The sequence below is a fragment of the Micrococcus cohnii genome, from assembly GCF_014205175.1.
Classification (GTDB): Bacteria; Actinomycetota; Actinomycetes; order Actinomycetales; family Micrococcaceae; genus Micrococcus; species Micrococcus cohnii.
In genome coordinates, this window is sequence record NZ_JACHNA010000001.1 from 287,656 (window position 1) to 400,859 (window position 113,204).

Genomic DNA, 113,204 nt, shown 5'->3' on the forward strand with positions numbered 1-113,204 from the left:
GCGGGTTGCTGATGGCCCTGCTGGCCTCCACCCTGATGGCCCGGCCGCCCACGGCCCGGCGCACCTGGGGGTTCCTGCGCGCCGAGGTGTTGGCCGCCCTGGCCCAGGCCGCCATCCTGCTGGCCGTGGGTCTCTACGCCTTCATCGAGGGCCTGCAGCGACTGTTCGCCCCGCCCGAGGTAGCCTCCGGCCCTCTGCTGCTGTTCGGGATCCTCGGCTTGGCCGGTAACCTCGCCTCGCTGGCCGTCCTCGGCTCCGGCCGCGGGGCCAACCTGAACATGCGCGCCGCGTTCCTGGAGGTCCTCAACGATGCGCTGGGCTCGGTGGCCGTGATCGCCAGCGCCCTGGTCATCGCCACCACCGGCTGGGCGCAGGCCGACGCCGTGGCCGGGATGCTCATCGCCGTGTTGATTGTGCCCCGCACCCTGAAGATCCTGGCCGAGGCCGCGCACATCCTGCTCGAATCCACCCCCCGGGACCTGGACCTCGCCGAGGTTCGGGACCACCTTGAAGCGGTGCCGCACGTGGTGTCCGTGCACGACCTGCACGCCTCCCAGATCGCCACCGGGGTCCCCGTGCTCAGCGCCCACGTCGTCGTCGAGGACCACTGCTTCCACGACGGGCACGCCCCCCAGATCCTGGACCAGCTCCAACACTGCGTCGCCGAGCACTTCGACGTGGCGATCGACCACTCCACCTTCCAACTCGAACCCGCCGCCCACGCCCACCACGAACACCCCACCCACCACTGACCCAGTGGGGCTGGTTGAGCAATAGACGCGTCCGCAGGAGGAACCCCCCCACCGGACACACCCGCAGCCGACATGGATGAACAGTGGCACGCCACTAGGGACATCCCGCATGACCCGTCCGGTGGTCCGTCCCGCGACGGCACGTCATACGACACGCCCCCGGGTGGGTCACCATCGGCGGCACACAGCTCCGCAGCCCGCGGTGGTCATCGGCGTTGGGCCAGCACCTTCTGTCCGGCTTCGCGCAGTTCCCCCGTGGGTGAGACGTGGCGGTAGAGGGTCTGGCGGGTGATGCCCAGTTCCTTACACAGGGCACCGACGTTGGTGTCCTTGTTCCCCATCGAGGCCATCGCCAGGCGGATCTTGGCCGGGGTCATCTTGTAGGGCCGGCCGCCCTTGCGGCCTCGGGCCCGGGCCGAGGCCAGGCCGGCCTTGGTGTGTTCAGAGATCAGCTCGCGTTCGAACTCGGCCAGGGCGGCGAAGATCCCGAACACCAGCTTGCCGGAGGCGGTCGTGGTGTCAATCGCCGCCCCCTGGCCGGTGAGCACCTTCAGGCCCACGCCCCGCTCGGTGAGCTCGTGCACGATGTTGACCAGGTGGCGCAGGTCCCGGCCAAGTCGGTCCAGCTTCCACACCAGCAGGGTATCCCCGGCCCGCAGCGCTTTCAGGCACGCGGCCAGATGGGGACGGTCATCGCTCTTGCCGGAGGCCTTGTCCTCGTACAGAGCCTCCGGTTCCACGCCGGCTTCGAGCAGGGCGTCGCGTTGCAGGTCGGTGGCCTGGGAGACGTCAGCCTTAGACACCCGCATGTACCCCACGAGCACCGCCCACCACCCCTGTCATTTATTCGATCGTTTATGTGACACGAGGCCCGCAGAGCGAAGTGTTGAGAAATATTGTCACGTAACCGGTCATTTATTCTACGTCTCGCAGACGGTCACGGCGCAGCTATGGTGACAGGTAGTCCGAAGGGATGCCGAGCTCGGTGAAATTGCTCCGGACGCCTTGGATCACTTCGTCGTTGTCGCGGCGGTACATCGTGCAGAAGTTGAAGAGTTGGCGGGCGGTCTCGGGGGTGGTCCGGGCTTCCTCGACGACGGCCTGAAAGTTCTTTTTGATCTCCTACCAACGGATGGCGGTGGGGTCCGTGGTTTGTTCGGTGCTGCCGGGGTCGCGGGAAATGTCCGGTTGGGGCAGGAACACCTCGGCTTCGCGTCCGGGGCAGGTCATGGAGTTGAGTCCCTGATAGTGGTGTAACCCTCCCCGGCCGCCAACACCGTCCCCAGCATGGACGCGGTCACCGTGGGAGCCTTCGAGTGAACCTTCCACAGCACTCTCGAAAGGGACATCACCACGATGACCGCTCCTCACATTGTCGACCCTGAACGCCTGCTACGCGAAGCGATCGGCGAAGCCTCGCCGGACTTGTTGCGCCACCTGCTGCAGACCGTGATCAACGCCCTGCTCAGCGCTGACGCAGACGCGGTCTGCGGCGCCGAGTACGGCACCGCTTCTGATACCCGCACCGCACAGCGCAACGGGTACCGCCACCGGCCCCTCGACACCCGCGCCGGCACGATCGACGTGGCCATCCCGAAACTGCGCGCCGGCACGTACTTCCCAGAGTGGCTGCTCGAGCGACGCAAGCGGGCCGAGTCCGCGTTGATCACGGTCGTCGCCGACTGCTACCTCGCTGGGGTCTCCACCCGACGCATGGACAAGCTCGTGCGCCAGCTGGGCATCGACTCGCTCTCGAAGTCCCAGGTCAGCCGGATGGCCGCCGAGCTGGACGAGCACATCGACGCGTTCCGGCACCGCCCGCTGGGGGATGCCGGCCCGTTCGTGTTCCTCGCCGCGGACGCCCTGACCATGAAGGTTCGCGAGGGTGGTCGGGTGATCAACGCGGTGGCCATGGTCGCCACCGGCGTCAACGCTGACGGGCGACGTGAGGTACTCGGGCTGCGGGTGGCCACCACGGAGTCAGGCGCGGCGTGGAACGAGTTCTTCGCTGATCTGGTCGCCCGCGGCCTTCACGGGGTGAGACTGGTGACTTCGGACTCCCACCGTGGCCTGGTCGAAGCCATCGCGGCGAACCTGCCCGGGGCCGTGTGGCAGCGGTGCCGCACGCACTATGCCGCGAACCTGATGGCGGTGACCCCGAAGGCCATGTGGCCGGCGGTGAAGGCCATGCTCCACAGCGTCTACGACCAGCCTGACGGGCCCGCGGTGCACGCCCAGTTCGACCGGCTCTTGGACTACGTGGCCGAGCGGTTGCCCGCCGTGGCTGGGCACCTCGATGCTGCTCGGGAGGACATCCTCGCGTTCATCTCGTTCCCGAAGGACGTGTGGTCCCAGATCTGGTCGAACAACCCTGCCGAGCGCCTGAATCGGGAGATCCGGCGCCGCACGGACGCGGTGGGCATCTTCCCGAACCGGGATGCCGTGGTGCGGCTCGTGGGGGCCGTGTTGGCTGAGCAGACGGATGAGTGGGCCGAGGGCCGCCGGTACCTCGGTCTCGAGCTGCTGGCCCGCTGCCGCGAGCCCCTCACGCAAGAACCGGGCACCGTGATGGGCACGGAGGTGATGCCGGCCCTGGCCTGATTCTCATGCCTCGAAGACGGTTACACCACTTCCAGGGACTTGACCTCAGATCAGCGGTGCGGCGCTCACGGACAGGTTGGTGCCCACACCCGTGGCGTTGAGGTAGACGACGGTGGTGCCGTAGCCGGAGACCGTGATGGACCGGTAGAGGGAGATGGCCGTGACGGCGGTCGAGCTGGCGCCCGTGGACCCGGCGACGCTGTAGGGGGACTGCCCCGTGGTGCCGCAGGCCTCAGTGCGGTCCAGGCCGAGCCGGCAGGTACCGTCGGTGCGTCCTACGGATCCGTTGGCCGGGACGGCGAGGCCGTTGGTCGCGTTGTAGGTCTTCCCGTTGTTCAAGGCGATCCGGGAGGTGCCGCCGTTGCTGGTGGAGGAGACGGATCCGGTGCGCACCCCGCAGGCCGCGGCCTCGTCGCTGAGGCGGAAGTCGAAATCGAGGGCCACCTGCTTGTTGGACAGCCTGCCGAGCGTCTCGTTGGTGATGCGCAGGTAGGTCAGGGTGAACGCCGAGGCTGGGAGGGGCTTGCCTGCGGTGTACCCCGCGCAGGAGGAGGCGGCCATGGCGGGCGCGGCCGTCGATGCGGCCACGGCCGGCACGGCCCAGGCGAGGCCGGTGGCTACTGAACGGCGGGAGATTTCCATGAGGGGTACTCCAGTTAGGGCACACAAAAGAATTCAGGTGCACACGATTAGGTTCGTGAAAGCAGGAGTGTTCGGCTACGGCCGTCGGTGCATCTGAGACTGCCGGGGTGCCGGGGTGTGGTCAGACCACCTGTCTCCTCAGAGTTCAGGTATGTTAAATCTCATGCATGCATCGCCATTGGAGCCTCGGATGACCGCCGGTGTGGATCGGCCGGCGGATGGCAAGGTCGCCGTGGAGAGGGTGGATCGCCCCGGTCGTCGGGGAATGCGGCTGCTGGGGCCGGCCTTCGTGGCGGCGGTGGCCTATGTGGACCCCGGCAATGTGGCTGCGAACCTGACGGCGGGGGCCCAGTACGGGTACCTGCTGGTCTGGGTGCTGGTCGCAGCGAACCTGATGGCCATGCTCGTGCAGTACCTCTCGGCGAAGCTCGGGCTCGTCACCGGCCGCTCGCTTCCGGAGCTGCTGGGGCACCGGTTGCCGCGCGGGCGGCGTTTGGCGTACTGGGTGCAGGCGGAGATCGTGGCCGCCGCCACGGATCTGGCCGAGGTGATCGGAGGGGCCATTGCCCTGCACATCCTCTTCGGTATCCCCCTGCTGGCCGGCGGGGTGATCGTCGGGGTGGTCTCGATGATCCTGTTGGGTGTGCAGTCCCGGCGCGGGCAGCAGCCCTTCGAGTTCGTCGTCGTGGGCCTGCTGGCCGTGATCACCCTCGGGTTCGTCTCGGGACTGTTCTACGGGCCCATCTCCTGGGGTGAGGCCGTGGCGGGCATGGTCCCCCGGTTCGAGGGAACCCAGACGGTGCTCCTGGCGGCCGGCATGTTGGGGGCCACGGTGATGCCCCACGCGATCTATGTGCACTCAGCTCTGGCGCGTGACCGCCATCAGGGGGCCCACGCTCATCCGGGCACCCTTGGCAGGCTGCTGCGGGCCACCCGGTGGGATGTGGGGCTGTCGCTTCTGGTGGCAGGGTCGGTGAACATCGCGATGCTGCTGCTGGCGGCGGCCAATCTCTCCGGGGTCTCCGGGACGGACAGCATCGAAGGCGCCCACGCGGCGATCACGACCGCACTGGGGCCGGCGGTGGGCGTGCTCTTCGGCGTCGGCCTGTTGGCCTCCGGGCTGGCCTCCACCGCGGTGGGCTCCTATGCGGGGTCGGAGATCATGGGCGGGCTGCTGCGCTGGCGCATCCCTCAGATGCTGCGGCGGGTGCTCACGCTGATCCCCGCGCTGCTGGTCATCGCCTCCGGGGTGGACCCCACCTGGGCGCTCGTCCTCTCCCAGGTGCTGCTCAGTATCGGCATCCCCTTTGCCATGATCCCCCTGGTCCGACTGACCGGTGCCCGGGCCGTGATGGGCCGACACGCGAACTCCACGCCCCTGCAGACGGTGGCATGGGTGGTCGTGGCTCTGATCGTGGCCCTGAACGCCGTGCTGCTGTGGCTGACGTTGACCGGGCAGGGGTGAAGGAGGTCCCGCTATCGTGCAGGCCATGAGCCTCGACGAGATCACTCCGGTGGCCCAGGACTACCTCAAGGCGATCTGGTCCGCCACGGAGTGGGGAGACGCGCCGCTGAGCACGAAGAGCCTGGCCGCACGCATGGGCACCACCGCGCCCAACGTCACCGAGACGGTCAAGCGCCTGGCAGCCCAGGGCCTGGTCGAGTACCAGCCCTACAAGCCCGTGACCCTCACCGGGAAGGGATGCGAGCACGCGATCGCGATGGTCCGCCGGCACCGGCTGCTGGAAAGCTTCCTCGCCGCGAGCCTAGGCTACTCCTGGGACGAGGTCCACGCGGAAGCCGAACGACTCGAGCACGCCGCCTCCGACGAGCTGATCGAGCGGATCGATCAGATGCTGGGCCACCCCACGCACGATCCCCACGGCGACCCCATCCCCACTCCCGTAGGGCAGCGGGAGCGGCCGGCCCACGCGGTCCGCCTGGATGCAGCCGAGCCGGGGTTCTACCGGGTCCTACGCATCTCCGACGCCGACCCGCAGCGTCTGATCCGCTTCCAGCAGGCCGGAATCGTTCCCGACAGTGTCGTCGAGGTGGCCGAGGCCGGCCACTTCCGACTGCGCGTGGTCGCAGTCGGGCCCGTGGAACTCATCGAGACGGATGCGGCTGCCATCTGGCTGGTGCCGAGCTCGACTCGAGGATGAATCGTCCCCACCTTCATTGCGCAGCGGTGCCGCCCCGTCGAGAAGCAGGCTGTCCAAGGGGGTATACCCCTTTACACACCCCCCGGTCCTACGACAGGATCACGTCAGAGTGGGTTCATTTCGGACCCGTTAGACATACCTGACGGAGGGTCTTAAACGTGGTTGGACAGACTGTGGGGTATGCGCGGGTGAGCTCAGCCGAGCAGAACCTTGACCGTCAGCTCGAGGCAGTGGGGGAGTGCGACCGCATCTTCCAAGACAAGATCTCCGGCAGCTCCCGCGCCAAGCGCACCGGGCTGGCCGAGCTGATGGCCTACGTGCGGGAGGGGGACCTGGTGAAGGTCGCCTCGATGGACCGGCTGGGCCGGGACACCCGGGACCTGTACGCGATCGTGGACGAACTCACCGACAATGGGTGCGCGGTGCAGTTCGTGTCGGAGCGGATCACGGTGGACAAGTCGGGCACCTCCCCGGTGGACGGGCTGATGTTGGGCATTCTGGCGGCGTTCGCGGAGTTCGAGCGGCGGCGGATCAAGGAGCGTCAGGCCGAGGGCATCGCGTTGGCCAAGGCCCGCGGCAAGTACGTGCAGGCCCCGAAGCTCTCGGACACCGACGTGGAGCAGGCGCGCGTGATGATCGAGATGGGAATCCCGAAGGCCGAAGTGGCGCGCACCTTCGGGGTGAGCCGGCAGACGCTGTACACCTCGCTGGCTCGGGGCGCGAAGTTGGTGGATTAAGCACATCCGGGGAGGGTGTTGCGATTTTTTCGTTTCGCAGCGCATACTGCGTGCATGACCACCACACTCAACGACAAGCACACGGTGATGCCCCCCACGGACCTGGAGGGAATGCTCGACCTGAGCAGGTTCCTGGGGGGCTTGACGCAGCCGGCCGCCCTGCTGGGACCTGACGGGCAGACCGTTCCTCTTCCGCTGGAGGCGTTCAACGTCCTGCGCGACGTGGTCGAGGCCATGCGGGTGGGCAAGGCCATCACCGTGGCCCCGGTCGATCAGATGCTCACCACTCAGGAGGCGGCGAACTTCCTGGGCATCAGCCGTCCCACGCTCGTGAAGCTGCTCGAGAATGGGCAGCTCCCCTACGAGCTGCCCTCCGAGGGACGCCACCGGCGGCTGCGCCTGCAGGACGTGGTGGAGTACCAGGAACGGAAGCGCCAGGACCGTCGTGCTGCCCTGCAGGAGCTCACGGGCTCGGCCTCGGAGGCGGGGTTGTACGCCGAGGACGCGGATCGCTACCGGGAGGCCCTCCGGCAGGTGCGCCGCGACCTGGGGCAGGAGGCCGAGTAGTGGCCCGCTTCAGCGCCGTGCTTGACGCCTGCGTGCTGGTGCCTATCGCGCAGGCGGACACTCTGCTTTACATGGCAGAAGCTGGCCTCTACCGGCCCTTGTGGAGTAAGCGGATCCTCGAGGAGACCATCCGTGCGTTGGAGGCGATCCACCCGGACATGAAGGAGTCCGGAGCGGCCCGTCACCGCACCGCCGTGATGAACCAGGCCTTCGACGATGCCTGCGTGGAAGGGTGGGAGGAGCTTCTGGGCGCGATCAGCCTGCCTGACGAGAACGACCGGCACGTGGTGGCCGCGGCGATCCAGGGGCGGGCGGATCTGATCGTGACGGCCAACCTCAAGGACTTCCCGACGGAGGTGCTGGGGCGGTTCAACCTGGAGGCCCAGCATCCGGACGAGTTCTTCGTGAACCAGCTCGACCTGGACCCCGCTGAGGTGATGCGTTCCCTGCAGGTGCAGGCAGCAGCCACCCGCAACCCGGCTCTCACCGTGGCAGACATCCTCGCGAGCTTGGAGCGGTGCGACGCCTGGAGGTTTGCCGAGGCGGCCCGAGCTCAGACCTGGCGGCTGGAGAGATCGCAGGTGGAAGGCGGAGGGGACGACAAGGCCCGAGGAGACTGATGGAGTCAGTCTCCTCGGGCCTTGCCCGGGGCGGGTAGCTTAGGCCAGCAGGTCCACCTGCGGAGGAACACCCTTGGCGGTGACGAAGCGGCGATGCTCTGCGAGCAGGTCACGGCCAGATTCGTACGCTTCGAGCGTCTTGCGCAGCGCCTCCCGCTTGTCCCGTGAGGCCAGCCCTCGGGGGACGAGCAGGTCCTTAGGCGTCTGGAGGGGCTTGCCCTCAGGGGTGTACTGGGTGTGCAGGTCCTGGATGTAGCCCAGCATGGTCACTTCGAAGAAGCGCCCGTAGCGCATCAGCGGGTGACGGGTCACCCAGCCGGAGGGCACCAGCAGCAGGGGTGCGTCATTGGCCACTGGCAGGGTCACGGACTTCATCTCCCACTGCCGGGTGTGGTCGTTCCACATCCGGCAGGAGACGGTGGCCGTCTTGTGTCCATTCGCGGTGAACTCCGGGTACAGCGCGAGCATCTCCTGCGTGAAGTCCACCAGCGCCTGGAAGATGATGCGGGTGGTGATGTCGGAGGTGATGTCGTCGCCGACGTCCTTGATGTAGAAGCCCAGCTCCTCCAGGTGACGCAGCACTCCCACGTGCAGCAGGGGCCGCAGATCGGTGGACATCGCATCCCAGATCCGCCGGCGGATCACCTCTGCCCCGCCATGCCCATTGATGCCCCTTGCTGAAAGTCCGAGGCGGGTCTGCCGTGGCTCGGGGAACGCCGGCAGCGCCGCCCCTCGCGCCTGGACTGCCGGGTCCGAGGAGAGGGCGGTGAGCACCAACTCCTCCAAGAACGTATCCAGGCAGTTGATCGCCTTGGCCGCGTGGGGCGTAGAAGTCCCCAGCAGTCGGATGGCGTAGGGGTCGAGGAACTGAGGGGTGTCCGTGTGAACGTCCAGGTCAGCGAAGGGCGTAGGGCTGGTGGGGATGATGTTGTAGTAGGTACAGATCGAAGCCATCGGCTTCCTCCTTCGGGTTGGAGGGCCTACCGGATGGAGCGGTTGCTCCATTTCTCGGCTACGATGCTGACCGTGATAGTCCATCACCATCAGCGCCGTTAGGCCCTGAAATCGACCCCAACCCATGCCAGTGGGTTGGGGTCGAAGCTTTTTATGCACCCGCATCCTCCTTGGAGGCGCGGGAGCGATTGCCATGAACCTCGATCGACGGTCCGGCCAGGTTGATGCAGAGCATCCCGTCCTCTTCGAACGGTTCGTACCGTCGGCTGACTGTCGTGTCGATGTTATAGGCGTCCATGAAAGCAGTGGCCGACAGCAGGGTCTGCCCCGTCTTGGAAGGCTCGCGCAGTGCGTACGAACGCGGCGAGGGGTCCGCGGGGCGCAAAGCCATGACCCTGCGAGACTTGTCGAACAGCAGCTCCACGACGAGAGCGCCGTCGATCAGCTTGTGCGCTGGACCGTTGATCGACAAGATTCCTCGCTTCTGGATTGTCACGCTGGGCGTCCCCTTCATGGGCGCGCTGCGCTTGTCGAAGACCTCGAATGCCATCTCTAATCCTCTCCAGGGTTCGTGGAATGCTGGCTGCTTAGAAGAAGTGAACCATGGTGCTCGCCGCGGCGTCAAGGCTTCCAAGATTCGTCGAGAGCCATGTGGCGCGCGCCGAGCGCTGGGGATCGATAAACGGACTGTATGGAGGAAATTGTCTAACGCACGATGCCTCCCCCGCCATCTCATCCTGCTTGCAGTCGTCCGTGGGGGAGGTCTGGGGTGTCGGCTGCGCCTGACAGATGGGCGCCGGGGTTCGTGCCCGCCGAGTGACGGAAGCTGTGCGTGCCCGCCTCTGTCATCAACGCGCGTACGGGGTGGGCCCGGCATGATGGGGTGGTCACCGTTGGAAGGCTCTTCACATGCAGACCAAGCCCTTGTCCTGGGATCAGATCCGGGCGAACGCTGCCGCGTTCGTGCACGAGTGGGCGGGGGAGTCCTACGAGCGGGGTGAGTCTCAGTCCTTCTGGACGGAGCTGTTCGCGGTCTACGGAATCCGCCGACGCAAGGTGGCCCAGTACGAGAGCCGGGCGAAGAAGGCCGACGGCGGGGCCGGGTTCATCGACGTGTTCTGGCCCGGCATGCTCATCGCGGAGCAGAAGTCACTCGGCAAGGACCTGGTCGCCGCCGAGGACCAGGCGCTGACGTACCTGGCGAACGTGTCCGAGGCTGAGCAGCCCCGCTACGTGATCACCTGCGACTTCGAGACGTTCCGTCTGCGTGACCTGGAGGCCGCCCCCGGGGATGCGGATGCCGTGGTGGAGTTCGCTCTGGAGCAGCTGCCGGTGGAGGCTGAGTGGTTCGGGTTCATCGCCGGCTACCAGAAGCGCATCTTCGGTTCGGCCGAGCAGGCCGCGGCCTCGGTGAAGGCCGCGCAGCTGATGGCCGACCTCTACGTGGAGCTGGAGGGCTCTGGCTACGACGAGCACGAGGCGTCCGTGTTCTTGGTGCGGACCCTGTTCGCGCTGTTCGCGGATGACTCGGGGTTGTGGGAGCGGGACCTGTTCCTGGAGTTCATCCAGACCCGCACCGCCGAGGACGGCTCGGATCTGGGTGCACAGCTGACCGCGCTTTTCCAGGTGCTCAACCGGCCCGTGAACAAGCGCATGGCCGGCACGGATGAGCTGATGCTGCGCTTCCCGTACGTGAACGGGTCCGTGTTCGGGGAGGCGGTGTCGATCCCGTACTTCACGTCCTCGATGCGTCAGAAGCTGATCGCGGCGTGCCACTTTAACTGGGGCGGGATCTCTCCGGCGATCTTCGGGTCCTTGTTCCAGGCGGTGAAGTCCAAGGAGGCCCGCCGGGAGCTGGGGGAGCACTACACGACCGAAGAGAACATCCTCAAGCTCATCGGACCGTTGTTCCTGGACGAGCTGCGCGCCGAGTTCGTGGCGAACATCCACTCCCGGCGCGGGCTGCGCAAGCTGCACGAGCGACTGGGGCAGATGCGGTTCCTGGACCCGGCGTGCGGGTGCGGGAAGTTCCTGATCGTGGCCTACCGGGAGCTGCGGGCTCTGGAGCTTCAGATCCTGGTGCGTCTGCAGGAGCTGTCGGGCAAGCAGGCGCAGACCTCGCTGGTGATGGACGAGGACGAGAGAGTGCGGGTGCGGATGTCGCACTTCAACGGGATCGAGTTGGAGGAGTGGCCGGCGACCATCGCCCGCACCGCGATGTTCCTGGTGGACCACCAGGCGAACCAGGACATGTCGCTGAAGATCGGGGTGTCCCCGGAGCAGCTGCCCTTGACCGAGTCGGCGCACATCATGGTCGGCAACGCCTTGGAGTTGGACTGGAACGAAGTCCTTGCCGCGTCTGATGACGTGCGGGTGATGGGAAACCCGCCGTTCATCGGCGCGCGACGGATGACGTCTGTGCAGAAGGAAGAGATCAACGCCCTGTGGCCGCGGGGGAAGGCGGGCCTGCTGGACTATTGCGGCTCTTCAGAGTTGAGTGTGGGCGCGCCGGAGATGCGGGGTAGCTGGGGATAGACGTCGAGGTCCTCGATGATGAGCGGATATCTACCCCCGCTGATCTCAAGGACCTCGACGATGCCCAACCATAGTTGCGCATGCTCTGACGCGCTCGATCGCTGCGACCGATGCGACGTTCTCCTGGACTTCTCGGGCCTTCATCTGGTGGCAGTCTCGAAGGCCCGGGCCGGGCTGGCGCTCGAGGTGGAGTCCTGCGATCCAGTGGCCGGATGCCCCGGCTGCGGGGTCATCGCCACCGGTCACGGCCGGGTGGTGGTCGAGGTGATCGATGCTCCGTGGGCGGGTCGGCCGGTGCGGATTCGGTGGTGCAAGCGTCGTTGGATCTGTCTCGAGGGCGTCTGTGCGGTGACGACCTTCGTCGAGCAGAATCCGCAGGTCTGCGCTCCACGGGGCCTGCTGAGCACGCGCGCGATCCGCTGGGCGATCGGCCAGCTCCGGCGCGAGGGGGCGACGATCCAGGGCCTGGCCCGCCAGCTCGGCACGACGTGGAACACGCTCTGGTCCCAGGTTCGGCCAGTCCTGATCGAGGCCGCGAACGACCCTTCCCGCTTCGAGGACGTGCAGGTCCTGGGCGTGGACGAACATGTCTGGCACCACCGGGACCCGCGCCGGCGCGGACCGAAGGAGCTCACCGGGATGGTCGATCTGACTCGCGGGCTCCACCCCACTGCCAGGCTCCTTGACCTCGTCCCCGGCCGATCCGGCAAGGCCTACCGAGACTGGCTCGACGAGCGCGGCGATGAGTTCCGCAAGCGGGTCGAGATCGCAACGCTGGACCCGTTCCAGGGATACAAGAACGCGATCGATGACCAGCTCGAGGACGCCACCTGCGTGCTGGATGCGTTCCACATCGTCAAGCTCGCCGGGGCTGCAGTCGATGACGTCCGCCGCCGGATCCAGCAGGAGACCCTCGGCCACCGAGGCCGCAAGGGCGACCCTCTCTACGGGATCCGTCATGTTCTCCGCGCTGGACGGGAACGCCTCACGCCGCGCCAGAAGACTCGTCTGGCCAGCGCATTCGCGGCCCATCCCGATCATGTTGCGGTCGAGGTCGCCTACCAGCGCGCCCAGGACGTCCGAGACGTGTTCCACCAGCCCACTCCTGCCCAGGGTCGCCGCCTCGCCGAGCAGCTCATCGAGAAGCTGCCGTCCTGCCCGATCCCGGAGATCGCCAGGCTCGGTAAGACACTGCGACGCTGGAAGAACGCGTTCTTGGCCTACTTCGATACCGGCGGCGCGAGCAACGGCGGTACCGAGGCCATCAACGGGATCATCGAGCTGGGCCGCCGCATCGCCCGCGGGTTCCGCAACGTCGAGCACTACCGCCTCCGGATGCTCCTCATCACCGGAGGCCTCGACGCCTCACCCCCCACTCAACTCTGAAGAGCCCCTTGTCACCTCTGGGGGACGGCAAGTGCGCAATCGACGCCATTCTTGAGGTCGGCGAAAGCTAGCTGTTGTGGGTCATGAGGTTCTTGGCACGAGGGCCGGGCTGAGATGAGACGAGTGGGCCTCTCCCGCAGGATGGAAGTTCCTACACCACCCATCCGCGCAAAGAGACCCACTCATGACTCACGCTAATGCACCCCTGACTCCCACCGGCCGTCTCAGGATGGTCCAACGCCACCTGAACGACGGCATCCCCCAAGCGCACGTGGCAGCCGAGTTCCGCGTCAGCCGCCCCACGGTGGCCACCTGGGTGGCCCGCTACCGCGCCGAGGGCGAGGCAGGACTGCAGGACCGCTCGAGCCGGCCCCACCACTGCCCCGCCCAGCTCGACACCGCGATCCTGGTCGAAATCGAGGCCCTGCGCCGGGACCAGAAGTGGTCCGCCCGACGCATCCATCACCACCTCGTCTCCGAAGGCCACCAGCTGTGCCTGCGCACCGTGGGGAGGTGGATGCACCGGCTGGGCATCTCCCGGTTGCGAGACCTCGCGCCCACGGGTGAGGGCCTGCGCCAACGACCACGGAAGATCACCGCCCGCGGCCCGGGGCACATGGTGCACATGGACGTGAAGAAGATCGGGCGCATCCCCGAAGGGGGAGGCTGGCGTGCTCACGGCCGGGACTCCGAGAACGCGCGAGCGGCCAAACGCGGGCCTGGCCGACGGGTCGGGTACACGTACCTGCACTCGGCGATCGACGGGTACACCCGCCTGGCGTACACCGAGGCGTTGGAGGACGAGAAGGCGGTGACCACGATCGGGTTCTTCTGCCGGGCGAGGGCGTTCTTCGCCGCCCACGGCATCACCGTGGACCGGGTGGTCACGGACAACGGGAACAACTACCGGGCCGTGGACTTCACCCGGAAGGTGGTCTCGCTCGGGGGCCGGCACCACCGGATCCGCCCCTACACCCCGCGTCACAACGGGAAGGTCGAGCGGTACAACCGGCTGATGGTGGACGAGGTCCTCTACGCCCGCCCGTACTCCTCAGAGACGGCCCGGCGTGAGGCCCTGCAGGTGTGGGTGAACCACTACAACTACCATCGGCCTCATACCTCCTGCGGGAACATCCCGCCGGCCTCACTGGCCCCGGCGCGAGTCAACAACGTCAGGCCCTCCTACACCTAGACCGGCTGGGGTGGACCACCGTGGACACCCTGCGGACCCTGACGGACTTGGATGAGCGGGGAATCGGGGTCGAAGCGCTGGACCTTGACCTGGACACCACCACGGCGGCGGGCCGACTGGTGGTGCGGGTCATGGCCTCGCTGGCGGAGTGGGAGCGGGACTTGCTGATTGAGCGCACTCGTGAGGGACTGGAGGCTGCGCGCCGACAGGGCCGGGTCGGTGGGCGGCCGCGCGCGCTGGACGAGAAGGACCAGGCGGCGATCAAGGCATCACTGGAGGCCGGGCTGTCCGTGGCGGACGTGGCGCGGATGCATGGGGCGAGTACGCGGACGATCTCTCGGGTGAAGTCCGGCACCTACTGAACGGCGGCGGTGAATGTGTGTCGTCACGCGGGATGAGTGCGCGTGAGCGAAGTCATGGTGTCCGGCCCCGGAGGAGGGGCGTAGCCGAACACCAGGAGGCACACCGTGCAGCAGATTCAGCGAGGTAAGACCATCCAGGGGAACCTGGTCGAGGATCCGAAGCAGATTCAGACGCAGAACGGGCCGATGGTCGTGATGACCGTCGCGGAGCAGAATCAGCGGTTCGACCGTGAGTCCAGGCAGTACGTGGACATGGACCCCACCTACTACGACGTGGGCATCTCCCGCGAGAAGCTGGGGCAGAACGTGATGGCCTCTGTGGGCAAGGGAGACAGGGTGTCGGTGACCGGCAACTACGCGGTCGAGCCCTACGTGTCCAGGGCGGGGGAGCCGGGGCTGAACCACCGCATCTGGGCGGAGGACGTGGGCGCGTCGATGCAGTTCAACGAGGTCCAGGTGGCCCCGCGCCCGGAGCGAGGCGCGGACCGTGAGGCCGCGGCCTGGGGTGTGGAGGGGCAGGAGGCGAACGCCTCGGGGCTGTCCCCGCAGGAGCAGGCCGGTGTGGACGCGCTTCAGCAGGACCCGCAGGGTCCGGAGCTGGCCGGTCCGTCCCGGTGAATCTGAGCATCTGACCGTTTCATTCACGGCGCCGTTCGGGAGGCTTGACTTCCCGGCGGCGCTGTGGAGTTATGTAAACCACGCCGAGGAGGCGTCATGGCAGCCAAGAGGAACACCGGACCCATCTCAGGACAGCTTGATCTGTTCGAGTTCGTGGATGGGACTGCCGTCGTCAACGAAGGAGCGCGACCCGATGGTGAACAGGAACGACGTGGATCAGCTGACGTTGCGGGAGCTGGGCCGCGAGATGACCGAGGCACAGCTGCGCGGGACCTCCGTGCAGGTGGAGGCGGAACGGCAGTGGGAGGCCGATCCGACGGTGTGGCAGGAGCTACAGGAGCAGACGCCGTACGGGGACCCGTCCCCGGATCGGATGGGTCCGTACGCGGCCTCGGAGTATCTGGCGGAGTTCCCGACGGTGGCCGAGGCGATGCTGGCGACGCGGCCGTTTCAGGGAGCGACGGAGCTGTTCGGGCGGTACCTGCGGGCGATCGTGCTGACACGGCAGGCGCAGATGCACCCGAGTCGGGTGGTTCCGGTGGACAGCCAGGACTTCCGGGAGATGCCGGCGCGAGCGCAGGTGGAGCAGGGAGTGAAGCTGGAGGCGTTGGCGCAGGAGGTGTTCGACTGGATGCGTCAGCAGGGCATGGACCCGATGCCGGGGCACGAGGTGATGCCGCCTCTGATGACCGAAGCCGTGAAGGACGGGATGCTGGCCCAGGAGCGCTGACCGGCGAGCAGGCCCAGGCCGAGGAGCCTGGGCCTGCAGTCGTGCCCGGCAACTCGTGGAGGGGCGGGACGAACCGGCCATCGGGGAAGAAGGAGCGGTTCGCCGCGAACCTGGCCGCACTGGAGGTCCTTCAGGAGCTGGAAGAGCAGCGGCGGGCTGCCACCGAGGATGAGCAGCGCGTCCTGTCCGGATGGTCGGCCTGGGGTGCGTTGCCGGAGCTGTTCGATGAGACCGCGACCCGCACGATCAGCTCGTCGGACCGCCAGCGTGTGCGTGAGCTGCTGGGGCCGACCGGGTGGGCACAGGCGCGCACGACGACCCTAAACGCCCACTACACCGATCCTGCGGTGGCCCAGGCCATGTGGGACGCCCTGGAGTCCGCTGGCTTCGAGGGCGGCCCGGTGCTTGAACCTGGATGCGGGTCCGGCGAGTTCATCGGGCTGGCACCGGAGTCTGCCCAGATGGTCGGTGTCGAGCTGGACCCGACCACCGCGCGGATCGCCGCTCACCTGCACCCGGATCAGCAGATTCACTCGGCAGGATTCGAGAAGACGGCTTTCCAGGACGATGCCTTCCACGCCACGGTCGGCAACGTGCCCTTCGGTAACTTCCGCGTCCAGGACGCCACCCACAACGGGATGGGCCACTCGATCCACAATCACTTCATTCTCAAGTCCCTCCGCCTGACCGCCCCGGGCGGGTACGTGGCCGTGATGACCTCGGCGCACACGATGGATTCCAAGCGCACCACGGCCCGGCGGGAGATGGCCCGCTACGGCGACCTGGTGGGCGGGGTGCGTCTGCCTGCCGGTGCGATGGCGGCATCAGCCGGCACCGAGGTAGGCACGGACGTGCTGGTGTTCCGGCGGCGGATGCCCGGTGAGAAGCCCGACGCCGACGCGATCAGCGCGTGGGTCGAGCCGGGCCAGACCACGGTGACCGACCGGGACGGCAACCAGCACGAGCTGACCTACTCGCGGTGGTTCGGTGAGCACGAGGCGGCGGTGCTCGGGACCGTGGAGTACGACTCCGGGCCGTTCGGCCCGGTCTACACCGTCACCGGAGACAGCGGGGTAGAGCTGGGCGAGCAGGTGCGAGAGCGTCTGGTGGCCCAGTTGGCGGAGTCGGCCGAGCGGGGTCTGGGCTACGGGCCAGTCCCGGCGAAGGGTGCGGAGCTGGACCTGGAGCCGGGTCTGCGTTTCGCGCCCGAGCCGGAAGCGGCCATCGGTCATGTGCGTTTCAACGCGTCAGAACAGCGTTTCGAGCGGTATGTGGCGGGCATGCAGTGGGTCAAGACGGCACGGGTCGCCAAGAAGGACATTGCTGAGGTACGAGCCCTGCTGGACCTGCGTGACTCCGCCGCTGAGGTGGTGGCCAGTCAGTTGAGTCCCTGATAGTGGTGTAACCCTCCCCGGCCGCCAACACCGTCCCCAGCATGGACGCGGTCACCGTGGGAGCCTTCGAGTGAACCTTCCACAGCACTCTCGAAAGGGACATCACCACGATGACCGCTCCTCACATTGTCGACCCTGAACGCCTGCTACGCGAAGCGATCGGCGAAGCCTCGCCGGACTTGTTGCGCCACCTGCTGCAGACCGTGATCAACGCCCTGCTCAGCGCTGACGCAGACGCGGTCTGCGGCGCCGAGTACGGCACCGCTTCTGATACCCGCACCGCACAGCGCAACGGGTACCGCCACCGGCCCCTCGACACCCGCGCCGGCACGATCGACGTGGCCATCCCGAAACTGCGCGCCGGCACGTACTTCCCAGAGTGGCTGCTCGAGCGACGCAAGCGGGCCGAGTCCGCGTTGATCACGGTCGTCGCCGACTGCTACCTCGCTGGGGTCTCCACCCGACGCATGGACAAGCTCGTGCGCCAGCTGGGCATCGACTCGCTCTCGAAGTCCCAGGTCAGCCGGATGGCCGCCGAGCTGGACGAGCACATCGACGCGTTCCGGCACCGCCCGCTGGGGGATGCCGGCCCGTTCGTGTTCCTCGCCGCGGACGCCCTGACCATGAAGGTTCGCGAGGGTGGTCGGGTGATCAACGCGGTGGCCATGGTCGCCACCGGCGTCAACGCTGACGGGCGACGTGAGGTACTCGGGCTGCGGGTGGCCACCACGGAGTCAGGCGCGGCGTGGAACGAGTTCTTCGCTGATCTGGTCGCCCGCGGCCTTCACGGGGTGAGACTGGTGACTTCGGACTCCCACCGTGGCCTGGTCGAAGCCATCGCGGCGAACCTGCCCGGGGCCGTGTGGCAGCGGTGCCGCACGCACTATGCCGCGAACCTGATGGCGGTGACCCCGAAGGCCATGTGGCCGGCGGTGAAGGCCATGCTCCACAGCGTCTACGACCAGCCTGACGGGCCCGCGGTGCACGCCCAGTTCGACCGGCTCTTGGACTACGTGGCCGAGCGGTTGCCCGCCGTGGCTGGGCACCTCGATGCTGCTCGGGAGGACATCCTCGCGTTCATCTCGTTCCCGAAGGACGTGTGGTCCCAGATCTGGTCGAACAACCCTGCCGAGCGCCTGAATCGGGAGATCCGGCGCCGCACGGACGCGGTGGGCATCTTCCCGAACCGGGATGCCGTGGTGCGGCTCGTGGGGGCCGTGTTGGCTGAGCAGACGGATGAGTGGGCCGAGGGCCGCCGGTACCTCGGTCTCGAGCTGCTGGCCCGCTGCCGCGAGCCCCTCACGCAAGAACCGGGCACCGTGATGGGCACGGAGGTGATGCCGGCCCTGGCCTGATTCTCATGCCTCGAAGACGGTTACACCACTTCCAGGGACTTGACCGCGCCCTTTTGGGTCCACTCCTCCCTCCTCGTCGAGCCATGTCGCAGCGCGGCGGAGGATCGCGATCTCCTGCTCGAGCTGCCGGACGCGACCGCGAGCCGCGCGGAGTTCGGCAGACTCGCGACTGCTGAGTCCAGACCGGCGGCCGTGGTCGATGTCGTCCTGTCGGAGCCAGGTGTGGAGGGTGACCTCGTGGATACCGAGGGCCTGCGCGGTCTGCTTGACCTGTCGGCCTTCGCGGACCAGAGCGATGGCCCGGGCACGGAACTCTGGAGGGTACGGGCGGGGCATGGGATGAGCCTTCCATGAAGACCATCGGCTAGCGACGTCAACTGGAAACCGACCCATAGGTCAGGTCATCTGATCTGGCTTGCCCGCAGGGCGGCCTGGAAGGATGTGCACCATGCCCGCTCCCTACCCCCAGGAGTTCCGCGAAGACGTCGTGCGCGTGGCCCGGTCCCGTGAGGACGGCATCACCATCGCGCAGATCGCGAAGGACTTCGGCGTCCACGAAATGACGCTCCATAAGTGGATTCGCCAAGCCGACATCGACGACGGCAACCGCCCCGGCAAGAGCCGGGAGGAATCGGCCGAGCTGCGTGAGGCGCGTAAACAGATCCGGCTGCTCCAGCAGGAGAACGAGGTCCTCCGCCGCGCCGCCGCCTACCTCTCCCAGGCGAACCTGCCGGGAAAAGGTTCTACCCGCTCGTGAGCGAGCTCGCCGCCGACGGCATCCCCGTCGCGGTGTCCCTGCGGGTCCTCAAGCTCTCCCGTCAGCCCTACTACCGCTGGCGGAAACAGCAGGTCACCCAGGCCGAGCTGATCGAGGCATACCGCGCCAACGCGCTGCTGGACGCCCACGTCGACGACCCCGAGTACGGGTACCGGTTCCTGGTCGGCGAAGCCGCAGAGGCCGGCGAGGTGATGTGTAAGCGCACGGCATGGAGGATCTGCCGGGACAACCAGTGGTGGTCCGTGTTCGGGAAGAAGCGCGGCAAGAACGGGAATTGTCCCGGGCCACCAGTCCACGATGATCTCGTGAAGCGGGACTTCTCCGCCGATGAGGTCAACGAATTATGGCTGACCGACATCACGGAGCATTGGACCGACGAGGGCAAGCTCTACCTCTGCGCCATCAAGGACGTGTTCTCAGGCCGGATCGTCGGCTACTCGATCAGCGACCGAATGAAGGCGCGACTGGCGGTGAACGCCCTGGACAACGCCACTTCCCGCCGCGGTGACGTCGCTGGCTGCATCGTGCATTCGGACCGAGGATCGCAGGGTGGATTCAACTGGTGGACGCAACACCTCAGGTCGAGGAGGGTGTTGATGGGACGATCAGTTGAATCCACCCAATACGTCAGCCTGGCGTACTCAGACGCGCTCATCACAGCCGGGGTGAGCGCCTCGGTGGGAACCGTGGGCGACTCCTACGACAACGCCCTGGCCGAGACCGTGAACGGCCTCTACAAGGCCGAGCTCATCCACTCCAAACGGCTCTGGGAGTCGACCGAGGCTGTGGAACTGGCCACGATGGGGTGGGTGCACTGGTGGAATACCGCCCGCCTCCACGAGGCCCTCGGCTACCGCACCCCCGCCGAGGTCGAAGCTGCGTACACTCCCTCCCGAGACGTAGCGCCCGTTGCGTCCTGACCTCGGAACGAAACCCAGGGCGCTTCAGTCTGCCGTGGTGCTAATTGGCCATACTACCCCGTAGGGGTAGTGCCTACCTGCGTGACGCGGAAGCCCCCCCCCCCGGAACGAGCCCGGGAGGGGGCACTGCGTTCAGTCGTGCTTGCTGATTTCCGGTTCATGTTCGGCAATGTGCTCGGTCTCGATCTGGAAGGTCGAGTGATGGATGGGGACCTCGAAGTGCCCTGCGACGCAATCTTTGATCTCGCGGAGCGTCTGCGCGGCATGACCGTCGGTGAAACACTCGTCCTCGACGACGACGTGGGCGGTCAGGATCGGCAGGCCGGTCGCCACAGTGGAGGCGTGCAGGTCATGGACATCTTTGACATGGTCAAGTTCGAGGATGTGCGAACGCACCTTGTCGAGGTCGAGGCCCTTGGGAGTGAACTCCATAAGGACGCCAGTGGTCTCGCGCATGAGCTTGAACGCGCGAGGCACGATCAATGCGGCGATAAGCAGTCCGGCGATGGCATCGGCCTGCATGAACCCGGTCGTGGCGATGACGATCGCCGCGATGATCACTCCGAGCGACCCGAGGGCATCATTGAGAACTTCGAGGAACGCGGCACGCATGTTGAAGTTCGAGCCGCGGCTGGAGGCGAGGATGGTGATGGCGATGATGTTCGCGACCAGGCCGATGATGCCGAATATCAGCAGTTCGCTTGCGGGCACCTCCGGCGGCTCGAACAGTCGCCGGATGCCTTCGATGGCGGCGTAGGTGCCCACCGCCAGCAGCAGTGCCGACTGTCCGAGGGCTGCGATCACTTCGATACGCCGGAACCCCCAGGTGCGCTTGGAGTTGGCGGGCTTGAGCATCAGCGTCGCGGCGATCAGTGCGACCAGCAGCCCGGAGGCATCGGTAATGGCATGGGCGGTGTCGGTCAGCAGTGCGAGGCTGCCGGTGATGATCGAGCCGATGGCCTGGGCGACGACGATCGTCGCGGTGATCGAGAATGCGATCCAGAGTTTCTTGCGGAAATCTCCGGGGTGACCGGTCTCGCTGGCGGCGGGGCCGTGATTGTGTCCTGCGCCCATGTCTACTTCTGGTCCGTATCTGTCGCGTGGTGGGTATGTGGGAGTCGCAGGTGCGTGCAGAGCAGGGCCTGCGTGCCGGTGGCATCGAGGAGGCGTTCGGCAGCGGCGATGAGGGTACGCAGGAGCTCGGACTGTGCCAGCGAGTACCAGGTGGAGCGCCCTTCCGGGCGCATCGTCGCCAGGCCGCACTCGACGAGGAAGCCGACATGCTTGCTCACCGTGGACTGGGCCAGGCCCATGTGCTCGACCATGTCCCGGACCCGGTGCTCCCCGGAGGCGAGGTGCTGCACGATCGCTAACCTCGTCGGCTCCGCAAATGCCTGGAACAGGTGGGCGTACGCTACTGTCGCCACTTCGTCGAGGGCTGCCCCCTCCTCTTGAATCATCGTCATAGGGCCATCATATCGCTCTAGAGCGATATTTTCGAGTGTGATCTGTCGCTCCGACACGGAATGAAGCTCAGGGGTCCCGTCGCACCCGAGGATGGGCTACCTGGGGGATGGTCGGTCGCATAGCTGCAGTGGGAAGCTACGCCAGCTGACCATCGGCCCCGGTGGAGAGCAGGCGGGGTGGGGAGCCGATGTCGATGAGTCGGGTGAAGTAGTCCTGTGCGCAGGTGGCGAAGACCCCTACCTGCGGGTGGCTCCTCCTCTGCCCTGGCCAGGTCAGCGCCACGGTCACCGGTGTGGCATCGTCGATAGGCAGATAGACCACCTCCGGCGCGCGGTGATTGTGCGTTGTCGCCTCTGCAGTGATGTCGATGGCGTCGCCGACAGCGATGCGGGTTAACCACTCGTCCGTGTTCGCCACCGAGATCGTGCGCGGCATGTGAGCAGTCGTACTCCACAGCTCCCCGGTGGCCGTCGGAGCGGTCGCGCAGACCGCCACCGGCCCGTCAGCGAGATCGGCTAGGGTCACTGAAGCGCCCTGGGTTTCGTTCCGAGGTCAGGACGCAACGGGCGCTACGTCTCGGGAGGGAGTGTACGCAGCTTCGACCTCGGCGGGGGTGCGGTAGCCGAGGGCCTCGTGGAGGCGGGCGGTATTCCACCAGTGCACCCACCCCATCGTGGCCAGTTCCACAGCCTCGGTCGACTCCCAGAGCCGTTTGGAGTGGATGAGCTCGGCCTTGTAGAGGCCGTTCACGGTCTCGGCCAGGGCGTTGTCGTAGGAGTCGCCCACGGTTCCCACCGAGGCGCTCACCCCGGCTGTGATGAGCGCGTCTGAGTACGCCAGGCTGACGTATTGGGTGGATTCAACTGATCGTCCCATCAACACCCTCCTCGACCTGAGGTGTTGCGTCCACCAGTTGAATCCACCCAGTTCCGGTCGTGGAAGTTCGTGCACGCGCTGAACCGTCACCACCTCATCGGCTCAATGGGAAAGGTCGGCGCCGCCGGCGACAATGCGGCGATGGAGTCCTTCTTCGCGCTGCTCCAGAAGAACGTCCTGGACCGGAAGCGGTGGCGGACCCGCGACGAGCTCCGGATCGCGATCGTCACCTGGATCGAACGCAAGTATCACCGCCGCCGTCGACAGGCACGTCTGGGTCGATTGACCCCCATCGAATACGAGACCATCATGAACCCGGCCGTGAGCCTCGCGGCCTAACACCCCAACTGTCACCTAACGGTGCGGCAGTCCCGTCTGCGTACGTGTAGGGCAGCTTAGAATGAGCTCATGATTCTCTTCAAGTCACGTCGAGCGGGAGCCATCGCAGTTCTCGCATCGCTCGCTCTGCTGTCAACCGGCTGTGCCAATGAGATGCCTGAACCTATCAGCGCTGGTGACCTCACGACTGCGGATATCAAGGACTCCGGCGACAAGCTCACGCCGGATGAACTCGTAGAAAAATGGGAGAAGGGGGCTGGGGAAACATGTGCCGGTGACATCAATAAGGACGAGGACAGAGACAAGTTCGTGGAGTGTTCGGACGCAGCGATTATGTGGAGTTTCGCGGACGCGAACGACACGCTCGAGCGAGTCAGACTTGCTCACGATCAGTTCCAGGGCTTCACGACCAGCGACTGGCTGATTGGACCGAACTGGATCATCAATAATCCCTCGAATCGCGAGGCACTGTTCAAGGAGATCGGTGGGGTTCCGGTCACCGTCGGTGACTGACGCACATCCTTGATTGGCTCGATGAGGGCCAGCGCAAATGGCCCAGACCACTTCATCGTGAAGCGGACTGGGCCATTTCGTGACTTCTGAGTCAATCTCAGGTCATTCCTCTGCGACGTTCCCGACAAGTGATCTTGGTTTGCGAGATCCTGAGACTCGTGACCATGAGTTTCCTGCAAAGGTTGCGATATATGTGCGAGGCATATCCCATACTTCTCATCACGTGTGAGAGAGACACAGCCAAGTCCGTGGCAAGCGGAGAGAGCGTCAGCGACCGGAGCGCGGCAGCACCGTCCAGGGGGTGTCCCCTGGCGCAGGGGCGCGGGGGGCGGCGGCAGCCCCCCGCGAGCTGTCCCGAGCCATCAGGTGTCGGCGGGTTCGGCGGGTGGGCAAGAGAATGCCCCTCCAGCTAGGAACGGGATCAGCTGGAGGGGCGTGGCGCGGGAAGTCGGAGGGGGGATGGACTTCGACCGCGCCGGGCTCAGCATACTGTCGTCAGAATGCGCCGCTCCAGGTGTAGTCGGCCACCTTGGGTGTGTCTCCGTCAGTCATGGTGAAGTAGAACGTTCGGGCGCCCTTGCCCTTGTCTCGGCTGCCGTCTGGGGTCACCCAGTCCCAGGTGACGTTCACGGTGATGGTGTTCCCCTCGCCGCCGGGGACGATCAGTGCAGTCGGGTCGGACACCGAGTGTCGGCGGTACGCCCGCATCCATTCGGGGTCGGCGGTGCCGCGGTCGGAGACGGAGATCTGCGCGGCACGCTCGGAGGTCATCAAGTGCTTCGCGCGGGCCTCGGAAGCTGTCGGGTCGATGTCCTCGGCGGGGTCCCACGTCGTCATCACACGGGCAGCCTCGACGGCCGCTTCCTCGGCTGGAGTCTGCGGGGCGAAGCCGAAGGGGCTGGAAGCGGTCGGGCTGGGTGTGGGCGTGGCCGTAGCAGTGCTTGCCGATGGCGGCGGCGACGCCTCCACGGTGGTCTCGGCCGCATCCGGTGGGGACTGGGGTGCGTCATCAGTTCGGGGCTGGATGATGACGGTGACCAGCAGGATGATGCCTGCCAGGGCCGCCAAACCGAGTCCGCCGAGGATGAGCTGGGCGGTGCGCTTTGCGCTCATGGTGATGTCCTTTCAGCGTCCCTGGCAGGGGCCGGTCACGTTTCGGCCGGGCGGGCAGAGGTCGACGCCGTTGGCAGCAAGGATCGGCTCGGGGTCAACGGTCGTGTACCGCTCGTAACTGGTGTCGGATGCACTGGGCTTGTTGAACTGGAGATGGACGTGGGGGCGTCCGCCGGCGTTACCGGTAATGCCCTCCTGGCAGATAGGGGTGCCAGCCTCGACAATCTGACCGGTCTTGACGCGGTGGGAGCCGTAGGCGCAATGCCAGTAGCTGATCACGTAGTGGGGTTCGGCGATCTGGCGTGCGAAGACCGGGTGGTCACCGTCCCTGTCGGTCCCATTGGCCTTGGTGATCTCCATCTGGGTGGGGGCGACAGCGAAGCCGGTGCCTGTGCCGGTGGCCAGGTCGATCGCGTTGTGATTGGCGACCTCTTTCGTGCACTTCAGCGTCTTGGGACAGGGGCGCGGCCCGTAATCGGAAGTGAAGTACGCACCCGGGAAGGGATGAGTCCATTCACCGGAGACGACGACACCCTCCCCGCCTGTCTCGGGGGCGGGCGCGCAGTCTGTGGTGTAGACGGCTGAACCCGCCATGATCTTCTCGGCGTAGTTGATGCCGGAGGAGCCTGGAGGCACGCCCTGGGCTTTGTGGACCTTGTCGTAGCCCACGTTGTAGCCGATGAGAATGAGCTTCACGAGTAGTGCGTCGTCGCCGTCTGCATAGGGCTTGAACTCGTTCTTCAGAAAGGCGAGCAGACGCCCCTGGGCGGCGATGGAGTCGTGACCGTTGAAGCGGTCCCCACCGTTGCCGAACCGCGACCACGCTTCTGCCTTGAACTGGGCGAGTCCGCGGGCATCGGAGGATGAGACGGCATCTTCTTGCCACCTGGACTCGTGGAAAATCTGGGAGGCGATGATCTCCTGGCTGATGCCGGAGACCTCGGCTGCGTTGGCCACGTCCTCGCGGTACTTGTCCGGGATTTGCGCCTGCCCCGGTTCGCCGGCTGAACAGATTTCCGCGATGGATCTCTCCGTGCTGGCCGTTCGCGCGGTGCTGAATACCGGGCCGAGCAGAACGGGCAGCATGGCCACCAGCAGAATGAGCACTCCGACAGCGGCCACGGTCACGATCAGGAGCGAGCGTTTCATCCCAGCCCCTCGACCAGTGCGGCGGTGGCCTCCAGGTAGGCCCGGCGGGTGGCCTTGGACAGACGGTCCCACTCGATCTCATCGCCCTCGTCCAGGGCCGGGTCGAAGGGGACCACGACAACGGCACGCACATGCTCCTCCAGCAGCTCACGGACCTTGGCCAGACGCTCGTTGGAGGACTGGGCGGGCTGGGTGATCACCGCGATGGAGTTGGCCAGCTTTTCTGTGTGGCCGGCCTTTCGCAGTGCGTCGATGGTCACGAACGCGCGGCGGGCGGCATCCTCTTTGTTGGTGATGGCGATGACCAACTCGTCTGCCACGTCCACGGCTGCCTGCCAGGTTGGCGCGTTGGAGGCGTTGCCGGTGTCCACCACGGCCAGCCCGTAGAACTGCTTGAGGGCGGCGTGCATCTTCCGGAAGGCGTCGGCGTTGATGACTTCGCGGTCGCCTGCGTGGTCCTGGGAGGCCAGTACATGGAACCGGTTGTCGCCCTGGGGGCGGACGTAGCCGGTGAGCTTGTCGGCGTGCTCGGGGGTGTGGAAGTCGTCGATGCGTTCGAGCAGGTCCACGGCGGTGCGGTGGTGGTTGGCCTGGATGGCGCGGTCGGCCAGGTTCCCGGCGTTCTCGTTGTTGTCCCAGGCCAACACGGTCCCGCCTCGCATCCGTCCCAGGGTGGCCGAGATCAGGTAGGTGGCGGTGGTCTTGGATGCCCCGCCCTTGATGTTGACCACGACGGCGGTGCGGTGGCCGGCCAGTCCGCGCTGGACGGTGGCCGTCAGCTCGCGCTCGTGTCGCTCGTCGGCCGAAGGGGCCAGGCGCAGGCCGAGTACCTCGTTGAGTGCGCCACGCCAGCCGGTGCGGGCCGGGGCGATGCGGTGTTTCTCGGCGCGGGTGCGGGTGGCGAACGCCTCAGCGGTGGAGGCCATCGGTTCCGCCGGTGCGGACTGGTGATCCTCGGGAGAGAAGTGCAGCTCGTGGACGCCGGGCAGGTCGCAGGTCACGGTCACGGGCGTTCTGGACCGGTTGGCCGCGGCCTGGGCCAGGGCGGACACGGTCTTCGTCTGCACGGGGGAGGCGTGTCCGGTGGGGTCGGTCAGGGTGAAGGCCACGTAGGTCAGGGTGTGCGGGGTGGTCGCCGGGGCAGGTTCGGTCAGGGCGGTCAGCTGTCCGGACGTGTCCACGGTCCAGGTGTCCGGGTCGATGGTCAGGCCCTCGTAGTGGCCGGACACGGTGACCACGGGGCTGTCCTGGCGGCGGGTCTTGACGACGGTGGCCAGGGCGGTGGTGATGTCCGTGGCTGGGAGCTTGGTGCCGGTCGGGTCCGTCAGGCAGACCTGGCCGGTCAGATGCAGGGTGGTGGTCATGGGGTGTCCCTCCGTTCGTGGCCGGACAATGGGTGTCCGGGTCTGTCCGTTCTGGATTCGCCGTGTCCGGCCGTGAATGTGTGGCAGTGGCCGGGCATGTCCGTGGCCACCGGACAACGGGTGTCCGGTGGCCACGTCGTTGTCCGGTCAGTTCCGGTCAGCGCCTGTGTCGATGGCCGGGTCGTCCGTGTAGGTCGCGGTGCTGGCCTGGACCTCGACCACGGCCTGTTTCAGGGCGTCCACGTTGAAACCGGAGGTCGTCTGGGTCGGGGTCTGGATGATGGGGGTCTGAAGGTGGCCGGCTGCCTTCATCCGTGCCAGGGCGGCGTGGTCCTTGGAGAGGTCCACATAGGTGTAGGGCACGTTCTCGCGCTTTAGGTAGTACTCGGTCATGCGGCAGGGCGGACAGTTCGGCTGGCCGTAGACGGTGAGCATGGTGTTCTCCTCGGGGTCTCCATCAGAACGGATTTTCGGTCTCGATGCGGTCCTGGGACGGCTCGGATTCGGCGGTGAGGATCAGCTCAACCAGGTCATCGACGGTCAGGTCGTCGTCGGTGCAGTTATCCAGCCACCATCCGGAATGGGTGAGCGCCTTCGCGGCCTCTAGCACGTCCTGAGCCTGGGTCTGCTGGGCCTCGGTTTCGTCGGAGTCCACGATTTCGGAGAGCACCTCGTAGCGGACACGGGTCGCCCACGCGATCTGCTTCTCGGTGCCGGTCAGCTCGTCCAGGTCGTGTTCCTGAGCGAATGTCTGGGCATCGAGCAGGGTCTGCCGGTTCTTCTGCTCCAGCTCCTCCTTGCCCTTAGCTCGGAAGCACTTGCGGCACACGTAGTTCTTGCCGAGACCGAAGGCGTGGGCCCTGCGGCGTCCGGCGGGCACGTGGGCCAGGTCGAGCACATCGGTGTGACCGCAGGTGAATTCGACGGACAGCTTGGTCTTGATCGCCATGTCTGACTCCTCGTCGGTGATGGATGGTCAGACTGGGTTCGACGGTCAGCTGGCTTCCTGCGTGTCGAGGAACGGCAGTGACGCCTCGAGGCGGGGGATTTCGCTGACCTGGGTGCGGAGCCGTCCGGTGGCCACGCGCGTGTAGACCATGGTTGTGGACACGTCGGCGTGCCCGAGCAGATCGCGCAGGGCCAGCAGGTCGGCGGTGACCTCGTAGAAGGCGGTGGCGAATCGGTGCCGCAGGCTGTGCGCCGACCAGCCGGGAGTGTTCAATAGCCGGCGGATGCGTTGTGCGATCGAGGCGGGCAGGTAGTGGCCGGTGGCGTTCTTCTCGGACGGGAACAGCCAGCCTTTGGACGGGGCATGTCGCAGCACCTCGACCAGGGCAGGGTGCAGGGGAACGTAGCGGACATGCCCGCCTTTGCCGATGACACGCATGGCGTTGTTGGCGAAGTCCTCGGCGCGTATCTGTGCGATCTCGGAGACGCGGAGTCCGCCGTATGAGGCCAGGTAGAGCATCAGGACGTCCTGGACACAGGTGGCTCGGGTCAGTGCGTGTCTCAGCACGGTGTCCGGGGTCGGCTTGGGCATCCCGCGGGGGACGGAGATCTTCGGCAGCGTTTCGCACGGGTTTACGTGTGTGCGGCCGTCTTCGACTGCCCAGCGGTAGAACGCGCGAACTGCGTCGGCTGCGTTCTTTCTCGTGGCGGGATGGTTGCCGACGGTGGTGAGCCACTGGGTCAGGTCGCGGGTGGTCAGCGACCAGAGGTGGCGGTCGTGGGCGATGGCCCAGTCGCGTAACCGTGAGGCGTAGTGCACGCGGTTACGAACGGTCTGCGGGCGGCGGTAGATAGCCAGCCAGTCTTTGAATGCCTCAACGGCGTCAGCTTCGGTGCTGTGCATTGTTCCCTCCATCCCGTGCTTGGGATGGCCACACTCACACAGCTGGAGAGGGTGCGGGCACGGGATGTGGATAAGTGCGTCAGTAGCGCAGTCGTGGATTGGGGATGAAGAGCAGCAGCACCCAGACGGTGGCGGAGACGACGAAGGTCCAGCCAACGAGGTCGAAGGGTGCGCCGAACAGGAACATGACGCCGCCGGTCAGTCCCGCGAGCATGAAGGAGGCAACGCGAAGAAAGTTCAGGGTGCTTCCCACCGGGTCCAGGGCGAAGGAAACGATGCCCGACAGGACGAAGGACAGGATGAAGAAGGCGACGAGAACGATGATCCACATGGAGGACTCCTCAGATCGGTACTGGCTTGATCAGTCGTCACGGTAGGCGCCGGCCCGGACACTCAAAGAGAAGAGGGTCAGTCCCCAGCACATCGTGGACTCGATGGCGTGGTCCCAAACTGACAAGTAATCGAAGGGTTACTGGTTCGAATCCAGTCGGGGGAGCCGTACGAGGAAGCCCCGCATCGGTCATCGGTGCGGGGCTTCGTCGTGTTTGAACAAGCTCTCGGTCTGCCACGGTGGTCAGCGAGCACTTTCCCCCGGCGGTGCCTCGTGTGAGGTGGGGTTATAGGCAGAAAAGTGTGTACGGGCCGGGCGTGTCAGGGCCTGTGCCGGCCGACCGCACGCCTGCCGGTGATTGTGATCGTGGCGAGGATGATCCGGCAGCGCCAGGACGCCGCATGAACGCCGAAGTCGGGAGTCGCTGCCACGTCTGCCAACGACCCGTGGCCGTGCGCTAGTACATGCGGTTCACCGGGGCTGACGGCCGTGAGGCCGGAGAAGAGCTGTTCCGTCGGATCGAGGCGCTGATCGGCGCGACGGCACGCACGTACACGAGGGAAGGACTCGTCTGATGGGTTCGCCGTGGGCCGACGACGACGAGGCGCAGGACTGGGAGGACGTGGCAGGCGTGGAACACCTTGCGCCGTTGGGTGGACTGGTTCGTGGCCGAGTACCGGCTGGTGGACGACGCCGGGTGCGAGAAGATCGGCCGGCACAAGGGGCTGGAGGTCGAAGGGTCGAAGCGGCGGTGCGGGCCACTTCGTCCACGCCAGCTGGACCGCGACTCGTCGTCGCGGTATTCAACGGACGCGATGATCTGGGGATTGAGTGGGAGGCATCCCCTGACGGGACCAACTGGAGCGCCGGGCTGAACGTCAACCGGTGGCGTGAGGGGACCTTGGGCTTCCTCGTCGAACAACTCTCCGGCGGGCAGCGCCAACGCGTCGACCCTCATCGGTGCAGAAGCCCTCTCCTCCGGACGCAGTTCGTCCGACCGTTCCGTGCGTGGCTAGCATTCGATCATGGTTGAATCCTCATCGTTCGTGCCGCCGAAGCTTTCTGTGCAGCCCGACGTTCGTGTTCTCGGCGCCCGCGAACACAATCTGCAGGATGTCGACCTCACGGTGCCGCGCGATGCAACGGTCGTCTTCACCGGTGTGTCCGGCTCGGGAAAGTCCTCGCTGGCGTTCGGGACGCTGTACGCCGAGTCTCAGCGGCGCTATCTGGAATCGGTCGCACCGTACGCCCGCCGCCTGATCGATCAGGCGGGAGTGCCCGATGTCGACTCGATCACGGGGATGCCGCCGGCGGTCGCCCTGCAGCAGCAGCGGGGTTCCGGGAACGCCCGATCGACCGTGGGCAGCATCACCACATTGTCGAGCTTGGTGCGAATGCTGTACTCCAGGGCCGGGGACTACCCGGATGGACAGCCGATGTTGTATGCGGAGGACTTCTCCGCGAACACGGTCCAAGGGGCCTGCTCGGAATGCCACGGCATCGGTCGCGTGTACACGGTGAACGAGCAGCAGATGGTCCCTGACCCATCGCTCACCATCCGCGAACGCGCCATCGCTTCCTGGCCGACCGCGTGGCACGGCCATCAGCTGCGCGATGTGCTGGTTGCTCTCGGTTACGACGTCGATGTGCCGTGGCGGGACCTTCCGAAGAAGGACCGGGACTGGATCCTGTATACCGATGAGACCCCCTCCGTGCCGGTCCACTCCCGGCTCACGCTCTCTGAGTCCAAAGCTGCGATTGAAGCAGGCGTGGAGCCGAGCTACTCGGGCACATTCGTCGGGGCGCGCCGGTACATTCTGGACACGTTCGCGAACACGAAGAGCGCCTCGATGAAACGGCGCGTCGCGCAGTTCCTCACCGCTGCGATCTGCCCGGTCTGCGATGGCAAGCGGCTGAAGCCCGAGGCGCTGTCTGTCACGTTCGAAGGATTCGACATCGCCGAATTCTCCCGACTGCCGCTCCGGGACCTTGCCACGATCCTCGCGGGAGTCGTCGCACGCGTGGAGGACCACGAGGCCGCCTCTTCCGATGTGCCACCCACCGCAAACCGGGCACCAGAGAAGCGTGCTGCTGCGGTCCAGCTCGCTTCAGGGGTACTGCAGCGGCTGCGTCCACTGGTCGATCTGGGACTGGGCTACTTGTCATTGAGCCGGACGACGCCAACGCTGTCGGGCGGCGAGCTGCAGCGACTCCGGCTCGCGACGCAACTCAGCTCTGATCTTTTCGGGGTCGTCTACGTCCTCGACGAGCCATCGGCGGGGCTGCATCCGCAGGACGTGGCGGCGCTCCTCGAGCTTTTGGATGGGCTGAAGGGGCGAGGGAACAGCCTGTTCATCGTCGAACACTCCGTGGCTGTGATGCGGCACGCGGACTGGCTGGTCGACATCGGCCCCGGCGCCGGTGAACACGGCGGCCGTGTGCTCTACAGCGGCCCGCCCGATGGGCTCGCCGATATCACGGAGTCCGTGACACGGGGATACCTCTTCGGCGGCCGCGGTCTCCCTCTTCGTACACCCCGTGAGGCACGCAGTTGGCTGCGCCTGGAGAACGTGACGCGGAACAACCTGCACGACCTCACGGTCGATATCCCTCTGGGTGTCTTCACCGCGGTGACGGGCGTGTCCGGGTCGGGCAAGTCGAGTCTGGTCAGCCAAGCCCTTCCGTCGCTGCTTGGCGATCGCCTTGGCCGGGCTGTCCGGGACGATGACGAGCCGGTCAGTGACGAGTCACTCCTTGCGGAGGCGCCGGAACATCTCGATGGGCGCGTCGTCGGGCCCGTCACCGGTGTACAGCGGCTGGTCGTCATCGACCAGCGGCCCATCGGCCGGACCCCGCGGTCGAACGTCGCCACCTATACCGGGCTGTTTGATCACGTACGTCGTCGATTCGCAGACACCCCGGAAGCTCGTTCCCGCGGGTACAAGCCTGGCCGATTCTCCTTCAATGTCGCCGGCGGGCGCTGTCCGACCTGCGAGGGCGAGGGATCGGTGATGGTCGAGCTCCTCTTCCTGCCTTCCGTGTACACCGAATGCCCCGACTGCCACGGCACCCGATACAAGGCATCAACGCTTGAGGTCACGTGGCGGGGACGCACGATCGCTGACGTGTTGGCGATGAGCGTCGAGGAGGCTAACCGGTTCTTCGTGGGCGATGAGGAGATCACTCGATCGCTGGCAGCTTTGTCTGATGTCGGACTCGATTACCTCCGGCTGGGTCAACCGGCAACTGAGCTTTCCGGGGGTGAGGCGCAGCGTGTCAAGCTTGCAACCGAGTTGCAGCGTGCGCAGCGCGGAGACACCCTGTACGTCTTGGACGAGCCGACGTCCGGGCTCCACTGCGCCGACACGGATCGTCTGGTCGCCCACCTGCAGACGCTGGTCGATGCGGGCAACACGGTCGTCGCAGCGGAGCTGGACATGCGCGTCATCGCGGTGGCCGATCACGTGATCGATCTTGGACCCGGCGCGGGCGACGCCGGCGGGACCGTGGTTGCGGCTGGTACGCCCGCCCACGTTGCGGACAAGGGCGTCGGTGCTTCCGCGGGCTACATCGCCGCCGCACTGCAGGCAGCCACCACCGGGGACTGATGCACCGATAGGTGACAGGTGAGGGCTCAGGCCGCGAGACTCACGGCCGGGTTCATGGTGACCTCGTACTTGATGGGCGCAACCGGCCGAGACGGGCCTGCCGGCGGCCACGGTGATACTTGCGCTCGGTCCACGTGATGATCGCGATCCGGAGCTCCTCGTGGGTCTTCCACCTCGTGCGGTCCAGGACGTTCTTCTGCAGTATCGAGTAGCCCACGATCCGCATGGAGAACACATCCTGGATCGAGCCCAGGTAGAGCGTGCCCTCGTCGGTCCTGTGCTCGGTGTGTTGGTCAGCCACAGCTGATTCGGCGCGTCGGCGGTGACATCACGCCGCACTCGGTCGTCATGGACCGGCGGCCCAGGCTTCTTCCCGTTCTTGCCGCGCTTTCTTCCCGGACACCGACCACCACTAGTTGTCTCGACAGATCCGCCACACGGTCCGCTCGCGCATCACCCCGCCAGCACTCGCGGCTTCACCGGCCAGGAAGCGATACCCGCACTCCGAGTCATAGCGGTGGGCTTCCAGCAGGGCATTGGCGCGGTACGCCTCGACGACTTCACCTGGGCCACTTGCTGTTTGAGCCAGCGGTAGTAGGACGGGCGGGAGAGCTTCAAGACCCGACACGTCACCGCGACGGGAATCCCGTCGGCAGCGAGCTCGTTCACGAGAGGGTAGAGCCTTGTGACGGCAGGTTCGCCTGCAAGCGATACGCAGCCGCTCGACGCAGGACCTCGTTATCCTGCTCGAGCATGACGGACTCGTTTTCTCAGTTCTCTGTGGCCTCGGTTCTCGAGAGGCCGGGCTTGGCACCGTTGTCAATGTCGGCGTGGCGCATCCACTTTGACAAGGTCATCTCGTGGATACCGAAGTCCTTGGCGATCTGGGCCAGGGTCACGCCGTCTTCACGAGTGCGGGCACAGCAACATCCTTCCAGTCTGCCCTGTGGGCAGGCTAGATCAGATGTCACCTATCGGTGCAGCAGCCCCGACCTTAGCTCGCCCCGTCCGAGTGAGGGGCAGGTGCGCTACGTCCGCGCGAAGATCGTTGACACCGAGGGCGGGCAGGTTGCGGTGTCGAACCCGGTCGGCATGGCAGCGAAGGCCGTCGAGGGCACGGACGCGACGCTGTCAGTCGAGTCGTCCGCGGCCGACGAGATGGCGTTCAGCGTGAGCGTGCGGACGGGGCGCGATGACGTGTTCGTGGAGTGGGAGCAGTCCTCGGACGCTCACCCTTGGACTGCGCTCAAAGACGACGAGGACGGGGATGAGGAGACGGCCTAACGTCTCGTGGTCGTGTGGTCCTCTGGGTAGGTGAACTGCCTGGAGGACCACATTCATGTCTACGAGGGGCCGCCGTTCCTGACGTCGTACGAGGTCGAGTCGGAGACCTACGGTGAGGAGCTGGTCGTGCGTGGTGAGGGGCCGGACTTCGGGCCGGTCGATGCCGCGGTTTGCCGCTGGTCGCCCACGCATGTGCTGCTCAAGTGCACGCCGGACCCGGTGGGCGCGCCGGTGTTGGCGTGGGTGCCGGCGGGCTGGGTCGAGCGCGTGCCTGAGGAGGAGTCCAGCTACCGCGATCCCTACCGTCACTTCCACTTCACGCGCTGGATGGGCGTGCCAGAAACGAGACGCGGGCGCGTTGCGGCACATAAGGTTATGGCAAGGGTTTAGGCATGGGTAGCGGGCCGACATCCGGGGTGTTAGGCGGGACTTCCGCCGGACGCCAAAAACGACCGTTTATGCCGATTCAGTGACCCTGAGCCTCTTGGACGGCGCAGGTGAGACGTTCTGCCTGATCCATGTCGTCCACGACGACGTTGTAAAGCCGTCCGTCGTGGGTCTCGATGACGAGGCGGGCCTTGCCTCCGGTGTTGAGCCGGACCCCGTGAGGAGATGAAGCCCGTCCGGTGACGAACCAGTTGACGAGCCCGTGGTTCATGCCGTCGTCGTGGTTGTAGGTGAGCGAAGCGATGTCGGAGACGGCGATGGCTCGCTTGTAGAACGGGGCGCGCAGTCGCAGCTCAGGCCTTGGCCCTTCCGTGACCTCGACAATGATTCGAGCGCCCATGCTCGCCAGACGGTTTCCGTAAGATGTGATTCTCATGCATCAAGGATGCCTGACGACTCACAGCAAGCGGTCGGAGTCTGCGGCGATGACGATCTGACGTGCAGGAGGGAATGACACAGCCCGAGAGGCGCAGGAATGAGTGCCGCAACCGCGCAGGGTGTCCAGAGTTCTGGCGCGATCCAGGACAGCCGCAAACGACCATTCTAGTCGTTCCGGTGACACTCAGGAAGGGTGTCCGCATCGAGCGCGCCGCTGGGGCGGTTGGCGACATCCTGCTGCGCGAGGCGGCGCAGGATCGCGAGCACGGGATCCAGCAGGACGGTCCCCAGCACAACCTGGCGCATCGCGGCGACGGGGTCGTCGGGGACGGAGGCCAGGTCCTCGACCGCCACGGCCTGCACTGCCCGGGCGTAGCGGCCCAGGCGGGCATGGTCCAGGTCCAGGCCCGCTGCCGCGCAGGCGTCCAGGGCGGCGTCCATCTGGGCGAGCAGGGGATCGCTCGGGTCGACGCGCCAGGCCTGCTCGAGCCGCAGGGCCTGCGCACGTGACGTGTGCGGGGCGGGTTCTGGCTCCACCACGTCCTGCCTCTCGACCGACGGCGCGGTCAGGGGTGGGAGGGCCTCCTGGGCTGCCGCCATCGCCCCCAGGCGGGTGAGCTCCGGGTTCTCCAGGGCGCGCAGCAGGCGGCCGACGGCGCCGACCTCCAGTCCCCCGATCTCCCGCAGCGCCCGGACGAGGTGCACCCGTTGCACATGGGTCGCGTCGTACTCGGCCCGCGTGCGGGAGGTCGCCTCTCCGGGATGGAGCAGCCCTTCGCGCAGGTAGAACTTCAGCGTGGGCACGGGCACCCCGGTGGCCTCGGACAGAGCGGAGATCCTCACGGACGAACCCTAACCCTGGACACGGCGTGCCCTCATGCTGGATAGTCGTACTATCCAATAACGACAGGGTGCGCCCCGGCCCCCGCCACCGCACATCGCCAGCCAGGCGCGCCTGAATGCAGGAGGCACCATGACCATGCCCGTCACCCATGCCCTGGACACCTCGCAGGGCCTCGTCGTCTTCCACGTCGGTATGACGATCCGCAAGCCCCACCGCCCTGACCTGTGGGCGCCGGTGGCGGCCGCCATGCCGCGCATGCTCGCCGAGTTGCACCGTGCCAAGGACGCCGCCGCCGCGGGGCGGGGGTCGGATGTGGGCTTCCTGGGGGCCAGTACGCTGCTGGGTGCGCGGGGGCCCTGGGTGGTTCAGTACTGGCGCAGTGTGGAGCACCTCTACGCCTACGCCCACGATGCGGATCAGGAGCATCTGCCGGCCTGGCGGGCCTTCAACCGGGCCTCCCGGCGGCACCCGGACGCGGTCGGCATCTGGCATGAGACCTACGCCGTGCGTCCGGGTGGAGTGGAGACGGTCTACGTGGGGGGTGCCCGGGTGGGGCTCGGCGCCGCTGCGGGGACCGTCCCCGTCGAGCGGCGGGGCCGCACCGCCAGGGAACGGCTGGACGGGGGCGGCCGACTCGCCCCGGCCTCATGATCCAAGAGCCCTTCTGTCGCAGAGCGTTCCAGGAGAGAGCGCGACGAGGGCGGCCCCGTCAACGTGTCCGCCCCCGTTTCAACCGGCGGCTCGGTGCCCCCGGGAGCCCGCGGGTGGTGGCGAAGCTTCGGCCTGCCAGAAATGTCCGTTATTGCGTGAGACTTCCTGCCGTTGCTTTAGTCAGGTGAGGCTGGGGGAAGCGAGAGGTGCGGCCGCGTGGTGTCGAGCACCTGGTACCGGTAGGGGTCAGTACCTTTAGCGGCCGCTCGTATTACTGATCGGCACATCGATGCGGTCGCGGGCGACCACCACACCCTCCTTTAGTACGAAGCACTCGACGACATGGGCCCCTCGGAAGCGCGTCCGTTCTTTACGGACGTTGGGCTCGCTTGAGTCGATGATCTGCCCGCGGATGTTGTTTCGGCGCTCAGCCTCAGGGCCGCGGTTCAGTACCTTCCACTTCACCACGTAGGGGAGGGGGACCGTGCAACGCGTGACCTCGAACCGCAGGTCTTTGTTCGCCATGAGCGGGGCACGGGAGTGCAGCATCTCTCGCAGAGAAAACCGACGAAATCCGTTCTGTGTGACCTGGCAGTCGATCTCTACTGAGTGAGTGATGTCCACCGGGTGCTGGTCTTCGATGAACTGCTCGGTGTTATCGAACGAACGCGCGGACTCGCTAGTCTCGAGCGGGACAGAGGTGCCGAAGACCTCACGCCACTTCTTGTTGGCCGACACCTTTCCCTCATCTACGATCGCCTCGAGGCAGCGGTTGTACGCCGTCGCAGCCTTCGGCTGGAATCGGGCATTCACCTTCACACGCTGATTGCTGCCAAGCGCGAGGTAGTACTCCTTGTCCGGCTCGTCCTTGAGGAACGCGAAGAAGTCCCGGGCCATCAGGGCGAAGGAACCGGTGCCTGCCGAGTCGTAGTTGCGGGTTTGTGAGAAGAATCGGTGCACGAGGGTGTCAATGAGCAGCCCACCCATGTTGACCCCGTTGTGGTTCTTCCAAGCCCGGGCCAGGCGGGCAAGGTGCCGCATGTTCGTTGAGGTCAGGTCGTTGCACTCCTTGGTCGCCGCGATCTCCTCGCGCGGCTTGGTGACCTTCCAGGCCATAGCCTTCGTGTCCGGGTAGTCGAAGCTCCCGTCGGCGTTCGCGAACGCCGGCTGGACCTCGAACTTGAAGGCGTTGGAGATGAACTGAACTCGTACGACGCACTGGTCGACCCGGACGGAAGTGGTTGGGTACCGTGCCGTTAGGGCGTCGCGGACGCGTTCGAGCATCCGCCGGGGCCCCGTTTCCGCGTCGTAGTTCGGCCGGATCTTGGGCGGAAGGATGAAGATCATGTCAAGGTCGGACACGCCCTTGATGGCTGTGTGACGTCCGAAGGAGCCGACCATGAGCTGGTAGTCGGTGCAGCCATCCTTGCTGCGGAAGTCCCTGTTGAGTGCCTTGGTGATCTCGTCTCGACGGGAGGCCACGGCGCTGGCCGCATCGCCGACCTTAAGGTTCTGAAGCAGCGTGCCGAAAATCTCTGATGTCTTCTCGCTCATCCCTGGCTCTCGTTGAGCCGAAGAGCTTCTGGGAGGAGGTGGTCGATCTCGCGGGACGTGAACGTCAGCTCCTCCTTGTTCTTAAGTGCGTCCTTCGCGCGGGTGTAGGCCTTCGAGGTGGTCCTCGGCGCGTCGGAGTATGCAGTATGAGCCTTCTCCTGGAGTTCGGTGCGCCGTTCTCGGGCTTCGGCATGGCTCACGGTGCCCGACATCAGGTCCGCGATCAGGGAGATGTACGACTCGCGGACGTCCCATAGCTCTGAGGCCGCCCTGCGATGGTCGTCCGCCTCTTCCGCGAACTTGAATGTCTTAACACCGAGGGTGATCCAAGTGACCGCCAGAGCGATGAAGGAGGTGGTCAGACTCGTCACGACAGAGTTACCGAAGAGGCCGAGCACGGTGACCAGGAAAGTAGTGGAGCTAGCAGCGGTGAGCGTAATGAGAGCGCCCTGCAGCCACCGATGTCTGACGAAGCAGATGTCGGCTTGCTTCTCATGGGTCTTATGGCTGTAGGCCACGCGCCCGAAGGACTCACGCACCTCCGCGAGCAGAATCGGGTCCCGATCGATCGATGCTACTTCGCCGTTGGTCATGCCACTCCGCTCATCGATGTTCCAACCTGGGCTCACGTGAAAGACCTGTCGGCTTCTAGGTGCCCGGCGGGGTGTACTTAGGTCAATGGTAGGCGGTTAGCCGGACTTAGACACCGACCGGCGTCAGGAGAAGAGTCGGCGTGGGGGACTACTCGAGTGATACCCCAGGCCGCCTGGTATGGGTAGGGGGACGGAGCTGTACACACAAGCATCGGGTCAGCGTCAGTCCGGGTATACATGCTGTTACGTCTTCGAGGGGAAGCGCCAGCGGTCTATAGGCAGATCGGCGAAGCCTTCGATGTCCTCTTCGCTCACGCAGAGCACGACTCCACGCGCCTCCAGAATCGAGAACTACCGGCGCGAAGGTGAGATCGACTGTCTCGTGCCGATCCTCGTGCATCACAAACGACCGTTAGAGACAAGGGGTAATGGATGGCAGGCAGTGAAGGCTCGAGGCATCGGTTCTGGGTTATCTATTGGGCAGTATGGGGCGGATGGTTCTTGATGATGCTGGTCAATTGCTTCCGCCTGTGGCAGGCAGGCGTCGACGTATTTTACTGCGTCACGCTTGCACTAGTTGCGTTCGCCGGTCTTGTGGCGGTGTTGGTCTGGGATAAGTGCGGTGGCTGTGGCGAGCTGGAGCGAGTGGTGGTTCTGAGGAAGGTCGTGCAGTCGTTCGCTGGCGCGGGTGCCGCGGTGTTGGCGTTCGCAGGCAACAGCGTGGTTGCCCTGATCGCAAACGAGGATGTGAGCCAGAAGGACGTAGACATGTTGGGGGTAGTCGGCGGCACTGCCGTGTTCGTGTTCCTGTTCAGTGCGTTGGCGTCTCTGGTGCTTGGCCCAGCGGAGCGGACGCTAGCTCGCGAGCTGGAGGCGAACGGGGGACACTGATGGCGGTGCTTGGGTACGCCAGGGTTTCTACGCGCGACCAGGAAACATCGCTGCGGGCGCAAGAGGAGACGTTGCTGGACGCGGGGGCTGAGCGGGTGTTCAAGGACGAGGTGAGCGGCATGCGTTCGGATCGTCCGGGCCTTGCGGCTGCACTGGATTGGGCGCGCGACGGTGACGTGCTCGTTGTGACTCGCTTGGACCGGCTCGGTCGGAGCACGTTGGACACGCTGCACACCGTCCGTGAGCTGGACGGCCGTGGGGTGCGGGTGAAGGCGCCGGATATTGACCTGGACACCTCGACGCCGGCCGGGCGGTTGGTGATGCGGACGCTGGTCTCGCTGGCGGAGTGGGAGCGGGACGTGCCCGTGGAGTGCACCAAGGAGGGCCTGGCGCACGCGCGGGCGCATGGTCGGGTCGGCGGGCGTCCGCGCGTGCTCTCGGAGACCGATCAGGCGGCGATCATCGCGGCCCTGGAGGCCGGGGTATCGCGGGCGGACGTGGCCCGGCTGCACGGGGTCTCACCGTCTCACCGCGGGCGATCTCGCGGGTCAAGGCAGGCGAGCACAGCGCCTGTGACGAGCAGACGCTGGAGAACAAAGAGGAGGCATCATGCAGAACACCGTGACTTTGTCCGTTGAGGGCGTGGCGGGTACCCCGCTGCCGGAAGAAGCGATCGACCACTACGTTTCGGGCCGCGTCGGCCGGGACGAGCTGCTGGACTACCTGGCGGCGTACCCGTACGTGAAGCCTGAGCCGAGCGACGACCCGGAGTACGACATGCTCGACCCGCAGGAGTTCGGGGTCGTGGTCCTGGCGGTCGACACGGGCAAGCTCACCGAGAGCGACTACGCGGACCTCTACGCTCGGAGGCATGGGGGGCGAAGCTGACCGGCACGAGCGCACGCTGTCCGTGCTGACGGCACCGGAGCTGAGTGAGCATCTGCGATGTGATCTGATCACGGGCAGGGCCGAGGCCGACCAGGGTCCGGTCCGGGACGTGAGCGCCGGGCGCCGCCGGACAGCCGTGGCGAGACGGGCTCGCGGGGCTGGCGGCGGCCTGCGGGGTGAGGGGAGCCGAGTGTCGTCAGGGGTGCCGCCGGTAGCATGAGGGCAACGAATCAAGGGGGTCCGAGCATGGCCGCGAAGACGAGCACTCGGCAGAAGGTGCGGACGACGAAGGCTCAGCGCGCGTGGGCCGCTCGAGAGTCGGAGCACAGCCTTCGGATGGAGGGGCTGGAGCTGAGCGAGGAGACGAAGGCGGACACGCGACGGTTCGTGGCGGGAGAGATCACCGCGGACGAGGGCCTGGCGCGGACGCTGGCACGGCATCGCCGGAACTGAACATGGACCCCTACGTCGGTCCTGAGGCCGGGGTGCTCCGGAACCGACTCGGCATCACAGAGAAGGTCGCCCTCGAGGAAGCGGAGGGCGACCTTTCGCATTGGCGCAGGATGCAGTTGCTGGACACGCCGTTGCCTGCCTCGCGTGACCTGGATGAGCTCAGGGTGATTCACCATCACCTGTTCCAGGACGTCTATACCTGGGCCGGGCAGGTTCGGACCGTGGACATGCGCAAGAACGTCGACGGCGCGGCCGTGTTCCTGCCGTGGGCGGTGATCCCGACCGCGACGAGTTTCCTCGCCCAACGGCTGCGAGAGGACGACCACCTACGCAGACGAGACCGCGCGGGGTTCGTGGACGGGCTGACGGACTACTACGAAGAACTGAACTACATCCACCCGTTCCGAGAGGGCAACGGTCGGACGCAGCGACTGTTCTGGTCTCGCGTCGCCGACGACGCGGGATGGCTGCTCGGCTGGTCCGCGGTCTCCGGGGCCGAGAACGACCGCGCCTGCCGCCTGGCCAACGACGAGCACGACAAGGACCAGCTCCGCGAGCTCATGCAGCGCATCACCCGCTCACAGTAGACCGAACGCCCGGTCACGCGCGCACGCCGAACTCAGATGCCGAGGGCGGCGTGGCCGTCAGCGCCGAGCCCACGAGCGGCGTGCGCTTGGATGTACTCCAGCGCCCGAGCCTGATTGCCGTAGAGCAGATGCCCGATCTGACGTACGGCCTCAGCGATATCGATCGGCCCAGGCCGGCATACGTCCTCGAGACTGGGGTACTGCTGAAGCAGCCCGTCGTCGTGGGGCAGCGTCGGGCTTTTACCCTGAGCCCGCTCGAGAATGGCCATCAGTGCAATCTGCAGCGCCGTGCGATGGCTGCCCGTGATGGCGTACTTGGCGTGGAAGGCCTCGAGGGGCTCTGAATCGTTGAACTGGACGCTGATGGACAGCGCCCGGACGTGTTCGCGGAGTGCCTCTAGTTCGTCCTGGATCGAGGTCTCGCTCATGGACGCCTCCTCACCTTTCGTGTTCGGTGGTACCGATCGTCCACTGCCGTTCACAGCAGGATCAACAAGAGTCCTTCGAGGGAGTCGGCACGCCTGAGCCGAATGTGACGAGTGCCGCCCTTGTTACGCTCCGGGCATGCGTGTGAACGGGATCGTGCGAGTGCTCCTGCGCCTCATGGGGCCTGCGCTCCTCCTGGTCGGCTGCCTCACTCTGGCCTTCTCCGGGTACGAGTGGAGGGGGCTGCTCGCCTGGGCCCTGATCGGGCCCGGTGTCGTCGTCGTGATCGTGGCCGCCCTCGTCGCGGGCCAGCGGACCGAGCAGCCAGACGCTCCCTCCGTAGCAGAGGGAGCCGGTCCGCAGGACGACCGCCGAGGCTGAACTCCCGTCGGCGCTCAGGCTCAGCCGGTCGTGACGTCGCCCCGCCGCTCCGTCTCATCACGGCGCATCTCATCACGGCGCGTCTCGTCACGGTCCGCCCCGCGCACCGCCGTCCACACGAGGCCAACGAGCACGCCGATGACCGCCGGCACGATCCACCCGAAACCGACCTCGTACCAGGGCAGCACCGTCGCCGCCGCGCCCGTCAGCGCCTGCACCGGGGCCGTCTCCGCGAGCACCGGTGGCAGGGCCGCGAGCAGGTCGAAGAACGCCGCGGCCGCCGTGAACGCCACCGCGCAGCGGGCCACCGTCAGCCGCCGCCGCGTCCACCGCCAGGCCAGGCCGATCAGCATGACGACGATCGCGATCGGGTAGAGGAACATCAGCACGGGGATCGACCACTCGATGATCGCCTCGAGCCCCAGGTTCGCCAGCGCGAACGAGACCGCCAGGAACACGCTGGCCCACAGTCGATAGGAGCCGGCGAACATCTCGGAGAACACCTCGGCGCACGCCACCGTCAGCCCGATGCACGTCTTCAGGCAGGCCACCAGCACGATCGCCGCGATCAGATATGCACCGACGGTCCCGAAGTAGTGGCTCGATGCGCCGGCCAGCACGTCGCCGCCACCCTCGGCGTCCGGCAGCGCGCCGTGGCTGGTCGCCCCCATGTACGCCAGCGCCGCGTACACCGCCGCCATGCCCAGCCCGCCGACGGCGCCCGCCTTACCCAGCTCGACGGCCATGCGCTGCGGGCCTTCGACTCCCAGGCGGCCGGCCGCGTCGACGATCACCACGGCGAACGCGAGCGAGGCGAGCGCGTCCATCGTGTTGTAGCCGTCCAGCAGGCCCCGGCCTGCGGCCCCGCTCGCATACGCCTCGCCCGGCGCTGGCAGGGCCCCCGTCGACATCGGCGAGACCAGCGCCCCGACGAACAGGGCGCCCAAGAGCACCAGGAACACCGGCGTCAGGTAGCGCCCCACCCAGTCCATCAGCCGCCCCGGCCGGAACGCCGCCACCGCCGCCACCGCGAAGAACACCACCGTGAACACTGTCAGCCAGGGGCCGCCGTCGCCCACCAGGGGAGCGACGCCGATCTCGTAGGACACCGTCGCCGTGCGCGGGGTCGCGAACAGCGGGCCGATGGTCAGGTACAGCAGGCACGTGAACACGGCCGCGAAGACCGGCGAGAGCGGCGCGGTCATGTCCCGCACCGAGCGTGAGCCCGTCACCGCCGAGGCGACGATCCCCAGCACCGGCAGGCCAACCGCCGTCGCCAGGAAGCCCAGAGCCGCCGGCACCACCGACGCGCCCGCGTCCCGGCCCAGCCCTGCCGGGAAGATCAGATTGCCGGCACCGAAGAACAGGCCGAAGATCAGGGAGGCCAGCAGCAGGGTCTGGCCGGGGCGCAGGCGGACGGGCATCGAGAACCTCTCGGGCGTAGGGGACGACGGTGCCCGGCGGCGCCTCGGCGGCGGTGCACCGGGGCCGCGGGCGGATCGGCGGGACTCGACAGTACCGTGGGGCAGGACGCCCTGGTCTCCTGCCGTGACACGCAGTAGAGTTCCAGCAGTCACACCATAGAGCGCGCCGGTTCAGGCTGGCGTGTCAGAAGAGGGGTGCCCGCGTGGGTGCATATCCGGGCCTGCAGGCCGTCGCCGATCGCGCCGCGTACTACGGCATGATCCGCCAGTCGCTGCTCGAGGACCTGCTCCTAGAGCGGCTCGGCCAGGACTACACCTTCACTGTGGATCTCGACGCCGGTGAGTTCGCCTTTCTGGGCGAGGCGGGTCAGTCCGTCACGGCCACCCCCACCCTCGTCGCCTCCGTTGCCCCCGGTCCACGCTCGTTGCTGTGGGGGTGGGCCGGTCACGACGTTCCCGGCCCCGAAGCCACCGCCACTCGAGACCTTGGCCAGCAGTACGGCATCGATGAGCTGGTCGCTCCGGAGGTGCCGTTTGCCGCCGACGCGTCCCACGACTCGGATGCGGAGGTCACCGCGCTCGCCCACCTGGCCGGGCTCGCCGCCGTCGAGGCAGTGCGCGCGGGCGTCTACTACACCTTCCCCGCCGGTGGCGGCACGCGGGGGGTGCTCCACCTGCAGGGGATCGAGGTGCCCGAGCCCACCATCGCCGAGATCGTCCTGCGGTTCCCGCGCGTCGCCGAGGAGTTCTCCCGCTGCCAGGACGCCCGGTCGGCGGTGGTGGGCCTGTCCGAGCACCTCGGCTGGCGCCTCGACTGGGACGGTCCGCACCGCTCTGGTGCCACGCTCCACGACGGCGCGGGGCGCACCGTCGCGTTTGGTTTCGATGCGCAGGGGCGGCTGTCCCGGGTCGACGCGCCCTCGCTCTGATTCGCGCGTTCTGGTCTGCGCGTACCTCGGACCCGCACGACAATGTGACATAAAATACAGCACTGTGTAGCCTGTGCCGCGTCCATCATCACTCGTGGGCGCGCCCTGACGGCATCGGCGGCGTGTCCATCGCACCGTCACCGAGGAGCCCCCGAGATGGCCACCGCCGCCCCGTCCGCCGAGAACACGCCGCCACCGCACGATCAGGACCCTGCGGAACCCACGCCGACCCGTCGGCCCCGTTCGCAGAAGTTCCTCGACGCGGTCGAGACCGTCGGCAACAAGCTGCCCCACCCGGCGACCCTGTTCGCCCTGCTGGCACTGCTCGTCGCCGTTCTGTCGGCCGTGTTCTCCTCGATGGGCCTGAAATTCGAGGACCCGGTCGAGGGCGGCCAGGTCGAGGTGTTCAACCTCCTCTCGCCCGCCGGTGTGCAGTGGATGTTCACGCACGCGGTCGAGAACTTCGTCGGCTTCGCACCGCTGGGAGTGGTTCTCGCCACGATGCTCGGCATCGGCATGGCCGAGCAGTCCGGGCTCATCGGCACGGTGCTGCGCCAGTTCATCCTCTCGGTACCGAACTTCCTGGTCACCGCCGGCATCGTTTTCGCCGGCGTGATGTCCTCCGTCGCCTCCGACGCCGGGTACGTTGTGCTGCCGCCCGTGGCCGCGATCCTCTTCATGGCCGTCGGACGCCATCCGCTGGCGGGCCTGGCGGCCGCCTTCGCCGGTGTCTCGGCCGGCTTCAGCGCTAACCTGCTGCTCTCGGGCACCGACGTGATGCTCGGCGAGCTGACCATCGAGGCCGCCCGCACCATCGACCCGGCCTACGCGGACGGCATGAACCTGGCGATGAACTACTGGTTCATCATCGTCTCGACCTTCCTGCTGACGATCGTCGGCACCCTTGTCAGCCAGTTCGTCGTCGAGCCCCGTCTGGGCCCGTGGAAGGGTGAGGGCCGGATCGACACCGAGACGGCCGTCAAGCTTAGCGGGCTCGAGAAGAAGGGCCTGATCTGGGCCTCGGTCTCCGGCGCCGCGACCGTCGCCCTGCTCGCGCTGCTGATCGTCCCCGAGTGGGGCATGCTGCGCGGTGAGGACGGCGGCGTGGTGCAGTCCCCGTTCATGGACTCGCTCGTCGTGGTGATCATCGTCGCGTTCTTCGTGCCGGGGCTGGTCTACGGCATCGTCACCAAGGTCATCCGCAGCGACGCCGACGTCGTCGAGCAGCTCTCCAAGACCCTGGCCGGCATGTCCGTGTTCCTCGTGCTCGCATTCACCGCGGGCCAGTTCATCGCGTTCTTCAATGAGTCCAAGCTCGGCCTGCTGCTCGCGGTCAAGGGCGCCGCACTGCTGGAGTCGATCAACTTGACCGGCATTCCGCTGCTGCTCGTGTTCATCCTGTTCGTCGCCCTCGTGAACCTGGTCATCGGCTCCGCCTCGGCCAAGTGGGCGATGCTCGCGCCGATCATGGTGCCGATCATGATGCAGCTGGGCATCTCGCCCGAGTTCACCCAGGCCGCCTACCGCGTCGCGGACTCGTCGACGAACATCCTCTCGCCCCTGATGACCTATTTCGCGCTCATCATCGCGGTGGTGCAGAAGTACGACAAGAAGATGGGCATTGGGTCCCTGGTGGCCACGATGCTCCCGTACTCGATCGCGTTCCTGCTCGCCTGGAGCGGAATGACGATCGGCTGGATGGTTCTGGACCTGCCGCTCGGGCCGGACGCCCCCGTGCGCTACGAGCCCTGAGCCGCTGAGCGCCCCGCCCGCCCCTCGTCTCGGCCCCGAACGCTTGCGTCGGCGTCCATACGAGGGATTGGGTGGGGCGCATGTGCACCCATCCGAACAAGAAGACCGACCCGCGCCGCCTCGAGGCCGAGCTCGCCGAGGTGATCGAGCAGGTCCGTGGCACCGACGGCGGGGAGCCCTCGGATTATCTGGCCGACGTGGACGGCCGCGACCCGGACTCCTTCGCGGTCGCGGTCTGCACCACCGACGGCGTGCAGGCGGACGAGGGCGACGAGTCGCGCGCCTTCGCCCTGCAGTCGGTCTCCAAGGCCGTCACCTACGCGGTCGCCCTGCAGGAGCGCGGGCTTGAACCCGTCCTGCAGCGGGTCGGCGTCGAACCCAGCGGCGCAGCGTTCAACGAGCTGACGCTGCACGCCGACGGCAGGCCGTACAACCCGCTGATCAACGCCGGCGCGATCATGACCCATGCGTTGATCCCCGGCGACGACGAACAGGCGCGCATGCGCCTGCTGCTGCAGCGCTACAGCGACCTCGCGGCGGCGGAACTGTCCGTCTCCCAGGACGTGCTCGATGCGGAGCTGGCGCGGGCCCATCGCAACCTGGGCCTGGCACACATGCTCCAGGCCGCGGACATGCTTCCCGATGACGCCCCGGAGGTCGTGCGCGGCTACCTGGCGCAGTGCTCGGTCGAGGTGACCGTCTCACAGCTGGCCACGATGGCGGCGACGATCGCGGCCGGCGGCGTGAACCCCGTCTCGGGGGAGCGCGTGCTCGAGGAGTGGGTCGTGCAGCAGACCATGTCCGTCATGTTCTCGTGCGGCATGTACGACGCCTCAGGCCAGTGGATGGCCGAGGTCGGCATTCCGGCGAAGTCCGGCGTCTCCGGCGCTCTGATGGGCGCGGTGCCCGGGGCGCTGGGCATCGCCTCGTGGTCGCCCCGGCTCGACGGGCAGGGAAACTCGGTGCGCGGCATCGGCGTTTTCGAGGAACTCTCGGCGCGTTGGGACCTGCACGTGCTGCGCCACCGGGATGCGATGGCCGGACTGCGCGAGATCACCGGTGGGAATGCCGGCGGCTGAACGACGGTTCCCCACCTGCGGCCCCGGCCCCGATGGCTCCGTTCCAACGGAGGCGCCCGGGCGGTACGACGACATCCGAACGCTTCCGGAAGGAGCATCACCATGATTGACGTGAAGAACCTGCCGTTCACTGATGAAAACACGATTCCGCAGCTCGGCTTCGGCGTCTGGAAGGTGGAAGACGAGACCGCCGCCGACGTCGTCCGCCAGGCGATCGAGGCCGGTTACCGCCATATCGACACCGCCGCGATCTACGGCAATGAGGCCGGAGTGGGTCGGGGGATCAAGGAATCCGGCCTCGCCCGCGAGGACCTGTTCCTCACCACCAAGGTGTGGAACTCGGACCAGGGCTACGACGAGACCTTCGCCGCACTCGAGGCCTCGCTCGAGAAGCTCGGCACCGAGTACGTCGACCTGTACCTCATCCACTGGGCGAAGCCCGCCCAGCAGAAGTATGTCGAGACGTGGAAGGCGCTCATCGAGCTGCAGAAGCAGGGCAAGGTCCGCTCGATCGGCGTCTCCAACTTCCCGCAGGCCCAGCTGGAGGAGATCATCGAGGCCACCGGCGTCACCCCGGTGATCCACCAGATCGAGCTGCACCCCTACTTCCAGCAGCGTCCGCTGCGCGAGTTCGGCGAGAAGCACGGCATCCTCACCGAGGCCTGGTCACCGCTGGGCCAGGGCGGGAACCTGCTGCAGGATCCGGTCATCACGCAGATCGCCGCGGACCGCGGCGCCACACCGGCGCAGGTCGTGCTCGCCTGGCACCTGGCCATCGGCAACGTCGTGATCCCGAAGTCCGTGACCGCCGAGCGCATCGTCGCGAACCTGGAGGCCGCCGGCGTGCGCCTCAGCAGCGAGGAGATCGCCCGGATCGACGGCCTGGACCGGGCCGACGGGCGCATCGGTCCCGACCCGGCTGAGTGTGATTTCTGAGCCCTGCTGCGGCGCCGGCGCCGCCGGATCGTGCAAATTCCACGGTCCGGCGGCGGGTGTTGACCGACGCCGAGCCATCCCGGTGGCGACAACGGCGGTGGTAGCTTGGGGCCAAGAGCGCCCACGTGGGTCCGCCGTCGGCCGAGCCGGCAGTGCGCGACACACGGGCCGCGACACCTGACCGCCGACACCGGAAGGCACACACCGATGGGTTCTCACACTCCAACGGCCTCGACGCAGACCGCGGGGGCCCCGCGCGGTCTCCACGTCTCCGACCAGACCCGCTCCAGCTCGATGGGCGACCTGCTCGCCGCTCTGATCCGCCTGCTGCCTCTGCAGATCAAGGATGAGCTCTCGCTCGCCCTGTCGCAGGCGAAGTCCAAGGGCGTGAAGATCGGCGTCGCGGCCGGTCTGATCATCGTGGGCCTGGTGATGCTCGCCGGCATGCTGGTCTCGCTGGTCGTCGCCGTGATCGGCGCGTTCGCCCCCTCCCAGTTCTGGCTGCCGGCCCTGCTCGTGGCCGCCGGCTTCCTCGTGCTCGGCCTGATCCTCGCCGGCATCGGCGCCATGATGATCAAGGGCGCCATGCCGATCGTCCCGGCCGAGACGGTGCGCAACCTGGAGTACGACCTGGGCTACCTCAAGGAGGGCAACAACTTCGACCCGGCCGAGTACGACCGGGTCAAGGCCGAGCGCGCCGAGAAGGCCCGCCTCGAGAAGCAGCGTGCCGCCGAGCGCAAGAAGATCGAGGCCAAGGAGAACAAGAAGGCCAAGAAGAACGGCGAGGCGCTGCCGCACCCGTCGAAGGACCAGGCCTCGACCGACGAGGTGCGCCGCCGTGCCGACCTGCGCCGCCGTCACCTGGGCGACATTCGCTCGGGCCTCGAGGAGCGCGCCTCGGTCAAGGGACAGATCGCTGCGTTCTCCGCGCAGCGCAAGGGCCGCGGTGCCACCGCCGACACCAAGGGCACTACCGGCGTGACCGCCCCGTACACCGGCGCCGCCCGCGCCGGCGAGAAGGCCGGCGTCGCGGAGGACTACGTGAAGGACCGCTGGCAGCCGCTCGCGCTGCTCGGTGCCTCCGGCACCGCCTTCGGTGTGCTGGCCACCCGCCTGACCAAGCGCAAGTGACCGTCGGCGTCATCTGCTGACGCCCACGTTGAACGGCGCCCCGATCCGCCCGGATCGGGGCGCCGTTCTCTGTAGAATCGGGGCATCTCGACGGGGGAGGAGCACGCATGCAGCCGCAGTATCTGCTTCCGATCCTGTGTGCCCTCGGCGGTGCCGTCTGCCTGGCCCTCGGCAGCGAGCGGCAGTCCGCGGGGGTTCGAGCTGCGGAGACGGCGCTGGCGACACGGCGCTTCGGCTTCCTCGCCCTGCTGGGCTCCGGCCCGTGGCTCGTCGGCGGCGCACTGATGCTGGCCGGCATCGGTCTGAACGTGTCTGCGCTGGCGCACGCCCCGCTCACGGTCGTGCAGCCGCTGGGGGCCTTCGCCGTCGCCGTCACGACGGTGCTGCATGCCCGGTCGATGCGCATCCGCATCGACCCGGCCACGTGGACCGCCGTCGCCGCCTGTGTGACCGGCTCGATCGGTTTCGTCCTCGTCGCCCTGACCCTCACCAATCCGAACACCACCCCCAGCCCCGCGCAGGAGCACCGCACTGTGGTGCTGGCGGCCATCATGACGGGCCTGGCGCTCGTCGCGGCCCTCGTGTTGCATCGTCGGCCGAACGCATGGCTGCCGGTGCTCGTGGCCGGCGTGCTCTACGGCTTCGTCGCGGTCGGTGTTCGTCTCGCCTCCGTGCACGTGCTCGCCGGTGACCGGGGCGGCTTTCTCGGCGTGCCCTGGACGGTCGCGGGCATGATGTCCGTGGCCGCGCTGCTCGGTGTGTACTTCGTGCAGACCGCCTACCGGCACGGCCCGCCGGACCTCGTCGTCGCCGGTCTCACGGTCGTGGACCCGATGGTGGGCGTGCTCGTCGGCGTCACGGTTCTCGGCGAGCTGCAGGCATACCCGCCCGTCGGCGCCGTGGCCGCGATGCTCGTGGCCGCCGTCGTGGCCGTGGCCGGCATCGTCGTGCTCTCACGCAACCACCCCGACGTCCTGGCCCGACGCGAGCAGGATGCCGCCCCGTCACGACCCTCGACCTCAGGAGCGTCCCAGACATGACTTCCGTTCAGACCGCCGCCGAGCGCCCGCTCCGGGTGATGATCGCCGCTGACACCTATCCGCCGGACGTCAACGGAGCGGCCACCTTCTGCTTCCGCCTCGCTACCTCGCTGCATGAGCGCGGACACGAGGTCCACGTCGTCGCCGCGCGTCAGGACGGCGGGCCGGACACGCTTGAGCACCGTCCCGAGGCCACCGTGCACCGTCTGCAGTCCCTGCCGACCCCGACGCACGAGTACTACCGGCTCGTCATGCCCTGGCACGCCAAGCGCTCCATGCACCGCATCCTGTCCGAGGTCCGGCCCGACGCCCTGCACGTGCAGTGCCACTACATGGTCGGTGAGGCCGCGATCAACGCGGCGGTGCGCCGTCGCGTGCTGACCGTGTCGACGAACCACTTCATGCCGGAGAACCTCGAGCCGTTCCTGCCGTTCCCGCAGTGGTTCCTCGACATCGTCTCGAAGAACTCGTGGAAGGACATGGGCCGGCTCATGGGCCAGGGAGCCGTCGTGACGACGCCGACCGCCCTGGCGGCCCGCGCGATGGCCGAGCACGCCGGGCTGGACACCGTGCTGCCCGTGTCCAACGGCATCGACGCCTCCCGCTATGAGCCCGCCGAGGGTGAGACCCTCGACCCGCACGCCTCGCCGACCGTCCTGTTCGTGGGGCGCCTGGCCGTCGAGAAGAACATCGATGTGCTCATCCGTGCGATCGCCTGGCTGGCCGAGCACCGGCCAGAGCTGGACGTGCACGCCGAGATCGTCGGCGACGGCGAGCAGCGCACCGTGCTGCGTGAGCTGATCGACGAGCTCGGCGTCGGCGACCGCGTGCACATGCGTGGCCACATCGACGAGGAGGCCCTGCGCCAGGCGTATCTGAAGGCTGACGTGTTCTGCCAACCGGGCACCGCGGAGCTGCAGTCACTCGTCTCGCTCGAGGCGATGAGCGCCTCGACGCCCGTCGTGCTGGCCGACGCCCTGGCGCTGCCGCACCTGGTCGAGGACGGCGAGAACGGATTCCTCTTCGTGCCGGGGGATGCGCAGGACCTCGCCGAGAAGCTGGGCCGGGTGCTCGGCGCGTCCGAGGCGGACCGCCGCGCGATGGGGGAGGCCTCCCATGCCAAGGCCCTCAAGCACTCCGCCGAGAAGACCGTCGACGTGTTCGAACGGCTCTATCGGGGGGAGACGTCGGCGCAGGTGCGGGCCGAGCTGGGCGGCTGAGCCGTCACGATAGGATGGGCCGGTGCCCGCGGCCGCTGTAGGGTCTCGGCGCGCGGCACTGGGGGCGTTAGCTCAGTCGGTCAGAGCAGGGGACTCATAATCCCTTGGTCGCGGGTTCAAGTCCCGCACGCCCTACCCTGACGCCGCACCCGAGCAGGGGCGGCGCGCGTGCGCCGTGATCCGGAGCCGAGCGAATCGTTCTGAAAACGTCATCGCCTCCATGCCCGGGATGCGGCGGCTCAGATGCATACTCGACGCATGCTTGTGTCTGACCAGCGCGACCGTGAGGCGGTCGTGATCGACTACCGGGTGGACGGTGCGCCCGTCCCTGAACAGCTGCGCTCCCTGTACGACGCCGTCGGATGGACCGCTTACACGGACGATCCGCAGTCGCTCGTCGCCGGTGTGGCCGGTTCGGCGAACGTCGTCACTGCATGGGACGACGAGACGCTGGTCGGCCTGGCCCGCGTCATCTCCGACGGTCACACGATTGCCTACCTGCAGGACGTCCTCGTCCGCCCGGAGCATCGGCGTCGCGGGGTGGCGACGGAGCTGGTGCGCCGCGTCTTTGAGCCTTTCGCCTCGGTGCGGCAGCACGTGCTGCTCACGGACGCCGAGCCCGGGCAGAGCCGGTTCTACGAGTCGCTCGGCTTCCGCGAGACCCGCGACTTCCCCGGCGCGGGACTGCGCGCCTTCGTCCGCCTGCCCTGAGCGGCGCCGTTGCAGTGGCGCACGACGACGGCCCCGTCCCACGCGGATGCGCGGAGCGGGGCCGTCGTCGTGATCAGATCGCGGCGGGCGCGGCGGCTCAGTAGCGGCCGGCCACACCCAGCATGTTGGCCGGCATGTAGTCGGTCGAGGTGATCAGGATGCCGTCCGACGGGTTCAGGGCGTGGGCCATCTGGCCGCCGCCGAGGTAGATGGCGACGTGGTACACACGGCCCGAGCCGTTGGCCCAGAACAGCAGGTCGCCCGGCTGTGCCTGGGACATCGGGACCTTGGTGGAGGAGGCGTACTGCGAGTTTGCGGTGCGCGGCACGGAGATGCCGGCGGCCGACAGGGCGTTCTTGGTGAAGCCGGAGCAGTCGAATCCGGCCGGGCCGTTGCCGCCCCACAGGTAGAACGAGCCCGGGTTGTTCGCGATGGACACCGCAGTGTTCACGGCGGCCTGCTTGCCGGAGGACTGGCGGACCGGCTCGGGAGCCGGCTTCGGGGCCGGAGCGGTCTCGACCGGGGCCGGAGTCGGAGCGGGGGCCGGGGCGGGCTCCGGGGTCTCCTCGACGACCGGGGCCGGCTCGACGTCGACGACCGGCTCGGTCTCGACCGGGGCCGGGGCCTCAGCCGGGGCCTCGGTCTTGAGGACCATGCCCGGGTGCAGCATGTCCGAGAGCGTCATGTCGTTCAGCTCGGCGAGGCGCTGCATCGACATGTCGGCGCGAGCGGCGACGGTGTACCAGCCCTCGCCCTGGCGGACGCCGACGGTGCCCTCGGCGAGCTCGCGGTCGGCGATCTCGCCGGCGGCGGCCTTCAGCTGCATGCCGGCGTGGAGCGGGGTGTCGATGGTCATGCCGTTGCCGGCGGCCAGCGCGTACATCGGGATGCCGGTGGCGACCGAGGCCTGCCACCAGCCGTCGCCGGCCTGCACGGTGTAGGTCTCGGCGGCAGGAGCGGCCTGGGCCTGCTCGGCGGTGGTCAGGGCGCCAGCGGAGGCGAGGGTGCCTGCGCCGAGGGCGAAGGCGAGGCCAGCGGCGGCGGAACGGGGGGCGCGGTTGTGCTTCGAGGTCTCAGTCATGTTGTTCTCCCAATACAGGGCCCGGCTCCATTGCGGGCACAGCAGCGCCCGCGCCGAAATACCGGTGCGAAGTGATCAGCGATGGTGAGGCCGGAGCCGCAAACTGCGGCCGGGGGAAGGCCCGGATCGAGCACGTCCGTGCCCGTTGTTATCGAATATACACCTTCGTTATCGAAACGCAATTTGGCACTCGGGGTGTGGACAAGTTCCCCGCGAGGCCGACCCTCGGCCCGGGTAGCGTGAGGCGCGTGAACTCAGGCGACTCGACCACGTGCACTTCGACGACACCCCCGTCTGCCCCGGCGCGGTGTGAGGAACGACTCCTGCTGATGGACGCCCGCTACACCCGGACTGACTTCCACGACGGCATCTCGCGCTACGGCTCCAGTCTGATCGACGCGGTGGTTCGCCGGGCGGCTCGCCGCGAGGGGGCGGTTCGGTTCCGTGTCGAGATGCTCATTCACGACGAGCGTCAGCTGGCCCTGCTGCCCGTGGGGGTCTCGTGGCACCGGGTCGGTGCACCAACCTCCGTCGCAGAGCCGCTCGTGGCCCGGAGGGTGAACGCTCTGGCCCCGGACGTGGTGTTCTCCCCGATGCAGACCATGGGCTCCTTCGGGCGTTGCTACGGGCTGATCCTGACCCTGCACGACCTGATCTACTACCAGCACCGCACGCCACCGCAGAACCTTCCCCTGCCGGTGCGCCTGCTGTGGCGGCTGTATCACCTGGGATACGGACCGCAGCGCCTGCTGCTCAACCGGGCGGACCGGGTGGCCACCGTGTCCGAGACGACCGCCGCCCTCATCCGGCGGCATCGGCTGACCCGGCGTCCCGTGGACGTGGTGTCCAATGCGCCACAGGCGGTCCAGGCGCCCCGCGACCCGGACCGGGCCCCGGACAAGTCACTCGTCTACATGGGCTCCTTCATGGAGTACAAGGGTGTCGATGATCTCGTCGCCGCTGTCCCGCTGTTGCCCGGTTACACCCTGCACCTGCTCTCGACGATCACCCCGGGGCGGCGCGCTGAGCTCGAGCAGGCCCTGGACGCCGCACGACGGCGGGAGGGCGCCTGCGGCGGGACGGTCGTGTTCCACGGCGGTGTCAGCGACGAGAGGTACGTCGAGCTGCTGCGGTCGGCCACGGCACTGGTGACCCTCTCCCGGGCCGAGGGCTTCGGGCTGCCGCTGGCTGAGGCCATGTCCCACGGCACCCCCGTCGTCGCGACGGACCTGCCGATCTTCCATGAGATCGGCGGAGATGACGGCGCGTACCTGCCTGTCGATGTTGCCGAGGCGCCTGCCACGGTGCTCGCCGCCGCGGTGCGACGCTTGGAACGTCCCGATGCCTTCGCGGCGGCATCGCGGGCAGCAGCCCGCCAGGCCGAGAGGTTCACCTGGGACGCCTCGGCTGATCGCCTGCTCGACGCCGCCGAGGCCGTGCTCCAGGCCCGCCGGTCGGTGCCGGAGCAGTGCCCTCCAGCGGCCACAACACCGACGGCCCCGTGACTCCGATCAGCAGCGACGGGTCGAGGTAGCGGTCGCGCACCGTGGTGCCGATCCGCCAGCCGTCGACCAGGCGCACCCCCAGGTGCACGCAGGTTCGCTCGCAGTGCTGCGAACCCAACTCCACCGTGCCGATTGGCTGCCCTGCCCGGACGGCTTGCCCCTCCGACACCGAGCCGCTCACCGGCTCCACGGCGCTGATCACGCCGCCAGGGTGCTCAAGGCTGACCACCGGACGCCCCGCCACACTGCCGACGAACCGGACGGTTCCGTCCGCCGGTGCCAGCACGGTCGGTTCGTCCGCCGCGAGGTCGACCCCGCGATGCCCGGGACGCCACGGCTGCGGGGGAGCCTGGAAGGCGCGTAGCACTTCGGGCGGGTCCGGGCGTGGCACGGGGGAGTGCCAGTGCAGGCCCGTCGGGACGGGGCGAGCCGGCAGGATCGCGGTGGCCGCGGGCGACGCGACGCCGTCCTGGGCGACCGGGGCGGCGCCGGACAGCAGCGGGCAGATCAGCAGGAGCAGGGCGGCCAGTGCAGCCGCCGCCGGTCTCGCGACGCCGACGCGGCGGGGTCGACGACAGAGCCCAGGGGTCCGAGACATGGAGCGGTCAGGTGAAGGCATGCCACCACGGTTGCCGACCCGGGACCGCCTCGTCCGGGGACGGCGTGACGCGTGCGGCGTGTGCGGGATCGTCCGGTCGGAACGCACTGCTGTGCAGGAGGGGGCCGATGACCGGCCCTCCGGGCTCCTGGGGTAGAATGGCCGCAGCAGTGGCAAGAGCCGCGCAGACGAGCGCGCGCACTTGCGCTGACTACGCGCATCGCGGTGCACGGGGTCCTCATTCCGTGCAGGCGTCGCCGACGGTTCCGCCGCAGGGCGGGGCGGCGGCGTCCGAGCACCGATCGTCGTGATGCCAGGGACCGTCCGCCGGGCGGTCGTCAAACCGTGAAAGAACCATCGGCAGACCGCCTGCGCGTGAGGCGCGGGGTGACTACGGCTGCCACAGAAGGGAATCGTCATGCCCGTCGTGACCATGCGCCAGCTGCTCGACTCCGGTGTCCACTTCGGCCACCAGACCCGTCGCTGGAACCCCAAGATGAAGCGCTTCATCTTCACCGAGCGCAACGGCATCTACATCATCGATCTGCAGCAGTCGCTGTCCTACATCGATCAGGCGTACGAGTACGTCAAGCAGACCGTCAAGCACGGTGGCACCATCCTCTTCGTGGGCACCAAGAAGCAGGCCCAGGAGGCCATCGCCGAGCAGGCCAACCGCGTGGGCATGCCCTACGTGAACCACCGCTGGCTCGGCGGCATGCTCACCAACTTCGCGACCGTCTCCAAGCGCGTGCAGCGCATGAAGGAGCTCGAGGAGATCGACTTCGAGGATGTGGCCGGCTCGGGCCACACCAAGAAGGAGCTGCTGCTGCTCAACCGCGAGCTGGAGAAGCTCGAGGCGAACCTCGGTGGCATCCGCAACATGGCGAAGACCCCGTCCGCCATCTGGATCGTCGACACCAAGAAGGAGCACCTGGCCGTCGACGAGGCGAAGAAGCTGGGCATCCCGGTCGTCGCCATCCTCGACACCAACTGCGACCCGGACGAGGTCTCCTACCCGATCCCGGGTAACGACGACGCGATCCGCTCCGTCAAGCTGCTCACCCGCGTCATCGCCGACGCCGTCGCCGAGGGCCTCCTGGAGCGCCAGGGCGGCAAGGGCGGCGACCAGGCCGCCGAGCCGATGGCCGAGTGGGAGCGCGAGCTGCTCGAGCAGCACAACGCCGAGCAGGCCGCCAAGGCCGAGGGCGAGCAGGCCTCCACCGAGACCGCCGAGAAGTCCGAGGGCGAGCAGGCTGCCGAGACCGCCGCCGCCCCGGCCGCCGCTGACGAGGCCCCCACGGCCGAGTGAGTCCGGCCGGTCCCGGCGGCGCGCCTTCGACGGTGCGCCGCCGGGGTCGGCACGCAGACCCCGCACCCCTGCACCACCACTGACCTACGGGAAGGACCGAACGAGCATGGCGAACTACACCGCTGCTGACATCAAGGCCCTGCGCGAGCGCACCGGCGCCGGCATGATGGACGTCAAGAAGGCACTGGACGAGGCCAACGGCGACGCCGACAAGGCCATGGAGATCATCCGCGTGAAGGGCCTGAAGGGCGCCACCAAGCGCGAGGGCCGCTCCGCCGCCGAGGGCCTCGTGGCCGCGACCGTCGAGAACGGCGTCGGCGTGATGATCGAGCTCAACTGCGAAACCGACTTCGTCGCCAAGGCCGACAAGTTCATCGCGCTGGGCGACGTCGTGCTGAAGGCCGCCGTGGCCTCCGGTGCCGCGGACCTGGACACCCTGCTCGCCTCGGACCACGAGGGTCGCACCCTCGGCGAGTACGTCACCGAGGAGGGCGCCCTGCTCGGCGAGAAGGTGGCCGTGCGCCGCCTCGCCCGTGTCGAGGGCGCCGAGGTCGACGCCTACCTGCACAAGACCTCGAAGGACCTGCCGGCCCAGGTCGGCGTCCTGCTGGCCGTGGATTCGGATTCGGACCAGGCCAAGGTCGCCGCTCACGACATCGCCGTGCACACCGCCGCGTACTCGCCGAAGTACCTCTCCCGTGAAGAGGTGCCGGCCGAGACCGTCGAGAACGAGCGGCGCATCGCGGACGAGACCGCTCGTTCCGAGGGCAAGCCCGAGCAGGCCCTGCCGAAGATCATCGAGGGTCGCCTGACCGGCTTCTTCAAGGAGATCGTGCTGGTCGACCAGCCCTTTGCCAAGGACCCGAAGACCACCGTCGGCAAGGTCGCCGAGGAGGCCGGCACGCAGGTCACCGGCTTCGCGCGCTTCCGCGTGGGCAACTGATCCACGCGCGCCCGTCGACGACGGCCGCGCCACCGCACAAGGGCGGTCACCGGAGCCCCGGTGGCCGCCCTTGTGCGTGTTCACTCGGCGGGTCCGGTCGACGTTCGTCGCGTGCCTGCCTGCCGGTAAGATCAGGCCCGAGCCCGACAGCGCCGCACGCGCGGCACGAGCCGGAACCGCACCCGAGCCACACAGGAGCCACACGCATGGACGTCAGCACGCACACCCAGAGCTTCCCGACGGTCGACGACGCGGACACCGGACGTCGCCGCGTCCTGCTCAAGCTCTCCGGCGAGGTCTTCGGCGGCGGCAAGGTCGGTGTGGACCCGGACACGGTGCGGGGCATCGCCGAGCAGATCGCGGCAGCGGCCAAGGACGTCGAGATCGCCATCGTCGTCGGCGGCGGCAACTTCTTCCGCGGCGCCGAGCTCTCCGAGAACGGCATGGATCGCCGTCGGGCCGACTACATGGGCATGCTCGGCACCGTCATGAACTGCCTGGCTCTGCAGGACTTCCTGCAGCAGGCCGGTGTCTCCACCCGCGTGCAGTCGGCCATCTCGATGGAGCAGGTCGCCGAGCCGTACATTCCGCTGCGCGCGATCCGGCACATGCAGAAGGGCCGGGTCGTCGTCTTCGGGGCCGGGACCGGACTGCCGTACTTCTCCACGGACACCGTGGCCGCCCAGCGCGCTCTCGAGATCGGCGCCGACGAGGTGCTGATGGCGAAGTCGGGCGTCGACGGCGTCTACACGGCCGACCCCAAGCGGGACCCCTCGGCCGAGCGCCTCGAGCACCTCACCTACGACGACGCCCTGCGCCGCGAGATCCGGGTGATGGACCTGACCGCCATGACCATGTGCAAGGACAACGCGCTGACGATGCGCGTGTTCGGCATGGAAGGGCCGGGCAATGTCACGGCCGCACTGCGCGGCGAGGACATCGGCACCACCGTCACCCCCTGAGCGTCCCGCATCGGCGTCGCTGCGGTGACAGAACGGCCCTGCCCTGACGCGTAGGATGGGCTGGAGCACACCGAATCCCAAGGAGAGAACGTGATCCAGGAGACCTTGAAGTCCGCCGAAGAGCAGATGGAGCGCACCATCGAGGCCACCCGCGAGGACTTCGCGTCCGTGCGCACCGGCCGCGCCAACCCCGGCCTGTACTCGAAGGTCATGGTGGACTACTACGGCTCGTACACCCCGCTGCAGCAGCTCGCTTCGTTCACCACGACCGACGCGCGCACGCTGCTGATCACTCCGTTCGACGTGAGCGCTCTGCGCAACATCGAGAAGGCCCTCTCCGAGTCGGAGGTCGGCGCGAACCCGTCGAACGACGGCAAGGTCATCCGCGTGGTCATGCCCGAGCTGACCGAGGAGCGGCGCAAGGAGTATGTGAAGCTCGTCAAGTCCAAGGCGGAGGAGCACAAGATCTCTCTGCGCAATGCCCGCCGCAAGGCCAAGGAGGCCATGGACAAGGCGGTCAAGGACGGCGACGTCGGCGAGGACGAGGGCGCACGTGGCGAGAAGGACCTCGACGCGCTGACCAAGAAGCACGTGGACATGGTCGACGAGATGGCGAAGAACAAGGAGGCGGAGCTGCTCGAGCTCTGAGCAGGCTCCGCACCGACGCCACGTCGATGGCACAGACCAAGGAATCCGCGCCCCCACGCGCCGGTCGCGATCTCAAGGCCGCCGTGCTCGTGGGGGTCGGCCTGTTGGGCGTGGCCCTGGTGGGCCTGCTGGTCTTCGACTGGCTCGTCGTCCTGTTGGTCGCCGCGTTGCTGGTCGTCGGCGTCACGGAGGTCGGCAGGGCCGTGCGCACCACGGGCCTCGACGTGCCGCTGCCGCCGCTGTGGTTCTCGGCCGTCGTGCTGCCCGTCTCCGCGTGGATCTCGGGCGTGGAAGGGCTGTTCTTCGCCCTGCTGGGCTGCCTGATGTTCCTGTGCCTCTGGACGGAGGCGCGGCGCGTCCGCCCGACCGGGCAGACGATCCTGGCCGGTGTGTTCGCCGTGATGTGGGCGCCGTTCCTGCTGTCCTTCGGCGTGGCCCTGCTCGATCAACCGCGGGGCAACTACCTGGTCGCCTGTCTGCTGCTGATGGTCGTCTCGAACGACACGTTCGGCTATCTCGTCGGCTCGCGCCTGGGCAAGACTCCCATCGCGGCGCGCATCAGTCCCAAGAAATCGTGGGAGGGCCTGGCCGGGTCCCTGGCCGGCTCGGTCCTCGTCGGCGTCCTTGCCGTCCCGCTGTTGACCGGCCTGCCCTGGTGGGCTGGCGTCATCCTGGGGGTCACCACCGTGGCCGCCGCCACCAGCGGCGACTTCGCCGAGTCGATGGTCAAGCGTGAGCTCGGCGTCAAGGACATGTCCTCGGTGCTGCCCGGGCACGGCGGCGTCATGGACCGGTTGGACTCGCTCGTGTTCGCTGCCCCCGTCGCCTACACCGTGCTCGCACTTCCGGTCGCGTAGGCCGCCCCGTCTCCCTGCCGCGCGTCGCCCGCGCGGTGTTCCCGTCACGTCAGGAGTAGATGAATGTCAGAGCAGACGACGCCGTCGATCACCGAGCTGGCGGACGTCCGGTTCGGCCGCGCCGCCGCAGACCAGATCGGCTACGAGCCCAGCCACGTCGATGCGTTCATGAAGCGTGCCCGACGCGCCGATCAGGGCCGGGGCGAGTTGACGGTGTCCGATGTGCGCCAGGCCCGGTTCGCCACGGTGGCCGGTGGCTACGACACCGAACAGGTGGACGACACCCTGGACGACATCGAGGATCTGCTCGCCGCGCGGGAGCGGGAACAGGTCACCGGGGAGCGGGGCGACGACGAGTGGGAGGCCATGCTCGCCGAGAGCATCGAGCAGCTGCGCGGTCGGCTCGAGCGCGCTCCGGGGGAGCGGTTTCGTCGACCCAGTCGCGAGGGCGCGGAGTCGTACGACGTGGAACAGGTCGACGAGCTCTGCGAACAGATCACGCGGACCTTGGGCGCCGAGCCCGGCGCCGAGGGCACCGTGAGCGCCGATGACGTGCGCCGGGCGGCCTTCGCATCCGCACAGGGCGACGAGGGGTACGAGGAGGCTCAGGTGGACGCCTTCCTGGACGCCACGGTCGATGTGCTGGTGCGCCGCGCGTGAGCGCGGACACCGTGGGGTGCCATTGTCAAGTGTGGTCCGGATCGTTAGACTCAGGTCACATTCGGACCGTGATGCATGCCACACAGTAGACGGTCTGCCCGCCTGCGCCGATCAGTGCCAGAGCGGTCCGGCTCGCGCCGTCCCTGCAGGCGCGGCTGGCCGCCACGAGGAAGAGACGAGGACATGACGGACGTCGAACTCACTCCGCCACAGGCGGAGAGCACCACGCCGGGCAGCCCCGGCACCCCGGAGTCGTCGGGGCAGGACCGTGACTTCCTGCAGGTCCTGGACGCCGAGGGTATCCGGCGTGCGGAGCCGGAGCTGGACCCGTGGATCGAGGACATCGACGATGACGCGGTGGCCCGGCTGTACCGGGACATGGTGCTCATCCGGCGCCTGGACACCGAGGCCACTCATCTGCAGCGCCAGGGCCAGCTCGCACTCTGGCCGCCGCTGTTGGGCCAGGAGGCGGCTCAGGTCGGGTCGGCCGCGGCGCTGCGGGACGACGACTTCGTCTTCCCGTCCTATCGCGAGAACGGCGTCGCGCTGCTGCGCGGCGTCGACGCGCTCGGCCTGATCCGGCTGTGGCGCGGGTCCACCTTCACCGGTTGGGATCCGTTCGAGCACAACGTCGCCGCCCAGCAGATCATCATCGGCGCGCAGGCGCTGCACGCAACGGGCTACGCGATGGGCGCGGCCATGGACGGCGAGGACGCGGCCACGATCGTCTACTTCGGCGACGGTGCGACGAGCCAGGGCGATGTGAACGAGGCTCTCGTGTTCGCCTCCTCCTACAGTGCTCCGGTCGTGTTCTTCTGCCAGAACAACCAGTGGGCCATTTCCGAACCGGTCCGGGTGCAGTCGAAGCGACACCTGGCCGACCGTCCGTGGGGCTTCGGCGTCCCGTCGTTGCGCGTCGACGGCAATGACGTGCTGGCGGTGCTCGCGGCGACCCGCAGCGCCGTCGAACGTGCGGCCTCCGGCGGCGGCCCGACCTTCATCGAGGCCGTCACGTATCGCATGGGCCCGCACACCACGGCGGACGATCCGACCCGGTATCGGGAGGCGGACGAGGTCGAACAGTGGCGCCGTCGCGACCCGATCGACCGCGTGGCTGCGTATCTGCGGGACCGCGGCACGGACATGGCGGCCCTTGAAGCTGAGGCGACGTCGGCCGCCGACGCGCTGGCGAGCGACGTGCGGGCCGCACTCGAGCGGCTCGAGGAGCCCGGCCCGGACGTGTTGTTCGAGCACGTGTACGCCGAACCGCACCAGGAGATCGACCGGCAGCGGCACGAGGCCGCGCTCTATCACCGCATGTTCGCAGACGGCGCCGAGAGCGCAGACGAGGGAGGCCAGGCATGAGCGGGCAGACCATGACGTTCGGCAAGGCCATCAATCGGGCCATGCACCGGGCGATGAGCGACGACGAGAAGGTCGTGCTCATGGGCGAGGACATCGGCGTGCTGGGCGGCGTCTTCCGCATCACGGACGGCCTGCAGGAGGAGTTCGGCGCTCGTCGTGTGATGGACACGCCGCTGGCGGAGTCCGGCATCGTCGGCACCGCCATCGGCCTGGCGTACCGGGGTTACCGGCCCGTCGTCGAGATCCAGTTCGACGGCTTCGTGTACCCGGCCTTCGATCAGATCGTCGCGAACCTGGCGAAGATGTTCGCTCGGACGCAGGGCGCCGTCCGGCTTCCCGTGACGATCCGCATCCCCTTCGGCGGCGGCATCGGCTCGCCGGAGCACCACTCCGAGTCGCCCGAGGCCTATTTCATGCACACGGCCGGCCTGCGCGTGGTGAGTCCCTCGTCCCCGCAGGAGGGCTACGACCTGCTGCGCGCGGCGATCGCCTCCGACGACCCGGTCGTGTACCTCGAGCCGAAGCGCCGGTACCACGATAAGGGCGAGGTGGATCTCGAGGCGCCGATCCGTCCGATGGCTCCGGCCGCCGTCCTGCGCCCCGGGCGCGACGTCACGCTCGTCGCCTACGGTCCGCTGGTCAAGACCGCACTGCAGGCCGCCGAGGTGGCCGCCGAGGAGGGGCTCGAGGTCGAGGTCGTCGACCTGCGCAGCATCGCGCCCCTGGACTCGGGGCTGGTCGAGTCCTCGGTTCGCCGCACCGGCCGGCTCGTTGTCGCCCACGAAGCGGGCCGCACCGGCGGGGTCGGCGCCGAGCTCGTCGCACGCGTCACCGAACGCTCGTTCCACTGGCTGGAGGCCGCGCCGGTCCGCGTGACCGGCTGGGACATCCCGTATCCCGCGGCGAAGCTCGAGGAGCACCACCTGCCAGACCTGGACCGGATCCTCGACGGGATCGACCGGGCCGCAGGACGGTCGCATTCGCTCGAGAGCGTGGACGTGTTCGCTGCGCCGCAGACCGCCGAGGATCACCTGGCCGCCCAGGCCGCGGGGAAGGGGAACTGATGTCGACCAAGGTCTTCAACCTGCCGGATCTCGGCGAGGGCCTCACTGAGTCGGAGATCTCGTCGTGGCGTGTCGCTGAGGGTGACGTCGTCGAGGTCAACCAGGTGCTCGCGGACGTCGAGACGGCCAAGGCCGTCGTGGAGCTCTCGAGCCCCTACGCCGGCACGATCAGGTCGCTGCACGCGGCCGAGGGCGAGACGGTGGACGTGGGCGCCCCCGTGATCACCTTCGACCTCGGCGGCACGGACGACGACGGATCGGACGAGGAAGACGGTGGCCGTGTGCCGACGCTCGTCGGCTACGGTTCGGCCCCGGACAAGGGGCGTCCCGCCCGGCGCGCACGTCGGGGCACCTCGGGACCGACATCCGCTGCCGCGGCCACCGCGCAGACCGAGCCGCCTGCCGCAGACGCGGCGCAGGCCCTCAGACCTGCCGACGAGGCGGGGCGTTCGGGCGAGCGGCCCCGCAGCACCCCGCCGGTGCGACTGTTCGCGAAACAGAACGGTGTGGACCTGGAACAGGTCAGCGGCTCAGGCGCCGGCGGAGTCATCACGCGCGCCGACGTCGAGGCCGTCCTCGCCGACGGCACGGCGACGCCCGCGCAGGGCCCGAGGGCAGCCGGGTCGGATTCGACCGGGCAGTCCACGGCCACGCGCACGCTGGGCGGCCGGCCCCGCACCGAAACCGTCCCGGTCAAGGGCGTGCGCAAGGCGACCGCGCAGGCGATGGTGTCCTCAGCGTTCACGGCCCCGCACGTGACGGAGTTCCTCCAGGTGGACGTGACCGAGACGATGGAGCTGCTCGCCGAGCTCAAGGCCTCCCGCGACTACCGCGACGTCAAGCTCACTCCGATGACCCTGGCCGCGAAGGCCTGCCTCGTGGCCATGGAGCGGACCCCGGACGTGAATGCCCGGTGGGATGAGCAGGCGGGGGCCATCGTCCAGCAGAACTTCGTGAACCTCGGCTTCGCCGCGGCCACCCCGCGCGGGCTGATGGTGCCCAATGTGAAGGACGCGCAGGCGATGTCGCTCACCGAGCTGGCGGACGCCATTCGGGAGCTGACGGGTCGCGCCCGGGAGGGCGGGCTCTCGCCGGCCGAGCTCAGCGGCGGGACGTTCACCCTGACGAATGTCGGTGTCTTCGGCATCGACGCCGGCACTCCGATCATCAACCCGGGTGAGGGGGCGATCCTCGCGATCGGGCAGGTCCGCCGGATGCCCTGGGAGTACCGCGGTGAGATCGCGCTGCGCGAGGTGATGACTCTGTCGCTGTCCTTCGACCACCGCTTCGTCGACGGCGAACAGGGCTCGCGCTTCCTCGCCGATGTCGGCGCGATCCTGCGCCGGCCGGGCCTGACCCTGACCATGGTCTGAGCCCGCGACCGTCGACGGGCGGACCCGCCGATGCGCCGGGGCCGGCGCCCTCCCCGAGGAGGACGCCGGCCCCGGCGTGTGTGTGCGAGTCGGCGGATCGAGCACGGCGGTCGGTGTCGGCCGCGCCGCGACGGTCAGTCGCGCAGCTCCATGATCTGTTCGGTGACGACCTCGGCGCGGGCGTTGGAGAAGACCTTCTCCTCGCCCACGACCACGAAGCCGCGGCGGGTGAGCACCTTGATCGACCCGGCGTTGTCGGAGGGCACGTGGGCGCGCACCGGCCGGCGGGTGTACTCCGCGAGGAATTCGTCGACCGCGGCGGTGGTCAGGCCGCGGCCCCAGTACTCCTGGGCGGTCCAGAAGGACAGATCGGCCACGCCGTCGTGCTCGTCGCAGATCAGGGCGCCGGCGACCTCGCCGTCGGCGTCGATCGTGCGGACCGTCGTGTTCTCGTCACTGAGAAGCTGGTTCCAGTGGTAGTCGAACACGCCGCGGTCGGCGGGATTGCGGGGGGCGAACGCGGACATGATGTTGGCCCGCTCGTCCTGCTGGTGGTCGAAGAACGCGTCCAGGTCCTCAGGGCGGACTTCGCGAAGCGTCACGGCGGCGTACCTCTTTCGTGGCTGATGGACGGCCGCGCGCACCTCGTCGTGCCGCCCGGCGGGGACCGGGCGCGGCGGCCGCATGATCGTTGGTCACGCTACCACCGCGTCCGGCGCTCGGTTCGGGCGCGGTCGACGCGCTGCGAACCGGTGGCGCCGGCTCAGCCGGTCCGCTCGGGGCCGGAGCCCAGGGCCGCCCAGGCCATCGCCGTCAGCGCCGGGCGGCGGCGTCGGACGTCCGCGGCGGAGCGGCGCACCGAGCGGGGGGTCGAGTTCAGCAGCCCGAACACCGCCTGGACGCGAAAGACGGCCGTCGCCTCGTCCTCGTCGGGATGGAGGGCGCTCACGTGCCGGGCCCACAGGTCGATGTAGGCGCGCTGCACGCGCACGATTGCGCGCCGAGTCTCCGGCTCCAGGGCGTGCACATCTCGGTCCTGCACGCGGATGACGTCGCGTCGGCGCAGGGAGAACTCGGCGTGAAACTCGACGAGGGCCTGCAGGGCCTCGCGACCGGGCCGCAGCCCCTCGACGGCGCGGGTGCCGCCGTCGAGCAGGCCGGTCGAGGCGTCCTGGAGGATCTGCGCGAGAACGGCCTGCTTTCCGGCGAAGTGGCGGTAGACGCCCGGGCCGGAGATCCCCGAGGCGGCGCCGATGTCCTCCAGGCGGACCGCGTCGAAGCCCCGGTCGGCGAACAGGCGTGTCGCGGCGTCGAGAAGGTCCTGTCGGCGCTGGGCCTTCGCGTTCTCTCGCGGGGTGGCGCAGGAGCGGCGCGCGGAGGGCGGCGGCGAGAGGCAGTCGCGGGCGGCGGTCATGCGGACACTCTAGCGATGCCACGCTGGGTGTGATCTGGACGACATGCAGTGACCGGGGCTACACTCGCCGCAGTATTCCAGTTAGTCGTTATTCACTGATGTGGAGGTCGGGAATGACCGTCTTGTCCACCCGGGTGGTCGCGGGCTCCGACGAGTTCGCCGCGAACGCCGCCGGGCACGCCGAGCTCGAGCAGCGGCTGGACGCGCTCGTGGCCCGCACGGCGCTCGGCGGTCCCGAGAAGTCACGGCAGCGACACGTCGCCCGAGGCAAGCTGCTGCCGCGTGAGCGGGTCGACCTGCTGCTCGACGAGGGGTCGCCGTTCCTCGAGATCGGGGCTCTCGCGGCGCACGGCCTCTATGACGGGGACAGCCCGGCGGCCGGCGTCATCGCGGGCATCGGGCTCGTCCACGGTCGCCAGGTCATGGTCGTCGCCAATGACGCCACCGTGAAGGGCGGTACGTACTACCCGATGACCGTGAAGAAGCATCTGCGCGCTCAGGAGATCGCGCTCGAGAACGCGTTGCCGTGCCTCTACCTGGTGGACTCCGGTGGCGCGTTCCTGCCGCGGCAGGACGACGTGTTCCCGGACCGCGAGCACTTCGGTCGGATCTTCCGCAATCAGGCGCTGCTGTCGTCGCGGAAGATCCCTCAGGTCGCCGCGGTGTGCGGCTCCTCGACCGCGGGCGGCGCCTACGTCCCGGCGATGTGCGATGAGACCGTGATCGTCCGCGAGCAGGGCACGATCTTCCTGGGCGGCCCGCCGCTGGTGAAGGCCGCCATCGGCGAGGACGTCACCGCCGAGGAGCTCGGCGGCGGCCGACTGCACGCCGAACGCTCGGGCGTCGCCGACCATCTCGCCGACGACGACACCCACGCGATGCAGCTGCTGCGCGACATCGTCGCGACCCTGCCGCGGCCGAACGAGCCGGCGTGGGAGGTGGTCGAGGCGGCCGAGCCCGCCGTCGACCCGGGCGAGCTCACCGGCGCCGTGCCCGTCGACGTGAACAGCCCCTACGACGTGCGGGAGGTCATCGCACGCCTCGTCGACGCGTCCGAGTTCCATGAGTTCAAACCGCTCTATGGGACCACGCTCGTCACCGGCTTCGCTCGGATCGACGGGCACCCGGTGGGCATCGTGGCGAACAACGGGATCCTCTTCGGCGAGTCCGCCCGCAAGGGGGCCCACTTCATCGAGCTCTGCGACCAGCGGCGGGTGCCGCTGCTGTTCCTGCAGAACATCTCCGGTTTCATGGTCGGCCGCGACGCCGAATCCGGGGGCATCGCGCGCGACGGCGCCAAGATGGTCACCGCCGTGGCCACGTGTCGCGTGCCGAAGCTGACGGTCGTGATCGGCGGCTCCTTCGGCGCGGGCAACTACGCCATGTGCGGCCGCGCCTATTCGCCCCGGTTCCTCTGGATGTGGCCCAACGCCCGCATCTCGGTCATGGGCGGGACGCAGGCGGCCTCCGTGCTCAGCCAGATCAAACAGGACGCCCGTGTCAAGGCCGGTGAGGAGCCGATGACCGAGTCCGAGATCGACCAATTCTCCGCGCCGATCCGGCAGCAGTACGAAGACCAAGGCAACCCGCTCTACTCCACCGCCCGCCTCTGGGACGACGGCATCATCACGCCGGGGCAGACCCGCCGCGTGCTCGCGATGGCCCTCGACGTCGTCTCCCGCTCGCCGCTGCCGGACACGCAGTTCGGCCTGTTCAGGATGTGATCGACGTGACCGAGAAGCTCTTCGACACTGTGCTGGTGGCCAACCGCGGCGAGATCGCGGTGCGCGTCATCCAGACCGTGCAACGCCTCGGCATCCGGGCCGTGGCCGTGTACTCGGACGCGGACGTGCAGGCCCGCCACGTCCGGCTCGCCGATGAGGCCGTCCGGCTCGGACCCGCCCCCGCTCGCGAGTCCTACCTGGACATCGATGCGGTCGTCGACGCGGCCCGGCGGGCCGGTGCTCAGGCCGTGCACCCCGGATACGGCTTCCTCTCCGAGAACGCGGACTTCGCCCGTGCTCTCGAAGCCGCCGGCATCGTCTTCATCGGCCCGCCGGTGGCCTCGCTCGACGCCATGGCGGACAAGATCCGCGCGAAGGAGACCGTCAGCGCGCACCAGGTGCCCGTCGTGCCCGGCATCGCCGACCCGAACCTCAGCGACGAACAGCTGGTCGCGCAGGCAGACGAGGTCGGCTTCCCCCTGCTGATCAAGCCCTCGGCCGGCGGCGGGGGCAAGGGCATGGTGGCCGTCCACGCCGCGGCGGATCTGCCCGCGGCGCTCGCCTCGGCCCGCCGCACTGCGGCCAGCGCGTTCGGTGACGACACCCTCCTGCTCGAGCGGCTGATCACGTCGCCGCGGCACATCGAGGTCCAGGTGTTCGCTGACGCCCACGGCACCGTCGTGCACCTGGCCGAGCGTGAGTGTTCACTGCAGCGCCGGCACCAGAAGGTCATCGAGGAGGCGCCGGCACCCCTGCTGAGCGCCATGGACGACGGGGGAGGGGCCCTGCGCGCCCGGCTCGGCCAGGCCGCCGTGAATGCGGCCCGGTCTGTCGGCTACGTCGGGGCCGGCACCGTCGAGTTCCTCGTCTCCGACGACCGGCCCGACGAGTTCTTCTTCATGGAGATGAACACGCGTCTGCAGGTCGAGCATCCGGTCTCCGAGGAGGTGGTGCGCGTGCGCGGGCGGCGGCAGGACTTCGTCGAGCTGCAGGTGCGCGTCGCCGCGGGGCAAGAGCTCGGTTTCACTCAGGACGACGTCGGCCTCGAGGGTCATGCGTTGGAAGCCCGTGTGTACGCCGAGGACCCGGCGAACGGCTTCCTTCCCTCCACGGGGCAGGTACTCACCTGGGAGCCGCCGCGCGGCGAGGGCGTCCGGGTGGACGCGATGCTCTTCCCGGACACACCCGACGAACAGCCCGCGATCACGGGGTTCTACGACCCCATGATCGCCAAGATCATCGCCTGCGGCGTCGACCGGACCGAGGCCATGCAGCGACTCGATGGCGCGCTCGCCACAACGGTCCTGACAGGGGTCACCGCCAACCTGGCGTGGCTGCGTGACCTGGCTGCTCTGCCCGCGGTCCGCCAGGGCGCCCTGACGACGACGATGATCGACGAGATGGACGCCTGGTCGCCGCCGGCGCTCTCCGCGGCGCAGCTGGCGGTCGTGGCCGCTCGCCTAGCCGAGGTCGACCGATCCGCGTCGTCCGAGCGGGTCGGCGCCTGGCATGCCGCCGACGCGTGGCGCGCGGTCGGAGCACCGAGCCCGGCGCTCACCCTCGAAGTCGGGGGCGAGACCCACTCCGTCGTGCCGGCCGATGATCCGGACGTGGCCGCGTCCGACCTGGACGTCCGCCTCGACGCGCGCCGGGATCCGCGCACCGCGTGGGTGCGGCGCGACGGCGTCACCTGGCGCGTGCACCGCCTCAGCCGCTCCGAGCTGCTGTCCGCCGCCCGTGCGGCGGCCGCGGCCCGCCGCGCCCCCGACGGAGCCGGCTCGCCCGAGGCGCGCACGCCGATGCCCGGCACGGTCGTCGCCGTGCACGTCGCCACCGGTGACCGGGTCGAGGCCGGGACCCACCTGGCCGACGTCGAGGCGATGAAGATGGAGCACCCCGTCACGGCGGCGATGGCCGGCACCGTCACGGTGCACGTCGCCGTCGGAGACTCCGCCTCGGCGGACGCCGTGATCGCCACCATCGATCCGGACCCGGCATCCGACTGACCCCTGCCACCGCGAGCCAGCACCACCACGATCCCACCACGACCGCCCGAGCGCGGCGCCCGACGCCGCGCCCAGTGAAAGGAGCCCCTGCCATGAGCACCAAGCACCGCACCCTGCCCGCCCTGGACGAGGAGTACCAGGCGCTCTCGGACACCGTCCGTGAGTTCGCCGACGAGGTCGTCGCCCCCGTCTCCGCCGACCTCGACGAGAAGCACGAGTTCCCCTACGAGATCGTGAAGCAGATGGGGGAGATGGGCCTGTTCGGCCTGCCGTTCTCCGAGGAGTTCGGCGGCATGGGCGGCGACTACTTCGCCCTGTCCCTCGCGCTCGAGCAGCTGGGCCGCGTGAACCAGTCCGTCGCCATCACCCTGGAGGCCGGCGTCTCCCTGGGCGCCATGCCGATCTACAAGTTCGGCACACAGGAGCAGAAGGAACGGTGGCTGCCGGACCTCGTCGCGGGCCGCAGCTTGGCCGGGTTCGGCCTCACCGAGCCCGGCGCGGGCTCGGACGCCGGCGGCACGCAGACCACCGCCACGCTCGAGGACGGGAACTGGCGGGTCAACGGCGCCAAGGAGTTCATCACCAACTCGGGCACGGACATCACCTCGCTCGTCACGGCCACCGCCGTCACCGGCACCGTCGAGGGCAAGACCGGCCCCGACGGCGCACCCGTCAAGGAGATCTCCACCATCATCGTCCCGACCGACACCCCCGGCTTCTCCGCCGGCAAGGCCTACAACAAGGTCGGCTGGAACTCCTCCGACACGCACCCGCTGCACTTCTCCGACGCCGTCGTGCCGGAGGAGAACCTGCTGGGCACGCGGGGCCGCGGCTTCGCGAACTTCCTGGCGATCCTGGACGAGGGTCGCATCGCGATCGCCGCGCTGGCCACCGGCGCTGCGCAGGGCTGCGTCGACGAATCGGTCGAGTACGCGAGGAACCGCACCGCGTTCGGCAAGAACATCGGCTCCTACCAGGCGATCTCCTTCAAGATCGCGCGCATGCAGGCCCGGGCGCACGCCGCGCGCCTGGCCTACTACGAGGCCGCCCAGAAGATGCTCGCGGGCAAGCCGTTCAAGACCGAGGCCGCGATGGCCAAGATGCTCGCCGGGGAGGCCGCGATGGACAACGCCCGCGACGCCACCCAGGTCTTCGGCGGATACGGCTTCATGAACGAGACCCTCGTCTCGCGCCACTACCGCGATTCGAAGATCCTCGAGGTCGGCGAAGGCACCACCGAAGTGCAGCTCATGCTGATCGCGCGCGAGCTGGGGCTCTGATCGGGCCGTGGCAGAGGCACAGCAGAGCTCCACACCGCCGACCGTCTACATCGAGCAACGCGGTCGCTACGCTGACGAGCTCGAGGTCGGTCAGGTCTATCTGCACCGGCCCGGGCGCACCCTCACCGAGGCCGACAACGTGGCGTTCACGACGTTGACGATGAACCCCCAGGCCCTGCACCTGGACCACGCCTATGCCGCCACGCAGCCGTTCGGGCGGCCGTTGGTGAACTCGATGCTGACGCTCTCCACGCTCGTCGGCCTCTCCGTGGGGCAGACGACGCAGGGCACGCTCGTGGCCCAGCTGGGCCTGGGTGAGATCGCTTTCCCGAAGCCGGTGTTCCACGGGGACACCCTGTATGGCTCGTCCCAGGTCACCGCGATCCGCGAGTCCTCGTCGCGGCCGGGGCAGCGGATCGTCACCTTTGCGCTGACGGGCGTCAACCAGGACGGCGACGTCGTGGCCCGTGCCCAACGCACCTGCCTGATGTGGACGAAGGCCGCGCACGAGCAGGCCCGCGCCGACGCGGGGGAGCGGTCATGAGCGCTCAGACCGGTTCGGCGGCGGAGTACCGCCCGGCCGGCCCGCTCGACCTGGGCCCGGCGATCATGTTCACGCCCGCAGATCGGCCCGAGCGTTTCGCCAAGGGCCTCGAACGGGCCGATGCGGTGATCCTCGACCTGGAGGACGCGGTCACGCCGGCCGACCGGCCCGCCGCGCGCGAGGCCGTGGTCGCCGCGTGGGCCGAGCGACAGCAGCGCGGGCTCGACCCCGAGCGCGTCGTCGTCCGGGTCAACCCGGTGGGCACGGCCGCGCACGAGCAGGATCTTGCGATGCTGGCGCAGACCGGCTGGCGGACCGTCATGCTGGCCAAGACCGAGTCGGCCGAGCAGGTCGACGCGGTGGTCGCCGGCCTCGGTGCGCACACCCGCGTCGTGGCCCTGTGCGAGACCGCGCTCGGGATCGTGGCGTCGGCGAGGATCGCCGCACACCCGCGCGTGGTCGCGATGATGTGGGGCGCCGAGGACCTCGTGGCATCGATGGGAGGCACGTGCTCGCGCACGCCCGACGGGACCTACCGGGACGTCGTCCGGCATGCTCGCTCGAGCGTGCTGCTGGCCGCGGCGGCCCACGGTGCCGCCGCGTGGGACGCCGTGTTTCTCGACCTGAAGGACCATGATGGCTTGGCCGCGGAGGCACGGGACGCCGCCGCGGTCGGCTGCGCCGCAACGGTGTGTCTGCACCCGGGGCAGGTGCCGGTGATCCGCGAGGCGTACCGGCCCGAATCGGAGGCGGTCGACCGAGCCCGCACCCTGCTGGCCGAGGCGCAGCGCCACCCCGGGGCGTTCTCGTTCGAAGGCGCCATGGTCGACGAGGTCGTCCTCGCGCAGGCACGGATCACCCTGCGCCGTGCCGACGCCGTCGACCAGGGATGAGAGCGGGGAGGCGCTCCCGACGCGGTCTTCGGCTCTTGCGCCGAGCGGGGCACCGCACGAGCGGCCCGGCGTGGATGTCCACGCCGGGCCCGTGGCTGCTTACGTAGGATGTGCCGGGTGAGCACCCAGAACCCTTCGACGACGTCGTCCGACGCTGCACGCCGCGTGGTGCTGCTCGGGTCCACCGGTTCGATCGGCACCCAGGGACTGGAGGTCATCGCCGCGGCCCCCGACCGGTTTGAGGTCGTGGCGCTCGCGGCGGGCGCCAACGTCCACCTGCTCGCCCGGCAGACGATCGCCTTCGCCCCCGAGGCCGTCGGCGTGGCCACCGCCTCCGAGACGCAGGTGCGTGCCGCGCTCGCCGCCGCTGCGGCCGAGGCGGGTGTCCCGACGCCCGAGCCGCAGATCGTCACCGGCCCCGATGCCGCCGAGCTCATCGCCGCGTGGCCGACGGCCGACACCGTCTTGAACGGCATGACCGGCTCGATCGGCCTGCGGCCCACCCTCGCCGCCCTGCGTGCCGGGCACCGCCTGGCCCTGGCCAACAAGGAGTCGCTCATCGTCGGCGGGGCGCTCGTGAAGGCGGCCGCCGCCCCCGGGCAGATCGTCCCGGTCGACTCGGAGCACTCCGCGCTGGCCCAGGCCCTGGCGGGCGGCCGTGCCGAGGAGGTCTCCCGACTCGTGGTCACCGCCTCGGGCGGTCCGTTCCGCGGGGCCACCGCTGAGCGCCTGCGGCAGGTCACTCCCGCGCAGGCCCTCGCGCACCCGACCTGGGACATGGGCCGCGTCGTGACGACCAACTCCGCGTCCCTGGTCAACAAGGCGCTCGAGGTGATCGAAGCGCACCTGCTGTTCGATGTGCCCCTTGACCGGATCGACGTGGTCGTGCACCCGCAGTCCGTCGTGCACTCGATGGTCGAGTTCGTCGACGGCTCGACCCTCGCGCAGGTCTCTCCGCCGGACATGCGCCTGCCCATCGCTCTCGGCCTCGGCTGGCCGGATCGCGTCCCCGGAGCGGTCCCCGGCTGCGACTGGACGCAGGCGACGCAGTGGACGTTCGAGCCCCTCAACGAGCAGGTTTTCGGGGCTGTTTCCCTGGCCAAGGCGGCGTGTGCGGCCTCGGACACGCATATGGCCGTGTTCAACGCGGCCAACGAGGAGGCCGTCGACGCCTTTCACGACGGCCGGATCCGGTTCGACCAGATCGTCGAGACGGTCCGAGACGTCGTGGAGGACTACGACCCGGCCGTCGTGCTGCTCTCCGCCGGCCAGGCCCCGGGTGAGCTCACCGTGGAGGCCGTGCTGGCCGCCGAGTCCTGGGCCCGTGAGACGGTCCGGTCCCGGTGGTGAGCATGGAGCTGCTCTGGTTCGTGGCCGGCGTGCTCGCGATGGCGCTGGGCATCGCGGCGTCGATCGCCCTGCACGAGGTGGGCCATCTGGTGCCCGCGAAACTGTTCGGCGTGCGCGTCACGCAATACATGGTGGGGTTCGGCGCGACCCTGGTCTCCTGGCGGCGCGGGGAGACCGAATACGGGCTGAAGGCGATCCCGCTGGGCGGCTACGTCTCCATGGTCGGAATGCTGCCCCCGCCCCGCGAGGGCAGGCCGGCCCGGACCGCGTCGACGGGGCTGCTGCAGCAGATGGACGACCTGGCGCACACCGCGCGGGTCGGCGCCGCCGAGGAGCTCGGGCCCGAGGACGAGGGGCGCCAGTTCATTCAGCTGCCCGTGTGGAAGCGCGTCGTGATCATGCTCGGCGGGCCGTTCATGAATCTGCTGATCGCTCTGGGCCTGACGGTCCTGCTGGTCACCACGCTCGGCACGGCCACCCCGACCACGACCGTCGGAGAGGTCTTCCGCTGCGTCGTCTCGGCTCAGGAGCAGGCCCAGCGCCCGGACGATGAGGACCGGTGCCGAGACTCGGACCCGGCCGCCCCGGCCCATGAGGCAGGGCTGCGTCCGGGGGACCGGATCGTCGCCTTCGACGGACGTGCGATGCAGGAGTGGGACGAGCTGTCCGCGGCGATCCGCGACCGGGCCGGGCAGCAGACCGCGATCACGTGGGAGCGCGACGGGCGCCGCATGCACGGGGAGATCACCCCGCGGCTGACGGAGCGGCCCGTCACCGACGCCCTTGGCCAGCCGGAGCGGGCGCCGGACGGCTCCGCGCAGACCGAGCACGTCGGCTTCATCGGCATGGGATCGCAGATCCAGAACGTGCGCGGCACGCCGGCCGACGCGGTGGGCGTTGTGGGTCGGCAGGTCTCGGGCGTCGTCGACGTCGTCACCGTGCTCCCGCAGCGCCTGTGGGACACCGCGGTCGCGGTCGTCACGCCGGCCGAGCGTGACCCGAACGGCCCCATGTCCGTGGTGGGCGTGGGGCGGATCGCCGGAGAGGCCGCGGCCCTGGACGACGTCGCGCTGTCGGACAAGGCGGCCATGCTGCTCTCCCTGCTCGCCGGGGTGAACGTCGCGCTGATGGTGTTCAACCTGATCCCGCTGCTGCCGCTGGACGGCGGGCACGTCGCCGGGGCGCTGTTCGAGCAGCTGCGGCGGTGGTGGGCCCGACTGCGGGGCCGCCCGGACCCGGGTCCCTTCGACCTGGCCACCATGATGCCGCTCACCTACGTTGTCGGCGCCGCGATGCTCGGCATGGGCCTGCTGCTGATCGTGGCGGACCTGGTGGAGCCGATCCGGGTGTTCTGACGTGCTCGGACGTCGTGCTCGATGCGGTGCCCGCGCCGTCCTCGGCGTCCTAGGATGGGCAGACGTCCACGGCGCGGGGTTCGACTCGGCGCCGACGGTCGCCCCTGCCATCCGCAACACCAAGGAGAACCTGACGTGCCCGTGAGCCTCGGAATGCCGTCCGCCCCGCCGCCGACCCTGGCCAAGCGCCGGCCGACCCGGCAGATCACGGTGGGCTCCGTGGGCGTCGGCTCGCAGAGCCCGGTGTCGGTCCAGTCGATGACGACCACCAAGACGCACGATATCGGCGCCACCCTGCAGCAGATCGCCGAGCTGACGGCCGCTGGCTGCGACATCGTGCGCGTGGCCTGCCCGACGGACAAGGACGCCGACGCGCTCAAGGTCATCGCGCAGCAGTCGACGATCCCGGTGATCGCGGATATCCACTTCCAGCCCAAGTACGTCTTCGCTGCGATCGAGGCCGGCTGCGGTGCCGTGCGCGTCAACCCGGGCAACATCCGCAGGTTCGACGATCAGGTCAAGGAGATCGCCCAGGCGGCCTCGGAGACCGGCACGTCCATCCGCATCGGCGTCAATGCCGGATCGCTCGACAAGCGCCTGCTGGAGAAGTATGGCAAGGCCACCCCCGAGGCGCTCGTCGAATCGGCCGTCTGGGAGGCCTCGCTGTTCGAGGAGCACGGCTTCCGGGACTTCAAGATCTCCGTCAAGCACAACGACCCGGTGATCATGGCCCGTGCCTACGAGCTGCTCGCGCAGGAGGGCGACTGGCCGCTGCACCTCGGTGTCACGGAGGCCGGTCCGGCGTTCCAGGGCACCATCAAGTCGGCCAGCGCATTCGGCTATCTGCTGGGCCAGGGCATCGGCGACACGATCCGTGTGTCCCTCTCCGCCCCGCCCGTCGAGGAGGTCAAGGTCGGTCTGCAGATCCTGCAGTCGCTGAACCTGCGCGAGCGCAAGCTCGAGATCGTCTCCTGCCCGTCGTGCGGCCGAGCCCAGGTGGACGTCTACAAGCTCGCCGACGAGGTCACCGAGGGCCTCAAGGACGTCACGGTGCCGCTGCGCGTGGCCGTGATGGGCTGCGTCGTCAACGGTCCGGGCGAAGCGCGTGAGGCGGACCTCGGTGTGGCCTCGGGCAACGGCAAGGGCCAGATCTTCGTCAAGGGCGAGGTGATCCGCACCGTGCCCGAGGACCAGATCGTGGAGACGCTCATCGAGGAGGCCACCCGCATCGCCGAGGAGATGGGCATGGAGGTCGACGGCGATGGCGGTGACGCAGCCGGCACCCCGACGGTCTCGGTCCACTGACGAGGCGGTCCGCGTGGCCGGCGCCGGCCGCGTGCGGGTGCTCACGGACGCGGACACGTCGGCGCTAACGGCGCTGGTCGACGCCCATCCGGTCGCTAACGCCTACCTCGCCTCGCTGCTGCACGGCGGGCGGTTGGCCGGGCCGCGTGGCGGCTCGGGCGGCACGCTCTTCCTCGGAGTGGGTGACCCCGGCTCCGGCCCGGGCGATCCGCTGCACCAGGCGGCCTGGGTCGGCTCGAACGTCGTCCCCGCCGCGACGGACGAGCCCCCCGCGCCCGAACTGGGGGCGGCCGTGGCCGCGCTGCGCCGACGGTTCGGCTCGCTGTACGGGCCGGCCGCGCATGTGGCGGCGATCGAACAGCGGCTGCGTGAGGCAGGCCACCGGCCACGCTCCCTACGAGCCGAGCAGCCCCTGCTGGTGGCCGGTGAACCGTCGATCTGCCGTGACGACGCCGTCGTGCCGGCGGTGCCCTCCGACTACGACGCGGTGCTCGCGGCATCGGTCGCCATGTTCACCGAGGAGCTCGGCGTCTCGCCGCTGCGCGCGGGGGCCGAGGCCTACCGCGAGCGCGTGCGTCGGCTCGTGCAGCTCGGCCGGGTGCTCATCGACCGGGTTTCCGAGCCCAGCGTCGTCGAGCCGGTGCGGTTCAAAGCGGACCTGGGGGTCGTCTCACCGGCCTGCGTCCAGATCCAGGGCGTGTGGATCCCGCCGCATCTGCGCGGGCAGGGCAGGGCCGCCCCGGCGACGGCTTCGGTGGTCGACGCCGCCCGTCGTCTCGCCCCGCTCGTGAGCCTCTATGTGAACGCGTACAACACGGCGGCGCTGCGTTCCTATCTGCGGGCGGGATTCACGCGTGTCGGCACGTTCGCCACGGTCCTGTACTGATGTCGACTCGCGCACACCCTGTGTGAAAGCGTAGACTGATGTGTCGTCATGCTGTGTCATGAATAGTGTGCCAGTCGTTCATCGACTGTCGCAGTCGCCTATACTCGGCGGGTTTCGGGTGCCGCTCTCGGCGCTCGCACCCGACCCCGCGCCAGACACTCAGGAGCCGCCCCGTGGAGTTGACCGCACCCGTGAAGCGCCTGGTGCTTCCCTCCGTGCTCGGTGCCGTCCTCGTGGGTCTGGTCGCGTGCGGGCCCGCCGAGGAGCAGGCCCGGTCGGCATCGGGGTCCGGTGAGGCGTCCGCTTCGTCCTCGACCGCGGGCTCCGGCTCGACTGCCGGGTCCGCGTCCCGGCCGAGCGGCGACTCCCTGCATGCGCGGGCGCAGGACGACTTCTCCCGAATCCTCGGTGAGGGTTCGCGGGTGCTGCCTCCGGACAACTTCGAGGAAGAGAACGAACGCTTCAGCGATGCGCAGCCCATGCACACCGTGCCCGCCTCGTGCGCGCCCATGACCAACATGGCGTCCTCGGTGATGGCGCCGAAGGCGCAGGACGCGATCATCGGTCAGCACAGCGACCAGGGCGGGGCAGCCGTCCTCTCGGCGGTGCGATACGCCGACGCCGACGTCGCCGCCGAGGTCCTGGAGGAGGCGACGAGCGTGATGTCCCTGTGCGCGCGGTTCCGCTTCCAGGACCACAGCGGGGCCTCGGGGACGTGGGAGTACGAGGTGTCTACCGTGCGTGTCGACGGACGCGAGGGACTGGCGATCCGCGGTCACGCGGTGTCCCAGGACGGCCTGCTCCCGGTCGACACCACCACGCTCTATGTTCGCGAGGACGATGTGATCGGCGAGGTGTCCCTCTACGGCCGTCGCGCGCAGCGCTCCGCGCAGGACGATCACGCCGAGCGCGACCGGATGGCGACGCAGGTGATGGAGGCCGTCGCCTCGTGAGGCGCAGGCCGGATCGGTCCCCGGCCGCGTGAGAGGTAGGATCGCGCACGAAGCTTGAGGCGCGGCCGACGCGCCGACCCCGAGGCCGGACGAGGCGACGTGGGGGTCGGTGCGTCGGCCGCGGCTGTCCGTCACGACCGGCGCGGCGCGGCCGAGCCCGTCCCGCTCCACCCGAGGAGGCCCCATGGCCATGCGCATGTCCACACTGTTCCTGCGGACGCTCCGAGACGATCCGGCCGAGGCCGAGGTCGCCAGCCATAAGCTGCTGGTCCGGGCCGGCTACATCCGGCGTGCGGCCCCGGGCATCTACACGTGGCTGCCGCTGGGCCTGAAGGTCCTCGCTCGCGTCGAGGCTGTCGTCCGGGAGGAGATGGAGGCCATCGGAAGCCAGGAGGTCCACTTCCCGGCGCTGCTGCCGCGCGAGCCCTATGAGGCGACAGGTCGCTGGGACGAGTACGGGGACGGCCTGTTCCGTCTGCAGGATCGCAAGGAGAACGACTACCTGCTGGCCCCCACGCATGAGGAGATGTTCACGCTGCTGGCGAAGGACCACTTCTCGTCGTACAAAGACCTGCCCGCCACGCTCTACCAGATCCAGACCAAGTACCGGGATGAGGCCCGTCCCCGCGCGGGACTTCTGCGCGGCCGCGCCTTCGTGATGAAGGACTCGTACTCCTTCTCCGTCGACGACGAGGGCCTCGCCCGTGCCTATGAGGCGCATCGCGAGGCATACCTGCGCATCTTCGAACGGCTCGGGCTCGACGTCGTCCCCGTGGCCGCGACCTCCGGGGCGATGGGCGGCTCCCGGTCCGAGGAGTTCCTGCACCCCTCGCCGATCGGCGAAGACACCTACGTCGAGTCCCCGGGCGGCTACCGCGCCAACGTCGAGGCCGTCACGACGGTCGCTCCCGAGCCGCTCTCCGATGAAGCGATCGCGGCCCTGCCGGCCCCGCAGGTGAAGGACACCGCCGGCGCCGAGACGATCGCGGCGCTGGTGGACGTCGCCAACCAGGTGGCCCCGCGCGAGTCGGGGACCTGGACCGCGGCCGACACCCTGAAATGCGTCGTCCTGACCGCCGTCCTCGACGGCGGACAGCGGCGGCAGTTCGTCGTGGCGGTCCCCGGCGACCGTGAGGTCGACCTCAAGCGTCTCGAGGCGAGCATCGGCGCGGCCCTCGGCGTCTCGGGCGAGCCGCGTCTCGAGGCGGCGACCGAGGCCGATCTGAAGCGTCACCCCGCACTCGTGCGCGGGTACATCGGCCCCGGCGCGGGGGCCGACGGCGAGCGCACGGTGCTCGGCGCGGAGGACTCCGTCACCGGGCTGCCGCTGTTCGTCGACCCGCGCGTGGCGGTCGGCACCGCGTGGATCACGGGGGCCAATGCCGACCAGCGGCACGTGTTCGGCCTCGTCGCCGGACGCGACTTCGGCTGGGACGGCGTGGTCGAGGCGACGAGCGTGATCGACGGGGACGAGGCTCCGGACGGTTCGGGCCCGCTGACGGCCCGGCGCGGCGTGGAGATGGGCCACATCTTCCAGCTCGGCCGCAAGTACGCCGAGGCGCTCGGCCTGAAGGTGCTCGACGCGAACGGCAAACAGGTCGTCGTCACGATGGGCTCCTACGGGATCGGGGTGACCCGCGCGCTCGCGGCCATCGCCGAGCGCTACCACGATGAGAAGGGCCTGGTGTGGCCCCGCGCGGTCGCCCCGGCCGATGTGCACGTGGTCGTCGCCGCCAAGGGGGAGGACGCCGCGGCCTACGCGGATCAGCTCACCGGCGAGCTGGAGGACGCGGGGGCGCGCGTGCTGCTCGACGACCGTGCGAAGGTCAGCCCGGGCGTGAAGTTCAAGGACGCCGAGCTGATCGGTGTGCCGACCAGCGTCGTGGTCGGTCGGGGCCTGGCCGAGGGGACCGTCGAGTTCAAGGACCGTGCCACAGGTCGGGCGCGCGAGGTCCCGGTCGCCCAGATCGTCGACGAGGTGCGCGCCGCCGTGGCCGGTTCCGGTTCCGACGCCTGAACGCGTGGAGGCGGCGCCGCGTGCTCGGCCGCCGGTACAGTATCCAGCTGATCCGTCGTCGTCGACGACGGGGACCGGACCCGGCAGGGACGCCGAGCCGACCGACGCACTCGACCCGTCCAGGAGCGCTCCCGTGCACACTTCACGTCCTGACCGTGACGTTCGCCCCGCCGGCCCCGAATCGGACCGACTGCGGTCCGTCGTCGACGACGCGGTCGCCGATCTGGGCCTGCTCGTCGAGCAGGTCCGCGTCACCGGCGCGAGCCGGACGCCCACGCTGCAGGTGAGCCTCGATCGGGCTCGCGGCACCGAGGGTGTCGACATGGAGGCGATCGAACAGGCCACCGGCAGGGTGTCCGAGGCCCTCGACGCTCTCGGTGACGAGGTGCCCGGCGTCGGCTCGGGCGAGTACCTGCTCGAGGTCTCCAGTGCGGGCGTGGAGCGCCCGCTGACGCTGCCGCGGCACTTCGCCCGGAATCTCGGGCGGCTCGTCGAGGTCGCCGTCGACGGGGCCGAGCCGGTGCTCGCGCGCATCGTGTCCGCCGGGCAGGAGCAGGTCGAGCTCGCCGTGCACCGGCCCGGTGCGAAGAAGGGCATGCCGGCGAAGGAGGCGGCGCCGGTCGCCCACGCCTATGACCGCCTGGGACCGGCGGTCGTCCAGGTAGAGTGGGGGACCCGTCAGCAGGACGAGCCGGAGAGCGAGGACGCCGCCGGCACGCACGAGACCACGGAGGCCTAAGTGGATATCGACATGAGCGCACTGCGCATGCTGGAGAAGGAACGCGACGTTCCTCTCTTGAAGCTGATCCCGACGATCGAGCAGGCCCTGCTGACCGCTTATCACCGGGTGCCCGGCGCCGTGAAGCGCGCTCGCGCCGAGCTCGACCAGAAGACGGGTCGCGTGACGATCTGGGCCACCGAGATCGACGAGGACGGCACCGCCGTCGGCGAGTTCGACGACACCCCGAACGACTTCGGTCGCGTCGCCGCCGCCACGGCTCGCCAGATCATCGTGCAGCGCCTGCGCGACGTCGACGACGAGAAGGTCCTCGGTGAGTTCCGCGGCAAGGAAGGCGAGCTCGTCTCCGGCCAGATCCAGCAGGGCAACAACCCGCACATGATCCAGGTGAACCTGGGCACGATCGAGGCCGTACTTCCGCCGTCCGAGCAGGCGCCGGGCGAGGACTACAGCCACGGTCGGCGCCTACGCGCCTTCGTGGTGTCCGCGACCCGAGGCGCCAAGGGCCCGTCGATCACGCTCTCGCGCACCCACCCGGGTCTGGTCCGCAAACTCTTCGAGCTCGAGGTGCCGGAGATCGCCGACGGCTCGGTCGAGATCACCTCGCTGGCGCGCGAGGCGGGCCACCGGACGAAGATGGCCGTGCGCGCCAAGCGGCCCGGCATCAAGGCCAAGGGGTCGGCGATCGGAGAGATGGGCACGCGCGTGCGCGCCGTCATGACCGAGCTCAACGACGAGAAGATCGACATCGTCGACCACTCGGACGATCCGGCCACGATGATCACGCACGCCCTCTCGCCGGCGAGCGTCACCGCGGTCGAGATCGTCGATGAGGCCAACCACTCGGCGCGCGTCACGGTGCCCCAGGATCAGCTGTCTCTGGCGATCGGCAAGGAGGGGCAGAACGCCCGCCTGGCCGCAAAGCTCACGGGGTGGCGGATCGACATCGTGGGGGAGGGGTCGCAGGCCCCGCAGACCGAGGGATGACGTCCCCGCGCCCCGGCACGCGGCGAACGGCCCGGGAGGCGCTAGACTGATCCGAGTCCACTTTCTCGCGCGGCCCGATCCGTCGGGTGCCGCGAAGCAGCCAGGAGGCGTGCATGTCCTCGACCACGGTCGTGCGCACGTGCGTCGGCTGCCATGAGGCAGTGGACCAGCAAGAGCTGGTGCGCGTGGCCCTCGACCGCAGCACGGACCCCCCATCCGTGCACTGGGACGAGGACCGGCGACGCGGCGGCCGAGGTGCCTGGGTGCATCCGCGGTCTGACTGCGTCGAACGCGCCCTCGTCCGCCGGGGTTTCCAGCGGTCCTTCCGAGGCCCGGTGGACACGACGGCGTTCGAGGAGGCGTGGCGGAATGACGAGGTCTCGGCCTCGGGACGCCGCCCCACGTCCGACGCTTCCACACCGACAGATGAAGGCGGGTCAGAGATCTGATGCGTACCCGATGAGCACTGAAGCATGAGTGCCCAGCGATGAACATCACCCCCTGCTATCAGGCAGACCGTGCGTGTCGGCCGTCTCCGACGGCCCCGACGGTCTGGACAACGTCAACGGTCTTGCGCGACGAGCGCTGACGGCGGCCCACGGCCCCGTCCGGTCTCGCTCTCGCAGTGAGGCCAGAACAGGAGAACCGTGGCCAAGGTCCGCGTCCATGAGCTCGCCAAGGAGCTCGGCATTCCGTCCAAGGAAGCCCTCAGCAAGTTGAAGGAGCTCGGCGAGTTCGTCAGCTCCGCCTCCTCCACGATCGAGCCCCCGGTCGTGAAGAAGCTGCGCAACGCCTACGAGGGCTCCGCGCCCTCCGGTTCGGCCAAGCCTGCCTCGGGCGGGCAGTCCGGCCGCCCGACCCCGGCGTCGGCCGCGCAGAAGCCCGCCGCGCAGAAGCCCGCCGCGCAGAGCCCGGCGTCGTCTGACGCCGCCAAGCCCGGCCAGACGGCCGCACCGAAGCCCGGCCAGACGGCCGCACCGAAGCCCGGCCAGACGGCCGCACCGAAGCCCGGCGAGACGACGGCGCCGAAGCCGGGTCAGACCGCCGCTCCGACCCCGGCCGGGCCCGCTGGGACCGCCAAGCCCGGTCAGTCGGCCCCGTCGCCCAAGCCCGGTCAGTCGGCCGCGCCGAAGCCCGGTGAGGCGGCCCCGTCGTCCAAGCCCGGTCAGACCAGTGCGCCCAAGCCCGGTGCTGCGGCTCCGAAGCCCGGGGCGCCCAAGCCCTCCGCGGCCAAGCCGGGCGCTCCCCGTCCGGGCAACAACCCCTTCAGCCCCAAGGCCGGATCCGGCGGTCCGCGTCCCGGCGCCCGCCCCGGTGGTCGCGGCGGTCCGCGCCCGGGCAACAATCCGTTCGCGCCCAGCCAGGGCATGCGTGCCGGCCGTGACGACCGCGGCGGTCCGCGTCCCGGCGGTGCGCCTCGTCCGGGTGCCGGCGGACCTCGGTCCGCGGCCGGTGCGGCCGGTCCGCGCCCGGGTGCGCCGCGCCCGAACCCGGGCATGATGCCCAAGCAGATCACCCCCGCCCCGGCGCCCTCGCGCGGCGGCGGACGGGGACGCCCCGGCGGCGGCCCGGGCCGACCCGGCGGTCCGGGCGGTCGCGGCCGCGGCAATGCGCAGGGCGCCTTCGGACGCGGCGGCGGTCCTCGTCGCGGGCGCAAGTCGAAGCGCGCGAAGCGTCAGGAGTTCGAGCAGCAGCACACCCGCGAGATCGGTGGCGTCAAGATTCCCAAGGGCGACGGGAACACCGTCCTGCGCCTGCGTCGGGGCGCCTCGCTCGCGGACTTCGCGGACAAGATCAAGGCGGACACCGCTGATCTGGTGAAGGTGCTGTTCACGCTCGGCGAGATGGCCAGCGCGAACCAGTCGCTCGACGAGGACACCTTCGCGCTGCTGGGCGAGGAGCTGGGCTACAAGATCCAGATCGTCTCGCCCGAGGACGAGGACAAGGAGATTCTCGAGGCCTTCGACATCGACCTCGACGCCGAGGAGAGCAACGAGGACGATGAGGATCTCGAGCCCCGTCCGGCCGTCGTGACCGTCATGGGTCACGTCGACCACGGCAAGACGCGTCTGCTCGACTCGATCCGCTCCTCCAAGGTGATCGAGGGCGAGGCCGGCGGCATCACCCAGCACATCGGCGCCTATCAGGTGCCGGTGGAGCATGAGGGCGAGGACCGTCGTCTGACCTTCATCGACACCCCCGGTCACGAGGCGTTCACGGCCATGCGTGCCCGCGGCGCGAAGGTCACGGACATCGCCGTGCTGGTCGTGGCGGCCGATGACGGCGTCATGCCGCAGACCGTCGAGGCCCTGAACCATGCCCAGGCCGCGGACGTGCCGATCGTCGTGGCGGTCAACAAGATCGACAAGGAGGGCGCCGCGCCGGACAAGATCCGCGGTCAGCTCACCGAGTACGGCCTCGTGCCCGAGGAGTACGGCGGCGACACCATGTTCGTCGACGTCTCCGCCCGGGACGGGCTGAACATCGACAAGCTGCTCGAGGCGGTCCTGCTCACCGCTGACGCGGCCCTGGAGCTGCACGCCAACCCGGACAAGGCCGCACGCGGTGTCGCCATCGAGGCGAACCTCGACAAGGGCCGCGGCCCCGTGGTCACCGTGCTCGTGCAGACCGGCACCCTGCGTGTCGGCGACAACGTCGTCGTGGGCACCGCCCACGGCCGCGTGCGCGCCATGTTCGACGAGCACGGCGAGAGCGTGAACGAGGCGGATCCCTCGCGTCCGGTCCAGGTGCTGGGCCTGTCGTCGGTGCCGCGCGCCGGTGATGGATTCCTGGTGACCGAGGACGAGCGCACCGCACGTCAGATCGCCGAGAAGCGCGAGGCCGCCGAGCGGAACGCGCTGCTGGCCAAGCGGCGCAAGCGCATCACGCTCGAGGACTTCGACCAGGCGGTCGCCGAGGGCAAGATCGACACGCTCAACCTCATCATCAAGGGCGACGCGGCCGGTCCGGTCGAGGCGCTCGAGGACTCGCTGCTCAAGATCGAGATCGGCGAGGACGAGGTGCAGCTGCGCGTCATCCACCGCGGCGTCGGCGCCATCACGCAGAACGACGTGAACCTGGCGACCGTGGACAACGCGATCATCATCGGGTTCAACGTGCGCCCGGCCGAGCGCGTTTCGGAGCTGGCCGACAAGGAGGGCGTGGACATGCGCTTCTACTCGGTCATCTACGACGCGATCGACGACATCGAGAACGCTCTGAAGGGCATGCTCAAGCCGGAGTACGAGGAGGTCGAGCTCGGCTCGGCCGAGGTCCGCGAGGTCTTCCGCTCCTCGAAGTGGGGCAACATCGCCGGCTCGCTCGTGCGCTCGGGCCTGATCCGTCGCAATGCCTCGGCCCGCCTCGTGCGCGACGGCGCGGTCGTGGCGGACAAGCTCAAGATCGAGTCGCTGCGCCGCTTCAAGGACGATGCCACCGAGGTCCGCGAGGGCTACGAGTGCGGCATCGGCCTGGGCAGCTTCAACGACATCAAGGAAGGCGACGTCATCGAGACCTTCGAGATGCAGGAGAAGCCGCGCGTCTGACGCCCGGCTTCCCCTGCCGCCAAGGGAGAGGAGACCACCATGGCCGATCCGGCTCGCGCCGCGCGGCTGGCTCAGCGCATCAAGGTCCTCGTGGCCGAAGCGCTGCGGCGATCCGTGAAGGACGACCGGGTGGAGCCGGTGACCGTGACGGAGGTCCGCGTGACCAACGACCTCCAGCACGCCACCGTGTACTACACCGTCCTCGGCGACGACGAGACCGTCGCCGCCGCCCATGAGGGCATCCAGGAGAACCGGGGGGTCCTGCGCCGCGAGGTCGGCAGGAACCTGACGATCCGCCTGGTGCCCACGCTCGAGTTCGTCGCGGACACCGTCCCGGAAGCCGCGGCGCACCTCGAGGACGTGCTGCGCGCGGCCAAGGAGCGCGACGCGCAGATCGCCGCGGCCCGTCAGGGCGCGACGTTCGCCGGTGACGCGGACCCGTATCGCACGGGCGAGTCCGACGACGAGCGTGCGTGAGGACACCGACACGGTGACCTTACGACGCTCGGGCACCGCCCCCGACGCCCCGGGAACTCGGGCGTCGGGGGTCGTCCTCGTGGACAAGCCCGCCGGATGGACCTCGCACGATGTGGTCGGCAGACTCCGCCGACTCGCCGGCACCCGCAAGGTGGGCCACGCCGGCACGCTCGACCCGATGGCCACCGGCCTGTTGGTCGTGGGCGTCAACAAGGCCACGCGTCTGCTGACGTCGATCACCGGCACGGACAAGGTCTACGAGGCGACCATCAGGCTGGGTGTGCGCACCGTGACCGACGACGCCGAGGGCGAGGTGCTCGACGTGCGCCTGGCCAACGCCGTGACGCGCGAGCGCCTCGACGAGCAGATCGCCCGGTTGACCGGCGAGATCCTGCAGGCGCCGTCCTCGGTGTCCGCGGTGAAGGTCGACGGCCGTCGCGCCTACGATCGGGTGCGTGCGGGCGAGGACGTGCGCCTCGACGCGCGACCCGTCACGGTGCACGCCTTCGACGTGCTGGACGTGCGCCGGCTCGACGACGGTCGCGTGGTCGACGTCGACGCGCGCGTGCACTGCTCCTCGGGCACCTATATCCGGGCGCTGGCCCGGGATCTGGGGGAAGCGCTCGAGACCGGCGGGCACCTCACCGCGCTGCGGCGCACCCGCGTGGGCCCGTTCGACGTGACCGATGCGGCCGGCCTGGACGAGCTGGCCCAGGGCTTCCGCATGCGGGAGCTCTCGGAAGCGGCCGCGGGCCTGTTCGAGGTGCGTGAGCTCACCGAGGACGAGGCGACCGAGCTGGCCTTCGGCCGGGCGATCGAGGCGACCGGCGCTGCCGAGGGAGCCGACCCGGAGCGCCTGACCGCCGCCCGGCGTCCCGACGGGGTGGTCGTGGCGCTCGTGCAGGACGTGCGGCGTCGCGGCGAGCTCGTCGCCAAACCGCAGCTGGTCTTCGCCCCTGCCGAGGGAGGCGGATCGTGATCCTCGACGCCTGGTTCTGGAGCGGCGCCGTCATCGGGCTCGTGAGCCTTGCGGTGTGTGCGCTCGCGACCATCACCCGCCGTCACCCGGCCGACTCCTCGATCGTCTCCGTCGCCGCGGTGGAGCTGTTCGTGCTGGTCTATGCCGTGGCCGCGGCCGTGCGTCAGCTCTCCGGCACGTCGTTGAACGGCCCCGGCTGGGAGTTCTGGGGCTATGTGCTGACGGCGCTGCTCGTGCCGCCGATCGCGCTGGCCTGGGCCGTGACGGACAAGACCCGTTGGTCGAACCTTGTGCTCGCCGTCGCGGGGCCGACCGTCGTCGTCATGCTGCACCGCATGCAGTACATCTGGTTCGGACCATGGGGGTGAACGACGTGCAGGACACCGCAGCCGCGCGCGCGAGCCAGGCGCGCTCCGACCGACGCGACCGGGCTCGTCGCCCGCGGCGCAATGAGGGCCTGGGACGACTGATCGTCATGGTCTATGCCGTGTTCGCCCTCTCTGCCACGGCCCGCAGCCTGTTTCAGATCCTCGACCATTTCGGTCGGGCCCCCGCCGCCTATCTGCTCTCGGCGTTCGCGGCGCTGGTCTACATCGTGGCGACGCTGTCCCTGGCCCGCTCCGGCGACCGGGCCTGGCGGATCGCGCTGGTCGCCGTGCTCATTGAACTGGTCGGTGTGCTCGGCGTCGGTCTGGCCACCGTCCTGCACCCGGAGCTGTTCGCCGACGCGACGGTCTGGTCCCGCTTCGGCGCGGGCTACGGCTGGGTGCCGCTCGTGCTGCCCGTCGTCGGCCTCGCCTGGCTGCTCGCTCATCGTCCGTCCCCCGACCCCGCCCGGAAGGATCCCGCCCGTGCAGCGCTGGACTGATCCGTCACAGGTGCCCGCCGACCTGCCCCGCTCCGTGGTGACCATCGGCAACTTCGACGGCGTGCATGCCGGGCACCGCGCCGTGCTCGGCCGCGTCGTTGACCGTGCGCGCGGGATCGGCGCACCGGCGCTGGTGGTGACCTTCACCCCGCATCCGCGAACGGTGCACCGTCCCGAGGTCGAGCACGTGGGGATCCTGAGTGCGGACCAGCGGGCGCACCGTCTCGCCGAGTCCGGCGTGGACGGGGTGCTCGAGCAGCACTACACCCTCGAGTTCGCGCGGCAGAGCCCGGAGGAGTTCGTGCGCTCGACGTTCGTTGAGACCCTCAACGCCTCGGTCGTCGTCGTGGGCCGGGACGTGCGCTTCGGCCGGGACAATGCGGGGGACTTCGACACGATGGTCGAGCTCGGCCGTCGCCACGGGTTCGAGGTCGAGGCCGTCGAGGAGCTGCCGGCCGACGTGCCGGGGCACCCGGGCCGTCGGTGCTCGTCGACGTGGATCCGGCAGGCGCTCGCTGCCGGGGAGGTGGCGCAGGCCGCGGCCGTGCTGGGCCGCCACCATCGAGTCAGCGGCGAAGTCGTCCACGGGCACGCCCGCGGGCGCGAGCTGGGATTCCCGACCGCCAACCTGTGCGCCGACGCCGAGGGGCTGATCCCGGCGGACGGCGTCTATGCCGGCTGGCTGTGCGATGCCACCGGACGTCGGTGGCCCGCCGCGGTCTCGGTGGGGACGAACCCGACGTTCGAGGGCGTGCGCAGGACCGTCGAAGCCCACGTGATCGACCGTCCCGAGGAGCCCGTGGAGGATTTCGACCTCTACGGGCAGCGCGTCGACGTCGACTTCGTCGAGCACATCCGCGGCATGGTGGCCTACGAAGGCGTGGAGCGGCTCATCGCGCAGATGCACGATGACGTTCGTCGGGTCCGCGCGATCCTGTCCGAGACGCACGAGCCCGCCGAGGGCGACGGGCCGTCCGCCGCCCGAGCCCAGGCGCGTGGCTGAGACCCCGTCGCTGCCTGCACGTCCGGCCATCACGCGGTCGGGCGGCAGGAACCCGTTCGACGTCAGCGCTGCCGACGGCGAGCACTATGCCGCCGTCCGCCCGTCCTATCCCGCCGCCGCGGTGGACTGGGCCCTCGAGGGGGTGTCCGCCGGGGTGGACCAGGGCGGCGTTGCAGGGCCCCGCCTCGACGTCGTCGAGGTCGGTGCCGGGACGGGCCTGTGTACCCGGGCGCTCGCAGCCCATCCGGCGGTGGCCTCGGTGCGGGCCGTCGAGCCGGCCGAGCATATGCGCGCGCTCCTGGTCCGCGACGTCGTCGCCGGCTCCGACGGCCTCGTGCGGGCGCTGTCCGGCACCGGGGAGGCCACGGGCCTGCCATCGTCGAGCGCGGACGTCGTCGTGGCGGCCCAGGCCTGGCACTGGGTGGATGTCGCTGCCGCGAGCCGGGAGGCGGCCCGCGTGCTGCGGCCGGGCGGCCACCTGATGGCCGTGTGGAATCAGCTGGACACCCAGGTGCCGTGGGTCCACCGGCTCACGCGCATCATGCACGCCGGGGACGTGCACGCGGCCGCACCCGAGCAACGGCGGTTCGCCGCGCCATTCGGCGCTGAGGACCACGAACGGTGGACCTGGTCGCTGACCGTCACGCCGCGGACTCTGCACGCGCTCATGGCCTCGCGCTCGTACTGGTTGCGCTCCGGCGAGCGGACTCGTGCTCGCATGGCCGAGAATCTCTCGTGGTATCTGCACGAGCACCTCGGGCACGGGCGCGACGCCCAGATCGTCCTGCCGCATCTCACCGTCGCCTGGCGGGCTCGCGTGCGCTGAGCGCCGCCGGAGGGCGACGGAGGCCGGGGTTGGCCGGGACGGTCCTCGGGCAGTGACGAGGTGCCCGTGTAGAATGGCTCTCTGCGCCCGCTGCAGTCCGCGGTGGAGGGCGCGCCCGGTGCCCGGCGCCGGGTCACCTGTTCGCGGCACCATAGTGAAGGAGGCCTGTCATGGCCCTGGATCCCGCTGTCAAGCAGCAGATCATCAAGGAGTTCGCCACCCACGAGGGCGACACCGGCTCGCCCGAGGTGCAGGTTGCGGTGCTCACGCGCCGCATCAAGGACCTGACCGAGCATCTGAAGGACCACAAGCACGACCACCACACCCGCCGCGGCCTGATGGCCATGGTCGGTCGTCGTCGTCGCATGCTCGGCTACCTGCAGAAGGTCGACATCGAGCGCTACCGCTCGCTCATCGAGCGCCTCGGCCTGCGCAAGTGACCTCGTGCTGACCGGGCCCCGGGGCGGAACCGCGTGTCCGCCCCGGGGCCCTGTCGCATGTCCGGGCCCCGTCCTCGCCCCTGCCTCCTGGCCCCCGCCCTGGCCGCCGCGTAGACTCGGGCTCGGTGCGCGGCCCGTCGGGTCGCGGGCCCCGAATGCGGGGCATCACCAGACGAGAAACACCCGAGCACGCGTGACGATGCCGTGTGCGCCGCTGATTCGCGGTCCTCGACAGTGGCTCCCGGACGTCCGCCCGGCCTTCTCCGGAAGGCGGGGCGCGGACTCGCCGAGGGCCTCGATCGATGACCAGGACGGTGGCGCATCCGGCCGGCGCGTCTCACGACGCATAAGGAGGGGCCCATGGAAGGTCCTGAGATCACATACGCCGAGGCCGTCATCGACAACGGCGCCTACGGCAAGCGCACCGTTCGCTTCGAGACCGGCCGCCTCGCCCAGCAGGCCGCCGGCGCCGCCATGGTCTACATCGACGAGGAGACCTCGATGCTCTCCGCCACGACGGTGGGCAAGTCCCCGCGCGAGGGCTTCGACTTCTTCCCGTTGACCGTGGACGTCGAGGAGCGCATGTACGCGGCCGGTCGCATCCCCGGCTCGTTCTTCCGCCGTGAGGGCCGCCCGTCGACCGACGCGATCCTCACCTGTCGGCTGATCGACCGCCCGCTGCGCCCGGCGTTCGCCAAGGGCATCCGCAACGAGGTCCAGGTCGTCGTGACCGTCACCTCGATCGCCCCGGACGAGATCTACGACACGGTGGCCATCAACGCCGCCTCGATCTCCACGCAGCTCTCCGGGCTGCCGTTCTCCGGCCCGGTCGGCGGCGTGCGCATGGCCCTGATGGATGACGGCTCCGGCTCGCGCCAGTGGGTTGCGTTCCCGAAGCACTCGCAGCTTGAGGACGCTGTGTTCAACATGGCCGTCGCCGGCCGCATGACCGAGGACGGCGACGTCGCGATCATGATGGTCGAGGCGGAGGCGACGCCGCACGCCTGGACCTCGATCAAGGACAAGGGCGCGGCTGCTCCTACCGAGGAGGTCGTCGCCGAGGGCCTCGAGGCCGCCAAGCCGTTCATCCGCGCGCTCTGCGACGCGCAGAAGGACCTCGCCGCCCGTGCGGGGCGGCAGCCGGTCGATGTGCCGGTCTTCAAGGACTACGAGGATGACGCCTACGCCGCCGTCGAGAAGACCGCCACCGATCGCCTGACCGAGATCTTCTCGATCGGCGACAAGCAGGAGCGCGAGGCCGCCTCCGACGCCTACCACATGGAGGTGCTCGAGGAGCTGGCCGGTGAGGGCAAGGAGTTCGAGGAGCGCCGCGACGAGATCGCCAAGGCCTATGGAGCGGTCACCAAGGCGGTCGTGCGGCGGCGGATCCTCACCGAGCAGGTCCGCATCGACGGCCGCGGTCTGACGGACATCCGTCGTCTGACCGCCGAGGTCGAGGTGCTGCCCCGTGTACACGGCTCGGCGATCTTTGAGCGGGGCGAGACCCAGATCATGGGCGTCACCACGCTCAACATGCTCAAGATGGAGCAGCAGATCGACTCGCTCGCGCCGGAGACGGCCAAGCGCTACATGCACCACTACAACTTCCCGCCGTACTCGACCGGCGAGACCGGCCGCGTGGGCTCGCCCAAGCGCCGCGAGATCGGGCACGGCGCCCTCGCAGAGCGCGCCGTCGTGCCGGTGCTGCCCTCGCGCGAGGACTTCCCCTACGCGATCCGGCAGGTCTCTGAGGCCCTCGGATCGAACGGCTCCACGTCGATGGGCTCGGTCTGCGCCTCGACGCTGTCGCTGCTGAACGCCGGCGTGCCGCTGCGCGCTCCGGTCGCCGGCATCGCGATGGGCCTGGTCTCCGCCGAGGTGGACGGCCAGACCCAGTACGCGGCGCTGACCGACATCCTCGGGGCCGAGGACGCGTTCGGCGACATGGATTTCAAGGTGGCCGGCACCTCCGAGTTCGTCACCGCGATCCAGCTCGACACCAAGCTCGACGGTATCCCGGCCTCCGTGCTGGCCGCCGCGCTCACCCAGGCCCGCGAGGCCCGTCTGCACATCCTCTCCGTGCTCTCGGCCGCGATTGACGAGCCGGATGAGATGGCGCCGACCGCCCCGCGCATCATCTCGGTGAAGATCCCGGTGGACAAGATCGGCGAGGTCATCGGCCCCAAGGGCAAGATGATCAACCAGATCCAGGAAGACACCGGCGCGGACATCTCGATCGAGGACGACGGCACTGTGCTGATCGGCGCGACCGACGGCCCGGCGGCCGAGGCGGCCCGCTCGGCGATCAACGCGATCGCCAATCCGCAGGTCCCCGAGGTCGGGGAGCGTTACCTCGGCACCGTCGTGAAGCTGACCTCGTTCGGCGCGTTCGTCTCGCTCACCCCGGGCAAGGACGGCCTGCTGCACATCTCGGAGCTGCGCAAGCTCAACGACGGCAAGCGCGTCGAGGACGTTGAGGACGTGCTGGGCGTTGGCCAGAAGGTCCAGGTGGAGATCACCAAGGTCGACGACCGCGGCAAGCTGTCTCTCGCCCCGGTGGTCGCCGAGGGTTCCTCGGACTCCGACGGCGAGGGCTGATCTCGCCCGCGCGCTGAGCGCACCGCGCCGACGGCGTCGCCTCCGCAGCCCTGTCCGGGCCGGAGGCGGCGCCGTCGTCGTCTGTCTGCCGCGTCGCCTCGACGCGGTGGGCTCGGGGACAATGGCGGGCATGACCGATACGCAGCAGATCCCCCTGGACTTCACCGGAACCCTCGCCGACGACGGAGCCGGCGGCCTCGTGCGCCGCACCGTGCTGCCCGGGGGAGTGCGGGTGCTCACCGAGTCGATGCCGAATCAGCGCTCGGTCACCGTCGGCTTCTGGGTCGCCGTCGGCTCGCGGGACGAGTTCGCGTACGGCCACGGGGCCACCCACTTCCTCGAACACCTGCTCTTCAAGGGCACGCACACACGCTCGGCCATGGACATCGCGGCGGCGTTCGACCGGGTTGGCGGCGAGTCCAATGCGGGGACCGCGAAGGAGTCGACGGTCTACCACGCCCGCGTGCTGGATGAAGACCTGCCGATGGCCGTCGATGTGCTCGCCGACATGGTCGCCGCCTCCGTGATCGACCCGGACGAGATGGACGTCGAACGCGGGGTGATCCTCGAGGAGCTCGCGATGGACGCGGACGATCCGATGGACGCGGCCCACGAGAAGCTCGCCGAGGTGCTGCTCGGCGAACACCCGCTGGCCCGCCCGATCGGTGGCACCCCCGAGACGATCCGCGCGGTGACTCGTGAGCATGTGTGGGACCACTACCGGCACTGGTACCGCCCGGAGGAGATCGTGGTGACGGCCGCAGGCGGGCTGGACCACGACGAGGTGTGCCGACTCGTGGGCGAGGCCCTGACGCGGGCCGGGATGGACCTGCCCGAGGGGGCGGCACCCGCGCCGCGCCGGGCCGTGGACACGACGGCCGCGGCGCGGGCGAGCGTGGCCGAGGGGACCCACTCGGTGCACCGGCCGGTCGAGCAGGCCAGCGTGATCGTCGGCGGACGCTCTCTGTCCACGACCGATGAGGACCGCTTCGCCCTCGGCGTGCTGAACGCCGTGCTTGGCGGGGGCATGTCCTCGCGTCTGTTCCAGCAGATTCGCGAGCGGCGCGGGCTCGCGTACTCGACGTACTCCTTCTCCGCCGCCTACTCCGACGTCGGCTACTACGGTCTGTTCGCGGGCTGCCAGCCCTCGCGCGTGGACGAGGTGGCCGGGCTCATGACGGCCGAGCTCGAGCGTCTGGCCACCGATCCGGTCACCGTGGAGGAGCTCGACCGGGCACACGGCCAGATCTGCGGCGGCACGGTGCTGGGCATGGAGTCGACGGGCGCGCGCATGTCCCGTCTCGGCCGCGCCGAGCTGGTGCTGGGGGAGTTCACGGGCCTGTCCGATGCGCTCGCTCGGGTGCGCGCTGTGGATGCGGACGCGGTGCGCGGTGTCGCCCGACGCCTGCTGTCCGGTCCGCAGAGCACCGTCGTGGTGGGGCCGGTGGGCGCGGCCGGCTGATCCGCCCGGACGGGGCGTGCGCCGCCGGTCGGCGGCGGTGCTCGCGGCCGCGCGGCGACGCGGTCGCGCCATGAGCGCTACAGTGTCCAGCATCACAGTGTGTGCCCGCTCTCACAGTGGGCCTGCCGCTCTCGGAAGGAAGCCGCTCGTGGACCACGCCGTCGAATCCGTCAACGCCGTCCTGGAGGCGGTCTCCGCGTTTATCTGGGGGCCGTTCCTGCTCATTCCCCTGCTGTTGCTCTCGGGCGTCGTGCTGACGGCACGGTTGGGGTTGATCCAGGTGCGGCGCCTGGGTCCCGCCCTGCGTCTGGGGCTGCTCAAACGCAGCGACGACGCGGGCGAGGGTGACATCTCCCAGTTCCAGTCGCTCACCACGGCGCTCGCCGCGACCGTCGGCACGGGCAACATCGTCGGCGTCGCCACGGCGGTGGGTATCGGCGGCCCCGGCGCCCTGTTCTGGATGTGGGTCACCGGCACGACGGGCATGGCCCTGAAGTACGCTGAGTCGTTCCTGGCGGTGCGCTTCCGCACCACGGACGCCGCCGGCGAGAAGTCCGGCGGTCCGCAGTACTACCTTGAACGCGGCATCCGCGGCCCGCTGGGCAAGACCCTCGGCGTGCTCTTCGCGGTGTTCGCGTCGCTGGCCTGCTTCGGCATCGGCAACATGACGCAGGGCAACTCGATCGCCACCAACATGGAGGCCTCCTTCGGCGTGGCCCCGTGGCTCACCGGTGCGGTGCTGACGGTGCTCACCGGCGTCGTGCTGCTGGGCGGCATCAAGTCCATCGGCAAGGTCACCGCCGCGTTCGTCCCCGTGATGATCGCCCTCTACATCGGCTCGACGCTGTTCATCCTCGCGGTGAACGTCGCCGAGATCCCCGCGGCGTTCGCGCTGATCTTCTCCGATGCATTCACGGGTACGGCCGCCGCCGGCGGCTTCGCCGGATCGACCCTGGCGCTCGTGGTGCAGATGGGCATGGCACGCGGGATGTTCTCGAACGAGTCGGGCATGGGTTCGGCCGCCGTCGCCGCCGCCGCCGCGCAGACGACTCATCCGGTCCGCCAGGGTCTGGTCTCGATGACCCAGACCTTCATCGACACGATGATCGTCGTGACCTTCACCGGCCTGGCCCTGATCACGACCGGCATGTGGCGCCAGGGCGAGGAGGCCGCCGCGACCATGACCGGCCAGGCGTTCAGCACCGGCCTGCCGGGCGAGTGGGGTCACATGATCGTGACTCTGGGTCTGCTCATGTTCGCCTTCTCGACGATCCTCGGCTGGTCCTACTACGGCGAGCGCAACGTCGAGCGTCTCTTGGGGCGGTCGGCCGTGCCGGTGTTCCGCGGCATCTTCACCCTGGTCGTCTTCGTCGGATGCACCCAGGAGCTCACGCTCGTGTGGAACGTCGCCGACATCATGAACGGCATGATGGCGCTGCCGAACCTGATCGGCCTGGTGCTGCTCTCGGGCCTCATCGCCCGAGAGACGCGGGCCTACCTGCGCCACGACCCGTCGCTGCGGGCCAGTGCCGCCGACGTCGAGCGGTTCATGGCGGACGATCCGGGCTATCGGCAGTGGCGTGAGGCGGAGCATGCCTCGCCGTCGGTGCCGGGCACGGCGTGAGCAGATCGCGGCGGCGTAGGGTGGGGCGCATGAGTGACACGCAGCAGGACTCAGGGTCCATCCGCGTCGCCGTGCTCGGCGCGCACGGTCGCATGGGCCGCCGTGCCGTCGACGCCATCTCGGAGGCGGCCGACATCGAGCTGGTGGCGCGGCTCGGTTCCTCGGATCGGCTGGATGCGGCTCTCGACGCCGGCGCCACGCATGTGCTGGACCTGACGGTGCCCGAGGCATCGCCGCAGAACGCGGCGTTCGCGGTCGAGCACGGTCTGCACGCGGTCATCGGCACCTCGGGTTGGGACGCCTCGCGCCGTGAGCAGCTCGTCGCGCAGCTGGGGCAGAGCCCGCGTGTCGGTGTGCTGATCGCCCCGAACTTCTCGCTGGGCTCGGTGGTGGCCAGCGCCGTCGCGGCCAAGGCCGCACGCTGGTTCGAGTCGGTCGAGGTCGTCGAGCTGCACCACCCGGACAAGGCCGACGCCCCCTCCGGCACTGCCGTGCGCACGGCCGAGCTGATCGGACAGGCACGCGCCGAGGCCGGCGTGCCCGCCTCGCCCGATGCGACACGTCATGACCCGCACGGTGCGCGCGGTGCGGTCGTCGACGGCGTGCACGTGCACGCGGTGCGCCTGCGCGGTCTGCACGCCCATCAGGAGGTTCTGCTGGGCGGGCCCGGCGAACAGCTCACGGTCCGCCACGACGCGTTCGACCGCGGCGCCTACATGCCCGGGGTGCTGCTGGGTCTGCGGGCCGTCGCCTCGCACCCGGGCCTGACCTACGGGCTGGACGGATACCTCGACCTTGACTGAGCGCCACGCCCCACTCCACGGTCCCGGTGAGCGTCCGGACAGCGTCCCCACCGACCAGACGGCGGCGCCGCGGCCGCGTCCGGGGCTGAGCAAGCTCGCGGTCGCCGCCGTCACCGCGCTGATGCTGTTCTTCAGTGTGTTCGCGGTGTTCTCCGCGATCGGCTTCCTGCAGGCACCGCAGCCGATCGCCAAGACCATCGGCGCGGCGGTGCTCGTGATCGTCTCGGTCGGACTGTGGACGCTGTGGCGCGAACTGCGCTTCGGGCTGATCAGTGAACGCATGGCCCGCGTCCTGGACGCCGAGGACGGCCTGCCCGTCGACGATCTGCCGCGCTCGCCGGGCGGGCGTATCGACCGCCAGGCCGCGGACGCGCAGTTCGAGGCCTACCGCAGCGAGGCCGAGGCCCGTCCCGAGTCGTGGCGTGCGTGGTATCGCCTGGGACTGGCCTACGACGCCTCCGGGGACCGACGTCGGGGCCGCGCCGCGGTGCATCGGGCCTCGCGGCTGTTCACGGCGCAGCGCCGGGCCTGAACGAATGTCGGGCCGGAACGGGGGGCCGACCAGGGGCCACGCCTCGCGCGTCGAGCGGTGCGCGAGTGGCCGACGGGTAGGGTGGGGCGCATGACTGAGCTTGAGCCTCGACCGATCTCGCGCACCGCCGACCCCGTGCTGGGCACGATGGTGCCGGCCATGGTCACGCCCATGCACGATGACGGCTCCGTCGACCTCGACGCGGCGCAGTCGCTGGCGACCCACCTGGTGGACCGGGGGGCCGACGGGCTCGTCGTGACCGGCACGACGGGGGAGACCTCCACACTCACCGATGAGGAGAACCTGGAGATGTTCCGGGCCGTCGTCGAGGCGGTCGGGAGCCGTGCCGCGGTCATCGCCGGCACCGGCACCAACGACACCGCGCACGCCCGGCACCTGAGCATTCAGGCGCAGAAGCTCGGCGTGGACGGGCTGCTGCTCGTCACTCCGTACTACAACAAGCCCAGTCAGGCTGGCATCGCGGCTCACTTCCGCGCCATCGCGGACTCCGTTGACCTGCCGATCATGCTGTACGACATCCCGGGACGCTCGTCCGTGCCGATCGCAGCGCGCACGATCGTCGACCTGGCCGAGCACCAGAACATCGTGGCGCTCAAGGACGCCAAGGGCGATCTTCAGTCCACCACCACGGTGCTGGCGAAGACCGACCTGGACGTCTACTCGGGCGACGACGGCGCGACGCTGCCGCTGATGGCGCTCGGCGCCGTCGGCGTGGTCTCCGTCTCGGCGCACATCGCGCCCGCCCTCTACCGCACCCTGGTCGACGCGGTCCGCGCCGGCGACCTCGAGACGGCCCGCGCGGCCCACCTGGCCCTGGACCCCGTCCAGCGCGCCGTGATGGGCCACCTGCAGGGCGCCGTCGCCGCCAAGGCCGTGCTGGCCGCCCAGGGCCTGATCCCCACAGCCGCCGTGCGGCTGCCGCTCGTCACCGCTGAGGCGGACGAGCTCGACGACATCCGCGCCGACCTCGCTGAGGCCGGCATCACATTCTGAGCCGGAGCGCTCAGCGACATCGAAGGACCCACCACATGACTCCAGGCACCAGCCTGTCCACCCCGCCCAAGCTCAAGCCCGGCACGTGCCGCATCGTCCAGCTCGGCGGCCTCGAAGAGGTCGGCCGCAACATGGTCACGTTCGAGATCGACGGCAAGATCCTGATCGTCGACTGCGGCGTGCTCTTCCCCGAGGAGCACCAGCCGGGCGTCGACCTGATCTTGCCGGACTTCGACTACATCCGGGACCGCATGGACGATGTGGTCGGCATCGTGCTCACCCACGGCCACGAGGACCACATCGGCGCCGTGCCCTATCTGCTGCGCCTGCGCGATGACATCCCGCTGATCGGCTCGAAGCTGACCCTGGCCCTGATCGAGGCGAAGCTCGAGGAACACCGCATCCGGCCGCGCACCAAGGTCGTCGCCGAGGATGACGTCATGCACCTCGGCCCGTTCGAGTGCGAGTTCGTCGCCGTGAACCACTCGATCCCGGACGCGCTCGCCGTCGCGATCCATACCGACGCCGGCAGCATCCTGCACACCGGCGACTTCAAGATGGATCAGCTGCCGCTGGACGGTCGCATCACCGACCTGCGTGCCTTCGCTCGCCTCGGCGAGGAGGGCGTGGACCTGTTCATGACGGACTCGACCAACGCCGAGGTCCCCGGGTTCACGATGACCGAGAAGGAGATCGGGCCGACCCTCGAGCGCTACTTCGCCGGCGCGAAGCAGCGGATCGTCGTCGCCTCGTTCTCCTCGCACGTGCACCGCGTCCAGCAGGTGCTCGACGCGGCCGTCAAGCACGGCCGGAAGGTGGCCTTCGGCGGCCGGTCGATGATCCGCAACATGTCGATCGCCGCCAAGCTCGGCTACCTCAACGTCCCCGAGGGCACCCTGGTCGACATCCGCAAGATCGACAAGTATCGCGAGGACGAGGTCGTCCTGATGGTGACCGGTTCTCAGGGCGAGCCGATGGCCGCGCTGTCCCGCATGGCCAACGGCGACCACCAGGTGCAGCTCGAGGAGGGCGACCTGGTCGTCCTGGCCTCCTCGCTGATCCCGGGCAACGAGAACTCCGTGTTCCGCGTCATCAACGGTCTGATGAAGCTCGGCGTCGACGTGGTGCACAAGGGCATGGCCAAGGTGCACGTCTCCGGTCACGCCTCGGAGGGCGAGCTGCTGTACTGCTACAACATCGTCGAGCCGTACAACGTGATGCCGGTGCACGGTGAGAACCGGCACCTGATCGCCAACGGCCGCATCGCCGAGAAGACGGGCGTGCCGAAGGAGAACGTGATCATCGCCGCCAACGGCTCGGTGGTGGACATGACCGACGGAGAGGTCTCGATCGTCGGCGAGGTCGAGTGCGGGTACGTCTACGTGGACGGCTCCTCGGTCGGCGAGGTCTCGGACGCGGACCTGAAGGACCGCCGCGTGCTCGGTGAGGAGGGCTTCGTCTCCGTGATCACCGTCGTCAACCGCCAGACCGGCAAGCTAGTCTCCGGCCCGGACATTCACGTGCGCGGCGTCGCCGAGGACGACAAGGTCTTCGACGGCATCAAGCCGAAGATCGTCAAGGCCCTCGAAGAGGCCGCGGACTCGGACAAGGAACACACCACGCAGCAGCTGCAGCAGGTCGTGCGCCGCACCGTCGGCAGCTGGGTGAACCGCAAACTGCGCCGTCGGCCGATGATCGTGCCGGTGGTGCTGGAGGCCTGAGCCCCACTCACCGCTTCCTGCGAGCCTGACGCCGCCCGATCGCACCGTCGACACGGGCGGCGTCGTGCCTGCGGGAATTCGCCGTGTTCGAGGGTGTGCGGAGCGGCCCGGTACCGTTGGTCCCATGGCGACCCGTACTTCCCCCGCGCGTTCGTCGTCCTCCTCCGGTAAGCGGACCGGCGCGTCCGGCTCCCGAGGCAAGGGCGCGTCCACTCGTTCCACACGTTCCACCGGCGACCGTTCCGCCCTGCACGAGGAACGGCCGCCTCTGGCGTTGCGCGCCGTGCACGGGGCCTGGATGACCGCGGCCACCCCCGTCGGTGGGGCGATGCGCAAGCTTGGCCCCGATGTGCAGATACCCCGGGAAGAGCGGCGCGACGGCACGGGCCTGCTCTTGCTGCTCTGCGCGGCGCTCGTCGCGGCGGTCGAGTGGTGGGGGCTGCGCGAGACGACGGGATTCGGTCGCGTCGTCCACGCGGTCGTCGCCGGCACGATGGGGTGGTTCGCCTTCCTGCTGCCGTTCGTCCTGCTGATCGTGGCGGTGCGCTGCTTCCGCTATCCGACCCACCATCGCTCGAACGGTCGCATCATCATCGGGCTGCTCGCGGCGACCGTCGCGGGCGCCGGCATCGCCCACCTGGCCGCCGGGATGCCCTCGGCGGCGGAGTCCTTCCAGGACATGTTGGGAGCCGGGGGCATGCTGGGCTACCTCGCCACGAGCCCGCTGGCCTCGCTCGTGACGACCGTTCCGGTGTGGGCGCTGATGATCGCGCTCGCGTTCTTCTCGGTCCTGGTGATCACGGCCACGCCCGTCGGACAGATCGGTCAGCGGCTGCGCAGCGGGTACGTGTGGCTCACCGGCCAGGATCCCGACGCCGCGGCCGAGCGCGCCGAGCAGCGGCGCCGAGAACGGCAGATGCGGCGCGAGGAGCGGGCGGAGGCGCTCGAGGACGAGCGCACCCATCCCGACCACGATCAGTCCTATCTGGACACCGGCTCCCACGCCGCGGTGCCGCCGCGCCGCCCGGGGCTGTTCGCGCGTCTGTTCGGTCGCGCGGACACCGACCGACAGGCGCCGGCCGGGCGAACCGAGCGTGAGGCCTATGAGACCCCGCTGGTCGCCGACGACGAGGCGACCGTCGCGCTGCCCCGTGAGGACGAGGCGACCACCGCCGAAGTCCCGCGTCAGCGTCCGCGTCGTCGCCGCGGCGCCGAAGTCGTCGACGCGTCCGGGGACTTCGTCGACGCGGAATCGGCCGGATCGGGATCCCACGCGGCCGGACAGGACGCCGGGGCGCAGAACACGGCCGAGGGAGCCGACGACGAGTCCGCCGCGTCCGAGCCGGCCCTGCCGCCGGGGGTCAAGCGCCCGACGGCCGCCGATCGCGCTCTCGAACAGGTCCGGGCACGCGCCGCCCAGAACCGCCAGGACGAACCCGAGTCGTCGGGAGAGAACGCGGCCGGTGCGCCGCTCGAGCAGCGCCCATCCGGTTCTTCCGTGGCCTCCGTGAACCGTCCGGAGCCGGTGCCCGAGGTGCCGGCCGCCCCGGCCCGCACCGAGCAGCTCGAGCTGGGCGGCGACGTTACCTACGCGCTGCCGCAGTCGCACCTGCTGCCGCAGGGTCCCCAGCCGAAGGAGCGCTCCGAGGCCAATGACCGGGTCGTCGCGGCCCTGGACAACTGCTTCGCCGAGTTCAAAGTGGACGCCCACGTCACCGGCTTCTCGCGCGGACCCACGGTGACCCGATACGAGGTCGCTGTCGCCTCGGGCACCAAGGTCGAGAAGGTCACCGCCCTCGAGAAGAACATCGCCTACGCGGTGGCGTCCTCGGACGTGCGCATCCTCAGCCCGATTCCGGGCAAATCCGCGATCGGCATCGAGATCCCGAACACGGACAAGGAAGTGGTGGTGCTCGGCGACGTTCTGCGCTCGCAGGCCGCGCAGCGCACCGACCACCCGATGGTGATGGGCGTCGGCAAGGACGTCGAGGGCGGCTACGTCGTGGCGAACCTGGCGAAGATGCCGCACATGTTGGTGGCCGGAGCGACCGGCGCGGGCAAGTCCTCGTTCGTGAACTCGATGATCACCTCGCTGCTGATGCGTGCCACGCCGGACGACGTGCGGATGGTCATGGTCGACCCGAAGCGCGTCGAGCTGACCGCCTACGAAGGGGTGCCGCATCTGGTCACCCCGATCATCACGAACCCGAAGAAGGCGGCCGAGGCGCTGCAGTGGGTCGTCAAGGAGATGGACACTCGGTACGACGACCTCGCGGCGTTCGGGTTCAAGCACATCGACGACTTCAACAAGGCCGTGCGGGCAGGCTCCGTGACTCTGCCGCCAGACTCGAAGCGGGTGCTGCGCCCGTACCCGTACCTGCTGGTCATCGTCGACGAGCTCGCGGATCTGATGATGGTCGCCCCGCGCGACGTCGAGGACGCGATCGTGCGCATCACGCAGCTGGCGCGCGCCGCGGGCATCCACCTGGTGCTCGCCACTCAGCGCCCCTCCGTCGACGTCGTGACCGGCCTGATCAAGGCGAACGTGCCCTCGCGCATGGCGTTTGCGACCTCATCGGTCACGGACTCGCGCGTCGTGCTGGATCAGCCGGGCGCGGAGAAGCTGCTCGGCCAGGGCGACGCGCTGTTCCTGCCGATGGGCAAGTCGAAGCCGATGCGCGTGCAGGGCGCGTGGGTCAACGAGTCGGAGATCCACGCGGTCGTCGAGCACGTGAAGTCGCAGATGCAGGCGCAGTACCGCGACGACGTGGTACCGGAGAAATCCGAGAAGGTCATCGACGAGGACATCGGCGACGACCTGGACGTGCTGCTGCAGGCCGTCGAGCTCGTGGTGACGACGCAGTTCGGCTCCACCTCGATGCTGCAGCGCAAGCTGCGCGTGGGCTTCGCGAAGGCCGGTCGTCTGATGGACCTGATGGAGTCGCGCGGGGTCGTCGGCCCGTCGGAGGGGTCCAAGGCCCGCGATGTGCTCGTCAAGCCGGACGACCTCGCCGACGTGCTCGCCACGATCAAGGGCGAGACGCCCCCGTCGCAGCAGGCGCAGTCGGCGCCGGAGGCCTCGGCCGGCGGCGGTGACGCACCGTCGGCGGCAGCGGGGCCGCGCGATGCGGTGGCCGAGCAGTACGACGGCGTACCCGAGGCGCAGGACTGGGCCGACGGGTCTGACACGCAGGACTCCGACGACGCATGGGAGCTGACCGGACGATGAGCGCACACCACGACGAGCAGGACGCCCGGGGGAGCGTGTCCTCGTGGAACCTGCCGAACATCCTCACCGCCGCGCGCATCGTCATGGTCCCGTTCTTCGTGTGGGCGTTCGTGCTTGGCGGCCCCTTCGGCCAGGACTCGCTCCTGGCGCGCTGGGTCGCGTTCGGTCTGTTCGCCCTGGCGATGTACACCGACAAGCTCGACGGGGACATCGCCCGGGCCCGGGGGCTGGTGACGGACTTCGGGAAGATCGCCGACCCGATCGCCGACAAGCTGCTCACGGGTGCCGCGCTCGTCGTGTTCTGCCTGCTCGGTGAGCTGTGGTGGTGGGTGACGATCGTGATCCTCGTGCGTGAATGGGGCATCACGCTGATGCGCCTGATCGTCATCCGGTATGGAGTGATGCCCGCCTCGAAGGGCGGCAAGCTCAAGACCGTGCTGCAGGCCGCCGGCATCGGCCTGCTGCTGATGCCCCTGGTCCCCGTGCTGGGTGACTGGTGGGCGTGGGTCGGCTGGGCCGTGATCGGCGCGGCCCTCGTCGTGACGGTGGTGACGGGCATCGACTACGTGCGGCAGGCGGTCGTGCTGCGCTCGCAGGCGCGGGACGCGAGGTGAACGGGGTGATGGGTGCCGAGGTGTCGGCGCGGACGCTCGTGAACACCCTGACCTCGCGAGGCCTTACCCTGGCCACGGCGGAGTCGCTGACCGCGGGCCTGGTGGCAGCGACCATCGCCGACGTTCCCGGTGCTTCGGCGACGCTGCAGGGCGGGACCATCGCCTACCACTCCCGGGTCAAGCACGCGGTCCTCGGTGTCGAGGCGGAGCTGCTGGCTGAGCGCGGGGCGGTGGACGAGGACGTCGCGCTCGCGATGGCCGACGGCGCACGGCGTCTGTACGGCGCAGACCTCGGGGTCGCGACGACGGGGGTGGCCGGGCCCGAACCGCACGAGGGCAAGCCGGTGGGGACCGTGGTGGTGGCGGCGACGGCGGACGGGGCCGGACAGGCACGCAGTCTGCGCCTGAGCGGCGCGCGCGCCGAGATCCGGGCGGCGACGGTCAGCGCGTCCCTGGCGCTGCTGAGCGAGCTGGTCGACGCGCTGCCTCGGTGACCCGGAGCCCACGGCGTGGTGCTTCGGAGCGTGAGGGGTCCCGGGCGCGCATCACGGTCCGGTCACGGAACGAGAGCGGGGAATGAACGGCCCGGCAGCCGGGTTGAGACAGGCGAATCACGCACCCTCGACGGCCAGTCGACTGTCAGGGAATGCTCAGGAGGGAGCGATACAACTGTGAACAGGCAGCCCGTCCAGGACCACGGCATCACCCGGTGGGTCGAGGACCGTCCGGTCCGGCACACGACCGCGGCGTCCACGCCCGATGCGACCAAGGAGCACCACATGCCCACTCTTCGTCATGAGATCGGCGACGTCCTGCGAGACATGCGCCAGCGCCAGGGTCGGACCCTGCGCGAGGTGTCCCACGATGCTCGGGTCTCGCTCGGCTACCTCTCGGAGGTGGAGCGCGGCCAGAAGGAAGCCTCGTCGGAGCTGCTGGCCTCCATCTGCGCGGCACTGGACGTGCCGCTGTCCACCATGCTCCGCGAGGTCTCCGACCGCGTGGCCGAGCAGGAAGGCGTCATCGTCCCGGACACCGTGCCGGATGAACTGACCGTCGGGCTCGAAGGTGAGACGGGCTCGGTCGACCTGAGCACGCTGGCGGGGCGCTGAGTCTCAGCACCGTGCCCGATACGGCGCCCCGTCTCCGCTGGAGGCGGGGCGCCGCTGTGTGGGAGACGTCGGTGAGCGCGACGCGGCAGGAGAGGATGAATGCGACTGAGTGAGTTCCACCGGCTGGTCGACGAGGAGTTCGGCGGCGGCCGAGGGTCGATGATGGTGGACAGCCTGCACTTGCCCGGGCTGCACTGCACCGCGGCGGAGGCGTTGCGAGCGGGGATCGAGCCGCGGCGCGTGTGGCATGCCCTGTGCGATCTGAATGAGGTGCCCGAGTCTCGTCGCCTGGGCCGGGACATGCCGCCGAAGCCGTGATCGGCGCCGGCGTGCGTCCGCGATGCGGCGACGCACCAGGTTCGAACATGTGTTCGACGGATGGGGTAGGCTCCTGCACAGCAGGTCGGAATCGGTGTGCCGTCCGCATCGCCGTGGACCGTCGGTATCGTCTCGGCGCGTCGACGTAGGGTCGGGAACCGAACGACGGCAGGTCCGTCTCCCGGGCACGCGCTCGGGGCATGCCTGCCGACTCGACCAACACAGCTGACCATCACACCTAGGGGTGAACCATGAGCAACGGCACTGATCGCGAGAAGGCCCTCGACGCGGCCCTGGCCCAGATCGACAAGCATTTCGGCAAGGGCTCGGTCATGCGGCTGGGTGACCAGTCGATGCAGCCGGTGGAGACCATCTCGACCGGCTCGGTGGCGCTGGACGTCGCCCTGGGCGTCGGTGGCCTGCCGCGCGGGCGCGTCGTCGAGATCTACGGCCCGGAGTCCTCGGGCAAGACCACGGTGGCCCTGCACGCGGTGGCTGCTGCGCAGCGCAACGGCGGCATTGCGGCGTTCATCGACGCCGAGCATGCGCTGGATCCGGTCTATGCCCGCAAGCTCGGGGTGGACACCGACGCCCTGCTGGTCTCTCAGCCGGACACGGGCGAGCAGGCGCTCGAGATTATGGACATGCTGGTCTCCTCCGGATCGCTGGACATCATCGTGGTCGACTCGGTAGCTGCTCTGGTGCCGCGCGCCGAGATCGAAGGCGAGATGGGTGACTCGCACGTCGGACTGCAGGCGCGGCTCATGTCCCAGGCGTTGCGCAAGATCACCGGTCGGCTGTCCAGTTCCAAGACGACCGCGATCTTCATCAACCAGCTGCGCGAGAAGATCGGCGTGTTCTTCGGCTCGCCGGAGACCACCACGGGCGGCAAGGCGCTGAAGTTCTACGCCTCCGTCCGCATCGACGTGCGGCGCATCGAGACGCTCAAGGAGGCCGGCAACCCGGTCGGCAACCGCACGCGGGCCAAGATCGTCAAGAACAAGATGGCCCCGCCGTTCAAGCAGGCGGAGTTCGACATCCTCTACGGCGTGGGCATCTCTCGCGAGGGTGGTCTGATCGACATGGGCGTTGAGGAAGGCATCGTCAAGAAGTCCGGTGCATGGTTCACCTACGACGGTGACCAGCTGGGCCAGGGCAAGGAGAACGCCCGCCGGTTCCTCCGGGACAATCCGGACTTGGCGCTCGAGATCGAGCAGCGCATCCGCGTCAAGCTCGGCATCGAGCCGGATCCGAACGCCGAGGCCGAGGAGGGCGGCGACGAGCCCGCGCTGAAGGCCGTGTCGGCCGAATCCTGAACTGGTGACGGGCATGTCCGAGCGCCACGAGGCAGGAGCCGAGCCTCAGGGGCCGCGTCGGGGTCGGGGACGCCGTCGCGGCGACCCGGAATGGGGTGACGCCGTCTGGATCGACCCGCCGGCCTCCTCGGACCTGTTCGTCCGCCGGAGCCCACAGGACGATGACCGGACAGCGAACGCCGCGGGCGAGGGCCGCCGGACGGGGCGTCGCCGTGCGGCATCGACGCCGCGCCAGGCGCAGTCTGACGGCCAGGCGCAGTCTGACGGGCAGGCATGGTCGGACTGGCAGGAGCAGGCCGAGTTCGCTCGGAACGTCGCCCTGCGGCACCTGACGGGTGCACCCCGAACCAGGCACCAGCTCGAGGAGCGCCTGGCGGACCGGGGTGTCGAGGCGGAGGTCGCCGCCGAGGTGTTGGACCGGCTCGAAACCGTCGGCCTCGTCGACGATCGTGAGTTCGCCCGGATGTTCGTGCGCGCCAAGCATGCGGGCCGGGGGTTGGCCCGCAGCGCTCTGCGTCGCGAGCTGGCCCGCACCGGTGTCGAAGGAGAGGCGGCCGAGCAGGCCCTCGAGCAGGTCGACGATCAGGCGGAGCGCCGCACCGCCCGCGAGCTCGTCGAGAAGAAGGTCCGCGCCCGACCCGTGCCGACCGGCGGCTCCGCCGTGGAGCGTGCCGAGCGCGACAAGCACGTGCGCCGCCTGGTCGCCATGCTCGCGCGGCGCGGCCACGCTCCGTCGCTGGCGTTCGCCGTCGTGCGTGATGTGATCGACGCGCAGGACGCCGACTGACCCCGAGGCCATGCCACTAAAATGCGGTGGATGACCACGCCTGACCTCACCGCCGCGGACCGTGCTGACGTTGCTGTCCGCGCCGACCCGCAGCCGCACGCCGGCCTCACCTACCAGGTGCGCACTTTCGGCTGCCAGATGAACGTCCACGACTCCGAACGGATCTCGGGTCTGCTCGAGTCCACCGGCTATGTCCCGGCCATCGAGGACCAGGAGCCGGACCTGGTCGTGTTCAACACGTGTGCGGTCCGCGAGAACGCCGACAACCGGCTCTACGGCAACCTCGGCAACCTGCGCTCGGTCAAGGAGAACCATCCGGGCATGCAGATCGCCGTCGGCGGCTGCCTCGCTCAGAAGGACCAGGACGTCATCGTCGAGAAGGCACCCTGGGTCGACGTGGTCTTCGGCACGCACAACATCGGTTCTCTGCCGGCGCTGTTGCAGCGTGCCCGTCACAACGAGCGCGCCGAGGTCGAGCTGCTCGAGTCGCTCGAGGTGTTCCCCTCGACGCTGCCCACCAAACGTGAGTCGACGCACTCGGCCTGGGTGTCCATCTCCGTCGGCTGCAACAACACGTGCACCTTCTGCATCGTCCCGTCGCTGCGCGGCAAGGAGAAGGACCGCCGTCCCGGTGAGATCCTCGCCGAGATCGAGGCGCTCGTGGCCGACGGGGTCGTCGAGGTCACCCTTCTGGGTCAGAACGTGAACACCTACGGCATCGAGTTCGGCGACCGCGGCGCCTTCGCCAAGCTGCTGCGCGCCTGCGGCAACATCGAGGGCCTCGAGCGCGTGCGCTTCACCAGCCCGCACCCGGCGGCCTTCACCGACGACGTGATCGACGCCATGGCCGAGACTCCGAACGTCATGCCGCAGCTGCACATGCCGCTGCAGTCGGGCTCGGACAAGGTTCTCAAGGACATGCGCCGGTCCTACCGGTCGGCGAAGTTCCTGCGCATCCTCGACAAGGTCCGCGAGCGCATCCCGCACGCCGCGATCACCACCGACATCATCGTCGGCTTCCCGGGGGAGACGGACGAGGACTTCGAACAGACCATGAGCGTCGTGGAGTCCTCGCGGTTCTCGGCGGCCTACACCTTCCAGTACTCCATTCGCCCCGGCACCCCCGCCGGCCAGATGCAGGACCAGGTGCCCAAGCCGGTCGTGCAGGAGCGCTTCGAACGTCTCGTGACCCTGCAGGACCGCATTGCGGCGGAGCAGATGCGCACCCTGATCGGCACGCGCCAGGAGCTGCTGGTGACCGAGGCCGCCGGCACCAAGGCGGCAGAAACCGGGCGTCTGGCCGGTCGTGCTCCGGACCATCGGCTCGTGCATTTCTCGGTGCCGCAGGGCGCCGAGACCCCGCGGCCGGGAGACATGGTGAGCGTCACGGTCACGGACGCGGCCGCGTACTTCGCGATCGCCGACCCCAATGCCGAGGACTACCGGCTGCGGCGCACCCGTGCCGGCGATGCCTGGGACCGGGCGCAGGCCGAGACATGCGGCGTCCCCGCCAGCGGTGGCGGCGGGGCGACGAGCCTGGGCATGCCGACGCTGCGCCCGCGGGTCTGACGATGGCCGGCACGAGCGCGCCGTCCCAGCCGGCGCCGCGACGCACGGGCCTGCCCGTGGTGGCCGTCGTCGGGGCCACCGCCACGGGCAAGAGCGCGCTCGCGGTCGGGCTGGCCCAGCGCCTGAACGGCGAGGTCGTCAACGCAGACGCCCTGCAGTTCTACCGGGGCATGGACGTCGGCACGGCCAAGGTCACCGAGGACGAGCGCGGCGGTGTCCCGCACCATCTGCTGGATGTGCTCGATGTGACCGAGGACGTCTCCGTCGCGCAGTTCCAGCACTGGGCCCGAATGGCCTTCGCCGACGTGCGCTCACGCGGCCGGACGCCGATCCTCGCCGGCGGCTCCGGCCTGTACGTCCGCGCCGCCCTGGATGAGCTCGAGTTCCCGCCCACGGACCCGGCCGTCCGTGCCGAGATCGAGTCCGAACTGGCCGAGCAGGGCCGTGACGCCCTTGTGGCGCGTCTGGCCGCGGTGGACCCGGAGGCGGCGGGCAACGTCGCGGACGAGCGTCGCCTCGTCCGAGCCCTCGAAGTGCATCGGCTGACCGGCCGGCCCTTCAGCTCGTTCATGCCCGTCCGCCGTGTCCACCCCGCGGCCGCACCGGTCGTGCAGATCGGGCTGACGATTGACCGCGCCGTGCTGCACGCGCGTATCGAGGCGCGTGTGCACGCGATGGTGGAGGCCGGACTGCTCGAGGAGGTGCGCCGGCTCGATGCCGCCGGCCTGCGCCGCGGGCGCACGGCCTCGGCGGGCATCGGCTACGCGCCCATGCTGGGCGTGATCGACGGTCAGCTGAGCCTCGACGACGCGGTCCAGCAGACGATCGTCGCGACTCGTCGCTTCGCCCGCCGTCAGCAGACGTGGTTCCGGGCCGATCCCCGCGTGCACTGGATCGACGCCCTCGCCGACGACGTGCTCGAGCGTGCCGTCGAGATCGTGGCGACCGCAAACCGAGACCGCTGACCGAGTGTGAGGCCCGGACCATGACGGCGCACGCGGCGGCGCGGTCCGTAGACTGGCCCGCATGAGCCAGACGCGCATGAGCCTGACCGACGCCGCCTCCGGGGTGGCTTTCACGAAAGGGCACGGGACCGGCAATGACTTCGTGCTCATCGCCGACCCGGACGGCAGCCGCGAGCTGACCGCCGAGCAGGTCGTCGCGATCACCGATCGCCACCGTGGCGTCGGTGCCGACGGCGTGATTCGCGCGGTGCCCGCGGACCGGCTGCGCGAGGGCCAGGCCCTGCTCGAACAGGAGCCGGAGGCACGGTGGTTCATGGACTATCGCAACGCCGACGGCTCCGTGTCGGAGATGTGCGGCAACGGGGTGCGGGTCTTCGTGCACTTCCTGCTCGCCGAAGGTCTCGTCGAGGCTGAGCCCGGCCAGCAGGTGGTGATCGGCACCCGCGCCGGCGTCAAGCGCGTCACCTGCCTCGAGCACGGCTACGCGATCGACATGGGACCGTGGAGTTACATCGACGCCGAGCGTGCGCAGGAGTCGGCCTCCGACGCCGTCGTGGCCGCTCACGGTCTGCAGGACCCCCGGCCGGCGCTGAGCATCTCGATGGGCAATCCGCACACCGTGGTCCCCGTGGAGTCCCAGGCCGACCTGCAGGCCCTGGACCTGAGCCAGGCCCCGACCGTCGAGCCCGCTGCGCAGCACGGCACCAACGTCGAGTTCGTCGCCGCGTTCGAGCCGCTGATCCGCGAGGGAGTGGGCCGCATTCGCATGCGTGTGCATGAGCGGGGCGTCGGCGAGACGCAGTCGTGCGGCACCGGGGCCTGCGCCGCCGCGGCCGCGATGCGCGCCTGGGCCGGGTCCGAGGGCTCGGACTCGTGGCTCGTCGAGGTGCCCGGGGGGCTGCTCGCCGTCGACTTCGTGCAGAACGAGGACGGCACCGAGCACGTCGTTCTCGCCGGTGGCGCGGAACTCGGGTTCACCGGCACGATCGGCTGAGGCCACCACCCGGGCCGGCTCCGGCCCGGGAACCGGGTGGCCCGGACCTCACTCGGTACGGGCCACGGTGAGGATCCGGAAGCCCTTGACCGTGTCGGCGCGCTTGACGGAGAACTCTCCCGGGGCCTGCTCCTCGAGCATCGTGCGGATCCACGGCAGCAGTGAGTCCGCGCCCAGGTTCTTCTGTACCACCAGCCAGGCCTGACCGCCGGGGCGCAGCACCGGAAGCCACCGCGTGAGCAGTGCGTGCAGAGCGGGCTTGCCGATGCGAATCGGCGGGTTCGACCAGATCAGGTCGAATCCGGCGTCCTCGGGCACCTGATCGGGCCGCAGAGCCCTCACGTTGTCCGCGCCCGCGGCCCGCGCGTTGTCGCGGCACAGGGCCAGAGAACGCTCGTTGACCTCCACGGCGGTCACCGTCGCCGTGGGCGAGCGCAGCGCCATCGTCAGCGCGAGCGGACCCCACCCCGCGCCGATGTCCAGGAAGGATCCCTCAGCCGGGGGCGCCGGCACCACGGAGAGCAGGGCGCGGGTGCCCTTGTCGATGCCATCGGGAGAGAAGACCCCGTTGGCGGTTTGCACGCGCACCTCACGGTCGGCCAGGGCAACGGTCAGCTCGCGACGTCGCTCCGGCGTGCCGGGGTCGGCGGAGAAGTAGTGGGTGCTGTCGGTCACGGCGTCGATCGTACCGGCGCTGCGGGGAACGCCGCCGGGGGATCGTTGGTCCGGCCAGCCACTACGCTGGAGACCCGGCCCGCCGGACGCGGACGGCACACGCGCCGTCGCCCGCCCGGGCCCAGAGGAGACCATGACTGAACAGAACCACCCCCATGCCGACGGCGACGCTGAGATCCAGGCGGTCATCGACCGGATCCTGGCGGCTCACGGCGCCGAGGACGACACGACCGACGGCTCCGGCCCCGACTCGGACCCGGCGCGTGTGGAGGGGCCCGTCCCCGGCCGCGCCCTGGCCCTGCAGGACGGCGGTGACGGCCACACGCGCTTTGACGGCGACCAGGACGAGCTGGCCGAGCGTCACGCGCTGCGTCGCGTCGCCGGGCTCTCGACCGAGCTGGAGGACATGTCCGAGGTCGAGTACCGGCAGCTGCGTCTCGAGCGGGTCGTGCTGGCCGGCGTCTGGACCGAGGGGACCGCGGCAGAGGCCGAGAACTCGCTGCACGAGCTCGCCGCGCTGGCCGAGACCGCGGGCTCCGAGGTGCTCGACGGCGTCATCCAGCGCCGGGCCACCCCGGACCCGGCGACGTTCCTGGGCAAGGGCAAGGCCGTCGAGCTGCGCGACATCGTCGCGATGACCGGCGCAGACACCGTCGTCGTGGATTCTGAGCTCGCGCCGTCTCAGCGCCGCGCGCTCGAGGACGTCGTGCGGGTGAAGGTGATCGACCGGACCGCGCTGATCCTCGACATCTTCGCGCAGCACGCCAAGTCCCGCGAGGGCCGTGCGCAGGTGGAACTCGCACAGCTCGAGTACCTGCTGCCGCGCCTGCGCGGCTGGGGCGAGTCCATGTCGCGTCAGGCCGGCGGTCGCGCTGCCGGCGGCGAGGGCATCGGCTCGCGCGGCCCCGGCGAGACGAAGATCGAGCTGGACCGCCGCCGCATCCGCACCCGCATGGCGAAGCTGCGCCGCGACATTGCCGGCATGAAGCCAGCGCGCGAGGCCAAGCGCGCCAACCGACGCCGCAACCGGGTTCCGTCGGTGGCGATCGCCGGATACACCAACGCCGGCAAGTCCTCGCTGCTGAACCGGCTGACGACGGCCGGCGTGCTCGTGGAGAACGCCCTGTTCGCCACGCTCGACCCGACGGTCCGCAAGGCGGTCACCCCCGACGGCATCGGGTACACCCTCTCGGACACGGTCGGGTTCGTGCGGAACCTGCCGACGCAGCTGGTCGAGGCGTTCCGCTCGACCCTCGAGGAGGTCGCCGACGCGGATGTGATCCTGCACGTCGTGGATGCCGCGCACCCGGACCCGGAGGGGCAGATCGCCTCGGTGCGCGGCGTGCTGGCGGAGATCGACGCGCAGCGCATCCCGGAGATCGTGGCGCTGAACAAGGCGGAT

110 protein-coding genes, 1 tRNA gene and 4 pseudogenes (2 of these 115 only partly in view) are annotated in these 113,204 nt (G+C 69.2%); 87 read left to right on the forward strand and 28 right to left on the reverse strand.

What is annotated here, in order from left to right; genetic code table 11:
- On the forward strand, positions 1–752 hold the 3' portion of the coding sequence (locus HDA30_RS01295) for a cation diffusion facilitator family transporter (RefSeq protein WP_036313825.1). The gene continues 157 nt to the left of window position 1, outside the view; only the last 752 of its 909 coding nucleotides appear in the window; its start codon lies beyond the left edge, outside the window; the stop codon is at positions 750–752.
- A gap of 206 nt (positions 753–958) precedes the next feature.
- On the opposite strand, the gene HDA30_RS01300 is transcribed toward HDA30_RS01295, so the two are convergent.
- Positions 959–1,576, reverse strand: a complete 618-nt coding sequence (locus HDA30_RS01300) for a recombinase family protein (protein ID WP_184240865.1) — start codon at positions 1,574–1,576, stop codon at positions 959–961.
- Positions 1,577–2,108: 532 nt separating this feature from the next.
- On the opposite strand from HDA30_RS01300, the gene HDA30_RS01305 reads away from it, so the two are divergent.
- Positions 2,109–3,353, forward strand: a complete 1,245-nt coding sequence (locus tag HDA30_RS01305) for an IS256 family transposase (RefSeq protein ID WP_031943898.1) — start codon at positions 2,109–2,111, stop codon at positions 3,351–3,353.
- 45 nt (positions 3,354–3,398) lie between these two features.
- On the opposite strand, the gene HDA30_RS01310 is transcribed toward HDA30_RS01305, so the two are convergent.
- A complete protein-coding gene (locus HDA30_RS01310; protein ID WP_036317467.1) occupies positions 3,399–3,995 on the reverse strand; it encodes a hypothetical protein in 597 nt (198 codons plus the stop codon).
- A gap of 190 nt (positions 3,996–4,185) precedes the next feature.
- Here HDA30_RS01310 and HDA30_RS01315 point away from each other — a divergent pair, with 190 nt between their 5' ends.
- From HDA30_RS01315 to HDA30_RS01335, 5 genes are all read left to right on the forward strand, one after another.
- A complete protein-coding gene (locus HDA30_RS01315) occupies positions 4,186–5,460 on the forward strand; it encodes an Nramp family divalent metal transporter (protein ID WP_080694935.1) in 1,275 nt (424 codons plus the stop codon).
- 25 nt (positions 5,461–5,485) lie between these two features.
- On the forward strand, positions 5,486–6,157 hold the full coding sequence (locus tag HDA30_RS01320) for a metal-dependent transcriptional regulator (RefSeq protein WP_036317499.1): 672 nt from the start codon (positions 5,486–5,488) through the stop codon (positions 6,155–6,157).
- Positions 6,158–6,315: 158 nt separating this feature from the next.
- Positions 6,316–6,894, forward strand: a complete 579-nt coding sequence (locus tag HDA30_RS10630) for a recombinase family protein (RefSeq protein WP_184240866.1) — start codon at positions 6,316–6,318, stop codon at positions 6,892–6,894.
- A gap of 54 nt (positions 6,895–6,948) precedes the next feature.
- Positions 6,949–7,461 (forward strand): excisionase family DNA-binding protein, encoded by a 513-nt coding sequence (locus HDA30_RS01330; protein ID WP_184240867.1) that lies wholly within the window; start codon positions 6,949–6,951, stop codon positions 7,459–7,461.
- The gene (locus HDA30_RS01335) at positions 7,461–8,081 is read left to right on the forward strand and encodes a VapC50 family PIN domain-containing toxin (RefSeq protein WP_184240868.1); all 621 of its coding nucleotides are present in this window, start codon (positions 7,461–7,463) and stop codon (positions 8,079–8,081) included. Before HDA30_RS01330 ends, HDA30_RS01335 begins: the two co-directional genes overlap by 1 nt.
- A gap of 39 nt (positions 8,082–8,120) precedes the next feature.
- Here the strand turns inward: HDA30_RS01335 and HDA30_RS01340 are convergent, their stop codons facing one another.
- Both HDA30_RS01340 and HDA30_RS01345 read right to left on the reverse strand, forming a co-directional pair.
- Positions 8,121–9,035, reverse strand: coding sequence for a hypothetical protein (locus tag HDA30_RS01340; protein WP_184240869.1), 915 nt, complete (start codon positions 9,033–9,035; stop codon positions 8,121–8,123).
- A gap of 151 nt (positions 9,036–9,186) precedes the next feature.
- Positions 9,187–9,585: a hypothetical protein gene (locus HDA30_RS01345; RefSeq protein ID WP_184240870.1), complete on the reverse strand. Its 399-nt coding sequence runs from the start codon at positions 9,583–9,585 to the stop codon at positions 9,187–9,189.
- 359 nt (positions 9,586–9,944) lie between these two features.
- On the opposite strand from HDA30_RS01345, the gene HDA30_RS01350 reads away from it, so the two are divergent.
- From HDA30_RS01350 to HDA30_RS01385, 8 genes are all read left to right on the forward strand, one after another.
- A complete protein-coding gene (locus HDA30_RS01350) occupies positions 9,945–11,570 on the forward strand; it encodes a DNA methyltransferase (RefSeq protein ID WP_184240871.1) in 1,626 nt (541 codons plus the stop codon).
- A gap of 60 nt (positions 11,571–11,630) precedes the next feature.
- Positions 11,631–12,956 (forward strand): ISL3 family transposase, encoded by a 1,326-nt coding sequence (locus HDA30_RS01355; RefSeq protein ID WP_184240872.1) that lies wholly within the window; start codon positions 11,631–11,633, stop codon positions 12,954–12,956.
- A 184-nt stretch (positions 12,957–13,140) separates the two neighbouring features.
- A complete protein-coding gene (locus HDA30_RS01360) occupies positions 13,141–14,148 on the forward strand; it encodes an IS481 family transposase (RefSeq protein ID WP_184240873.1) in 1,008 nt (335 codons plus the stop codon).
- A 20-nt stretch (positions 14,149–14,168) separates the two neighbouring features.
- Positions 14,169–14,510: a recombinase family protein gene (locus HDA30_RS01365; RefSeq protein WP_184240874.1), complete on the forward strand. Its 342-nt coding sequence runs from the start codon at positions 14,169–14,171 to the stop codon at positions 14,508–14,510.
- 105 nt (positions 14,511–14,615) lie between these two features.
- Positions 14,616–15,128, forward strand: a complete 513-nt coding sequence (locus HDA30_RS01370) for a single-stranded DNA-binding protein (protein WP_184240875.1) — start codon at positions 14,616–14,618, stop codon at positions 15,126–15,128.
- A gap of 193 nt (positions 15,129–15,321) precedes the next feature.
- The gene (locus HDA30_RS01375) at positions 15,322–15,858 is read left to right on the forward strand and encodes a hypothetical protein (protein ID WP_184240876.1); all 537 of its coding nucleotides are present in this window, start codon (positions 15,322–15,324) and stop codon (positions 15,856–15,858) included.
- A gap of 41 nt (positions 15,859–15,899) precedes the next feature.
- On the forward strand, positions 15,900–17,252 hold the full coding sequence (locus tag HDA30_RS01380) for a class I SAM-dependent methyltransferase (RefSeq protein ID WP_184240877.1): 1,353 nt from the start codon (positions 15,900–15,902) through the stop codon (positions 17,250–17,252).
- A gap of 110 nt (positions 17,253–17,362) precedes the next feature.
- A complete protein-coding gene (locus HDA30_RS01385; RefSeq protein WP_031943898.1) occupies positions 17,363–18,607 on the forward strand; it encodes an IS256 family transposase in 1,245 nt (414 codons plus the stop codon).
- 51 nt (positions 18,608–18,658) lie between these two features.
- On the opposite strand, the pseudogene HDA30_RS01390 reads toward HDA30_RS01385, so the two are convergent.
- A pseudogene (locus HDA30_RS01390) lies at positions 18,659–18,943 on the reverse strand (transposase); the annotation flags it as partial.
- 112 nt (positions 18,944–19,055) lie between these two features.
- Between HDA30_RS01390 and HDA30_RS10720 the strand changes: the two are divergent.
- Positions 19,056–20,305 (forward strand): IS3 family transposase gene (locus tag HDA30_RS10720; protein ID WP_425488379.1). Its coding sequence is split into 2 segments (ribosomal slippage): positions 19,056–19,340 and positions 19,343–20,305, totalling 1,248 coding nucleotides; the frame shifts between segments, so codons are not numbered across the junction.
- A gap of 132 nt (positions 20,306–20,437) precedes the next feature.
- Here HDA30_RS10720 and HDA30_RS01405 read toward each other — a convergent pair.
- From HDA30_RS01405 to HDA30_RS01420, 4 genes and pseudogenes are all read right to left on the reverse strand, one after another.
- Positions 20,438–21,379, reverse strand: a complete 942-nt coding sequence (locus tag HDA30_RS01405) for a cation diffusion facilitator family transporter (protein WP_184240879.1) — start codon at positions 21,377–21,379, stop codon at positions 20,438–20,440.
- 2 nt (positions 21,380–21,381) lie between these two features.
- On the reverse strand, positions 21,382–21,771 hold the full coding sequence (locus HDA30_RS01410) for an ArsR/SmtB family transcription factor (protein ID WP_184240880.1): 390 nt from the start codon (positions 21,769–21,771) through the stop codon (positions 21,382–21,384).
- A 136-nt stretch (positions 21,772–21,907) separates the two neighbouring features.
- Positions 21,908–22,207: a hypothetical protein gene (locus HDA30_RS01415; RefSeq protein WP_184240881.1), complete on the reverse strand. Its 300-nt coding sequence runs from the start codon at positions 22,205–22,207 to the stop codon at positions 21,908–21,910.
- A gap of 117 nt (positions 22,208–22,324) precedes the next feature.
- Positions 22,325–22,660 (reverse strand): annotated as a pseudogene (locus tag HDA30_RS01420) (integrase core domain-containing protein); the annotation flags it as partial.
- Positions 22,661–22,693: 33 nt separating this feature from the next.
- Between HDA30_RS01420 and HDA30_RS01425 the strand changes: the two are divergent.
- Both HDA30_RS01425 and HDA30_RS01430 read left to right on the forward strand, forming a co-directional pair.
- A pseudogene (locus tag HDA30_RS01425) lies at positions 22,694–22,987 on the forward strand (integrase core domain-containing protein); the annotation flags it as partial.
- Between the two features lie 69 nt (positions 22,988–23,056).
- Positions 23,057–23,500: a hypothetical protein gene (locus tag HDA30_RS01430; protein WP_184240882.1), complete on the forward strand. Its 444-nt coding sequence runs from the start codon at positions 23,057–23,059 to the stop codon at positions 23,498–23,500.
- A 495-nt stretch (positions 23,501–23,995) separates the two neighbouring features.
- On the opposite strand, the gene HDA30_RS01435 is transcribed toward HDA30_RS01430, so the two are convergent.
- The 7 genes from HDA30_RS01435 to HDA30_RS01465 form a co-directional block, all read right to left on the reverse strand.
- Positions 23,996–24,613, reverse strand: coding sequence for a hypothetical protein (locus HDA30_RS01435; RefSeq protein ID WP_184240883.1), 618 nt, complete (start codon positions 24,611–24,613; stop codon positions 23,996–23,998).
- Positions 24,614–24,625: 12 nt separating this feature from the next.
- Positions 24,626–25,762, reverse strand: coding sequence for a transglycosylase SLT domain-containing protein (locus HDA30_RS01440; RefSeq protein ID WP_184240884.1), 1,137 nt, complete (start codon positions 25,760–25,762; stop codon positions 24,626–24,628).
- The gene (locus tag HDA30_RS01445; RefSeq protein ID WP_184240885.1) at positions 25,759–27,126 is read right to left on the reverse strand and encodes a MinD/ParA family ATP-binding protein; all 1,368 of its coding nucleotides are present in this window, start codon (positions 27,124–27,126) and stop codon (positions 25,759–25,761) included. Before HDA30_RS01445 ends, HDA30_RS01440 begins: the two co-directional genes overlap by 4 nt.
- 147 nt (positions 27,127–27,273) lie before the next feature.
- Positions 27,274–27,561 carry a glutaredoxin family protein gene (locus HDA30_RS01450; protein WP_184240886.1) on the reverse strand — a complete coding sequence of 96 codons (288 nt, stop codon included), beginning with the start codon at positions 27,559–27,561 and terminating at the stop codon, positions 27,274–27,276.
- 22 nt (positions 27,562–27,583) lie between these two features.
- On the reverse strand, positions 27,584–28,075 hold the full coding sequence (locus HDA30_RS01455) for a hypothetical protein (RefSeq protein ID WP_184240887.1): 492 nt from the start codon (positions 28,073–28,075) through the stop codon (positions 27,584–27,586).
- Between the two features lie 45 nt (positions 28,076–28,120).
- On the reverse strand, positions 28,121–28,978 hold the full coding sequence (locus HDA30_RS01460) for a tyrosine-type recombinase/integrase (protein WP_184240888.1): 858 nt from the start codon (positions 28,976–28,978) through the stop codon (positions 28,121–28,123).
- Between the two features lie 79 nt (positions 28,979–29,057).
- The gene (locus HDA30_RS01465; protein ID WP_184240889.1) at positions 29,058–29,309 is read right to left on the reverse strand and encodes a hypothetical protein; all 252 of its coding nucleotides are present in this window, start codon (positions 29,307–29,309) and stop codon (positions 29,058–29,060) included.
- 1,025 nt (positions 29,310–30,334) lie between these two features.
- Between HDA30_RS01465 and HDA30_RS01470 the strand changes: the two genes are divergently transcribed.
- Entirely contained in the window at positions 30,335–32,917 is a 2,583-nt protein-coding gene (locus HDA30_RS01470; protein WP_184240890.1) for an excinuclease ABC subunit UvrA, read from the forward strand.
- Positions 32,918–32,943: 26 nt separating this feature from the next.
- Here HDA30_RS01470 and HDA30_RS01475 read toward each other — a convergent pair.
- Positions 32,944–33,855, reverse strand: a pseudogene (locus HDA30_RS01475) (transposase family protein).
- Positions 33,856–33,940: 85 nt separating this feature from the next.
- Between HDA30_RS01475 and HDA30_RS01480 the strand changes: the two are divergent.
- Both HDA30_RS01480 and HDA30_RS01485 read left to right on the forward strand, forming a co-directional pair.
- A complete protein-coding gene (locus tag HDA30_RS01480; protein ID WP_184240891.1) occupies positions 33,941–34,201 on the forward strand; it encodes a hypothetical protein in 261 nt (86 codons plus the stop codon).
- A gap of 30 nt (positions 34,202–34,231) precedes the next feature.
- Positions 34,232–34,591 (forward strand): hypothetical protein, encoded by a 360-nt coding sequence (locus HDA30_RS01485; RefSeq protein WP_184240892.1) that lies wholly within the window; start codon positions 34,232–34,234, stop codon positions 34,589–34,591.
- 76 nt (positions 34,592–34,667) lie between these two features.
- On the opposite strand, the gene HDA30_RS01490 is transcribed toward HDA30_RS01485, so the two are convergent.
- Together HDA30_RS01490 and HDA30_RS01495 are read right to left on the reverse strand one after the other, a co-directional pair.
- Positions 34,668–35,024 carry a hypothetical protein gene (locus tag HDA30_RS01490; RefSeq protein ID WP_221419031.1) on the reverse strand — a complete coding sequence of 119 codons (357 nt, stop codon included), beginning with the start codon at positions 35,022–35,024 and terminating at the stop codon, positions 34,668–34,670.
- Positions 35,025–35,191: 167 nt separating this feature from the next.
- On the reverse strand, positions 35,192–35,869 hold the full coding sequence (locus tag HDA30_RS01495) for a MerR family transcriptional regulator (protein ID WP_184240893.1): 678 nt from the start codon (positions 35,867–35,869) through the stop codon (positions 35,192–35,194).
- 130 nt (positions 35,870–35,999) lie between these two features.
- Here HDA30_RS01495 and HDA30_RS01500 point away from each other — a divergent pair, with 130 nt between their 5' ends.
- Positions 36,000–36,521 carry a DUF4188 domain-containing protein gene (locus HDA30_RS01500; RefSeq protein WP_246418675.1) on the forward strand — a complete coding sequence of 174 codons (522 nt, stop codon included), beginning with the start codon at positions 36,000–36,002 and terminating at the stop codon, positions 36,519–36,521.
- Positions 36,522–36,776: 255 nt separating this feature from the next.
- Here HDA30_RS01500 and HDA30_RS01505 read toward each other — a convergent pair whose 3' ends face one another.
- Complete coding sequence (locus HDA30_RS01505) at positions 36,777–38,075, reverse strand: nucleotide-binding domain-containing protein (protein ID WP_184240894.1); 1,299 nt, start codon at positions 38,073–38,075, stop codon at positions 36,777–36,779.
- Positions 38,072–38,668 (reverse strand): SLATT domain-containing protein, encoded by a 597-nt coding sequence (locus HDA30_RS01510; protein WP_184240895.1) that lies wholly within the window; start codon positions 38,666–38,668, stop codon positions 38,072–38,074. The genes HDA30_RS01505 and HDA30_RS01510 overlap by 4 nt, the downstream gene beginning before the upstream one ends.
- A 504-nt stretch (positions 38,669–39,172) precedes the next feature.
- On the opposite strand from HDA30_RS01510, the gene HDA30_RS01515 reads away from it, so the two are divergent.
- From HDA30_RS01515 to HDA30_RS01535, 5 genes are all read left to right on the forward strand, one after another.
- A complete protein-coding gene (locus HDA30_RS01515) occupies positions 39,173–39,559 on the forward strand; it encodes a hypothetical protein (RefSeq protein WP_184240896.1) in 387 nt (128 codons plus the stop codon).
- A 5-nt stretch (positions 39,560–39,564) separates the two neighbouring features.
- The gene (locus tag HDA30_RS01520; RefSeq protein WP_184240897.1) at positions 39,565–40,197 is read left to right on the forward strand and encodes a recombinase family protein; all 633 of its coding nucleotides are present in this window, start codon (positions 39,565–39,567) and stop codon (positions 40,195–40,197) included.
- Complete coding sequence (locus HDA30_RS01525; RefSeq protein WP_184240898.1) at positions 40,169–40,447, forward strand: hypothetical protein; 279 nt, start codon at positions 40,169–40,171, stop codon at positions 40,445–40,447. The genes HDA30_RS01520 and HDA30_RS01525 overlap by 29 nt, the downstream gene beginning before the upstream one ends.
- A gap of 246 nt (positions 40,448–40,693) precedes the next feature.
- The gene (locus HDA30_RS01530; RefSeq protein WP_184240899.1) at positions 40,694–40,900 is read left to right on the forward strand and encodes an antitoxin VbhA family protein; all 207 of its coding nucleotides are present in this window, start codon (positions 40,694–40,696) and stop codon (positions 40,898–40,900) included.
- 2 nt (positions 40,901–40,902) lie between these two features.
- Positions 40,903–41,487 (forward strand): Fic/DOC family protein, encoded by a 585-nt coding sequence (locus HDA30_RS01535; protein WP_184240900.1) that lies wholly within the window; start codon positions 40,903–40,905, stop codon positions 41,485–41,487.
- Positions 41,488–41,519: 32 nt separating this feature from the next.
- On the opposite strand, the gene HDA30_RS01540 is transcribed toward HDA30_RS01535, so the two are convergent.
- Complete coding sequence (locus HDA30_RS01540; RefSeq protein WP_184240901.1) at positions 41,520–41,915, reverse strand: hypothetical protein; 396 nt, start codon at positions 41,913–41,915, stop codon at positions 41,520–41,522.
- 136 nt (positions 41,916–42,051) lie between these two features.
- Here HDA30_RS01540 and HDA30_RS01545 point away from each other — a divergent pair, with 136 nt between their 5' ends.
- Positions 42,052–42,294 carry a hypothetical protein gene (locus tag HDA30_RS01545; RefSeq protein WP_184240902.1) on the forward strand — a complete coding sequence of 81 codons (243 nt, stop codon included), beginning with the start codon at positions 42,052–42,054 and terminating at the stop codon, positions 42,292–42,294.
- Between the two features lie 20 nt (positions 42,295–42,314).
- Here HDA30_RS01545 and brnQ read toward each other — a convergent pair whose 3' ends face one another.
- Positions 42,315–43,718, reverse strand: a complete 1,404-nt coding sequence (brnQ, locus tag HDA30_RS01550) for a branched-chain amino acid transport system II carrier protein (RefSeq protein ID WP_184240903.1) — start codon at positions 43,716–43,718, stop codon at positions 42,315–42,317.
- A gap of 203 nt (positions 43,719–43,921) precedes the next feature.
- Between brnQ and HDA30_RS01555 the strand changes: the two genes are divergently transcribed.
- The 9 genes from HDA30_RS01555 to HDA30_RS01595 all read left to right on the forward strand — a co-directional run bounded on the left by HDA30_RS01555 (position 43,922) and on the right by HDA30_RS01595 (position 52,516).
- Positions 43,922–44,647, forward strand: coding sequence for a DUF6882 domain-containing protein (locus tag HDA30_RS01555; RefSeq protein ID WP_184240904.1), 726 nt, complete (start codon positions 43,922–43,924; stop codon positions 44,645–44,647).
- A 156-nt stretch (positions 44,648–44,803) separates the two neighbouring features.
- A complete protein-coding gene (locus HDA30_RS01560) occupies positions 44,804–46,399 on the forward strand; it encodes an AbgT family transporter (RefSeq protein WP_184240905.1) in 1,596 nt (531 codons plus the stop codon).
- Between the two features lie 80 nt (positions 46,400–46,479).
- Positions 46,480–47,478 (forward strand): glutaminase A, encoded by a 999-nt coding sequence (gene glsA / locus HDA30_RS01565; RefSeq protein WP_184240906.1) that lies wholly within the window; start codon positions 46,480–46,482, stop codon positions 47,476–47,478.
- A 102-nt stretch (positions 47,479–47,580) separates the two neighbouring features.
- Positions 47,581–48,414, forward strand: coding sequence for an aldo/keto reductase (locus HDA30_RS01570; RefSeq protein ID WP_184240907.1), 834 nt, complete (start codon positions 47,581–47,583; stop codon positions 48,412–48,414).
- Between the two features lie 207 nt (positions 48,415–48,621).
- Entirely contained in the window at positions 48,622–49,545 is a 924-nt protein-coding gene (locus HDA30_RS01575) for a phage holin family protein (protein ID WP_158495535.1), read from the forward strand.
- Positions 49,546–49,652: 107 nt separating this feature from the next.
- On the forward strand, positions 49,653–50,585 hold the full coding sequence (locus HDA30_RS01580) for a DMT family transporter (RefSeq protein ID WP_158495536.1): 933 nt from the start codon (positions 49,653–49,655) through the stop codon (positions 50,583–50,585).
- On the forward strand, positions 50,582–51,805 hold the full coding sequence (locus tag HDA30_RS01585; RefSeq protein WP_184240908.1) for a glycosyltransferase: 1,224 nt from the start codon (positions 50,582–50,584) through the stop codon (positions 51,803–51,805). Before HDA30_RS01580 ends, HDA30_RS01585 begins: the two co-directional genes overlap by 4 nt.
- Positions 51,806–51,866: 61 nt before the next feature.
- Positions 51,867–51,940, forward strand: a tRNA-Ile gene (locus HDA30_RS01590).
- Positions 51,941–52,063: 123 nt separating this feature from the next.
- Positions 52,064–52,516, forward strand: a complete 453-nt coding sequence (locus HDA30_RS01595; RefSeq protein WP_184240909.1) for a GNAT family N-acetyltransferase — start codon at positions 52,064–52,066, stop codon at positions 52,514–52,516.
- 97 nt (positions 52,517–52,613) lie between these two features.
- Here HDA30_RS01595 and HDA30_RS01600 read toward each other — a convergent pair whose 3' ends face one another.
- Positions 52,614–53,597 (reverse strand): C40 family peptidase, encoded by a 984-nt coding sequence (locus HDA30_RS01600; RefSeq protein WP_184240910.1) that lies wholly within the window; start codon positions 53,595–53,597, stop codon positions 52,614–52,616.
- A gap of 329 nt (positions 53,598–53,926) precedes the next feature.
- Here HDA30_RS01600 and HDA30_RS01605 point away from each other — a divergent pair, with 329 nt between their 5' ends.
- Complete coding sequence (locus HDA30_RS01605) at positions 53,927–55,102, forward strand: glycosyltransferase (protein WP_184240911.1); 1,176 nt, start codon at positions 53,927–53,929, stop codon at positions 55,100–55,102.
- Here the strand turns inward: HDA30_RS01605 and HDA30_RS10725 are convergent.
- Positions 54,987–56,231 carry a M23 family metallopeptidase gene (locus HDA30_RS10725; protein WP_343059262.1) on the reverse strand — a complete coding sequence of 415 codons (1,245 nt, stop codon included), beginning with the start codon at positions 56,229–56,231 and terminating at the stop codon, positions 54,987–54,989. The two genes, HDA30_RS01605 and HDA30_RS10725, sit on opposite strands and share 116 nt — an antisense overlap.
- Here HDA30_RS10725 and rpsB point away from each other — a divergent pair.
- The 9 genes from rpsB to HDA30_RS01655 all read left to right on the forward strand — a co-directional run bounded on the left by rpsB (position 56,119) and on the right by HDA30_RS01655 (position 64,881).
- The gene (gene rpsB / locus HDA30_RS01615) at positions 56,119–57,009 is read left to right on the forward strand and encodes a 30S ribosomal protein S2 (protein WP_158495542.1); all 891 of its coding nucleotides are present in this window, start codon (positions 56,119–56,121) and stop codon (positions 57,007–57,009) included. The two genes, HDA30_RS10725 and rpsB, sit on opposite strands and share 113 nt — an antisense overlap.
- A 106-nt stretch (positions 57,010–57,115) precedes the next feature.
- Entirely contained in the window at positions 57,116–57,952 is an 837-nt protein-coding gene (gene tsf / locus HDA30_RS01620; protein WP_184240913.1) for a translation elongation factor Ts, read from the forward strand.
- Between the two features lie 206 nt (positions 57,953–58,158).
- The gene (pyrH, locus tag HDA30_RS01625) at positions 58,159–58,914 is read left to right on the forward strand and encodes a UMP kinase (protein WP_158495544.1); all 756 of its coding nucleotides are present in this window, start codon (positions 58,159–58,161) and stop codon (positions 58,912–58,914) included.
- Between the two features lie 90 nt (positions 58,915–59,004).
- On the forward strand, positions 59,005–59,562 hold the full coding sequence (frr, locus tag HDA30_RS01630; protein ID WP_158495545.1) for a ribosome recycling factor: 558 nt from the start codon (positions 59,005–59,007) through the stop codon (positions 59,560–59,562).
- A gap of 26 nt (positions 59,563–59,588) precedes the next feature.
- Positions 59,589–60,419, forward strand: coding sequence for a phosphatidate cytidylyltransferase (locus HDA30_RS01635; RefSeq protein ID WP_158495546.1), 831 nt, complete (start codon positions 59,589–59,591; stop codon positions 60,417–60,419).
- Positions 60,420–60,482: 63 nt separating this feature from the next.
- The gene (locus HDA30_RS01640) at positions 60,483–61,079 is read left to right on the forward strand and encodes a DivIVA domain-containing protein (RefSeq protein ID WP_158495547.1); all 597 of its coding nucleotides are present in this window, start codon (positions 60,483–60,485) and stop codon (positions 61,077–61,079) included.
- A gap of 183 nt (positions 61,080–61,262) precedes the next feature.
- Positions 61,263–62,444, forward strand: coding sequence for a pyruvate dehydrogenase (acetyl-transferring) E1 component subunit alpha (pdhA, locus tag HDA30_RS01645; RefSeq protein WP_184240914.1), 1,182 nt, complete (start codon positions 61,263–61,265; stop codon positions 62,442–62,444).
- Complete coding sequence (locus tag HDA30_RS01650; protein WP_184240915.1) at positions 62,441–63,508, forward strand: alpha-ketoacid dehydrogenase subunit beta; 1,068 nt, start codon at positions 62,441–62,443, stop codon at positions 63,506–63,508. The genes pdhA and HDA30_RS01650 overlap by 4 nt, the downstream gene beginning before the upstream one ends.
- The gene (locus tag HDA30_RS01655; RefSeq protein ID WP_184240916.1) at positions 63,508–64,881 is read left to right on the forward strand and encodes a dihydrolipoamide acetyltransferase family protein; all 1,374 of its coding nucleotides are present in this window, start codon (positions 63,508–63,510) and stop codon (positions 64,879–64,881) included. The genes HDA30_RS01650 and HDA30_RS01655 overlap by 1 nt, the downstream gene beginning before the upstream one ends.
- 134 nt (positions 64,882–65,015) lie before the next feature.
- Here the strand turns inward: HDA30_RS01655 and HDA30_RS01660 are convergent, their stop codons facing one another.
- Both HDA30_RS01660 and HDA30_RS01665 read right to left on the reverse strand, forming a co-directional pair.
- Positions 65,016–65,483: a GNAT family N-acetyltransferase gene (locus HDA30_RS01660; protein WP_184240917.1), complete on the reverse strand. Its 468-nt coding sequence runs from the start codon at positions 65,481–65,483 to the stop codon at positions 65,016–65,018.
- 161 nt (positions 65,484–65,644) lie between these two features.
- Positions 65,645–66,295, reverse strand: a complete 651-nt coding sequence (locus HDA30_RS01665) for a TetR/AcrR family transcriptional regulator (protein WP_184240918.1) — start codon at positions 66,293–66,295, stop codon at positions 65,645–65,647.
- A 113-nt stretch (positions 66,296–66,408) separates the two neighbouring features.
- Between HDA30_RS01665 and HDA30_RS01670 the strand changes: the two genes are divergently transcribed.
- The 39 genes from HDA30_RS01670 to dapF all read left to right on the forward strand — a co-directional run bounded on the left by HDA30_RS01670 (position 66,409) and on the right by dapF (position 111,127).
- The gene (locus HDA30_RS01670; RefSeq protein WP_184240919.1) at positions 66,409–68,019 is read left to right on the forward strand and encodes a carboxyl transferase domain-containing protein; all 1,611 of its coding nucleotides are present in this window, start codon (positions 66,409–66,411) and stop codon (positions 68,017–68,019) included.
- Positions 68,020–68,024: 5 nt separating this feature from the next.
- Complete coding sequence (locus HDA30_RS01675) at positions 68,025–70,025, forward strand: ATP-binding protein (protein ID WP_184240920.1); 2,001 nt, start codon at positions 68,025–68,027, stop codon at positions 70,023–70,025.
- Positions 70,026–70,117: 92 nt separating this feature from the next.
- A complete protein-coding gene (locus HDA30_RS01680) occupies positions 70,118–71,305 on the forward strand; it encodes an acyl-CoA dehydrogenase family protein (protein ID WP_184240921.1) in 1,188 nt (395 codons plus the stop codon).
- A 7-nt stretch (positions 71,306–71,312) separates the two neighbouring features.
- Positions 71,313–71,849, forward strand: a complete 537-nt coding sequence (locus HDA30_RS01685) for a MaoC family dehydratase (protein ID WP_262337670.1) — start codon at positions 71,313–71,315, stop codon at positions 71,847–71,849.
- Positions 71,846–72,742 (forward strand): HpcH/HpaI aldolase/citrate lyase family protein, encoded by an 897-nt coding sequence (locus tag HDA30_RS01690; RefSeq protein WP_184240922.1) that lies wholly within the window; start codon positions 71,846–71,848, stop codon positions 72,740–72,742. Before HDA30_RS01685 ends, HDA30_RS01690 begins: the two co-directional genes overlap by 4 nt.
- Positions 72,743–72,850: 108 nt before the next feature.
- Complete coding sequence (gene dxr / locus HDA30_RS01695) at positions 72,851–74,092, forward strand: 1-deoxy-D-xylulose-5-phosphate reductoisomerase (RefSeq protein WP_184240923.1); 1,242 nt, start codon at positions 72,851–72,853, stop codon at positions 74,090–74,092.
- 2 nt (positions 74,093–74,094) lie between these two features.
- Complete coding sequence (locus HDA30_RS01700; RefSeq protein ID WP_184242253.1) at positions 74,095–75,447, forward strand: M50 family metallopeptidase; 1,353 nt, start codon at positions 74,095–74,097, stop codon at positions 75,445–75,447.
- 153 nt (positions 75,448–75,600) lie between these two features.
- Positions 75,601–76,752 carry a flavodoxin-dependent (E)-4-hydroxy-3-methylbut-2-enyl-diphosphate synthase gene (gene ispG, locus HDA30_RS01705; protein ID WP_184242255.1) on the forward strand — a complete coding sequence of 384 codons (1,152 nt, stop codon included), beginning with the start codon at positions 75,601–75,603 and terminating at the stop codon, positions 76,750–76,752.
- Between the two features lie 13 nt (positions 76,753–76,765).
- Positions 76,766–77,638, forward strand: coding sequence for a GNAT family N-acetyltransferase (locus HDA30_RS01710; RefSeq protein WP_262337672.1), 873 nt, complete (start codon positions 76,766–76,768; stop codon positions 77,636–77,638).
- A 173-nt stretch (positions 77,639–77,811) separates the two neighbouring features.
- Positions 77,812–78,591: a sensor domain-containing protein gene (locus HDA30_RS01715; protein ID WP_184240924.1), complete on the forward strand. Its 780-nt coding sequence runs from the start codon at positions 77,812–77,814 to the stop codon at positions 78,589–78,591.
- 184 nt (positions 78,592–78,775) lie between these two features.
- Positions 78,776–80,608, forward strand: a complete 1,833-nt coding sequence (locus HDA30_RS01720; RefSeq protein WP_184240925.1) for a proline--tRNA ligase — start codon at positions 78,776–78,778, stop codon at positions 80,606–80,608.
- A 133-nt stretch (positions 80,609–80,741) separates the two neighbouring features.
- Positions 80,742–81,347 (forward strand): ribosome maturation factor RimP, encoded by a 606-nt coding sequence (locus HDA30_RS01725; protein WP_288817862.1) that lies wholly within the window; start codon positions 80,742–80,744, stop codon positions 81,345–81,347.
- Complete coding sequence (gene nusA, locus HDA30_RS01730; RefSeq protein WP_158495563.1) at positions 81,348–82,334, forward strand: transcription termination factor NusA; 987 nt, start codon at positions 81,348–81,350, stop codon at positions 82,332–82,334.
- A gap of 113 nt (positions 82,335–82,447) precedes the next feature.
- Complete coding sequence (locus HDA30_RS01735; RefSeq protein WP_158495564.1) at positions 82,448–82,783, forward strand: YlxR family protein; 336 nt, start codon at positions 82,448–82,450, stop codon at positions 82,781–82,783.
- Between the two features lie 198 nt (positions 82,784–82,981).
- Entirely contained in the window at positions 82,982–85,879 is a 2,898-nt protein-coding gene (gene infB, locus HDA30_RS01740) for a translation initiation factor IF-2 (RefSeq protein ID WP_184240926.1), read from the forward strand.
- 39 nt (positions 85,880–85,918) lie between these two features.
- Positions 85,919–86,356 (forward strand): 30S ribosome-binding factor RbfA, encoded by a 438-nt coding sequence (gene rbfA, locus HDA30_RS01745; protein WP_184240927.1) that lies wholly within the window; start codon positions 85,919–85,921, stop codon positions 86,354–86,356.
- Positions 86,357–86,369: 13 nt separating this feature from the next.
- Complete coding sequence (truB, locus tag HDA30_RS01750) at positions 86,370–87,335, forward strand: tRNA pseudouridine(55) synthase TruB (RefSeq protein WP_184242259.1); 966 nt, start codon at positions 86,370–86,372, stop codon at positions 87,333–87,335.
- Entirely contained in the window at positions 87,332–87,703 is a 372-nt protein-coding gene (locus tag HDA30_RS01755) for a hypothetical protein (RefSeq protein WP_158495567.1), read from the forward strand. The genes truB and HDA30_RS01755 overlap by 4 nt, the downstream gene beginning before the upstream one ends.
- A 107-nt stretch (positions 87,704–87,810) precedes the next feature.
- The gene (locus HDA30_RS01760; protein ID WP_184242261.1) at positions 87,811–88,203 is read left to right on the forward strand and encodes a hypothetical protein; all 393 of its coding nucleotides are present in this window, start codon (positions 87,811–87,813) and stop codon (positions 88,201–88,203) included.
- Complete coding sequence (locus HDA30_RS01765; RefSeq protein WP_158495568.1) at positions 88,187–89,206, forward strand: bifunctional riboflavin kinase/FAD synthetase; 1,020 nt, start codon at positions 88,187–88,189, stop codon at positions 89,204–89,206. Before HDA30_RS01760 ends, HDA30_RS01765 begins: the two co-directional genes overlap by 17 nt.
- A complete protein-coding gene (locus HDA30_RS01770) occupies positions 89,199–90,032 on the forward strand; it encodes a class I SAM-dependent methyltransferase (protein WP_343059264.1) in 834 nt (277 codons plus the stop codon). The genes HDA30_RS01765 and HDA30_RS01770 overlap by 8 nt, the downstream gene beginning before the upstream one ends.
- Before the next feature lie 170 nt (positions 90,033–90,202).
- Entirely contained in the window at positions 90,203–90,472 is a 270-nt protein-coding gene (gene rpsO / locus HDA30_RS01775; protein WP_158495570.1) for a 30S ribosomal protein S15, read from the forward strand.
- Positions 90,473–90,832: 360 nt separating this feature from the next.
- On the forward strand, positions 90,833–93,070 hold the full coding sequence (locus tag HDA30_RS01780; protein ID WP_158495571.1) for a polyribonucleotide nucleotidyltransferase: 2,238 nt from the start codon (positions 90,833–90,835) through the stop codon (positions 93,068–93,070).
- A 130-nt stretch (positions 93,071–93,200) separates the two neighbouring features.
- The gene (locus HDA30_RS01785; protein WP_158495572.1) at positions 93,201–94,532 is read left to right on the forward strand and encodes a M16 family metallopeptidase; all 1,332 of its coding nucleotides are present in this window, start codon (positions 93,201–93,203) and stop codon (positions 94,530–94,532) included.
- A gap of 148 nt (positions 94,533–94,680) precedes the next feature.
- The gene (locus HDA30_RS01790; protein ID WP_343059265.1) at positions 94,681–96,156 is read left to right on the forward strand and encodes an alanine/glycine:cation symporter family protein; all 1,476 of its coding nucleotides are present in this window, start codon (positions 94,681–94,683) and stop codon (positions 96,154–96,156) included.
- Between the two features lie 29 nt (positions 96,157–96,185).
- Positions 96,186–96,959 carry a 4-hydroxy-tetrahydrodipicolinate reductase gene (gene dapB, locus HDA30_RS01795; RefSeq protein ID WP_184240930.1) on the forward strand — a complete coding sequence of 258 codons (774 nt, stop codon included), beginning with the start codon at positions 96,186–96,188 and terminating at the stop codon, positions 96,957–96,959.
- 121 nt (positions 96,960–97,080) lie between these two features.
- Positions 97,081–97,491, forward strand: a complete 411-nt coding sequence (locus tag HDA30_RS01800; protein WP_246418775.1) for a hypothetical protein — start codon at positions 97,081–97,083, stop codon at positions 97,489–97,491.
- A gap of 90 nt (positions 97,492–97,581) precedes the next feature.
- A complete protein-coding gene (gene dapA / locus HDA30_RS01805) occupies positions 97,582–98,505 on the forward strand; it encodes a 4-hydroxy-tetrahydrodipicolinate synthase (protein ID WP_184240931.1) in 924 nt (307 codons plus the stop codon).
- A 35-nt stretch (positions 98,506–98,540) separates the two neighbouring features.
- A complete protein-coding gene (locus HDA30_RS01810) occupies positions 98,541–100,226 on the forward strand; it encodes a ribonuclease J (RefSeq protein ID WP_158495576.1) in 1,686 nt (561 codons plus the stop codon).
- Positions 100,227–100,350: 124 nt separating this feature from the next.
- Complete coding sequence (locus HDA30_RS01815) at positions 100,351–103,455, forward strand: FtsK/SpoIIIE family DNA translocase (RefSeq protein WP_184240932.1); 3,105 nt, start codon at positions 100,351–100,353, stop codon at positions 103,453–103,455.
- The gene (gene pgsA / locus HDA30_RS01820; protein WP_158495578.1) at positions 103,452–104,069 is read left to right on the forward strand and encodes a CDP-diacylglycerol--glycerol-3-phosphate 3-phosphatidyltransferase; all 618 of its coding nucleotides are present in this window, start codon (positions 103,452–103,454) and stop codon (positions 104,067–104,069) included. The genes HDA30_RS01815 and pgsA overlap by 4 nt, the downstream gene beginning before the upstream one ends.
- 8 nt (positions 104,070–104,077) lie before the next feature.
- Positions 104,078–104,563 (forward strand): CinA family protein, encoded by a 486-nt coding sequence (locus HDA30_RS01825; RefSeq protein WP_184240933.1) that lies wholly within the window; start codon positions 104,078–104,080, stop codon positions 104,561–104,563.
- Between the two features lie 177 nt (positions 104,564–104,740).
- Positions 104,741–105,178, forward strand: a complete 438-nt coding sequence (locus HDA30_RS01830; RefSeq protein ID WP_288818063.1) for a helix-turn-helix domain-containing protein — start codon at positions 104,741–104,743, stop codon at positions 105,176–105,178.
- A 99-nt stretch (positions 105,179–105,277) separates the two neighbouring features.
- A complete protein-coding gene (locus HDA30_RS01835) occupies positions 105,278–105,496 on the forward strand; it encodes a DUF3046 domain-containing protein (protein ID WP_184240934.1) in 219 nt (72 codons plus the stop codon).
- A 251-nt stretch (positions 105,497–105,747) separates the two neighbouring features.
- Positions 105,748–106,812, forward strand: coding sequence for a recombinase RecA (gene recA / locus HDA30_RS01840; protein WP_158495581.1), 1,065 nt, complete (start codon positions 105,748–105,750; stop codon positions 106,810–106,812).
- Between the two features lie 13 nt (positions 106,813–106,825).
- A complete protein-coding gene (locus HDA30_RS01845) occupies positions 106,826–107,599 on the forward strand; it encodes a regulatory protein RecX (RefSeq protein WP_184240935.1) in 774 nt (257 codons plus the stop codon).
- 30 nt (positions 107,600–107,629) lie between these two features.
- Positions 107,630–109,168 (forward strand): tRNA (N6-isopentenyl adenosine(37)-C2)-methylthiotransferase MiaB, encoded by a 1,539-nt coding sequence (miaB, locus tag HDA30_RS01850; RefSeq protein ID WP_184240936.1) that lies wholly within the window; start codon positions 107,630–107,632, stop codon positions 109,166–109,168.
- Positions 109,169–109,170: 2 nt separating this feature from the next.
- Positions 109,171–110,133, forward strand: a complete 963-nt coding sequence (miaA, locus tag HDA30_RS01855) for a tRNA (adenosine(37)-N6)-dimethylallyltransferase MiaA (protein WP_158495584.1) — start codon at positions 109,171–109,173, stop codon at positions 110,131–110,133.
- A 61-nt stretch (positions 110,134–110,194) separates the two neighbouring features.
- Positions 110,195–111,127, forward strand: coding sequence for a diaminopimelate epimerase (dapF, locus tag HDA30_RS01860; protein WP_158495585.1), 933 nt, complete (start codon positions 110,195–110,197; stop codon positions 111,125–111,127).
- Positions 111,128–111,175: 48 nt separating this feature from the next.
- Here the strand turns inward: dapF and HDA30_RS01865 are convergent, their stop codons facing one another.
- The gene (locus HDA30_RS01865; protein WP_343059360.1) at positions 111,176–111,811 is read right to left on the reverse strand and encodes a class I SAM-dependent methyltransferase; all 636 of its coding nucleotides are present in this window, start codon (positions 111,809–111,811) and stop codon (positions 111,176–111,178) included.
- Between the two features lie 124 nt (positions 111,812–111,935).
- Between HDA30_RS01865 and hflX the strand changes: the two genes are divergently transcribed.
- Positions 111,936–113,204, forward strand: the 5' portion of a protein-coding gene (gene hflX / locus HDA30_RS01870) for a GTPase HflX (protein ID WP_184240939.1). The gene runs 348 nt beyond the window's last position; only the first 1,269 of its 1,617 coding nucleotides appear in the window; the start codon lies at positions 111,936–111,938; its stop codon lies beyond the right edge, outside the window.

Coding starts and splice junctions, on each gene's coding strand:
- HDA30_RS01305 (WP_031943898.1), top strand. CDS start 2,109: ATGACCGCTCCTCACATTGTCGACCCTGAACGCCTGCTACGCGAAGCG.
- HDA30_RS01310 (WP_036317467.1), bottom strand. CDS start 3,995: ATGGAAATCTCCCGCCGTTCAGTAGCCACCGGCCTCGCCTGGGCCGTG.
- HDA30_RS01315 (WP_080694935.1), top strand. CDS start 4,186: ATGACCGCCGGTGTGGATCGGCCGGCGGATGGCAAGGTCGCCGTGGAG.
- HDA30_RS01320 (WP_036317499.1), top strand. CDS start 5,486: ATGAGCCTCGACGAGATCACTCCGGTGGCCCAGGACTACCTCAAGGCG.
- HDA30_RS01330 (WP_184240867.1), top strand. CDS start 6,949: ATGACCACCACACTCAACGACAAGCACACGGTGATGCCCCCCACGGAC.
- HDA30_RS01340 (WP_184240869.1), bottom strand. CDS start 9,035: ATGGCTTCGATCTGTACCTACTACAACATCATCCCCACCAGCCCTACG.
- HDA30_RS01345 (WP_184240870.1), bottom strand. CDS start 9,585: ATGGCATTCGAGGTCTTCGACAAGCGCAGCGCGCCCATGAAGGGGACG.
- HDA30_RS01350 (WP_184240871.1), top strand. CDS start 9,945: ATGCAGACCAAGCCCTTGTCCTGGGATCAGATCCGGGCGAACGCTGCC.
- HDA30_RS01355 (WP_184240872.1), top strand. CDS start 11,631: ATGCCCAACCATAGTTGCGCATGCTCTGACGCGCTCGATCGCTGCGAC.
- HDA30_RS01360 (WP_184240873.1), top strand. CDS start 13,141: ATGACTCACGCTAATGCACCCCTGACTCCCACCGGCCGTCTCAGGATG.
- HDA30_RS01375 (WP_184240876.1), top strand. CDS start 15,322: ATGGTGAACAGGAACGACGTGGATCAGCTGACGTTGCGGGAGCTGGGC.
- HDA30_RS01385 (WP_031943898.1), top strand. CDS start 17,363: ATGACCGCTCCTCACATTGTCGACCCTGAACGCCTGCTACGCGAAGCG.
- HDA30_RS01405 (WP_184240879.1), bottom strand. CDS start 21,379: ATGGGCGCAGGACACAATCACGGCCCCGCCGCCAGCGAGACCGGTCAC.
- HDA30_RS01410 (WP_184240880.1), bottom strand. CDS start 21,771: ATGACGATGATTCAAGAGGAGGGGGCAGCCCTCGACGAAGTGGCGACA.
- HDA30_RS01415 (WP_184240881.1), bottom strand. CDS start 22,207: ATGCCGCGCACGATCTCGGTGGCGAACACGGACGAGTGGTTAACCCGC.
- HDA30_RS01430 (WP_184240882.1), top strand. CDS start 23,057: ATGATTCTCTTCAAGTCACGTCGAGCGGGAGCCATCGCAGTTCTCGCA.
- HDA30_RS01435 (WP_184240883.1), bottom strand. CDS start 24,613: ATGAGCGCAAAGCGCACCGCCCAGCTCATCCTCGGCGGACTCGGTTTG.
- HDA30_RS01440 (WP_184240884.1), bottom strand. CDS start 25,762: ATGAAACGCTCGCTCCTGATCGTGACCGTGGCCGCTGTCGGAGTGCTC.
- HDA30_RS01445 (WP_184240885.1), bottom strand. CDS start 27,126: ATGACCACCACCCTGCATCTGACCGGCCAGGTCTGCCTGACGGACCCG.
- HDA30_RS01450 (WP_184240886.1), bottom strand. CDS start 27,561: ATGCTCACCGTCTACGGCCAGCCGAACTGTCCGCCCTGCCGCATGACC.
- HDA30_RS01455 (WP_184240887.1), bottom strand. CDS start 28,075: ATGGCGATCAAGACCAAGCTGTCCGTCGAATTCACCTGCGGTCACACC.
- HDA30_RS01460 (WP_184240888.1), bottom strand. CDS start 28,978: ATGCACAGCACCGAAGCTGACGCCGTTGAGGCATTCAAAGACTGGCTG.
- HDA30_RS01465 (WP_184240889.1), bottom strand. CDS start 29,309: ATGTGGATCATCGTTCTCGTCGCCTTCTTCATCCTGTCCTTCGTCCTG.
- HDA30_RS01470 (WP_184240890.1), top strand. CDS start 30,335: ATGGTTGAATCCTCATCGTTCGTGCCGCCGAAGCTTTCTGTGCAGCCC.
- HDA30_RS01490 (WP_221419031.1), bottom strand. CDS start 35,024: ATGAGAATCACATCTTACGGAAACCGTCTGGCGAGCATGGGCGCTCGA.
- HDA30_RS01500 (WP_246418675.1), top strand. CDS start 36,000: ATGACCATGCCCGTCACCCATGCCCTGGACACCTCGCAGGGCCTCGTC.
- HDA30_RS01505 (WP_184240894.1), bottom strand. CDS start 38,075: ATGAGCGAGAAGACATCAGAGATTTTCGGCACGCTGCTTCAGAACCTT.
- HDA30_RS01510 (WP_184240895.1), bottom strand. CDS start 38,668: ATGACCAACGGCGAAGTAGCATCGATCGATCGGGACCCGATTCTGCTC.
- HDA30_RS01515 (WP_184240896.1), top strand. CDS start 39,173: ATGATGCTGGTCAATTGCTTCCGCCTGTGGCAGGCAGGCGTCGACGTA.
- HDA30_RS01525 (WP_184240898.1), top strand. CDS start 40,169: ATGCAGAACACCGTGACTTTGTCCGTTGAGGGCGTGGCGGGTACCCCG.
- HDA30_RS01530 (WP_184240899.1), top strand. CDS start 40,694: ATGGCCGCGAAGACGAGCACTCGGCAGAAGGTGCGGACGACGAAGGCT.
- HDA30_RS01535 (WP_184240900.1), top strand. CDS start 40,903: ATGGACCCCTACGTCGGTCCTGAGGCCGGGGTGCTCCGGAACCGACTC.
- HDA30_RS01540 (WP_184240901.1), bottom strand. CDS start 41,915: ATGAGCGAGACCTCGATCCAGGACGAACTAGAGGCACTCCGCGAACAC.
- HDA30_RS01545 (WP_184240902.1), top strand. CDS start 42,052: ATGCGTGTGAACGGGATCGTGCGAGTGCTCCTGCGCCTCATGGGGCCT.
- brnQ (WP_184240903.1), bottom strand. CDS start 43,718: ATGCCCGTCCGCCTGCGCCCCGGCCAGACCCTGCTGCTGGCCTCCCTG.
- HDA30_RS01560 (WP_184240905.1), top strand. CDS start 44,804: ATGGCCACCGCCGCCCCGTCCGCCGAGAACACGCCGCCACCGCACGAT.
- glsA (WP_184240906.1), top strand. CDS start 46,480: ATGTGCACCCATCCGAACAAGAAGACCGACCCGCGCCGCCTCGAGGCC.
- HDA30_RS01570 (WP_184240907.1), top strand. CDS start 47,581: ATGATTGACGTGAAGAACCTGCCGTTCACTGATGAAAACACGATTCCG.
- HDA30_RS01575 (WP_158495535.1), top strand. CDS start 48,622: ATGGGTTCTCACACTCCAACGGCCTCGACGCAGACCGCGGGGGCCCCG.
- HDA30_RS01580 (WP_158495536.1), top strand. CDS start 49,653: ATGCAGCCGCAGTATCTGCTTCCGATCCTGTGTGCCCTCGGCGGTGCC.
- HDA30_RS01585 (WP_184240908.1), top strand. CDS start 50,582: ATGACTTCCGTTCAGACCGCCGCCGAGCGCCCGCTCCGGGTGATGATC.
- HDA30_RS01595 (WP_184240909.1), top strand. CDS start 52,064: ATGCTTGTGTCTGACCAGCGCGACCGTGAGGCGGTCGTGATCGACTAC.
- HDA30_RS01600 (WP_184240910.1), bottom strand. CDS start 53,597: ATGACTGAGACCTCGAAGCACAACCGCGCCCCCCGTTCCGCCGCCGCT.
- HDA30_RS01605 (WP_184240911.1), top strand. CDS start 53,927: ATGGACGCCCGCTACACCCGGACTGACTTCCACGACGGCATCTCGCGC.
- rpsB (WP_158495542.1), top strand. CDS start 56,119: ATGCCCGTCGTGACCATGCGCCAGCTGCTCGACTCCGGTGTCCACTTC.
- HDA30_RS10725 (WP_343059262.1), bottom strand. CDS start 56,231: ATGCCGTTGCGCTCGGTGAAGATGAAGCGCTTCATCTTGGGGTTCCAG.
- tsf (WP_184240913.1), top strand. CDS start 57,116: ATGGCGAACTACACCGCTGCTGACATCAAGGCCCTGCGCGAGCGCACC.
- pyrH (WP_158495544.1), top strand. CDS start 58,159: ATGGACGTCAGCACGCACACCCAGAGCTTCCCGACGGTCGACGACGCG.
- HDA30_RS01635 (WP_158495546.1), top strand. CDS start 59,589: ATGGCACAGACCAAGGAATCCGCGCCCCCACGCGCCGGTCGCGATCTC.
- HDA30_RS01640 (WP_158495547.1), top strand. CDS start 60,483: ATGTCAGAGCAGACGACGCCGTCGATCACCGAGCTGGCGGACGTCCGG.
- pdhA (WP_184240914.1), top strand. CDS start 61,263: ATGACGGACGTCGAACTCACTCCGCCACAGGCGGAGAGCACCACGCCG.
- HDA30_RS01650 (WP_184240915.1), top strand. CDS start 62,441: ATGAGCGGGCAGACCATGACGTTCGGCAAGGCCATCAATCGGGCCATG.
- HDA30_RS01655 (WP_184240916.1), top strand. CDS start 63,508: ATGTCGACCAAGGTCTTCAACCTGCCGGATCTCGGCGAGGGCCTCACT.
- HDA30_RS01665 (WP_184240918.1), bottom strand. CDS start 66,295: ATGACCGCCGCCCGCGACTGCCTCTCGCCGCCGCCCTCCGCGCGCCGC.
- HDA30_RS01670 (WP_184240919.1), top strand. CDS start 66,409: ATGACCGTCTTGTCCACCCGGGTGGTCGCGGGCTCCGACGAGTTCGCC.
- HDA30_RS01680 (WP_184240921.1), top strand. CDS start 70,118: ATGAGCACCAAGCACCGCACCCTGCCCGCCCTGGACGAGGAGTACCAG.
- HDA30_RS01690 (WP_184240922.1), top strand. CDS start 71,846: ATGAGCGCTCAGACCGGTTCGGCGGCGGAGTACCGCCCGGCCGGCCCG.
- dxr (WP_184240923.1), top strand. CDS start 72,851: ATGTGCCGGGTGAGCACCCAGAACCCTTCGACGACGTCGTCCGACGCT.
- HDA30_RS01700 (WP_184242253.1), top strand. CDS start 74,095: ATGGAGCTGCTCTGGTTCGTGGCCGGCGTGCTCGCGATGGCGCTGGGC.
- ispG (WP_184242255.1), top strand. CDS start 75,601: ATGCCGTCCGCCCCGCCGCCGACCCTGGCCAAGCGCCGGCCGACCCGG.
- HDA30_RS01720 (WP_184240925.1), top strand. CDS start 78,776: ATGGCCATGCGCATGTCCACACTGTTCCTGCGGACGCTCCGAGACGAT.
- HDA30_RS01735 (WP_158495564.1), top strand. CDS start 82,448: ATGTCCTCGACCACGGTCGTGCGCACGTGCGTCGGCTGCCATGAGGCA.
- rbfA (WP_184240927.1), top strand. CDS start 85,919: ATGGCCGATCCGGCTCGCGCCGCGCGGCTGGCTCAGCGCATCAAGGTC.
- HDA30_RS01760 (WP_184242261.1), top strand. CDS start 87,811: ATGGTCTATGCCGTGTTCGCCCTCTCTGCCACGGCCCGCAGCCTGTTT.
- rpsO (WP_158495570.1), top strand. CDS start 90,203: ATGGCCCTGGATCCCGCTGTCAAGCAGCAGATCATCAAGGAGTTCGCC.
- HDA30_RS01780 (WP_158495571.1), top strand. CDS start 90,833: ATGGAAGGTCCTGAGATCACATACGCCGAGGCCGTCATCGACAACGGC.
- HDA30_RS01785 (WP_158495572.1), top strand. CDS start 93,201: ATGACCGATACGCAGCAGATCCCCCTGGACTTCACCGGAACCCTCGCC.
- dapB (WP_184240930.1), top strand. CDS start 96,186: ATGAGTGACACGCAGCAGGACTCAGGGTCCATCCGCGTCGCCGTGCTC.
- HDA30_RS01800 (WP_246418775.1), top strand. CDS start 97,081: ATGCTGTTCTTCAGTGTGTTCGCGGTGTTCTCCGCGATCGGCTTCCTG.
- dapA (WP_184240931.1), top strand. CDS start 97,582: ATGACTGAGCTTGAGCCTCGACCGATCTCGCGCACCGCCGACCCCGTG.
- HDA30_RS01810 (WP_158495576.1), top strand. CDS start 98,541: ATGACTCCAGGCACCAGCCTGTCCACCCCGCCCAAGCTCAAGCCCGGC.
- HDA30_RS01815 (WP_184240932.1), top strand. CDS start 100,351: ATGGCGACCCGTACTTCCCCCGCGCGTTCGTCGTCCTCCTCCGGTAAG.
- pgsA (WP_158495578.1), top strand. CDS start 103,452: ATGAGCGCACACCACGACGAGCAGGACGCCCGGGGGAGCGTGTCCTCG.
- HDA30_RS01825 (WP_184240933.1), top strand. CDS start 104,078: ATGGGTGCCGAGGTGTCGGCGCGGACGCTCGTGAACACCCTGACCTCG.
- HDA30_RS01835 (WP_184240934.1), top strand. CDS start 105,278: ATGCGACTGAGTGAGTTCCACCGGCTGGTCGACGAGGAGTTCGGCGGC.
- recA (WP_158495581.1), top strand. CDS start 105,748: ATGAGCAACGGCACTGATCGCGAGAAGGCCCTCGACGCGGCCCTGGCC.
- HDA30_RS01845 (WP_184240935.1), top strand. CDS start 106,826: ATGTCCGAGCGCCACGAGGCAGGAGCCGAGCCTCAGGGGCCGCGTCGG.
- miaB (WP_184240936.1), top strand. CDS start 107,630: ATGACCACGCCTGACCTCACCGCCGCGGACCGTGCTGACGTTGCTGTC.
- miaA (WP_158495584.1), top strand. CDS start 109,171: ATGGCCGGCACGAGCGCGCCGTCCCAGCCGGCGCCGCGACGCACGGGC.
- dapF (WP_158495585.1), top strand. CDS start 110,195: ATGAGCCAGACGCGCATGAGCCTGACCGACGCCGCCTCCGGGGTGGCT.